The sequence below is a fragment of the Streptomyces sp. NPDC053426 genome, from assembly GCF_055585405.1.
Window position 1 is genome coordinate 173,015 of sequence record NZ_JBVJKE010000006.1, and the last position, 114,173, is coordinate 287,187.

Sequence of the window (114,173 nt, forward strand, 5' to 3'; positions counted from 1 at the left end):
CCCAGCTCACCGAGCTTGTAGTAGAAGTCGCGGGGCGCCTGGCCCGCCGCGAACCACTCGTCGTAGACGGGGACGACCTCGGCCTCGATGAAGGCGCGGATGGTCTCCCGGAACGCCTCGTGATCCTCGTTGAAAACCGTACGGCGCACTGTCCGCCACCCTTCTCCGCGCCTAAACCGGCGCCGCTCTCGCGCACGTGGTTGCTCGCCGTCGGGGTTCCTCAATGGATGGTTGCGACCCGCATGGCTAAGCGCTTGCTCATCCAAGATACCGGCGAGTATCCACAGCCGTCCAGGGTGGAGGACCCGTAACGCTCGTCACCCCGGCCGGGGTCAGCGCGCGCCCGCCGCCGCGAACGCGCCCCGGGCCATCCGGTGCAGCAGCTCGGCGGTACCCGCGCGGCCGGGCAAGGAGCCGGGGCGGGTCAGGTGGGGGGTGGAGTTGAGCAGGCCGAACACCGAGTGGACCGCCGAACGGGCGGCCGGCTCGGCCAGCTCCGGGTAGAGCTCGCGCACCACCCCGACCCACAGTTCGACGTACTGCCGCTGCAACTGGCGCACCAGCTTGCGGTCGGTGTCCCGGAGGCGGTCCAGCTCACGGTCGTGCAAGGTGATGAGGGGGCGGTCGTCGAGCGCGAAGTCGATGTGCCCCTCGATCAGCGAGTCGAGGACCGCCTCGGGGGCCACCCCGTCGGCCTCCTTCAGGCGCCGCTTCGCACCGGTCAGGAGCTGGCCGCTGATCCCCACCAGCAGCTCCGCGAGCATCGCGTCCTTGCCCGCGAAGTGCCGGTAGAGCCCGGGGCCGCTGATGCCGACCGCGGCGCCTATCTCGTCGACCCCGACGCCGTGGAAGCCGCGGTCGGCGAAGAGCCGGGCGGCCTCCTTGAGGATCTGCTCGCGGCGGGTGGAGGCGTCGGTTCTGGTGGCCATGGAGACGATTCTAGACAGCACGGTTAGCGCTCGTTAACCTGGAGGAAATGCGTTAACGCTCATTAACAAGGTGAGGGGACCCGCAGGATGCATGAGGCACCGGAGCTTCACAGCGCGGCCGATCCCGCGTCGGAGGCCTTTCGGGCCAACGAGGAGGCGCACCGCGTCCTCGTCGAGGAGCTGCGCGGCAAGCTGGCCGCGGCGGCGCTCGGCGGCGGCGAGCGGGCGCGGGCACGGCACACCGCGCGCGGGAAGCTGCTCCCGCGCGAGCGCGTGGACACACTCCTCGACCCCGGCTCGCCCTTCCTGGAACTGGCCCCGCTGGCGGCCGACGGGATGTACGAGGGGCAGGCCCCGGCGGCCGGTGTGATCGCCGGGATCGGGCGGGTCAGTGGCCGGGAGTGCGTGGTCGTGGCCAACGACGCCACCGTCAAGGGCGGCACGTACTACCCGATGACGGTGAAGAAGCACCTGCGCGCGCAGGAGGTGGCCCTCGACAACCGGCTCCCCTGCGTCTACCTGGTGGACTCCGGCGGCGCCTTCCTGCCGATGCAGGACGAGGTGTTCCCGGACCGGGACCACTTCGGGCGGATCTTCTACAACCAGGCCCGGATGTCCGGCGCCAGCATCCCGCAGATCGCGGCGGTGCTCGGCTCCTGCACGGCGGGCGGGGCGTACGTCCCGGCGATGAGCGACGAGGCGGTGATCGTCCGGGGCCAGGGCACGATCTTCCTCGGCGGCCCGCCGCTGGTGAAGGCGGCCACGGGCGAGGTGGTCACGGCGGAGGAGCTGGGCGGCGGCGAGGTCCACTCGCGGGTGTCGGGCGTGACCGACCACCTCGCGGAGGACGACGCGCACGCGCTGCGGATCGTGCGGAACATCGTCTCCACGCTCCCCGCGCGGGGAGCCCTGCCCTGGAGGGTCGAGCAGGCCGTCGAGCCCAAGGTGGACCCGGCGGGGCTGTACGGCGCGGTGCCGGTCGACTCCCGCACGCCCTACGACGTACGCGAGATCATCGCCCGGATCACCGACGGCTCCCGTTTCGCGGAGTTCAAGTCGGAGTTCGGGCAGACCCTGATCACCGGCTTCGCCCGGATCCACGGCCACCCGGTGGGCATCGTCGCCAACAACGGCATCCTGTTCTCCGAGTCCGCGCAGAAGGGCGCCCACTTCATCGAGCTGTGCGACCAGCGCGGCATCCCGCTGGTGTTCCTGCAGAACATCTCGGGCTTCATGGTGGGCCGGGACTACGAGGCGGGCGGTATCGCCAAGCACGGCGCCAAGATGGTCACGGCGGTCGCCTGCACGCGCGTGCCGAAGCTGACGGTGGTGGTCGGCGGGTCGTACGGGGCGGGCAACTACTCGATGTGCGGGCGGGCCTACTCCCCCCGGTTCCTGTGGATGTGGCCCAACGCCAAGATCTCGGTGATGGGCGGCGAGCAGGCCGCCTCCGTCCTCGCGACCGTGAAGCGGGACCAGCTGGAGGGCCGCGGCGAGGAGTGGCCGGCCGAGGACGAGGACGCCTTCAAGGCCCCGATCCGCGCGCAGTACGAGCGTCAGGGGAACGCCTACTACGCGACGGCCCGCCTCTGGGACGACGGCGTGATCGACCCGCTGGACACCCGGCAGGTCCTGGGCCTGGCCCTGACCGCGTGCGCCAACGCGCCACTGAGTGACCCTCAGTTCGGCGTCTTCCGGATGTGAGGGGACGGACAACGATGTTCGAGACAGTGCTTGTGGCCAACCGGGGCGAGATCGCGGTGCGCGTCATCCGCACACTGCGGTCGATGGGCGTGCGCTCGGTGGCGGTGTACTCCGACGCGGACGCCGACGCCCGGCACGTGCGGGAGGCCGACACGGCGGTACGGATCGGGCCGGCGCCCGCCTCGGAGAGCTATCTGTCGGTGGAGCGGCTGCTGGAGGCCGCCGCCCGCAGCGGCGCGCGGGCGGTGCACCCGGGGTACGGGTTCCTCGCCGAGAACGCCGCCTTCGCGCGGGCGTGCGAGGAGGCGGGGCTGGTGTTCATCGGGCCCCCGGCGGACGCGATCGCCCTGATGGGCGACAAGATCCGCGCGAAGGAGACGGTGAAGGCGGCGGGCGTGCCGGTGGTCCCCGGCTCCAGTGGCAGCGGCCTCACGGACGGGCAGCTCGCCGACGCGGCCCGCGACATCGGTGTGCCGGTGCTGCTGAAGCCGTCGGCGGGCGGTGGCGGCAAGGGCATGCGCCTGGTGCGGGACGCTTCGGCGCTGGCCGACGAGATCGCCGCCGCGCGGCGCGAGGCCCGCGCCTCCTTCGGCGACGACACGCTGCTGGTCGAGCGGTGGATCGACCGCCCCCGGCACATCGAGATCCAGGTGCTGGCGGACGGCCACGGGGGCGTGGTCCACCTGGGCGAGCGCGAGTGCTCGCTGCAGCGCCGCCACCAGAAGATCATCGAGGAGGCGCCCAGTGTGCTCCTCGACGAGGGGACCCGGGCCGCGATGGGCGAGGCGGCGGTCCAGGCGGCCCGCTCGTGCGGTTACCGGGGCGCGGGCACGGTGGAGTTCATCGTCCCGGGCAACGACCCGTCGTCGTACTACTTCATGGAGATGAACACCCGCCTCCAGGTGGAGCACCCGGTCACCGAGCTGATCACTGGCCTCGACCTGGTGGAGTGGCAGCTTCGGGTGGCGGCGGGCGAGCCGCTGGCGTTCGGGCAGGACGACGTCCGGCTCACCGGGCACGCGGTGGAGGCCCGTGTCTGCGCGGAGGACCCCGCGCGGGGCTTCCTCCCCTCCGGCGGCACGGTGCTGAGGCTGCGCGAACCGCAGGGCGACGGCGTGCGCACCGACTCCGGGCTGAGCGAGGGCACGGAGGTCGGCAGCCTCTACGACCCGATGCTGTCCAAGGTGATCGCGTACGGCCCCGACCGCGCGACCGCGCTGCGCAGGCTCCGGGCGGCGCTGGCGGAGACGGTGACGCTGGGCGTGCGGACCAACGCCGGGTTCCTGCGGCGGCTGCTGGCGCATCCGGCGGTCGTGTCGGGGGAGCTGGACACGGGGCTGGTCGAGCGCGAGGTGGCCGGGCTCGTGGCGGACGCGGTGCCGACGGAGGCGTACGCGGCGGCGGCGCTGCTGCGCCAGGCCTCCCTCCGGCGGCCCGCCGACGGGTCCGGCTGGGCCGACCCGTTCGCCGCCGCCGACGGCTGGCGGATGGGCGGCGAGCGGGCGTGGACGGCGCACCACCTGCGGGTGGCGGGCCACGACCCGGTGACCGTGCGCGTGCGCGGCACGGCGGACGGCGGGACGGAACTGCTGCTGCCGGGCGCCGGCACCCCGGTGCGGGGGTCCGCGGGCCCGGTGGGCGGGCACCGGTTCACCTGCACGCTCGACGGCGTCGCCCACACCTTCGCCGCCCTGCCGGACGGCACCTGGCTCGGCAGGGACGGCGACGCCTGGCACGTACGCGACCACGACCCGGTCGCCGCGTCCCTCACCCGCGCCGGCCAGGCGGGTGCCGACTCGCTGACCGCGCCGATGCCGGGCACGGTGACGGTGGTGAAGGTGGCCGTCGGCGACGAGGTGGCGGCGGGCCAGAGCCTGCTGGTGGTGGAGGCGATGAAGATGGAGCACGTCATCTCCGCCCCGCACGCCGGCACGGTCACCGAACTGGACGTGACCCCGGGCACGACGGTCGCGATGGACCAGGTGCTGGCGGTCATCGCACCGGTGGAGGAGGAGACGGCATGAACGCCCCGGAACTGGGCCTGCCCATGGTCGTACCGGCCGAGGGCCTGCCCGCGCGGGTCCGCATCCACGAGGTCGGCGCGCGCGACGGACTGCAGAACGAGAAGGCGACCGTCCCCACGGCCGTCAAGGCGGAGTTCGTCCGCCGCCTGGCCGGCACCGGCCTGACCACGATCGAGGCGACGAGCTTCGTGCACCCCAAGTGGGTGCCCCAGCTCGCGGACGCCGAGGACCTGTACCCGGCGGTGTCCGACCTGCCCGTGTCACTGCCCGTCCTGGTGCCGAACGAGCGCGGACTGGACCGCGCGCTGGCGCTGGGCGCCCGGCGGGTCGCGGTGTTCGCCAGCGCCACGGAGTCCTTCGCCAGGGCCAACCTCAACCGCACGGTGGACGAGTCGCTGGCGATGTTCGAGCCGGTGGTGCGGCGGGCGAAGAGGGAGGACGTCCACGTCCGCGGCTATCTGTCGATGTGCTTCGGCGACCCGTGGGAGGGCGCGGTCCCGGTCCCCCAGGTGGTGAAGGTGTGCCGGGCCCTGCTCGACATGGGCTGCGACGAGCTGAGCCTGGGCGACACCATCGGGGTGGCGACCCCGGGCCATGTGACGGCCCTGCTCACCGCGCTCGGCGAGGCGGACGTGCCCGTGTCCGCGCTGGCCGTGCACTTCCACGACACCTACGGCCAGGCCCTGTCCAACACGCTGGCCGCGCTCCAGTACGGCGTCACCACGGTCGACGCCTCCGCCGGCGGACTGGGCGGCTGCCCGTACGCGAAGTCCGCCACCGGCAATCTCGCCACCGAAGACCTCGTGTGGATGCTGCGGGGCCTCGGCATCGACACCGGGGTCGACCTCGACCGTCTGGTCGCCACGAGCGTCTGGATGGCCGCCCACCTGGGCCGAACCAGCCCGTCCCGCACCGTACGAGCCCTCTCCCACCAGGAGCAGTGAACGACATGGACCACAAGCTCTCCCCCGAACTGGAAGAACTCCGCCGCACGGTCGAGGAGTTCGCGCACGACGTGGTGGCGCCGAAGATCGGTGACTTCTACGAGCGGCACGAGTTCCCGTACGAGATCGTGCGGGAGATGGGCCGGATGGGCCTGTTCGGGCTGCCGTTCCCGGAGGAGTACGGCGGCATGGGCGGCGACTACTTCGCCCTGGGCGTGGCCCTGGAGGAGCTGGCGCGGGTGGACTCCTCGGTGGCGATCACCCTGGAGGCGGGCGTCTCGCTCGGCGCGATGCCGGTCCACCTCTTCGGCACCGAGGAGCAGAAGCGCGCATGGCTGCCCCGGCTGTGCTCGGGCGAGATCCTGGGCGCGTTCGGCCTGACGGAGCCCGACGGCGGCAGTGACGCGGGCGCGACCCGTACGACGGCCCGCCTGGACGAGGCCACGGACGAGTGGGTCATCAACGGCGCCAAGTGCTTCATCACCAACTCGGGCACGGACATCACGGGCCTGGTCACGGTCACGGCGGTGACGGGCCGCAAGCCCGACGGCAAGCCGCTGATCTCGGCGATCATCGTCCCGTCCGGCACACCGGGCTTCACGGTGGCGGCCCCGTACTCGAAGGTCGGCTGGAACGCCTCGGACACCCGGGAGCTGTCCTTCCAGGACGTCCGTGTCCCGGCGGCCAACCTCCTCGGCGAAGAGGGCCGCGGGTACGCGCAGTTCCTGCGCATCCTGGACGAGGGCCGTATCGCCATAGCGGCGCTGGGCACGGGTCTCGCGCAGGGCTGTGTGGACGAGTCGGTGAAGTACGCCAAGGAGCGGCACGCCTTCGGCAGGCCGATCGGCGCCAACCAGGCGATCCAGTTCAAGATCGCCGATATGGAGATGAAGGCCCACACGGCCCGCCTCGCCTGGCGCGACGCGGCCAGCCGTCTGGTGGCCGGCGAGCCGTTCAAGAAGGAGGCGGCGCTGGCGAAGCTGTACTCGTCCACGGTCGCCGTGGACAACGCCCGTGACGCCACGCAGATCCACGGCGGCTACGGCTTCATGAACGAGTACCCGGTGGCCCGCATGTGGCGCGACTCGAAGATCCTGGAGATCGGCGAGGGCACGAGCGAGGTCCAGCGGATGCTGATCGCACGGGAGTTGGGGCTGGCGGGCTGACCCCTTCGCAGCCGGACGGGCCGACCGGTCCTCTCCCACCGGTCGGTCCGTCCGGCAGCCGTCCCCGCCGGCGCCGGCCGTGAGCGGGATCCGGCCGGCGGCTCAGGCCGCGATCGGCGGCCCGGCGCCGAGGCGCCGTTCACCGCTCACCGGGTCGTCGAACAGTCCCAGCTCCTGCGCCCTGGCTCCCAGAGCGACCCGTCCCGGCACCTCCCAGCGCCGCATCAACTGCTGCACACGCCGCTGCACGGTCCGATGGCCGAGCCCCAGACGGCGGCCTATCGCCGCGTCCCCGAGCCCTTGGTACAGCAGGCGCACAATCTCACGATCCGACTGGCTCAGCGTCATTGCCCTGGTCACCCACACCCCCATAAAACGGAACCGGATCCACCTCACAGGCGGCTCTCACGGAACCCTAAGCTCTTGATCATCTGGAGGAACGAACCGTCATCGCACAAAGCGGTCACACCCGGCTCGATGAAGCTGGCGCGAATACGCCAAACCTCACAGGAGTCGAACGTTTTCATCACGTCGACGTCGCAGCGTCTCCACCGGCTCGGCCCACGCCGCCCCGGCCGCCGGCATCGACGCCGTCGAGCGGGTACCGCCCCTCGGCCGCGATGTCGAGCAGCCCGATGACGAGCCGGCCGTGCTGGAGCCGCCGTACAGCAGGAACTTGAGATCGCCGTCCGCCTCGAAGGACACCTCCTGGTTTCGGCCGGGGAGCGTCCTTGTCCCGCGATCGGTTTCACGACCAGACGAGGCGTCCTTCGGCGACCGAGCCGGTCGGATGGCTTCCCCCGGCGATGCTCGTCAGCATCGCCGCCACGGAGTCGAAGCAGTCGGCCAGGGAGGGGTACTCACCGGTGGTCGTGGCCTCGCCCACGAACCGGCTGCCGACACTGCCGTCCCGCGCGTCGATGAACCTTCCCGACCAGCCGTCCTGGTCCGACAGGAACGGGATCCACTCGTCGATCCCCTCGGGCAGCGGACGGTTGGCGTGGAGCTTCTCGATCGACCGGATGCCCAGGAAGAAGCTCCCCTCGTCCGGAAACCCGGCGAAACCGGAGCATGCCGCGTCGTCGTCCGTGTCCCCCTCGGGGAGGTCGAGATTGTTCCGCAGCAGCCACGCCCGCAGGTCATGGGGAAGGGCGATGCCCATGCGCTCCCCGGCGGCCGCGAGCATCCGTTCCGTGGCCGGCCCGGGCAGATCCGCGTGATCGGCCGGGGCGTGCTCCCGGAGGAGACCCGTCACCCGGGACCGGCTCTCCACCACACGCATTCCGCACCGTCCTCTCCGCACGGATTCCCCGTACGGCCGTCTCACGGACGTCGGTCGACAGGGCCCCACCCCTGGACAGAGACTGAGGTTAGGCTAACCTACCTTCGAATTGTCCGGCGGGTGATCCACCCCGTTCGAAAGCAGCGTAACCATGTCCAACGCCAGAGCCACCCACCTCACCCGCCGTGGCGTCCTCGCCGCCGGCGGCGCGCTCGGCCTCGGTGCCGTGCTCGCAGCCTGCGGAGACGACGACGCGAAAAGCGCTGGTTCGGACAAGGGGACGACCGCCGCGAAGTCCGGCCCCTGGACCTTCAAGGACGACCGCGGCACCACCGTGAAGCTCGACGAGGTGCCGACGAACATCGTCGCGTTCACCGGTGTCGCCGCCGCGCTGTTCGACTACGGCGTCGAGGTCAAGGGCGTCTTCGGGCCGACCAGGACGACGGACGGCAAGGCCGACGTCCAGGCCGGCGACATGGACGTCAGCAAGCTGACGATCTTCGGCAACAAGTTCGACAGCTTCAACGTCGAGCAGTACGCGGCCTTCCAGCCCGAGGTGCTCATCTCCACGACGTTCGACGACGCCGGCACGCTCTGGTACGTCCCGGAGGCCTCCAAGGACAAGATCGCCAAGCTCGCCCCGAGCGTCGCGATCTCCGTCTACGACCTCCAGATGCCCGAGCCGCTGCAGCGCATGGCCGAGCTGGCCGAATCGCTGGGCGCCGACATGAAGGCCACCAAGGTCGTCGAGGCGAAGAAGAAGTTCGAGGCCGCCGCCGAGCGGCTGCGCAAGGCCGCGAAGGCCCGCCCGGAGATCAGGGTGCTGGCCGGTTCCGCCGCGCAGGACGTCTTCTACGTCTCCGGCTCCAACTACTCCATCGACCTGGAGTACTTCAAGGCCCTCGGTGTGAACCTGGTGGAGCCCCCGGAGGAGGCCAAGAAGGCGACCGGCGGCTGGTTCGAGACGCTGAGCTGGGAGAACGTCGACAAGTACCCGGCCGACGTCATCATCATGGACGACCGCGCCTCGACCATCCAGCCCGCCGACATCACCGAGGCGACCTGGAAGAAGCTCCCCGCGGTCAAGGCCGGCCAGGTCATCGCCCGCTCCCCCGAGCCGATCCTGTCCTACGACAAGTGCACGCCGCTCCTCGACAACCTCGCCGAGGCCATCGAGAAGGCCAAGAAGGTCGGCTGACCGCACCCGCCGGAACCCCTCCCTCCCCGGAGCCACACGTGACCACCGCCGTAGCCGCCCCGTTCCGTTTCTTCGCCCTCCAGGTCGTGACGACGAGGCGGCTCGGCCCGTCCCTGGTCCGGGTCACCTTCGCGGGTCCCGATCTGCGGGACTTCCGCTCCGACGGGCGCGACCAGTCCCTGTCGCTGTTCCTGCCGCATCCGGGGCAGCGCGAGCCGGTCGTGCCCCTTGAGCTGGGATGGGGGTCCCCCCGCTCGAGCGAAGCCGAGAGTGGGGGAGACTGGTGGCGGGGCTGGCGCGAACTGCCCGACGACGTGCGGGCCGTGATGCGCTCGTACACGCTCAGGGGGCTGCGCACGGACGCCGAGGGGCGCACCACCGAGGTCGACATCGACTTCGTGCTGCACGGCGTCGGCGAGGAGGCCGGCGCGTCCGCCGAGGCGGGCCCGGCCTCCCGCTGGGCCGCCCGCGCCGCCGCCGGTGACCGGGTGCTGCTGCTCGGCCCCGCGGTCGCCGACAACCGCGCGATCCGTTTCCGCCCGCCCGAGGACACCGACCTGGTCCTCCTGTGGGCCGACGAGACCGCCCTGCCCGCCACCGCCGCCGTCCTGGAGACCCTCCCGGCCGGCACCCGCGCCCGGGTCTGGCTGGAGGTGCCGCACTCCGGGGACGTCCAGGACCTGGCGACCGGCGCCGACGCCGAGATCACGTGGTTCGTCAGGGACGCGCACGACCAGGGCTCCCCCATGGCCCTGGACAGCGTCCGCACCGCCGAACTCCCGCCCGCCGGGCGGCCGTACGTCTGGATCGCCGGAGAGGCGGGCTGTGTGAAGCAGTTGCGGCGGCTCTTCGTGGGCGAGCGGGGGATCGACCGCAGGCGGGTGACGTTCGTGGGCTACTGGCGTCGCGGGCTGACCGAGGAACAGCTTCGCGAACAGGGCTAGCGCGAAACGCGGTTGGCCCCGGCCACCCCTGAGGCAGGAGTGATCACGGTCACGACCGTGGCCGCCTTCGTCACACGTTACTTAGGTTAGGCTAACCTAAGTAACACATCGCCGGCTTTCCCCGCACCGGATCGTCCCCACCGGAGGACCCCCACATGCGCTCGCACCTGCTCAACGACACCACCGCGGAGCACTACCGCCGCTCCGTGACCGAAGGAGTCGAGCGGGTGGCGGCCAAACTCGCCACCACCGAACGGCCGTTCACCGGCGTCACCGTCGACGCGCTCTCCCCCCGCATCGACGGCATCGACCTCGACCAGCCGCTGCACGACACCACCGCCGCGCTGGACGAACTGGAGGACGTCTACCTCCGGGACGCCGTCTACTTCCACCACCCCCGCTACCTCGCCCACCTCAACTGCCCGGTCGTCATCCCGGCCGTGCTCGGCGAGGCCGTGCTCTCCGCCGTCAACTCCTCCCTGGACACCTGGGACCAGTCGGCCGGCGGCACCCTCATCGAGCGGAAGCTCATCGACTGGACGGCGGGCCGCATCGGCCTCGGCCCGGCCGCCGACGGCGTGTTCACCTCCGGCGGCACCCAGTCCAACCTCCAGGCACTGCTGCTGGCCCGCGAGGAGGCCAAGGCCGAGGACCTGGCGAAACTGCGGATCTTCGCCTCCGAGGTCAGCCACTTCAGCGTGAAGAAGTCCGCGAAACTGCTCGGCCTCGGACCCGACGCCGTCGTGTCGCTCCCCGTCGACCACGACAAGCGCATGCAGACCGTCGCCCTCGCCCACGAGCTGGAGCGCTGCGCCGAGGCGGGCCTGGTCCCCATGGCCGTCGTCGCCACCGCCGGCACCACCGACTTCGGCTCCATCGACCCGCTGCCGGAGATCGCCGAACTGTGCGAGCGGTACGGCACCTGGATGCACGTCGACGCCGCCTACGGCTGCGGCCTGCTCGCCTCGCTGAAGCACCGCGGCCGCATCGACGGCATCGAGCGCGCCGACTCCGTCACCGTCGACTACCACAAGTCCTTCTTCCAGCCGGTCAGTTCGTCGGCCGTGCTGGTCCGCGACGCGGCCACGCTGCGGCACGCCACCTACCACGCGGAGTACCTCAACCCGCGCCGCATGGTGCAGGAACGTATCCCCAACCAGGTGGACAAGTCCCTGCAGACCACCCGCCGCTTCGACGCGCTGAAGCTGTGGATGACGCTGCGCGTGATGGGCGCCGACGGCATCGGGCAGCTCTTCGACGAGGTGTGCGACCTGGCCGCCGAGGGCTGGAGACTGCTGGCCGCCGACCCCCGCTTCGACGTCGTGGTCGAGCCGAGCCTGTCCACCCTGGTCTTCCGCTTCGTCCCGGCCGCCGTCACCGACCCCGCCGAGATCGACCGCGCCAACCTCTACGCCCGCAAGGCCCTGTTCGCCTCCGGTGACGCGGTGGTCGCGGGCACCAAGGTGGCGGGGCGCCACTACCTGAAGTTCACCCTGCTGAACCCCGAGACCACGACGTCCGACATCGCCGCCGTCCTCGATCTGATCGCCGGCCACGCCGAGCAGTACCTGGGAGAGTCCCTTGACCGCGCTTCCTGAAGCCCACGGAACCACCCACGACTTCGTGGGCATCGGACTGGGCCCCTTCAACCTCGGCCTCGCCTGCCTCACCGAGCCCATCGACGAACTCGACGGCGTCTTCCTGGAGTCCAAGCCGGACTTCGCCTGGCACGCCGGCATGTTCCTCGACGGCGCCCACCTGCAGACCCCGTTCATGTCGGACCTGGTCACCCTGGCCGACCCGACCTCCCCGTACTCCTTCCTCAACTACCTGAAGGAGAAGGGACGGCTGTACTCGTTCTACATACGGGAGAACTTCTACCCGCTGCGGGTCGAGTACGACGACTACTGCCGCTGGGCCGCCGGCAAGCTGAGCAGCATCCGCTTCGGCACCACGGTCACCGGGGTGACGTACGACGAGGGCGACGGCCTGTACACCGTGGCGACGGCGGCCGGTGAGTCGTACCGCGCCCGGCACCTGGTGCTCGGCACCGGCACCGTGCCGTTCGTGCCCGAGCCGTGCCGTGGACTGGACGGCGGCCTCTTCCACAACGCGCAGTACGTGCACCGCAAGGCGGAGCTGCTGGACAAGGAGTCGATCACGGTCGTCGGCAGCGGGCAGAGCGCCGCCGAGATCTACTACGAGCTGCTCTCCGAGATCGACGTCCACGGCTACCGGCTCAACTGGGTCACCCGCTCCCCGCGGTTCTTCCCGCTGGAGTACACCAAGCTGACCCTGGAGATGACCTCCCCGGACTACATCGACTACTTCCGCGCGCTGCCCGAGGAGACCCGCTACCGGCTGGAGAAGCAGCAGAAGGGCCTGTTCAAGGGCATCAACTCGGAGCTGATCGACGCGATCTTCGACCTGCTCTACCAGAAGAACGTCGAGAGCGGCGACCGGCCGGTCCCCACCCGGCTGCTCACCAACTCCTCGCTCACCAGCGCCCGGTACGAGGACGGCGGCTACACGCTCGGCTTCCACCAGGACGAGCAGGACAAGGACTTCGAGATCCGCACCGAGGGCCTGGTGCTGGCCACCGGCTACCACTACGAGCCGCCGGCCTTCCTCGACCCGGTCCGCGACCGGATCCGCTTCGACGGGCACGGCCGCTTCGACGTGAGCCGCGACTACGCCATCGACGTCACCGGCCGCGGCATCTTCCTGCAGAACGCCGGCGTCCACACGCACAGCGTCACCAGCCCCGACCTGGGCATGGGCCCGTACCGGAACGCGACCATCATCCGCGAGCTGCTCGGCACCGAGTACTACCCCGTCGAGAAGACCATCGCGTTCCAGGAGTTCGCCGTATGAGCGACATCGGTACGTTCACCGTCCGGCCCCTGGACCCGCTGAGGGACGCCGAGCTGCTGCACCGCTGGGTCACCGACCCCAAGGCGGCGTTCTGGATGATGCAGGACGCCAGGCTCCAGGACGTCGAGCGCGAGTACATGCGCATCGCCGCCCACGAGCACCACCACGCCTACCTGGGCCTGCACGACGGCGAACCGGCCTTCCTGATGGAGAAGTACGACCCCCGCCACGTCGAACTCGTCGGCCTGTACGACCCCGAGCCCGGCGACGTCGGCATGCACTTCCTGGTCGCCCCCACCGACCGGCCGCTCCACGGCTTCACCCGGGCCGTCATCACCGCCGTGATGGAGGAGCTGTTCGCCGACCCGGAAACCCGGCGGGTGGTGGTCGAGCCGGACGTGACCAACAAGGCCGTGCACGCGCTGAACGAGGTCGTGGGCTTCGTGCCCGAGCGTGAGATCGACAAGCCGGAGAAGCGCGCGCTGCTGAGCTTCTGCACCCGCGCGCAGTTCGAGGCCGCCCGAGGAGTATCCGTATGACCCTGTCCGACGCCGTGGCGCACCTGTCCCCCCACCGCTGGGCGCGGGCCAACCGCCTGCTGATCCGCAAGGCGCTCGCCGAGTTCGCGCACGAGCGGCTCATCACGCCGGAGGCCACCGGCGACGGCGGGTACGTCGTCCGCAGCGACGACGGCCTGACCCGGTACGCCTTCACGGCCACGCTCCGCGCCCTGGATCACTGGGTGATCGACGCCGACTCGATCACCCGCCGGCGCGACGACGCCGAACTCGACCTCGCGGCCCTGGACTTCTTCATCGAGCTGCAGAAGTCACTGGGCCTGAGCGAGGAGATCCTGCCGGTGTACCTGGAGGAGATCTCCTCCACCCTCTCCGGCACCTGCTACAAGCTCACCAAGCCGCAGGTCCCGGTCGCCGAGCTGATCGACGCCGGCTTCCAGGCCATCGAGACCGGGATGACCGAGGGCCACCCCTGCTTCGTCGCCAACAACGGGCGGCTCGGCTTCGGCGTCCACGAGTACCTGTCGTACGCCCCGGAGACCGCCAGCCCGGTGAGGCTGGTGTGGCTGGCCGCGCACCGCTCACGGGCCGCGTTCACGGCCGGCGTCGGCATCGAGTACGAGTCGTTCGTCCGGCAGGAGCTGGGCGAGGAGACCGTCGAGGGCTTCCACGGCGTCCTGCGCGAGCGGGACCTCGACCCCGCCGACTACCTCCTCATCCCCGTCCACCCCTGGCAGTGGTGGAACAAGCTGTCCGTCACCTTCGCCGCCGAGGTGGCGCGCGGGCACCTGGTCTGCCTGGGCGAGGGCGACGACGAGTACCTGGCCCAGCAGTCCATCCGCACCTTCTTCAACACCTCGCACCCCGGGAAGCACTACGTGAAGACGGCCCTGTCCGTCCTCAACATGGGCTTCATGCGGGGGCTGTCCGCCGCCTACATGGAGGCGACCCCGGCGATCAACGACTGGCTGGCCCGGCTGATCGACAGCGACCCGGTGCTGCGGGCCACGGGGCTGTCCATCATCCGCGAGCGGGCCGCCGTGGGCTACCGGCACCTGGAGTACGAGCGGGCCACGGACCGCTATTCGCCGTACCGGAAGATGCTGGCCGCGCTGTGGCGGGAGAGCCCGGTGCCGTCCCTGGCGGACGGCGAGTCGCTCGCCACCATGGCGTCACTGGTCCACGTCGACCACGAGGGCAAGTCCTTCGCGGGCGCGCTGATCGAGCGGTCGGGGCTGGCCCCGGCCGAGTGGCTGCGGCACTACCTGCGGGCGTACTACGTCCCGCTGCTGCACAGCTTCTACGCCTACGACCTGGTGTACATGCCGCACGGCGAGAACGTGATCCTCGTCCTGGAGGACGGGGTGGTGCGGCGGGCGGTCTACAAGGACATCGCCGAGGAGATCGCGGTGATGGACCCGGACGCGGTGCTGCCGCCGGAGGTCTCCCGCATCCGGGTGGAGGTCCCGGACGACACGAAGCTCCTGTCCGTCTTCACGGACGTCTTCGACTGCTTCTTCCGCTTCCTCGCGGCGAACCTCGCCGAGGAGGGCATCGTGGAGGAGGACGTCTTCTGGGGCACGGTCGCGGAGGTCACCCGCGAGTACCAGACGTCGGTCCCCGAACTCGCCGACAAGTTCGCCCGCTACGACATGTTCGCCCCCGAGTTCGCCCTCTCCTGCCTCAACCGCCTCCAGCTCCGCGACAACAAGCAGATGGTCGACCTGACGGACCCGTCGGGCGCGCTCCAGCTGGTGGGCAACCTGAAGAACCCGATCGCGGGGTTCTGAACACAAACGGACGGGCACCCGGAGTACGGTCCTCCGAGTGCCCGTCGCTGAAAGCGCCCTCGGGGCAAACCTCCTGGGGGCGCGGGGAACTGCGCGACCGGCCCCCACCGGCCCGCGGATCCGATGAAACAATCCCCCCATGGCGGAAATCATCCAGAAGGACGGCACCTGGACCTTCGACGGAGACACCCTGCGCCTGACCCCCGGCCGGGACAAGAACATCGGCCTGCTCCGCAGAACCCTGGGTGAACTGGTACTGCCACTGAAGGCGTTGGCCGGCATCTCCCTGGAGCAAGGCAAGAAGTCGGGACGGCTCAAACTACGGCTGCGCGACGGCGCAGACCCCCTGCTGCACGCGACCGGCGGCCGGCTCACCGAACCGCACGACCCCTACCAGCTGATCGTCGACTCCGACCGCTACGGCGTCGCCGAGTACTTCACGGAGGAGGTCCGCACCGCCCTGCTGCTGGACCAGATCCCCTCCGACCCGGTCACCGAGTACCTGCTGCCCGGCCCGTCCGTGCCGCTGTCCGTCTCCGCCGGGGACGGCACGGTCAGCTTCGACGGCGAGCGCATACGGCTGGAGTGGAACTGGAAGACGGAGGACGCCAAGGCCGCCGCCGGCACCCGCACCCTCGCGATGGCGGACCTGACCGGTGTGGAGTGGCAGCCGGCGGTCGGACTGGAGAACGGCCACCTCCGTTTCGCCGTGCGGCACTCCCCCACCAAGGCCCCCGCCAAGTACGACCCGAACTCGGTGGAGCTGTGGGGCTTCAAGAAGGACCCGCTGATGGCGCTCGTCGCCGCCGCCGTCCAGGCCCGTCTGCCGCACCCGGCCGCACCCGCCGACGACCGGCCGCGTGAGCCGGAAACCGCACCCCGGCCCCCGGCCGCCCCGGCCGAGGACGACCACGACGCCCTGCTGCGCCGACTGCGGGAGCTGGGCGAGCTGCACCGGTCCGGGGTGCTGACGGACGAGGAGTTCACCCTCGCCAAGCAGGCGATCCTCAAGCGCATGTGAGCCGATCCTGGGCCCAGCCTGTGAGTCCTGCCCGAAATCGGGCAGGTTTCTTGCGAAACCATGGCCGGTACCCCAGGATCATCGGGTGCACGACGAACTTGTTGATCATCTGACGCGGTCCACGCCCCTCAGCCGGGGCGAGGCGCTGCGCGTGGTCCAGGACGTGCTCGCCTACTTCGACGAGACGACCGAGGAGTACGTCCGTCGCCGCCACCGCGAGCTCCAGGCCCAGGGCCTGGTGAACGCGACGATCTTCGAACGGATCGAGGCGGACCTCAGATACCGCGCGGTGGCCCCGCCCGAGCTCTCGCTCCGGCAACTGCGCCGCATCGTCTACGGCTAGGAACATACACATATGTGCGGAATCGTCGGATACATCGGCAGGCGTGAGGTCGCTCCCCTGCTGCTGGAGGGCCTGCAGCGCCTGGAGTACCGCGGCTACGACTCGGCGGGCATCGCCGTCACGTCCCCGAAGGCCTCCGGCCTGAAGACGGTCAAGGCCAAGGGCCGGGTGCGCGACCTCGAGGCCAAGGTTCCGGCGCGCTTCAAGGGCACCACCGGCATCGCCCACACCCGCTGGGCCACCCACGGCGCCCCCTCCGACGTGAACGCCCACCCGCACCTGGACGCCGAGGGCAAGGTCGCCGTCGTCCACAACGGCATCATCGACAACGCCTCCGACCTGCGCCGCAAGCTGGAGGCGGACGGCGTCGAGTTCCTCTCCGAGACCGACACCGAGGTCCTCGTCCACCTCATCGCCCGCTCGACGGCCGAGAAGCTGGAGGACAAGGTCCGCGAGACCGTGCGCCTCATCGAGGGCACGTACGGCATCGCCGTGCTGCACGCCGACTTCCCGGACCGCATCGTGGTGGCCCGCAACGGCTCGCCGGTCGTGCTCGGCATCGGCGAGAAGGAGATGTTCGTCGCCTCCGACATAGCCGCGCTGGTCGCCCACACCCGCCAGATCGTGACGCTGGACGACGGCGAGATGGCGACGCTGAAGGCCGACGACTTCCGCACCTACACCACCGAGGGCACCCGTACGACCGCCGAGCCGACCACCGTGGAGTGGGAGGCGGCGTCGTACGACATGGGCGGCCACGACACCTACATGCACAAGGAGATCCACGAGCAGGCCGAGGCCGTGGACCGCGTGCTGCGCGGCCGGATCGACGACCGCTTCTCCACCGTGCACCTGGGCGGCCTCAACCTGGACGCCCGCGAGGCGCGCCGGATCCGCCGGGTGAAGATCCTCGGCTGCGGCACCTCGTACCACGCCGGCATGATCGGCGCGCAGATGATCGAGGAGCTGGCCCGGATCCCCGCCGACGCCGAGCCGGCCTCCGAGTTCCGCTACCGCAACGCGGTCGTGGACCCCGACACCCTGTACGTGGCGGTCTCCCAGTCCGGTGAGACGTACGACGTGCTGGCCGCCGTGCAGGAGCTGAAGCGCAAGGGCGCGCGGGTGCTGGGCGTGGTCAACGTCGTCGGCTCCGCGATCGCCCGCGAGGCGGACGGCGGCGTCTACGTGCACGCCGGGCCCGAGGTGTGCGTGGTGTCCACCAAGTGCTTCACCAACACCACGGTCGCCTTCGCCCTGCTCGCCCTGCACCTGGGCCGCACCCGTGACCTGTCGGTGCGCGACGGCAAGCGGATCATCGAGGGCCTGCGCAGGCTCCCGGGCCAGATCGCCGAGATCATGAAGCAGGAGGAGGAGATCAAGAAGCTGGCCCTGGAGTACGCCGAGGCCCGCTCGATGCTCTTCATCGGCCGGGTCCGGGGCTACCCGGTGGCCCGTGAGGCCTCCCTGAAACTCAAGGAGGTCTCCTACATCCACGCCGAGGCGTACCCGGCCTCCGAGCTGAAGCACGGCCCGCTGGCCCTGATCGAGCCGGCCCTCCCCACGGTCGCGATCGTCCCGGACGACGACCTGCTGGAGAAGAACCGCGCGGCCATGGAGGAGATCAAGGCCCGCAGCGGCCGGATCGTGGCGGTCGCCCACCAGGACCAGGAGAAGGCCGACCACACCCTCCTCGTCCCCAAGAACGAGGACGAACTCGACCCCATCCTCATGGGCATCCCCCTCCAACTCCTCGCCTACCACACGGCCTTGGCCCTCGGCCGGGACATCGACAAGCCCAGGAACCTCGCCAAGTCGGTGACGGTGGAGTAGGACGCCCAGGAGCGCGGGGCCGCACCAACCTGCGGCCCCGCCGCGCGGGCGCGACCAGCCCGGAAACCTCGCCAAGTCGGTGACGGTGGGGCAGCAAGCGCCCCATAGGGGCGCGGGGAACTGCGCGTCTTCAGGGGCGCGGGGAACTGCGCGACAAGCCCCCACGCGCCCGCACAGGCCGAATCACAGGACGGGCCCCACGTGTTGCCACCCAACACCTGGGGGTCCGTACCCCCTTACGGGATGACGACAACCGGCCGCTGCGCCCGCTTGGCCAGCCTCCCGGCGACAGACCCGAAAAGCCGCCCCACGATTCCGTGGGTGGAACCCACGACGATCGCATCGGCGGCATACTCCCGCCCCACCTCCTCGAGCTCATGGCAGATGTCCCCACCACGCTCGACGAGGATCCACGGCACCTCGGCCAGATAATCCGCGCAGGCCAGCTCGAGCCCGAGCACCTCCGTGCGATGGTCCGGGACGTCCACGAAGACCGGCGGCTCACAGCCCGCCCACACGGTCGTGGGCAGCCGGTTGGCGACGTGGACGATGATCAGGCCCGAGCCGAAGCGCCGGGCCATGCCGATGGCGTAGGCGAGGGCCCGTTCGCTGGAGGTGGAGCCGTCGAAGCCGACGACCACACCGTGCCGGAACGCGGGGTCGCAGGGATGGCGTGGTTCCTCCGCCGCCAGGGGTTCGGCCGCCGTGGGATCGGCGACCGGCCGCTTGCGGTCCGCGGGTTCGAAGAATTCGTGACCGGCCATGGCTGTCTCGGGGTTGTGATCCTTTGTGGGGGACGACAGTGTGCGGCGGAGCTGTGTCCGGGAATTATCTTCCCAACCCCATACCCCCAAGGGTACGGCGGCACGCCTCCTGAGCCCAGATCCCGCACATATCGGCAGGCGGGTTCCCCGGAGCATGCACGAGGGTCCGCCCGTCACGCAATGGTTGCTGTGTTGTACAGGTGGTTTGCACAGGGTTCACTCGCCGGTGGGAGTGAACCGTCGCGGACCCACGGTGACCGACGCTCCCGGCCGTACGCCGGGCCCCGTGGGCCACGCCACGGAGCACTCCCTGCCGGCTGCCGCCCGGGAGGATCCGGATCCTTTGCGGGGCCAACGCGGACGGCGGCGGGGAGACACCGGTCGGTTGACCGGTTTCCGCGCCCTCGCCCGTATCTTTTCAGCCAACTTCCGGCCGGTGTGCGTCCTCCGCCGCAACCACCCCCCAACCCCCGTTCGACCTGCACGAAAAGGGGTCGGCGGGCCCCGCGCACCCTACGTGGATTGGCCACTGCGACAAGGCGCACTTCCCCACACGGCCCACGAGTGCAACGCTTCGTGATCGAATGCTTCACGCCAAGTTGCCAAGTCGACAATGCACCGGGTGGCGAACCGGCCACCGGCGCGCGACGGGACGCAGTAGATTCGATCTTGATGTCTTACGGCGGGGGACTCGTGCAGGACCGAGGGGAAACGTGCAGGAGCGACACAACCGAGGAGCCGCGACCACCGAGGGGGGCTTAGCAGTATGAGCCACGACTCCACTGCCGCGCCGGAAACGACGGCCCGGAAACTCTCCGGCCGCCGCCGCAAGGAGATCGTCGCGGTGCTGCTGTTCAGCGGCGGCCCCATCTTCGAGAGTTCCATACCGCTGTCGGTGTTCGGGGTTGACCGCCAGGACGCCGGCGTACCGCGCTACCGCTTGCTCGTGTGCGGTGGCGAAGAGGGCCCGCTACGGACGACGGGAGGCCTGGAACTCACCGCACCGCATGGCCTGGAGGCGATATCCCGGGCGGGCACCGTCGTGGTGCCGGCCTGGCGTTCGATCACCTCGCCACCGCCGGAGGAGGCCCTGGACGCACTGCGCCGGGCCCATGAGGAGGGCGCCCGCATCGTCGGACTGTGCACCGGCGCCTTCGTCCTCGCGGCGGCGGGCCTGCTGGACGGCCGTCCCGCGACCACACACTGGATGTACGCGCCGACGCTGGCGAAACGCTATCCGTCGGTGCACGTCGATCCACGGGAACTCTTCGTGGACGACGGCGACGTGCTGACGTCCGCGGGCACCGCGGCCGGAATCGATCTGTGCCTGCACATCGTGCGCACCGATCACGGCAACGAGGCGGCCGGCGCGCTGGCCCGCCGCCTGGTGGTGCCGCCTCGCCGGAGCGGAGGCCAGGAGCGCTACCTGGACAGGTCTTTACCCGAGGAGATCGGCGCCGACCCGCTCGCCGAGGTCGTCGCCTGGGCGCTGGAGCACCTCCACGAACAGTTCGACGTGGAGACGCTGGCGGCACGCGCGTACATGAGCCGTCGTACGTTCGACCGCCGGTTCCGCTCGCTGACCGGCAGCGCGCCGCTGCAGTGGCTGATCACGCAGCGGGTGCTCCAGGCGCAGCGCCTGCTGGAGACGTCGGACTACTCGGTGGACGAGGTCGCCGGCCGCTGCGGCTTCCGCTCACCGGTCGCGCTGCGCGGCCACTTCCGGCGCCAGCTGGGTTCGTCCCCGGCCGCCTACCGGGCCGCGTACCGCGCGCGGCGCCCGCAGACCGACCGGAACCAGGACACCGAGGGCACCCCGAGCACCGCGGGAACCCTCCCACCGGGCCAGCCGGGCCACGCGGGACCCCAGGCACCGCCCGCCCTGCACCCGGACAACCCGCTCCCGCACCAGTCCCGCCGCACGGCGGCGGCCGGCGCCCTGGGCCCGTCCCTGACGGCCTCGGCCCTCCCGGGCCAGCGCGGCGCGCCGTGAGCTGACAGCGACGGCCGACGGGCCGGAGGCCATGGCCTCCGGCCCGTCGGCCTGTCCTGGCGAGACCGGGCCGGCCACTCCCAGCCCGTCGGGGGTGCCCCCTCCGGGGGGAGTTCGAGGACGAGGCCCGTTCAGGGCCGAAGCGGGGCCCTGGGGCGGCGGCCCTGTGACGTTCACACCAGTGCCGGGACATCACAGAAACTCGCGCTTCACCACCCGGTCCCGCGCAGCGCGGCGCCCCCGTAAGGTTAGACACATGAACGATCGCATGGTGTGGATCGACTGCGAGATGACCGGCCTCTCGCTGTCGGACGACGCGCTCATCGAAGTGGCCGCCCTCGTCACCGACTCCGAGCTGAACGTGCTCGGCGAGGGCGTGGACATCGTTATCCGCCCGCCGGAGCGGGCCCTGGAGACGATGCCGGAGGTGGTGCGGGAGATGCACACCGCGTCCGGACTGCTCGCCGAGCTGGAGGGCGGCACGACGCTCGAGGACGCCGAGCGGCGGGTCCTCGACTACGTGCGGGAACACGTCAAGGAGCCCGGCAAGGCCCCCCTGTGCGGCAACTCCGTCGGCACCGACCGCGGTTTCCTGCTGCGGGACATGCCGACCCTGGAGGACTACCTCCACTACCGCATCGTGGACGTGTCCAGCATCAAGGAGCTGGCCCGGCGCTGGTACCCGAGGGCGTACTTCAACAGCCCCGAGAAGAACGGCAACCACCGCGCCCTCGCCGACATCCGCGAGTCCATCGCGGAGCTGCGCTACTACCGCGAGGCCGTCTTCGTACCGCAGCCGGGGCCCGACTCGGACACCGCGAAGAAGATCGCCGCGAAGCACGTCCTGCCTGCTCAGTAGGCGGACCGGGGGGTCGTCGGGGGCCGCCGCGGAAAGCGTGCGCGAGCACCCCTTCGGACCCTGTACACTTTTTCTCGGCCGGTCGGAGAAGTCACTGACCTCAACCGACAAGGCCATGGTGGGTGTAGCTCAGCTGGTAGAGCACCTGGTTGTGGTCCAGGATGCCGCGGGTTCGAGTCCCGTCACTCACCCTCATCGGTTCAGCCGGTGACCTCGCGTCGAGGTCACCGGCTGAACTCGTTTCCGGCGACGAGCGCAGGGGCGGGCGCCGGACCGGCGCCCGCCCCTGGCGTCAGGACGAGGCGCGGCCCACCAGCTCCGTCGCCAGCACCATCTGGCGCCGCTCCAGTTCCCGGGACGCGGGCGGGCGGCGGTCGGCGACCTCGGCGAGGAGGAGGTCGATCATCGCGCGGCCCATCTCCTCTATCGGCTGGCGCACGCTGGTCAGCGGCGGGTCCATGTGGCGGGCGATGGCGGAGTCGTCGTAGCCGACCAGGGCCACGTCGTCGGGGATGCGGCGGCCCGCGTCGCGCAGGGCGTGCCGGGCGCCGGCCGCGGTGACGTCCGAGGCGGCGAAGACGGCGTCCAGGTCGGGGCGGCGCTCCAGCAGGGCCGCCATCGCGCGCCGGCCGCCGTCCTCGGTGAAGTCGCCCGATTCGATCAGCAGGTCGTCCACCTCGTGGCCCGCGTCGCGCAGGGCGTCGCGGTAGCCGTCGATGCGCCGCTGGGCGCCGTACACGTCGAGGTGGCCGGTGATGTGGGCTATGGTGCGCCGGCCCCGGCCGATGAGGTGCTCGACGGCCTGGCGGGCGCCGCCGTAGTTGTCGGAGTCCACGGAGGCGAGCGTCTCGGCGGCCGAGCGGGGGCCGCTGATCACCGCCGGGATCTCCAGCTGGGACAGCATGTCGGGCAGCGGGTCGTCGGCGTGCACCGAGACCAGCAGGACGCCGTCCACCCGGTGGGCGGCGAGGTACTCGGCGAGCCGCTGCCGCTCCCGGTCGCTGCCCGCGAAGATCAGCAGCAGCTGCATCTCGGTGTCGGAGAGCCCCGCGCCGACACCCCGGAGCATGTCGGAGAAGTACGGCTCGGCGAAGAACCGGGTCTCCGGCTCGGGCACGACGAGGGCGATGGCGTCCGTGCGGTTGGCGGCCAGGGCGCGGGCCGCCGTGTTCGGGACATAACCGAGCTCGGCGACCGCGGCCTCCACCGCGGCGCGTGTGGCGTCGCTCACCCGGGGCGAACCGTTGATGACCCGGGAGACCGTGCCGCGGCCCACGCCGGCACGCGCGGCCACCTCTTCGAGGGTGGGACGGCCGCCGCTCCGGCCCCGCGCTCCGTGGCTTGCCATCGGCCCCGCCTTCCGTCGTATGTCACGCTGGCCTGGAATCTAACAGTCCCACCAGTGACGGTGGTCACCGCCGGAAGGGCGGCGTGCGGACTCCGGGCTTCCGGGAGCGGGCGACCGGCGTCAAGTTAACAGGCAGATAACTGAAGGCACTTTGCCGCGTCTGTTCCCTTGACACCCCCGCTCCGACCCGCGACTCTTCAACACATCACTTGTGGGAGCGCTCCCACAGTACCTGACACATACACAACCCGCACGTTCCCCGCCCGAGCCGCAACGCGCAAGATACGGGCTCAACCATGCCGTTGGCCGGGGGGTCGGCACGTCAGGGCAACAGGAGGACGCAATGCGAGCACGTACCCTCCCCCTCTCCCGTCAGCGGTCGGGCGGGGGGAAGCCCATCGCCCGTAAGGCGCTGGCCATCGCGGCCGTGGTGTCGCTGGGCACCGGGCTGCTGGCCGGCTGTGCCGACGACGGCGGTAGCGACGGCGACGGATCCTCGTCCGACGGCGAGGGCAAGACCAAGATCACGATGGGTCTGTTCGGCACCTTCGGCTACGAGGAGGCCGGTCTCTACGCCGAGTACGAGAAGCTGAACCCTGACATCAAGATCGAGCAGACCGTCGTCGAGCGGAACGAGAACTACTACCCCGCTCTGCTGAACCACCTCACCACCAACAGCGGTCTGATGGACGTCCAGGCCATCGAGATCGCCAACATCGCCGAGATCGTCGGCACCCAGGCGGACAAGTTCGTGGACATGTCCAAGGTCGAGGGCGTGGACAAGAAGAACTGGCTCGACTGGAAGTGGGCGCAGGCCACCACCAAGGACGGCCAGACCGTCGGCCTCGGCACCGACGTCGGCCCGATGGCCATCTGTTACCGCAAGGACCTCTTCGAGAAGGCCGGCCTGCCGACCGACCGCGCGGAGGTCGGCAAGCTGTGGGCCGGTGACTGGAACAAGTTCATCGAGACCGGTGAGAAGTACCAGAAGAAGGCCGGCAAGGACACCTTCTTCATGGACTCCCCCGGCGGCCTGCTCAACGCCGTCCTCAGCAGTGAGGAGGAGAAGTTCTACGACGCCTCCGGCGAGGTCATCTACAAGACCAACCCGGCCGTCAAGGACGCCTTCGACCTGACCGCCGAGGCAGCCGAGAAGGGCCTGGTCCAGTCGCAGACGCAGTTCCAGCCGGCCTGGGACACGACCATCGCCAACAGCAAGTTCGCCACCGTCGCCTGCCCGCCGTGGATGCTCGGCACCATCAAGGCCAAGGCCAAGCCGGAAGACGCCGGCAAGTGGGACGTGGCCGTGGCGCCCAAGTCCGGCAACTGGGGCGGCTCCTTCCTGGGCGTGCCGAAGAGCGGCAAGAACGTCGAGGAGGCGCAGAAGCTGGTGGCCTGGCTGACCGCGCCCGAGCAGCAGGCGAAGCTGTTCAAGGTGCAGGGCAGCTTCCCGAGCACCCCGGGCGCGTACGACAGCCCCGAAGTGACCGGCGCCAAGAACGAGATGACCGGCGACTCCCCGATCGGTGAGATCTTCTCCGAGGCCGCCAAGCAGATCCCGACCCAGGTCATCGGCCCGAAGGACCAGATCATCCAGCAGGGTCTGACGGACAACGGCGTCATCCTGGTGACCAAGGGCAAGTCCGCCGCGGAGGCCTGGGAGACGGCCACCAAGACCATCGACAACAGCCTGGACAAGTGACCGAAATGGCCACCCGCCACGACACCGCCGCGCTCCCCTCCAAGGGGGGCGCGGCCCCGGGCCGTCCTTCCAAGGACTCCGCGCCCATGGACAAGGACCAGCGACGCCGGGCCAAGCTGTCCCGGCGCTGGCAGCGCGACATGCGCTGGAGCCCGTACGCGTTCGTCTCGCCGTTCTTCCTGCTGTTCATCGCCTTCGGCCTGTTCCCGCTGCTCTACACGGGCTGGGCCTCGCTGCACCAGGTGGAGCTGACCGCCCCGACCGACATGAGCTGGGTCGGGCTGAAGAACTACACCCGGATCTTCGACGACGAGTTCTTCTGGAACGCGGCGCAGAACACCCTGACCATCGGCATCATCGCGACCGTTCCGCAGTTGCTGATCGCGATGGGCATCGCCCACATCCTCAACTACAAGCTGCGGGCCTCGACCTTCTACCGGGTCGCGATGCTCGCGCCGTACGCCACCTCGATCGCCTCCGCCTCCCTGGTGTTCGTGCTGCTCTTCGGTTACGACTACGGCATGATCAACTGGGCGCTCGACTTCGTCGGGGTCGACCCGATCGACTGGCAGGGCGACAAGTGGCCCTCTCAGTTCGCCGTCTCGGCGATCATCATCTGGCGCTGGACCGGCTACAACGCGCTGATCTACCTGGCCGCGATGCAGGCGATCCCGCAGGACCTGTACGAGTCGGCGGCGCTGGACGGCGCCAGCCGCTGGAAGCAGTTCATCCACGTGACGCTGCCCTCGCTGCGTCCGACGATCCTGTTCACCGTGGTGGTCTCCACCATCGGCGCCAGCCAGGTCTTCGGCGAGCCGCTGCTGTTCGACGCCAACAAGGGCGCGTCCGGCGGCGCGGAGCACCAGTTCCAGACGCTCGGCCTGTACCTGTACGAGCAGGGCTGGATCAACCAGCACCTGGGCCGTGCCTCGGCGATCGCCTGGACGATGTTCGCGATCCTGATCGTCATCGGCATCATCAACCAGCTCATCTCGCGCCGGCTGCGCGCCAGCAGTTAAGGAGTTGTGGCCGTGACGACGACTGTGACGCCCCCCGAGACCGCCCCCGCCAAGGAGCCGAAGCGTTCGCGCCTGCCGAAGTCGGCGCGGGCCGGCGGGACACTGCACGGCGGTCCGATCGCGTACGCGATCCTGATCGTGTTCACGATCGTGTCGCTGTTCCCGCTGGTGTGGACCGCGATCGCCGCCTCCCGGGACAACCAGCGGCTGGCGCAGAACCCGCCGCCGCTCTGGTTCGGTTCCAACCTGTTCAAGAACCTGGAGATCGCCTGGAAGGACGCCAACCTCGGTGAGGCGTTCCTCAACACCACGATCGTGGCGGGCATCTCGGCGGTGACCATCGTCGTGCTGTCGACGATCGCCGGGTTCGCCTTCGCCAAGCTGCGGTTCAAGGGCCGCAACGCGCTGATGCTGATCGTGATCGGCACGATGATGGTGCCGCCGCAGCTCAGCATCATCCCGCTGTACATGATGGTCGCCAAGCTCGACTGGTCCGACCAGCTCCAGGCGGTCATCTTCCCGTCGCTGGTGAGCGCGTTCGGCGTGTTCTTCATGCGGCAGTACCTGCTCCAGGCGCTGCCGGACGAGGTCATCGAGGCCGCCCGGGTGGACGGCGCGAGCAGCTGGCGCGTGATCTGGCACGTGGTGTTCCCGGCCGCGCGGCCGGCGATGGCCGTGCTCGGCATGCTGATGTTCGTGCAGACCTGGAACGACTTCCTGTGGCCGTTCCTGGTGCTGACCCAGACCGGCAACCCGACCGTGCAGGTGGCGGTCGCGGGCCTCGGCCGCGGGTACACCCCGGACCAGTCCCTGATCATGGCGGGTGCGCTGCTGGGTACGCTGCCCCTGCTGCTGGTCTTCACGATCTTCGGCAAGCAGATCGTGGGCGGCATCATGCAGGGCGCCGTCAAGGGCTGACGCCCGCCTCACCTCCGTACCCCTGGGGGCCGGGTCACCGCCGCCTCGGCCCCTCCCCCTCCTTTTCGTACTCGTCGGTCTTCCACGACCTCCTATGGGAGCGCTTCCATGTCTGACTCCGCAACGCCGGCGACCCCGGTGACCTTTCCTCCCGCCTTCCTCTGGGGCGCCGCGACCTCCGCGTACCAGATCGAGGGGGCGGTGCGGGAGGACGGGCGCACGCCTTCCATCTGGGACACCTTCAGCCACACGCCGGGCAAGACGGCCGGCGGCGAGACCGGTGACATCGCCAACGACCACTACCACCGCTACCGCGACGACGTGGCGCTGATGGCGGACCTCAACCTGAACGCCTACCGCTTCTCCGTCTCCTGGTCGCGGGTGCAGCCGACCGGCCGCGGTCCGGCCGTGCAGCGCGGTCTGGACTTCTACCGCAAGCTGGTCGACGAGCTGCTGGCGAAGGGCATCAAGCCGGCCGTCACCCTCTACCACTGGGACCTGCCGCAGGAGCTGGAGGACGCGGGCGGCTGGCCGGAGCGCGACACCGCCTACCGCTTCGCCGAGTACGCGCAGATCGTGGGCGAGGCGCTCGGCGACCGGGTGGAGAACTGGATCACGCTCAACGAGCCCTGGTGCAGCGCCTTCCTGGGCTACGCCTCCGGTGTGCACGCCCCCGGCCGCACCGACCCGGCGGCCTCGCTGAAGGCCGCCCACCACCTGAACCTGGCGCACGGCCTGGGCGCCAAGGCGCTGCGCTCGGTGATGCCGGCCCGCAACTCCGTCGCGCTCAGCCTCAACACCTCGGTGGTCCGGCCGCTCTCGCCGAACGACCCGGCGGACGTGGCGGCGGCACGCAAGATCGACGACCTGTCCGGCGGCATCTTCCACGGCCCGATCCTGCACGGCGCCTACCCGGAGACGCTGCTGGAGGCGACCTCGTCGCTCACCGACTGGTCGTGCATCCAGGACGGCGACCTGGACCTGATCCACCAGCCGCTGGACGCGCTCGGCCTCAACTACTACACGCCCACCCTGGTCTCGGCGGCGGACCCGAACGCCAAGGGCCCGCGGGCCGACGGTCACGGGGCGAGCGAGCACTCGCCGTGGCCCGCCGCGGACGACGTCGCCTTCCACCAGTCGCCGGGCGAGCAGACCGAGATGGGCTGGTCCGTCGACCCGACGGGCCTGCACGAGCTGATCATGCGCTACAACCGCGAGGCGCCCGGACTGCCGATCTACATCACCGAGAACGGCGCGGCCTTCGACGACAAGCCGGACGCCGACGGCAAGGTGCACGACCCGGACCGCGTCGCCTACCTGCACGGCCACCTCTCGGCGGTGCGCCGGGCCATCGCCGACGGCGCGGACGTGCGCGGCTACTACCTGTGGTCCCTGATGGACAACTTCGAGTGGGCGTACGGCTACGACAAGCGCTTCGGCGCGGTGTACGTCGACTACGCGACCCAGCAGCGGACCCCGAAGTCCAGCGCCCTGTGGTACGCGCGGGCCGCGAAGGCCGGAGCGCTTCCGGAGCCCGAGGGCATCTGACCGAACCCCGGTTCCGGGAGACGGGGGAGCAGAGAACGGGGGGCGGGGCGCGGCACCCTAGGGGAGTGCCGCGCCCCGTTTCGCGCGCCGGGCGGGTTACTCGTAGGCGGCGAACGCCTTCGTGAAGGCGAACCTGTCCTGGAGGATCGAGCTGCAGGTGGGGTCGGCGGCCGGCTTGGTGCCGCCGGCGCACTGCTGGTCACGGGTGCCGGACCACATGGACAGCCAGCCGAGGCCCTTGGACTCGGCGAAGTTCACGAGCTGGGTGGCGTCGGCGACCTCGAAGACCTCGGTGACGACGTCGTTGACGCCGATCATGGGGGTGACGGCGACGGTCTTCCAGGCGTCGGCGTCGCTCAGCCCGAGGACGCCCTTGATCTGGGCCTGGGTGGCGGTGGCTGCCTGCTCGGCGTAGGTGCCCATGTCGCCGCTGTACGCCGGTCCGTAGTCCATCGCCATGATGTTGACGGCGTCGATCCGTACGCCGTTCTTCTTGGCGTCGGCGAGCAGGTTCACGCCGTCCTGGGTGAGGCCCTCCGGCATCACCGGGAGGGTGAAGGAGACGTCCAGGCCGGGGTTGGCCTTCTGGAGCTCGGCGATCGCCTGGGCGCGGCGGGTGTTGGCCGCCGCGTCGGGCAGGGCGCCGCCCTCGACGTCGAAGTCGACCTTGGTGAGCTTGTAGGTGTCGACGACCTTGGTGTAGGCGGCGGCCAGCGCGTCCGCCGAGGCGCAGGTGGTGCCGAGTTCGGAGCCGGCCGCGCCGCCGAAGGAGACCCGGACGTCGCCGCCCATGGCGCGCAGCGCGCCGATCTGTCCGGCCACGGCGTTGTCGCCGAGGCCGCTGACGCCGCCCCACTTGGGGGTGCAGCCGCCGCCGTCGGTGATGAAGGCGAGGTTGTAGTTCTTCACGCCGGTCGCCTCGGCGCTCGCGACCAGGTCGAAGGCGGGGAAGAGGGAGGTGTCGACGTAGGGCGCGAAGCCCGCGTCCGAACCGTTGCCGGTACCGGTGCTCTCGGTGGGCTCGGCGGTCGGCTCCTCGGTCCGCGTCGGTTCCTCGGTGGGGGTCGGCTGCGTGGTGGGGGCGGGGGCGTCGGTGGGACGGCCGCTGGGTTCGGGCGTGGGCGCGGTGTCCGTGCCGCACTCGGCGCCGTCGACCAGGCAGCCGGTCGGGTCGCCGGTGCCCTTGGCGACGAAGCCGACGGTGACGGACTCCCCGGCGCCCAGGCCGTCGGTGTCCCACTCGGCGGACCGCACGGTGACGTGCCGGCCGCTCACACCGGCCTCGGCGTTCCACAGCGAGCCGAGCTCGGTGCCGACGGGCAGGTCGAACTCCAGCTTCCAGTCCTGGTTCCGCTCGCCGCTGTTGTTGGTCACCACGTACTGGGCGGTGTACCCGGTCGACCACTCGCTGGTCCTGGTGTAGGCCGCGCCGACACCGGCCGCCTGGGCGGTGCTGGTGAACAGGAACGCCCCGCCGCCGGCCACGGCCGCGGCGGTCACCGCGCCGATCGCCTTGTTCCTGCCGCTGATCCTGCGCCGGTGCGTGCTCATCGCGTGCCTGCCTTCGTTGCCGTTCGGGGGGTGTGCGGCAGCACGCTAGCGAGCCGGATTCGGACAAAGTTCCTGATCCGGGAGGCCGTCGATGATCTTAGGGCGCGCTTAAGGAAGGGATCGGGGACGGTTAAAGGAGGCGACCAGCCGGCCCGGTCCGCGACGGCGGCGCACGGTCCCCCGGTGCCCGCGCCGCCGGGGTTCCCGCTCGCGTCCGTCGAGCTGGATCCAGATCCGCACCTCGGTCCCGCCGAGCACCGACGAGCCGATCCGTACGTCCCCGCCGGTCGACTCCGCCAGCCGGCGCACGATGTCCAGGCCGAGCCCGGTGGAGCCGTCGCTGCCGGAGCCCCGGCCGCGGGCCATCGCCGCCTCGGGGTCGGGTATGCCGGGGCCCGCGTCGGAGACCAGCACGATCACCGCGTCCTCGCCGTTGTGCACGTCGACCGCGAACGCGGTGCCCTCGGCGGTGTGCCGGAAGACATTGCCGAGCAGCGCGTCGAGGGAGGCGGCCAGATCGGTGCGGGCCACGGGTATCCGCACCGGCCGGTCGGCGCCGGCCACCCGCCACTTGCGGCCCTCGTCCTCGGCGAGCGCCGACCAGAACGCCATCCGCTCCCGCACCACTTCGGCCGCGTCGCATCCGGCGCCGGGTCCGGCGGCGGCCGTCTGCGGCTTGGCGTCGCGGGCGGTGCGGATGATGGTGTCCACCTCCCGCTCCAGCTGCTCGACCGCCGCCCGGGTCTGCTCGGCGGCCGGACCGTCGCCGAGGGAGGCGGCGTTGAGCCGCAGCACGGTCAGCGGCGTACGCAGCCGGTGGGACAGGTCGGCGGCCAGTTCCCGCTCGTTGGCGAGCAGTTGGACGACCTGGTCGGCCATGGAGTTGAACGCCACGGCGGCCAGCCGCAGTTCGGTCGGCCCGTCCTCGGGCACCCGGGCCCCCAGTTTCCCCTCCCCCAGTTCGTGCGCCCCCTCCACCAGCCGCTGCGCGGGCCGCACCATCCGTACGCCCAGCCGGTCGGCGACCGCGACCGAGCCGAGGATCAGCGCGACCCCGACCCCGGCGAGCACCGCCCAGGCCGTGCCGACGCCGTTGGTGACCTCGGACTCGGGGACGAACACCTCGACGACGGCGATCTCGCCGCTGCTCAGCGCGACCGGCTGGAGCAGGGCCGAACCGCCGGTCACGGGGGAGGTGGAGACACGCCCCAGTTCCCGTACGGCCGCGATGTCCTCCTCGGTGGCCCGCCGCTGCCCCATGTCGAGGGCCTCGCTGCCGTCGCCGGCCGGGATGTGCACGGCCATCGCGGCGTCGGAACCGGCGGAGGCGAAGACGCGTTCGAGCTGGTCGCGGTCGGTGGTGATGGACAGCGCGGGGGCGACGGCCGCCGCCTCCCGCTCGGCGTTGGAGAAGGCGCGGTCGCTGGCCATCTCCCGGATGACCAGACCGAGCGGCACCGCGAAGGCGACCACGACCATCGCGGTCACCGCCAGCGACACCTTCACCAGGGCCCATCTCATCGCGGCGGCTCCGCTCCGGGCGTGTGCGGCGGGTGCGGCGGCTCCGCTCCGGCCGGGGGCTCCAGCTTCACGCCGACGCCCCGCAGGGTGTGCAGATAGCGGGGCCGGGCGGCGGTCTCGCCCAGCTTCCGGCGCAGCCAGGACAGATGGACGTCGATGGTCTGGTCGTCGCCGTAGGACTGCTGCCACACCTCGGCGAGCAGCTCCTTGCGGGGGACGACCACGCCGGGCCGTCCGGCGAGGAAGGCGAGCAGGTCGAACTCGCGCCGGGTCAGGTCGAGCCGTACGCCGTCCAGTTCGGCCTGGCGGCGCAGCGGGTCGACGGTCAGGCCGCCGACCCGGATGACCGGGGAGGGCGCCGCCTCCCCGCCGCCGGCCCGGGCCCGGCGCAGCACGGCCGCCATCCGGGCCGAGAGGTGCTCCACCGAGAAGGGCTTGGTCAGGTAGTCGTCCGCGCCGGCGTTGAGCAGCCGTACGATCTCGGTCTCGTCGTCCCGGGCGGTCGCGATGATCACCGGTACGTCGGTGATGCCGCGCAGCATCTTCAGGGCCTCGGAGCCGTCGAGATCGGGCAGTCCGAGGTCCAGGACGACCACGTCGAAGCGGAAATGGGCGACCTCGCGCAGCGCCTCCAGCGCCGTGCCCACGCTGCGCACGGTGTGCGAGGCGTCGGTGAGCTGCCGGATGAGCGCCGAGCGGACGAACTGGTCGTCCTCGACCACGAGAACACTTGCCATGCGCCGCACCGTACGCCATGCCGGGCGGGCCGGGTGCGGGCCTGTGGACAACTCCGGACACCTCCGCGGCCGCGACACTCCTGAGGCGGATGGGGCAGTATGGCCCGACGATGCGCAGAGGATTCGTACACGTACTGGCCTGGCTGCTCGCCACGGGCGCGGCGGTCACGCTGTCGTGGTGGGGTGTCAGCACGGTGATGGAGGGCACCGCCTACGACCCGCCCCGTGCCCTGCCCATCGCGGCGGCCGACGGGGAGTCGCAGGCGGTGTCGTCCTCGACGCGGCGGCCGTCGGAGGCGGAGCGGCGTCCGGAGGAACCCGGGGAGACGCGGAGGCCGTCGGCGGAGCCCGACAGGACATCGTCGTCCCCCGAACCGGATCCGAACCCGTCCCGGACCGCTGCTCCCCCGCCCTCCCCCGCCGCTCCGGCCGCCTCCGGCCAGGTGAGGGGCTACGACACCAAGGGCGGCCGGGCGGTGTTCGACCTCGGCGAGACCTCCGCATCGCTGGTGTCGGCGACACCGGGGGCCGGCTGGTCGATGCAGGTGTGGAAGACGGAGTCGTGGATCCGGGTGGAGTTCACCTCGGGCGCGGACCGGGTGTCGGTCTTCTGCACCTGGCACGACGGGCCGCCGCGGGTGGAGATCGGTACGTACTGAGGGGTTCCGTCACGGGATGACGCGGACGGGTGGTGCACGGTCCGTGCGCGTCCGCCCCGTCACCGGACCGCGGCCGCACCCGGCACCGGCGACACGACCACCCCGGGGCCCGTGCGTGCCGGCCGGCCCCGTCACTGGAAGACGGACGCGGGTGGTGCCGGTGAGGCGACCGCCGCCCGGTCCGTCACGGGGGCGGCCCCGCCGGTGAAGTCGATGAGTTCCCTGCCGTGCTGGACGCGGCCCGGGTGCGGGTCGGAGGCGGCCCGGCGGGTCAGCTCGGCGATCGGCAGGGGCGCGTCGGAGGCGACCAGGACGGCGTTGCCGAAGCGCTTGCCGCGCAGCACCGCCGGGTCGGCGATCAGCGCGAGTTCGGCGAACCGGGCGGCGGCGGTGGCGATCTGGCCCCGCAGATGCGCGAGGGGCGGCCCGTCGGCGAGGTTGGCGGCGTAGACACCACCGGGGGCGAGGGCCCTGCGGACGTCGTCGAGGAACTCGGTCGAGGTGAGGTGGGCGGGGGTACGGGCCCCGCTGAAGACGTCGGCGACGACGAGCCCGGCCCAGCCGTCCGGCACCTTGGCGAGCCCTTCACGGGCGTCCGTCGAACGCACCCGGATGCGGGCCTTCGGGTCCAACGGCAGCTCCCGCCGGACCAGTCGCACCAGCGCCGCGTCCCGTTCGACGACCTGCTGGGTGGAGCGGGGCCGGGTGGCGGCGACGTACCGGGCGAGGGTGAAGGCACCACCGCCGAGATGCACGGCCCGCAGGGGCTTGCCGGGCGGGGCGACGAGATCGACGACATGGCCGAACCGGCGCTGGTACTCGAAGGACAGATACGCCGGGTCGTCGAGATCGACATGCGACTGCGGCGCCCCGTCGATCGACAGCGTCCACCCCCGCACCCGCTCCCGGTCCGGAACAAGCCGGGCAACCCCACCGTCGACCTGCTCGACAACCCCCTCGACGGCTACCTGCTTACGCCCACTGCTCCTGGCCCTTCCCATTCACCCATTGTCCCAGGCCCCGTTTTCAGCCCCTCCGGTGCTACTTCCAGCCCCTCCGGCGTTCGAGGAGCGGGGGTCCGGGGGCAGCGCCCCCGGGATGGGACGGGTAAGGGCGGCGAGGGCGAAAACCCTCCCCGGCCCCACCCCTCACACACACCCGTCCGCAGCCTCGATCATCCGCTGAGCCGCGTCCAGCGCCTCCCGCAGCGCTACGGGATCCGTCGCCGGCTCCACCTCTTCCGGAGGAAGCAACCAGTCCGTCCCCTCCCCCGAAGGCTCCGGCTCCAGCCTCAACCCGCACCCGTCCGTCTCCGTACAGACACTCCCCGGCACGTCCCAGCCCGCAGCCGTCCCCGGAGGCACCAGGAACCCCAACGTGTCGCACCCGCCGTCATGCAGCACCGGCCCCACCGCGTCCCCCACCCCCCGCCGCAGGATGTCGACCGCCTCCAGCCCCTGCCGCGCCGGAACCGTGACCACGTCACAGTCCACATTCGGCAGCTCTGACAGTTCTGTCAGCCCCGTCAGATCCGACAGCTCTGAAGAATCCTTGCTCCGACTGGTCGTCATCCCGGCCTCCACCGCACGCATAGGGCCCTCGGTACACAGGGCCCAACGAGCCGCGACGTCAACGGCTACGACGAAAGTCCGCCGCAAAGGATGGCAGTTCATGGCAGATCACGGATGACATATCCGGATTGTTGCCAAACTCCGCGTAGTGACTCCGTCACAACAGGTACGTTCTAGCCCGCCGGAAACAGGGCAGTGCACGCACGGATCGCCCCCGGTTCCGGCATGGTTCGACGGTTCGCAGAGAGGACCCGGCCATGGCGTCGTCAACGGTGCCCTCGTCCCAGCCCCATCGGCCCCCGCGGCCGAACCTCGTCTTCCGGCAACTGCGCGGACCGCGCTCGCCGGCCGAGTTCGCCGCGGTGGTCCGGCGGGCCGCCCGCGAGATCGGCGAGCGGGTCAGCTGTGACGCGCGGTACGTGCACCGGGTGGAGGCGGGCGAGATCCGCTGCCCCAACTACGCCTATGAACGGGTGTTCCTGCACATGTTCCCCGGCCGCACGCTGACCGACCTGGGCTTCGCGCCCCGCTCGTCGGTGCGCGGGCGCGGAGCGCGGACCGCCGGGGAGACGCCCCCGGCCCACACCGAGAACCCGGCGAACGCCACGACTGAGAACAGCGGGGCGTACGAGCCGTATGAGACGCAGGACCGGTACGACACGTACGACACGCACGACCACGAGGAGAGCGACGTGCTGCGTCGCGCATTCATGACCGGCGGGGGCGCCACAGTGGCCTCCGCCTCGCTGAGCCCGTACGGGTTCGCCTCCGACGCCTCGGCGCCACAGCGCGCCGTGCGCCGCGCGGGGGCGAGCGACGCGGGCGCCCTGGAGGAGGCCGTCCGCCGCATCCGGCTGCTGGACGACCGGCACGGGGCGGACGGGCTGTACCGCCGCGCGGCGGCACCCTTGCGTGCCGCCTACGCGCTGCTGGACGCGGGGACGACCCGGCAGCGGACGGCGGACCGGCTGTACTCGGGCGCCGGGGAGCTGGCCATCTCGGTGGGCTGGCTGGCGCACGACTCGGGCCGCTTCGACGACGCGCGCTCGCACTACGCGGAGGCGCTGGCGACCGCGCGGGTGACCGGGGATCCGGGCGTGGAGGCGCACGCCTTCTGCAATACGGCGTTCCTCGCGCGGGACGCGGGCCGGCCCCGGGAGGCGGTACGGGCGGCGCAGGCCGCACAGCGGGCCGCGCGCCCGCTCGGCTCCCCGCGGCTGATGTCGCTGCTGGCGCTGCGGGAGGCGGGCGGCTGGGCGGGGCTCGCCGACCGCACGGGCTGCGAGCAGGCGCTGGCCCGGGCGGGGGCGTACTTCGAGCGCGGGCCGTCGGAGGCGGACCCGGAGTGGATGAGCTTCTACGGGGAGGCCGAACTGGAGGGCCTGGAGGCGCAGTGCTGGTCGACGCTGGGCGACTGGCCGCGCGCGGCACGGCACGCACGGCGGGCCGCGGAGCTCCAGGACCCGCACTTCACCCGCAACATCGCGTTGTACACGGCGGAGCTGGCGGACGACCTGGCCCGCGGGGGCCGCCCGGACGAGGCGGCGGAAGCCGGAATGCAGGTACTGGACCTACTGACCGAGGTCCAGTCGTCCCGGGTCCGCACCATGCTGGCAGGCACGTCCCGCGTACTGCTCCCCCACCGCCGGGCATCAGGCGTATCAGCCTTCCTGGACCGCCACGAATCACTCCCCCGCGCGATGTGAAAGACCCGCGACGCCCAACTACGGGTAATCGCGCCCCTGGGCGGCAGCCCACCCCCGCAGCTACGGGCAATCGCGTCCCTGGGTCGGCAGCCCACCCCCGCAGCTACGGGCAATCGCGCCGCAGGGGCGGCATCCCGCCCCCGCAGCTGCGGGCAGTCGTGCCGCAGGGCGGCACGGGTGGGCGCGGCGGCACCCCGCAAGCGCCGGGCAGCGCGACCCACCCCCGCCCAGCCCCCGCCCAGGGCACCCCATGACCACCGGCCCGGGCGTCACGCAGCCGCCAGATGCCCCGTCTCGTTCCAGGACTCCACAGCCGGCTCGCCGTACGCCCACCCCAGCACCGACAGGGAGGTCGGATTCAACCGGATACGGGCCGCGAAACCGATCGGCAGACCGAGCCACCGCGCACCGATGGAACGAAGCATGTGCCCGTGCGCGAAGACCAGCACGTCACGGTCTGCGGACCGGGCCCAGGCCACCACCTCGTCCGCACGCGCCGTCACCTCCGCCAGGGTCTCCCCCTCCGGAACCCCGTCCCGCCAGATCAGCCACCCGGGCCGCACCGCCTGTATCTCCGCCGGCGTCATCCCCTCGTACGCCCCGTAGTCCCACTCCATGAGCGCGTCCCAGTTCTCCGCGCGGTCACCGAACCCGGCCAGCTCACACGTCTCCCGCGCGCGAACCAGCGGACTGGTGCGCACCTCGACACCGGGCAGCCCGTCGTACGGCGCCCGGTGCAGCCGCTCGCCGAGCAGCTCGGCGCCCCGCCGGCCCTCCTCCAGGAGCGGCACATCGGTCCTGCCGGTGTGCTTGCCGGACAGCGACCACTCGGTCTGTCCGTGCCGGGCCAGCAGGATGCGCGGTGCCATGGGAGACCTTCCGGATGAAAATTCGCAGGCGGAACTCCCCCATCATCGCGCACCCTGGTCGCGGGCAACCCGGGGGGCGATCCATGCGTCTCTCAGGGCCGAGGGCGTGTCACGGGGGACGCGCGCACACCGTAGAGTGGCTGGCCGCTGAACGGAGCGCCGCGCGAGAACAAAGGGGGAGCGATCGGATGCCGCACACCGAGACACCAGGCACCGAGGCTGCCCCGGCGCCCCGGCTGCGCTGGTGGAGGGAGCTGCCGCTCATCCTCCTGGTGTACGCCTGCTACTCGGCGGGCCGGCTGGTCGTCCGCGGCGACGTCTCCGACGCCGTCGACCACGGCCTGGCGATCCTGCGCATCGAGAAGGCGCTGTACCTCAACGCCGAGCACCCGCTGAACCGTCTCTTCACCCGTGAGCCGTGGCTCGGCATACCCGCCGACTTCTGGTACGCGTCGCTGCACTACCTGGTGACCCCGGCGATCCTGGTCTGGCTGTTCCGCTCCCGCGCGGTGCGCTACCGCGCCGCCCGCACCTGGCTGATGACGTCCACCTTCATCGGGCTGATCGGCTTCACCCTGCTGCCCACCTGCCCGCCCCGGCTGCTCGACGCGAGCCACGGCTTCGTCGACACGATGGCGTACTACAGCTCGTACGGCTGGTGGGGCGGCGAGGCGAGCGCCCCGCGCGGGCTCGGCGGGATGACGAACCAGTACGCGGCGATGCCGAGCCTGCACGTGGGCTGGGCGCTGTGGTGCGGAGTGATCCTCTGGCGGTACGGGCGCACGCGCCTGACGAAGACGGCCGCCGTCGTCTACCCGCTGGTGACCACGATCGTGGTGATGGGCACCGCGAACCACTACTTCCTCGACGCCGCGGCGGGCGCCGCCGTCATGGGCGCCGGCCTGCTGCTGGCCCCGGTCGTGACGCGGTACGCGGACCGGGCGAGGACCCGCTTCCTGCCCCGCACCGCAGCGGCCTCGGCGGACTCCTCCGCCGCGGATTCCCCCAATGTCAGTGCCGGATGCCAGACTTCCGCGGGTGAGCGAATTCCACGGCAGCGGCACCCCGAGCCACGGTACGGAACAGGAACCGAACCGGGTGCCTCCCCCTCGGACGCGGGAGAAGGCGCTCCGGCACCGGCTCGCTGAGCTGCGCGGCCCGGAGGTCCCGGCCAAGGCGCTGGACGCGCGCGCCCTGGCCGCCCTCGCCGCCAACCCGGGCTGCAGGCGGCGCGCGATCCTCGACGGCGCCGGGGTGAACAAGGCGGTGCTGGCCGACGCGTTGGGCTCGCCGTCGGTCTTCGGCCAGTCCCAGTTCGCGTTCGTGCGGGGCAACGCGTTCGAGGCGAAGGTCAAGGCGGACGGCGGTACGGAACTGCTGCGCCTCGCCCACGAGAAGCTGGACCGCGCGGCCGAACCGCCCGCCGACGCGCGCGTGCCCGATCTGACCGCCCAGGGCCCGCGGGGCCGCACGGCCCGTACGGAGCTGGCGCTGCGCGAGGCCACCGAGGCGCCCGGCGCGTGGACGCTGCTCGACCACCCGATGCTCGCCCTCGAGGTCGCGGGCTCCCCCGCCTTCCTGGAGCCGGACGCGGTGGTGGTGCACCCGGACGGCAGCTGGACGGTCGTGGAGATCAAGTCCTTCCCGATGCTGGACGGCGCCGCGGACCCGGCGAAGGTCGGCGCGGCGGCACGCCAGGCGGCGGTGTACGTGCTGGCCCTGGAGGAGGTGGCCGCGCGGCTGGATCCTGCCCCGCGCGTACGCCACCGGATCCTGCTGGTGTGTCCGAAGGACTTCTCCAACCTGCCGACCGCGTCCGCCGTGGACGTGCGCAAGCAGCGCGCGGTGACCGCCCGTCAGCTCGACCGGCTCACCCGGATCGAGGAGATCGCCGACACGCTCCCCGAGGGCACGTGCTTCTCGCCGGAGCTGCCCGCCGAGCGGCTGACGCAGGCCGTGGAGGCGGTCCCGGCGACCTACGCGCCGGAGTGCCTGTCCGCGTGCGAGCTGGCCTTCCACTGCCGGGACCGTTCCCGCGCGCAGGACGCGGTGACCCGTCTGGGCCGTCCGGTGCGGGCGGAGCTGGGCGGTCTGACGACGGTCGGGGACGTGCTGGCGGCGGCCCGCGGAGAGGCCGGTGACCCCGACGACCCCGCGGTGGCGGCACTGCGCAGGGCGGCGGCGCTGCGCGCGGAGGCACTGGAAGCGGCGGCCCTCCTGGAGGTGGCTCCTTGTCCCTGATCGCCACCCTCGCCCGTCTGGAGGCCGTCAGCACCGGCCGCGCCCAGCCCGCCGCCACCGTCCGGCACCGGCACCTCTCCGAGCGCCCCTTGGTCTTCGTGCCGCTCATCACCGCCGGTGAGGCGGGCGCCCCGCTCGGCGCGCTGGTGGGCACCGACCGGGACGCGCCGCGGCTGCTGGTGGTGCCGCAGCCGCGCGACCGCGACCTCCGCTTCGCGTTCCTGGCCGAGCTGGCCGACGTGGTGCTGCCGTACGTCGACGGTTTCGCGGACGTCGTGGAGGCCGCCGAGCGTTCCGAGACCGACCCGGAGACCGGCAAGCGGGTCAAGGTCGAGGTGGAGCTGTGCGCGGACGCGCCCCAGCTGATCGTGCCGTCCCGGGCCGGCATCGACCTCGTACGGCTCCTCGGGCGGTCCATGCGGTTCCGGCGCACGGCGGAGCAGGACCCGGAGGCCCCGTTCCCGGCGCCGCCCCGGGTGCCGCTGCTCGGGCGGTGGCTGACGCACTTCGGGGAGCGGGCCCGGGTGCCCGGCTCCTCGCTGCTGCTGGCCATGAGCGACGTACTGGCCCGGCACTGGGCGACCGGGCAGTCCTCCCTGGAGGACCAGCACCTGGGGGCGCTGCTCGCCTGGATCGACCCGCCCGAGGGACGCTCGGGGGCGGAGGCCGCGCAGGAGGCCGAGCTCGCGCGGGACGCCGACGGCCAGTTGCGGTGCCCGCCCGCGGGCCCGGCGACCGACCCGGCGTTCGACAACAAGCTGCTCGCCCCGGCCATCGAGCGTTACGACCGTGCCCGTACGGCGCTCGCGGCGGCGGAGGACGGTCTGGAGGCCGACGACCGCCTGGGCGCGCTGACCGCCGCCGAACGGGAGATCCGCGCACTGGTGGAGAGCCGTACGCGGCCCACGTGGGACGCGGTGTGGCGGGGCCTCGACCTGTTGGCGAAGCTCCCGGAGGGTGCGCGCGTCGAGGAGCGCTGGACGCGCGACCGCTGGTCGTTCACCGGTCACCGGGACCGGGTGGCGGCCGGTGAACCGCCGCAGCCGCGCCGCGACGACGCGGTCACCGCGGCGAACAAGCTCGCCACGCGCGAGCGGGAGCAGGCCCGGCTCGAGGCACAGGAGGCGCTCGACGACCCGCTGGCGATGGCGGCCCGGCGGCTGTCCGGGGAGGCGTTCGCGGGCGAGGTGGTCGACGTGGTGATGGCGTACAGCGAGAGCAAGCGCCCGAGCCCGCGCCCGCTGGTCGTCGTCCGCACGGACGACCGCCCGCACCTCGGCGAGCGGGTACGGGCGTACCGCTCGCTGGGCGGCAAACCGCAGACGGCGGAGTTCGCGGGCTACGAGGACGGTCCGGAGGGCGGTCTCCTCGTCCTCCGCATCATGGACAAGATGGGCCGGGGCAAGGAGCCGGAGGAGGGCTCGGTCCCGGAGAAGGGCGACCGCGTGTGCTTCACGCTGTTCGAGCACGAACCGCGCGGCGGCGCGAAGTTGCCCGACCCGGAGGAGACGCCGTGGACCCATGGCGGACCACCCGGTGAGGAGGCGGCCGTACCGGAGCCCGCCGACCCGGTGACCGAGGAGGACGTGCTGTGACCGCCCCTGCCCGGCAGGCCGTGTTCGACCCCGGCGCGGCGGCCGGCCGCGCCACCGACGCGATCCTCCGCGACACCCTGCGCGGCACCGCGCGCGGTGTCGTCGTCGACTCCCCGCCCGGCGCCGGCAAGTCCACGCTGGTGGTGCGCGCGGCGCTGGAGCTGGCGGAGGCGGGCCGCCCCCTGATGGTGGTGGCGCAGACCAACGCCCAGGTCGACGACCTGGTCCTCCGCCTCGCCGAGAAGAACCCGGACCTGCCGGTGGGCCGACTGCACAGCAGCGACACGGACCCCTACGACAAGGCACTCGACGCACTGGACAACGTCCGCAAGTCGGCGAAGGCGGCCGACCTCGCCGGCCTGGACGTCGTCATCTCCACAGCGGCGAAGTGGGCGCACGTCAAGGGCGTCGAACCGTGGGAGCACGCGATCGTCGACGAGGCGTACCAGATGCGTTCGGACGCGCTGCTCGCGGTGGCGGGACTGTTCGAGCGGGCGCTGTTCGTCGGCGACCCGGGCCAGTTGGACCCGTTCTCCATCGTGGGCAGCGAGCAGTGGGCGGGCCTGTCGTACGACCCGTCCGCGTCGGCGGTCTCCACCCTGCTCGCCCACAACCCGGACCTGCCGCAGCACCGTCTCCCGGTCTCCTGGCGCCTCCCTGCCTCAGCCGCCCCCCTGGTGTCGGACGCCTTCTATCCGTACACCCCGTTCCGCAGCGGCACGAACCACGGCGACCGCGGGCTCGCCTTCTCCGTCCCGTCGGACGGTTCGGCCCCGGACCGGGTGATCGACGAGGCGGCGGAGTCCGGCTGGGGCCTCCTGGAACTCCCCGCCCGCCACACCCCACGCACGGACCCGGAGGCGATCCACGCGGTCGCGCTGGTGGTCCGCCGCCTCCTGGACCGGGGCGGAGCGGCGACCTCCGAACGCTCCCCGGACCCCACCCCCCTGACCGCCGACCGCATCGCGGTGGGCACCGCCCACCGCGACCAGGCGGCGGCGGTACGGGCGGCCCTCACGGAACTCGGCGTGCCGGACGTCACCGTGGACACGGCCAACCGCCTCCAGGGCCGGGAGTACGACGTCACGGTCGTCCTCCACCCCCTCTCCGGCCGCCCCGACGCCACCGCCTTCCACCTGGAGACGGGCCGCCTGTGCGTCCTGGCCTCCCGCCACCGCCACGCCTGCATCGTGGTCTGCCGCGAGGGAGTGACCGACCTGCTGGACGACTACCCGTCCACGGAACCGGTCCAGCTGGGCACGCTGGTGAAGTTCCCGGACGGCTGGGAGGCGAACCACGCCGTGCTGGCGCACCTGGCGGAACACCGGATGGCCTGGCGACCTTGATCCCCGTACCGCTCCCGGGCCGACAACGGCCGTTCGCGCACAAGGCCGTTGACCAGCGGGACTGTTAGGGTGCCCGCCATGTCTGTGAACCTACGCATCGAACTGGACGTCCGTGGACTCGTCTCCCGGGAACAGGCCGAGGAGGCGCGGCAAGCGATCCACGAGGTGATCCGCGACGAGCGCATCGACGACGAGGTGACACTCTCGGTGCTGGAGCGCGACGGGGAGTTCATGGTGCTGGGGCGTACGGGCTTCCACCCGGTCATCATCTCGGGTGTCCGGTACTGGGAGCCGGAGTTCAAGAGGAGCATCGAGGTGGCTGTGAGGACGGTGACGGCGGAGGCCGACGTCCGGTTGCTCTGCGCCGACGTCGATCTGGAGCGGGCCATCGAAGCCGGCACGATCTGACCTCACGCGCTCACGGGCCACGGGCCGCGTCGACCTCGGCCGCGCACCGGGCACCGGAGTCTCCGCTCGCGGGAAGGTCACACCGTGCGTCTCGCAGGCGCCGGCGTCGTCCCCAGCTCGCACCAGACGTACTTGCCCCGACCGCCTTCCCTGGCCAGCGGTTGCCAGCCCCATACGTCGGCGCAGGCCCGGACCAGGGCCAGTCCTCGTCCGTCCTCGCGGTCGACGGCCAGGTCGAGCGGCTGCGGCGGCTCCGGCGGGAGGGGGTCCGCGTCCCAGGCGCCGATGCGCAGGACGCCCGTACCCGACCAGTGGACGCGCAGGGCGGCGGGGCCCTTGGTGTGGCGTACGGCGTTGCCGACCAGCTCCGTGGCCAGGAGTTCGGCCACGTCGACCAGGCGGATCAGGCCGTGCATGGTCAGGATCAGACGGAGGGTGCGGCGGCAGATGGTGACGGCTCGGAGGTCGTTGGGGATGGAGAGGGAGTACTCCCACGGGTCGTTTTCGGGCATGCGGATTCCTTTCCAGAACCAGAGGGGTTGAGGTCGGGGTCGGTGTCATTGCCGCGTCCGTCATGGCAGGACAGAGCGGTGCACTTCCGACACCCCGTCATTGCGCAGCGCGTACGTCGCGTCACCGACGGTAGACATTAGGATTAAGGTCAAGCAAGCCCGCCGAGTAATCTGACACCCGAACGAGTCACGGCGTCAGGCGCGTTGAGCGAAAGGGCAGGGATGGGGACCAAACGCGAAGCAACGGCACGGCAATTGCGTTTGGCCGTCGAAATCCGCAGGCTGCGCGAGGCGGCCGACCTCAGTGCTCGCGAGGCGGCGGCGCTGCTTGGCGTGAACTCCGTTCAGATCAGTCAGATCGAATCCGGCATCACGGGTGTGAGCGAGCAGCGGCTACGTCGCCTTGCCGCACACTACGCCTGCACGGACGAGGAGTTGGTTGACGCTCTGGCAGCGATGGCGACCGACCGGACGCGCGGGTGGTGGGAGGAGTATCGGACACACCTGCCCACGTCGTTCCTGGACCTTTCCGAGCTGGAGCACCATGCCACCTTCCGCTGGGACGTGGACTTCCTGCACGTCCCAGGCCTCCTCCAGGTCTACGACTACGCGCAGGCGCTCTTCTCTCGGCGGGTGCCCGAACTTCCGGAGGAAGAGCTGGAGTTGCGCGTGCGTCATCGGATGCAACGACGCGTCGTCATCGAAGGCGATCAGCCGATCCCTTACGAGGCACTCGTTCACGAAGCGGCATTGCGCATCCGGGTCGGAGGCCGCGCCACCTCACGTGCCCAGCTCGCCCGCATCCTGGAGCTCTCCGAAGCGGAGCACGTGACCGTGCGCGTCATTCCATTCGAGCTGGACGATTTCGCCGACATCACAGCCGCGATGGTCTACGCCGGCGGCGCCGTGCCAAGGCTGGACACCGTGGTGCGTGACGGTCCTCATGGCGTGCTCTTCATCGACTCGGAACCGCAGCTGGGGGTATTTCGAACGCTCTTCCATAGAGTGAAGGCAGCATCACTCACCCCCGAACGCTCGCGCGACTTCATCCACAGGCTGGCAAAGGAACTGTGAGGAGCCCGGTGACCACCTCCGACAACTGGCGGAAGTCTTCTTACTCCGGCAGCGGCGACGGCAACGCCTGTATAGAGATCGCCCACCGCCACCCCCGCATAGCCGTCCGCGACTCCAAGGACCCGGAGCGGGCCGTGCTCACCTTCCCGGCCTCCGCCTTCACCGCGTTCACCGCTCACCTCGGCATCCTTGAGGCCCCTGGCAAGGAATAGCAGCCCGGACAGGCGAACCACGCGGCATTGAAACTCGCCGCCCGGCTGCCCGGTGCCATGCCAGACTCCGGCACATGTCAGTTCGATACCCGCGCCCCTTGCGCCCCGGTGACCGCGTCGGAATCACCTCTCCGTCCAGCGGAGTCCCCGAGGTGCTCCGCGAACGCCTCCAGGTGGCCATCCGTGACGTGGAGGCACGCGGATACGAGGTGGTGCTCGGGCAATGCATGGACGGCTCGGGACATGTCAGTGCTCCCGCCGCCGCACGCGCGGACGAACTGATGTCGATGCTGACCGATCCCCGGATCGGAGCCGTGGTGCCGCCGTGGGGCGGTGAGCTGGCGATAGACCTCCTGCCGCTGCTCGACTGGGACCGGCTGCGCGACGCCGAACCGACCTGGCTCGTGGGGTTCTCCGACCTGTCGACCATCATCACCCCGCTGACCCTCCTCACCGGGACCGCGACCGTCCACGGCAACAACCTCATGGACACTCCCTACCGGCCCCCCGACGGGCTGGTCTCCTGGCTCGACATCGTCAGCGCACCGCCCGGGCACCGGTTCACACAGATCCCGCCGGGTCGCCACAGGACCACCGGCTGGGACGACTACGCCGCCCGGCCCGAAGTGCGGGAGTACACACTCGGCTCCCCCGGCACATGGACGCGGCTGGACGGAAGCGGGGACCTGGAAGTCGAGGGCCGCCTGATCGGGGGCTGCATCGAGACACTGTGCAACCTCACCGGGACCGGCTACCTCGACACGTCCGGCTTCGCACGGGCCGAGGCGGCGGACGGGCTGCTGGTGTACGTGGAGGCCGCCGGCGACGACGCCTTCACCATCTGCCGGAACCTGCACGGCATGCGGCTGGCCGGCTTCTTCGACGCGGCGAACGCGGTACTCGTCGGACGGACCTCGGCACCAGGAGCCCCTTCGCTGTCCCAGCACCAGGCCGTGCTGGACGCGCTCGGCCCCCTGAACGTGCCGATCATCGCCGACGTGGAATGCGGCCACGTCCCTCCGTACATGGCGATCGTCAATGGGGCGCACGGCCGCCTGGTCCACACGGCAACGCGGAACGAACTCACCCAGACCCTGATCTGACACAAGCCTTCTCCAGCGGCGGACAGAGCCGTTCCGGGTCGGGTAGGAACTCCGAGGCCTCTACCGAACCCGGAACGGTTCTATATAGATATCTGTATAGTCTGAGGTGTGGGAAATCCGTGGCAGATCGAGATCGAACCGGAGGTCCGGCAGTGGCTGGCGCTCCTTTCGGACCCGCATTACGACAAGGCTGAGCGTGCCGCTGACATGCTTGCTGCTCAGCCGACGACTCTCGGGGAGCCGTACTCACGTCATCTCGGCGGCAAGCTCCGCGAGCTGCGCTTCACCATGGACGGGAACGCGGTCCGCATCACGTACTGGCTTGCTTCCGAGCGGCGAATCGTGCTTTTGACGGTGTTCCGCAAGACCAGACAGCGCGAGGACGCCGAGGTCGAGCGCGCTCAGCAGGCACAGAAGGTGTGCGAAGCAGACCACGAACCCGCCGAGCACAGCTACGACCGAACAAAGGAGGAGAGCTCGTGAACCACTCCCAGTGGAAGACGCGTCGGACCCGGAAGCTCCTGGGTGAACGGGTCGAAGAATCCCCCGCCTACGTGGAGGCCGGGTACGCCTTCGCTCTGGGCCAGGCCGTCTACGACCGGCGCACGGGGCTCGGCCTGTCACAGAGCGAGCTGGCGCGACGCGCGGGCATGACCCAACCCCAGATCTCCAACATCGAGGGCGGCGACTCAGTGCCGACCCTGCCGCTGCTCACCCGCCTCGCCAAGGCACTGGACGCGTCGCTGACCATCGATCTGGACGGTGACCACTCGACCTTCGTCTTCACCGCGCACAACGATCACAGGCCGGACGAGGCACCACCGGGCAAAGCCTCCTCAGTGGCCTGAACCGCTGTCGAACGCTTTCCGCAGGACGGAAGGCGATGTCACTCGATCCCGAGCGTTCGCGTGCCTTCATCCACAAGCCGACGAAGGAGCTGCGAGGACGTGCTGATCCCCGGCGCCTGGCAGAAGCCATCCTTCTCCGGCGGCGGACAGGGCGATGCATACGGCCCGGACGGCTGGGAAGCCATTCACGCGGTGCCCGAGGGCGTAGCCCTCAGGCCCTCTTGCGGGGGCGCGGGACAATGGACGGTGGCCCGCCCGTCGGGGGGTCGATCGCGACGTACGAATGGAGAAGTCATGGCGGAGCACGCGCCGCGCCGGGAGCAGCCGCGGCTACGCCCCGCGCCCCTGCTGTTCGAGCCCGCGGAGGCGGCCTCGGATCCCGAGCACTTCTTCGACCTGGAGTCGATCGAGGATCCCCGTGCGCTGCTGGAGCGGGCGACCGAGCTGACGCTCGCGTTCCGCGCCGCCGCGGACCGGGCGACGGAGTTCCAGGCGGTGGCGGCGGCCCAGCTCGCCGACCCCCGCCGCTTCGACCGGCTGACGCCGGCGGACATCGCCGAGCGGGCCGAGTGGACCGAGGACTACGCGAAGAAGATGGTCGAGTTCGGCCGGGACCTGATGCGGGGCGGCGAGGGCGGCGGCTCCGGGCACGCCGATCCCGTATAGCTCGTACGGTCCGTATGGCTCGTACGGCCCTGTGCAGCTCGTACGGCCCGGCATACGCGCATACGCATATGCCGGGCGGGCAAGATACCCCCTCCCCCGCCCCCGCGTCCCCGATTCCCGCAACCCTGCGGAAGCGTTCCCTCACTCACGGTAGATGTTTCCGTCATGAGCAGCACACGGAATGCCTTCGACGTCAGCGGCGTCACCCCCGACGGTGCCGCCTGGCTCGCCTCGGCGGGGACGTATCCGCGCAGCACGCTCTCGCACTGGGGGGAGCGGCCGGACGCGCCGGTCGTGCTGCCCTGCGGGGTGGTCTTCGACGTGGTGAGCGTGCCCGCGATCTTCGGGCGGCGGATGCTGGACCGGATGTGGGACGAGGGCCCGGGTTCGGGGCCGGTGGCGGAGTTCCGGGGGCGGATGCTGCTGTTCGCCGCGCCGGGCACGGCACAACGGCTCCCGGCCCTCATGGAGTGGGAGGAGTGGGGTGCGCACGGCTCGCGCACGGACGGTGTTCCTCCGCTGCTGTGCCACGGCACCGGCGACGCGGTGACCGTCCCCCCGCCCACCTCCCGCTCCGGCTCCCGCTGGCTCGTCGCCCCGGACGCCCGTCACCCCTGGCTGCCGGGCCCGGAGGTGCTGCTGTGGGCGGCCGTGCGGGCGGCCCGCGCGGCCGTGCGGATTTCGATTTTTCCTCCCGCCGACCAGGGTGCTAATGTCTACGACGTCAGCAGGCGCCGCTAGCTCAGTTGGTTAGAGCAGCTGACTCTTAATCAGCGGGTCCGGGGTTCGAGTCCCTGGCGGCGCACGACACGGTGAAGGCCCCTCGCGGAAGCGAGGGGCCTTCGTCGCGTCTACGCGTCTACCGTGTGGTGATCCTCACCGTCCACGCCCCCGACGGCGTACGTCCCTCCACCTCCACCCGCACGGACTCCCCCGGCACCGTGAAGCTCTCGCCGAGGGCGACCGGGGCGTCGGCGAGCGGCGGGTAGACCGAGTCCTCCCAGCACGCCTCGGTGTGCGGGTGGGCGTCGACGACCTCGATGGGGCCGCGTCCGGACCGGGTGCCGCTGCTCACCCTGTACACCAGCACCCCCTGCCGGCAGGCCCTCGTGTCGTTGCCGACCGGCCCCCGGGCCTCGAAGGCGAGCACGCTGTCGGGGCCGGTGCGCACCACCGCGAGCTTGGTGCCCCGGCCGAGACCGAAGGACGGCGCCCCGGCGGCGCCCGTCACCGGCGTCCCCGGTCCCGCCCCGAGCGGTTCCAGTGTCAGCCGTACCGGCCCCGCGTCCTGCACGCACCGCACCTGCCGGGGCTCCAGCCAGCCCAGCTTCCACTTGTGCCAGCCGAAGAGGTCGGGCGCCAGCGCGAACTGGCTGCCCATGAGGTCCCAGTCGCCGACGTGGGTGTCCCAGTCGCCCTTGCCGTCCACCGGCCGGTGGTAGAGGTCGGGCAGGTCGAAGACGTGGCCGGTCTCGTGGGCGAGGACGAGGCGGTCCGGGGGGTGGTTCTCGAAGACCGTGACGACCCGGCGGATGTCGGTGCCGTCGGCGCGCAGCGGGGTGTCCAGGTTGACGACCTTCGTGGCGTCGGAGTCCACGCCCGGCGCGTCCGGGTCGGCGACGAAGTACACGATGTCGTAGCGCGAGAAGTCGACGTGCCGGTCGGTCACGGCGAGCGCGTCCCGCAGGTAGGCGGCCCGGTGGGTGACGGTCCAGTCGCGCTGTATGGCGTACTCCGTGGAGGGGCGCGGCATCCGGAACCACTGCCGCACGGGGTGCGGGCGCAGGGTGAACCTGCCGTAGGAGGCCCGCTCGAAGAAGTGGCTGGTGGCGGGGAAGTGGTCGGCGGCGAGTTCGGCGGGCGTGGTCAGGGGGTGGGAGTCGGGGAAGGAGAGGAAGACCATCACCGCGTCCAGGCTCCGCGCGGGACGGGGGTAGGCGGCGTTCCAGGTGTCCAGGCCCTCGGAGTGGTGGGCGGTGGTGCGGGTGAGGGCGCAGGGCGCCGCGGAGAAGGGTTCGGCGACGGAGGGGACGTTCACCATCGAGGTCGCCGCGAGCGCCGACATGGTGGTGCACATCGCGGCGGTACTGCGCAGCCGGGGGCGTACGCCCGGGGCGCCCGGTTCACCCCGTGCACCCGATCGGCTCAGTCGCCCCGGTCGCCGCCGGAGAGCCTCACGGCCGAGTCCTCTCGGGGTGAGCTGACGCGGCACGGGGACCTCCGGGAGACGGTTCACGGGACACCGCACCCAGACTGTGCATATTTGTCGTACTACGCCCTGTTCGGCTGCACCGGACGAGTGAGAAACGCGGGTATCCGGGCGGGACCGGACGGGACCGGAACCCCACGCACTCACGGAACGTCACAACTGGTCGGAGGGCCACAGAAGCCGTCCACCGGCGGCCGGAAACGGTCGGGCAGGGATGCGGATCCGTCCTGGAGACCGGACAGTGGCTGGAAGGGCCCGGCGTGGGCCCTTATGATCGGCACACTTTCCTGAGACTCTGAGACTTTCTGCACGGACAGCGATCGATTGCACTGCGGGAGCGAGCGGTGAGCGGAACGTCCGAAGGGCCGGCGCCCGCGGCGGAACTCAACCGGCCGACGGTCACGGAGAGTGAGATCACTACGTCTCCGCGTACGGAATCCCCGCCCCAGTCGCCCCCGCCGTCCCCGTCGTACCGCTCCGTCTTCACGGCCGCGCCGCTCGCCATGGCCGTCGTCGACCGCGAGGGCATGGTGACCGGCGCCAACGCGGCCCTCGCCACCCTGCTGGGCCGCGATCCGGAGAGCCTGGCCGGTGCCGTCGCCGCCGATCTGGTGGATCTGGCCTCCGACGCCCGCACCTGGCACGCCTACCGGGAGCTGCTGCGCGGACGACGGTCCCGGCTGCGCTGCACCCGCCGGCTGAAGCACCCGGAGGGGCACGCGCTGTGGGTGCGGGTGACGGTCGCCCCGCTGCCCGCCGACGACGGGGGCGTGCTGCTGTCGGTCGCCGACATCGGCGACCACCACGAGCTCCAGGCGCAGCTACGGCACCTGCGGATGCACGACCCGGTGACCCGGCTGCCCAACCGCACCCTGTTCTTCGAACGGCTGACGGCCGCGCTGGACGCGGAGTCGTACGAGGAGGGCGGCACCGGCCGGATCGGGCTGTGCTACCTCGACCTGGACGGGTTCAAGGCCGTCAACGACACCCTGGGCCACCGCGTCGGCGACCAGCTCCTCGCCGCCGTCGCCGAACGGCTCAAGAGTTGCGCGAAGGACGCGGCCAGGACCGGCACCCCGCTGGTCGCCCGGCTCGGCGGGGACGAGTTCGCGCTGCTGGTCGAGGACTCCACCGGCACCGAGCAGCTCGCCGACCTGGCCGAGTCGCTGCTCGACGCGATCCAGGCGCCCTTCGACCTCTCCGGGCGCAGGCTGTCGGTGTCGGCGTCGATCGGGGTGGTCGAGCGGCATGCCGCCGGGACCACGCCCACCGCGCTGATGCAGGCCGCCGACACCACGCTGTACTGGGCGAAGGCCGACGGCAAGGCCCGCTGGACGCTGTTCGACCCGGAGCGCAACGCCTCCCGCGTGACCCGCCAGGCCCTCGCCTCCACGCTGCGCCCCGCCATCGACCGGGGCGAGTTCGCGCTGGAGTACCAGCCGCTGGTGGGCATGGAGGACGACCGGGTGCACGGCGTGGAGGCGCTGATCCGCTGGCACCATCCGCGGTTCGGCACGCTGACGCCGAATCGGTTCATCTCACTGGCGGAGGAGGACGGCTCGATCGTGCCGCTCGGCCGCTGGGTGCTGCGCACCGCCTGCCGGCAGGCCCGCGACTGGCAGGTGCAGCACCCGGACGAGCCGCCGATCTTCGTCAGCGTGAACGTGGCGGTCCGCCAGGTGTGGGACTCCGACCTGGTGGCGGACGTCGCCGACACCCTTCAGGAGACGGGCCTGGAACCGGAGCTGCTGCAACTGGAGCTGACCGAGTCGGCGGTGATGGGCTCCTCCGGCCGACCGATCCAGGCCCTGAAGGCGCTCAGCGACATGGGCGTACGCATCGCCATCGACGACTTCGGCACCGGCTACTCGAACCTGGCCTACCTCAGCCGGCTGCCGGTGTCGGTGCTGAAGCTGGACGGCTCCTTCGTACGGGGATTCCAGTACGAGGAGCGCGCCGCCGCCCCGCCGAACCCGGCGGACGAGGTCATCGTCGAGGCGATGGTGCAGCTCGCCCACCGGCTCGGCCTGACGGTCACCGCGGAGTGCGTGGAGACGTCGGCGCAGGCGACGAGGCTGCGCCGGATCGGGTGCGACACCGGTCAGGGGTGGCTGTACTCCCGCCCGGTGTCGCCGGACCGCATCTCCGAGCTGCTGGGCACGCCCGGGGTTCAGGCGGGCGTGGGCAATCCGTAGGCGTCGGCTATCAGTTCGTAGGAGCGCAGGCGTACGTCGCCGCCGTGGGCGTTGGCGGTGAGCATCAGCTCGTCGGCGCCGGTGCGCTTCTGCAGCTCGTCCAGGCCGGCGCGGACCTCGTCGGGGGTGCCGTGGACGACGTTGGCGTTCCAGGAGTCGATGAACTCCCGCTCCATCGGGCTGAAGTCGTACGCCTCCGCCTCCTCGGGGGTGGGCACGAGGCCGGGGCGGCCGGTGCGCAGCCGGACCATGTTGAGCGCGGCGGCCAGCACCTGGCGGCGGGCCTCCTTCTCGTCGTCCGTGGCGAGCGCGGAGACGCCGATGAGGGCGTAGGGCGCGTCCAGGACCTCGCTGGGGCGGAAGGACTCGCGGTAGAGGTCCAGGGCGGGGACGGTGTTCTGGGCCGAGAAGTGGTGGGCGAAGGCGAAGGGCAGGCCGAGCATGCCGGCCAGCCGGGCGCTGAAGCCGGAGGAGCCGAGCAGCCAGACCGGCGGGCGGTGCGGGGACTGCACGCCACCGGGCGAGGTCGCCTGGACCGGGCCGGGGACGGCGTGGATGCGGCGGTAGGGGTGGCCGTCGGGGAAGTCGTCGTCGAGGAAGCGGGTGAGCTCGGCGAGCTGCTGGGGGAAGTCGTCGGCGCCCTCGTTCAGCCGGTCGCTGCGGCGCAGGGCGGCCGCGGTGGCGCCGTCGGTGCCGGGGGCGCGGCCGAGGCCGAGGTCGATCCGCCCCGGTGCCATGGCCTCCAGCGTGCCGAACTGCTCGGCGATGACCAGCGGCGCGTGGTTGGGCAGCATCACCCCGCCGGAGCCCAGGCGGATGCGCCCGGTGTGCGCGGCGAGGTACGCCAGGATCACGGCGGGCGAGGAGGAGGCCACCCCGGGCATGGAGTGGTGCTCGGCGACCCAGTAGCGGTGGAAGCCGCGGGACTCGGCGAGGCGGGCGATGTCCACGCTGGTCCGCAGGGCGTCGGTGGCGGTCCGGCCCGCGCCGACGGTCACCAGGTCCAGCACGGAGAGCGGGACGGGTGCGGTGCCGTGGGCGGTGCCCCGGATCTCCTCTGCGGCGTCTGCGGCCATGGTGGGGTGCCTCCTGTGGGGTGTGACGTTCGCTGCGCGACGTAACAGGAGACGGTCCCCGGTTATTCCCTCCCCCTTCTCCGGCACCCACCGGTGTGCGCGCCCGACGATCATGCGATACGATCATCTTGCTCGCTGAGGGGCTCGCCCCCGAACAGTGAACATGCGTTGGTGGTCCAAGGAAAGACGCCCCACTTCCTGTGGGGAGATGCAGGTGCAAGGCCTGCCCGGCGCTCGAACGGAACCCCGGCCCGCAAAAGCGGGACCGGGGTTCTTCCGTGTGCGGGACGGTCAGACCTGCACGATCGGTTCCCGCGTGAACAGCGCCCCCAGTCCGGGAGCGTTCACCCTGCGGTCCGTCAGCCTCAGCGCCTCCCAGACCGTGACCTGGTTGGCGGTCAGGACCGGCTTGCCCAGCTCCTTCTCCAGGGCGGGGATGTGCGCCACCGTGTGCAGGGCCGTGTCCGGCAGCAGCAGCGCGTCCGCGTCCGGGGTGTCGGCCGCGCGGGCCAGCGCGAACACCTCCTCCTCGCCCCAGGTGCCGACCTCCGCCGCCGTGACGATCCCGGAGCTGCGCACCCCGGTCACCTCCACGCCGCCGGCCCGCAGGAACTCGGCGAAGAGCACGGCCACGTCGTCCGGGTAGGTCGCGCCGACGGCGACCCGCCGCGCCCCGACCTCCCGCGCCGCGTGCGTGAAGGCGAACGACGTCGACGACGCCGGCATGCCCGCCGCCCGGGCGAGATTGCGCACCTGCTCGTGGGCGCCCTCCCAGCCGTGCACGAAACTGCCGCTGGTGCAGGCCCACACCACCGCCTCGGCGCCCGAGAGGCGCAACTGCTGGAGGCCCGCCGCCAGCCGCTCGGGCGCGCCCATCCGCAACAGCGCGTCCACCCGGTGCGCGTCCTCACCGATGTCGGTGTGCACCAGGTCCACCCGGATGTCGCTGCCCAGCAACTGCTCGATACGCGGATAGTCGTCCTCTGCGGAGTGGCCCGGGTAGAGGAATCCCAGTGCGGTCATGTCCAGCCTTCCTGCTGCTTCTCTTCCGGCACGCCCGGCACGTTCGGCACGTCCGGCACCTCCGGAAGTACGGAGCCGGACGCCTGGCCCGGCAGTACGGTCCCGGAGCGCGCCGACGCGTCGATCAGCGCCTGATACGGTCCCACCGCCCGAGTACCCAATCGGCGCAACGCCGCCCACATGGTCACCTGGTTGGCCGAGATGACCGGTATGCGCAGTTCGGCTTCGAGCTGCGGGATGACGTCGTAGGTCGGCAGATTGGTGCAGGAGAGGAACAGCGCGTCCGCCGCGCCGAGCCGGCCGTGGACCGCGGCCCGCCGCGCCATGTCCACCACCTCGCGGTAGGTCACCTTCCAGATCTGCCGGGTCAGCCCCATGTACGCGCACCCGGTGACCGTGACGCCGGCCCGCGCGACATAGCTCTCCAGCGCCCGGGTGACCGACACGGTGTACGGCGTGACCAGGGCGACCCGGCGTACGTCCAGTTCCACCAGGGCTTCGAGGAGCGCCCCGGAGGTGGTGATCGCCGGGACCGCGCCGGCCCTGCTCATCGCCTCGCACATCGCGCGCTCGCCGACGATCCCGCCGACGAAGCTGCCCGACGTACAGGCGTAGGCGACGACCTCGGGCGCGACCGCGGTGAGGGTGCGCACCGCGTCGCCGAGCGTCTCGTGCTCGCTGATCAGCCGGGCCAGGTCGAGACTCACCTCGACCGGCACGTACGGCGTGCGGGTGAGGTGCAGGGACACCTCGTCCGGCACCCAGCGCCACAGCTCGCGGTCCAGCGCGAAGTCGAAGGGGGCGACGACACCGACACCGCGCTGCGGGCCGGGGCCACCGAGAAAGGAGACGTCCATGTCAGCACCGGCCTCACGGTGGGAGACGAGCACACAACGGATCGCGAGAACGCCCGTGTTGACGACGGTAGGTTCGGGTGCGAGCGTGGTCAATCCGCGCATCTCAGACTCCTGCCATTTCCTTCCCGAAGACCCCGGCCAGCCCGGAGAAACGGCGGCTCATGACCACCCCCACGCTGCTCGTGCTCGACGCCGACCCGCTCCCCCGCCTCGGCAGGCTCACCGGCCGGGTGCGGGTGGAGCACGCGGACGCCTCGACGCTCGCCGGGCGTCTGCCGTCCGCGGACGTGCTGCTGGTGTGGGACTTCACCTCGCACGCGGTGCGCGAGGCGTGGCCGGGCGAGGGACCCCGGCCGCGCTGGGTGCACACGGCGAGCGCGGGCGTGGACCACCTGCTCTGTCCGGAACTCGCCGCCTCCGACACGGTGGTCACCAACGCACGCGGCGTCTTCGACCGGCCGATCGCCGAGTACGTCGCCGCGCTCGTCCTCGCCTTCGCCAAGGACCTGCCGCGGACGCTGGAGCTCCAGCGGGAGCGGACCTGGCGGCACCGGGAGTCCCGCGGGGTCGCCGGGACCCGTGCCGTCGTGGTCGGCTCCGGGCCCATCGGCCGGGCGATCGCCGGCACGCTCGGCGCGCTCGGCGTGAAGACGGCCCTGGTCGGGCGCACCGCGCGGGCCGGCGTGCACGGCCCGGACGATCTCGACCGGCTGCTGGCCCGCGCGGACTGGGTGATCGCGGCCGCGCCGCTGACGGAGACGACGCGCGGCATGTTCGACGCCCGCCGCTTCGGTGTGATGCAGCCGTCCGCGCACTTCGTCAACGTCGGCCGGGGACAGCTCGTCGTGGAGGACGCGCTGGCCGAGGCGGTGCGGCGGCGCTGGATCGCGGGCGCCGCGCTGGACGTCTTCGAGAACGAGCCGCTCACCCCGGACAGTCCCCTGTGGCGGCTCCCGGGGCTGATCGTGTCGCCGCACATGAGCGGGGACACGGTCGGCTGGCGGGACGAACTCGGGGAGCAGTTCGTGGAGTTGTTCGAGCTGTGGGCGGCGGGCCGGCCGCTGGAGAACGTGGTCGACAAGCAGCGCGGGTATGTACCGGGTCACTGACGTCTCCAGGAGGCCGCATGTCCGAGCTCACCGAGCTGACCGCCGTACGACTCCTCGATGGTTACCGCAGGGGTGAGTTCGGCCCCGTGGAGGTGGTCCGGGCTGCGCTGGAGCGGGCGGAGGAGATCCAGCCGGAGGTGAACGCGTTCGTCCGGCTGCTGGCCGAGGAGGCGCTGGAGCAGGCGCGGGCGTCCGAGGAGCGGTGGCGGCGCGGTGAACCGTGCGGGCTGCTGGACGGGGTGCCGGTCACGGTGAAGGACATCCTGCTGCTGCGCGGCGCCCCGACCCTGAAGGGCTCGCGGACCATCGACCCGGCGGCGGGCCGCTGGGACGAGGACGCGCCCTCGGTGGCCCGGCTGCGCGAGCACGGCGCGGTGTTCCTGGGCAAGACGACGACCCCCGAGTTCGGCTGGAAGGGGGTGACGGACTCGCCGCTGAGCGGTGTCACGCGCAACCCGCACGATCCGACGCGCACGGCGGGCGGGTCCAGCGGGGGCGCGGCGGCGGCCGTGGCGCTGGGCGCGGGACCCCTCGCCCTGGGGACGGACGGCGGGGGCAGCGTCCGGATCCCGGCCGCGTTCTGCGGGATCTTCGCGCTGAAGCCGACGTACGGGAGGGTGCCGCTGTATCCGGCGAGCGCGTTCGGCACGCTGGCGCACGTCGGCCCGATGACCCGGGACGCGGCGGACGCGGCGCTGCTGATGGATGTGATCGGCGGCCCGGACTCCCGTGACTGGTCGGCGCTCGGGCCGGCGCCCGGCTCGTTCTCGGAGGGGCTCGCGGGCGGGGTGCGCGGGCTGCGGGTGGCGTACTCGCCGTCGCTCGGCGGGCAGGTGGCGGTACGTCCGGAGGTCGCGGCGGCGGTGCGGCGGGCGGTGGAGCGGCTGGCCGGGCTCGGCGCGTACGTCGAGGAGACCGACCCCGATCTCGCCGACCCGGTGGAGGCCTTCCATACCCTGTGGTTCGCCGGTGCGGCGCGGGTGACCCAGCACCTCACGCGTGAACAGCGGGAGATGCTCGATCCGGGGCTGCGGGAGATCTGCGGTGCCGGGGCCCGGTACTCGGCGCTGGAGTATCTGGCCGCGGTGGACGTCCGGATGGGCCTGGGCCGCCGGATGGGCCGCTTCCACGACCGCTACGACCTGCTGGTCACCCCGACCGTGCCGGTCACGGCGTTCGAGGCGGGAGCGGAGGTGCCGAAGGGGTCCGGCTATCGCCGCTGGACGGGGTGGACGCCGTTCACGTACCCGTTCAACATGACTCAGCAGCCGGCGGCCACCGTCCCGGTGGGGGTCGACGGGGACGGGCTGCCCATCGGGCTGCAGTTGGTGGCCGCCCGGCATCGCGACGATCTGGTGCTGCGGGCTGCGCACGCGCTGTACGACGCGGGGGCGTCGGCCCAGTAGTGGCCGACGTGGGTGTGGGCGGGGGTGGGTTTCGCTTACCCGCGCTTGCGGGGTGCCTCCCCCACTCTCGGCTTCTCCCCCACTCTCGGCTTCGCTCGAGCGGGAGGTACCCCCATGAGCGGGAGGTACCCCCACCGCCCACCCGTGCCGCCCTGCGGCACGACTGCCCGCGGCTATGCCCTGCGGAAGCTGAGTGTCTCCCCTGCCGCGCCCGTGCGCCACAGGTCGTTGCAGCCGGTGGCCATGGCGTCCAGGCCCTCCACCACCTGGCCCCAGACGATGCCGGGGACCCAGCCCACGTCGCCGTTGAGGAGGAGGTTGTTGCGCTCGTAGAACAGGGCCAGGTCCACGACCGTCGTGCCGGGGCGGACCTCGCGGTCGTAGCCGTAGGACTTCGTGCCCAACTCGGCGCCCGCGAAGGAGAAATAGCACAGATCGCCCGGAATGGGGGTGACCGTCGGGTTCTCCAGGGGCGGTTCCGCGTCCGCGAAGGGCGGGAAGAGGGCGTAGATCTCGTTGCGCGCGTACTTGGCGTGGTAGACGTCGCCGGACAACGGGAGAGATTTCCAGACGGCTTCGCAGGTGATCGGCGCCCGGTCGTCGAGGAGTCGGGCCGTGCAGCTGATTCCACGCTTGACCAGGGAGATCTCAAGGTATCGGTCTGCCATGTCCCCCATCGTCCCGCGCCGGTCAAGACCGCCCGACCGCCGAACGGGGCTGAAACCGGCCGGAATAACTCGCATCGGTTCGGGTAGCCGCGCCGCCATGGCTCCACCACTACAACCACTGAGACGATTCCGAGAAGCCTCCGGGCCCTCACGTCGGTCGCTGCTCGCGGGGGTCGCGGCGCTCGGCGCGCTGGGTGCCGCGGGCTGTTCCCGCGTGCCCACCGCCTCGACGACGAACGGCGGTGACCTGCTGGAACGGCTCAGGGCCGCGGGCGTCGCCCGTCTGGGCATAGCCGGCGAGATCCCGTTCGGTTACATCGACAAGAACGGCGATCTGACCGGCGAGGCGCCGGAGCTGGCCAAGGTCATCTTCAAACGGCTCGGCGTGGACCGGGTGCAGCCCGTGCCCACCGAGTTCGGCTCGCTCATACCCGGGCTGAACTCACAGCAGTTCGACGTCGTGGCCGCCGGGATGTACATCAACCCGGACCGCTGTCAGCAGGTCATCTTCTCCGATCCCGACTACCAGATGCTCGACTCGTTCATCGTGCGCAAGGGCAACCCGAAGGACCTGCACAATTACCAGGACGTCGTCGAGAAGAAGGCGAAGTTCGCCACCGGCACCGGGTACGCGGAGATCGCGTACGCCGTCGAGGCCGGGTACAAGGAGAGCGACATCCTGATCGTCCCCGATCAGGTCGCCGGCCTGAACGCCGTCGAGGCCGGACGTGCCGATGTCTTCGCCGGGACCGCCCTCACCACCCGCGAAGTGGTGAAGAAGTCCGGCAAGGCCGAGGTGACGGAGGCCTTCAAGCCGATCGTCGACGGGGAGCCGCACGTCGACGGCGGCGGCTTCGCCTTCCGGCCGAACGAGACCAACCTGCGGGACGCCTTCAACGCCGAACTGCGCAAGCTGAAGGACAGCGGCGAGCTCCTCCGGATCCTCAAGCCCTTCGGTTTCACCGAGGACGAGATGACGGACATGACCGCGAAGGAGCTCTGCGGCGGATGACATCGGGACTCTGGGAACGCGTACTCGAGGGCGTCTGGGTCACCATCCAACTGCTCGTGCTCAGCGCGCTGCTGGCGACGGCGGTCTCCTTCGTCGTGGGCGTCGCGCGCACCCACCGGCTGTGGATCGTCCGCTTCCTCGCCGGCTTCTACACCGAGGTGTTCCGCGGGACCTCGGCCCTTGTGATGATCTTCTGGGTGTTCTTCGTGCTGCCCCCGGCCTTCGGCTGGCAGCTCGTGCCGCTGTGGGCGGGCACGCTGGCACTCGGCCTGACCTACGGGGCGTACGGCTCGGAGATCGTGCGCGGCGCCCTCGCCGCGGTCGACCCGGCCCAGCGTGAGGGCGGTATCGCGCTCAGCTTCACGCCCTGGCAGCGGATGAAGCTGATCCTGCTGCCGCAGGCGGTGCCGGAGATGATCCCGCCGTTCTCCAACCTGCTGATCGAGCTGCTCAAGGGCACCGCCCTGGTGTCCATCATGGGCATGGGCGACCTGGCGTTCAGCGCCAACCTGGTGCGCCTGGCGCTGCAGGAGAGCGCGGAGATCTACACGTACGTCCTGCTGATCTACTTCGTGATCGCCTTCCTGCTGACCCGTCTGATGCGCGGTCTGGAGAAGAAGCTGAAGGCCGGCGTCGGCAAGGCGCCCGCGCGTAAGGCGGACGTGGAGCTGAAGCGGCCCGAGACGACCAACGTGGGGGGTGCCGTCTGATGAAGTGGGACTGGAGCGCGGTCTCCGACTTCATGCCGCACTTCTGGGACGGTCTGCTGGTCACCCTGCAGATCCTGGTCCTGGGCTCGCTGATCTCGTTCGCGCTGGGCCTGGTGTGGGCGCTGCTGATGCGGGTGCCGACGCGCTGGGTGACCTGGCCGGTCGGGGCGGTGACGGAGTTCGTCCGCAACACCCCGCTGCTGGTGCAGCTCTTCTTCCTGTTCTACGTGCTGCCCGAGTGGGGGGTCACCTTCTCGGCGCTGACCACCGGCGTCTTCGCCATCGGGCTGCACTACTCGACGTACACGATGCAGGTCTACCGGGCTGGCATCGAGGCCGTGCCGGTGGGCCAGTGGGAGGCGGCGACGGCGCTGAACCTGCCGCTGCGCCGGACGTGGACCGCGGTGATCCTGCCGCAGGCCGTGCGCAGGGTGGTGCCCGCGCTCGGCAACTACGTCATCTCGATGCTGAAGGACACGCCGCTGCTGATGGCCATCACCGTGCTGGAGATGCTCGGTGAGGCGCGGCTGTTCTCGCAGCAGAACTTCCAGTTCACCGAGCCCCTGACGGTGATCGGCTTCGCCTTCATCGTCATCTCCTACCTGGCCTCCCTTGCCCTGCGAGCCCTGGAGCGACGCCTTGTCCACTGACACCCACGCCCCGTTCGACAAGAAGCCCGAGAGCCCGAGGGGCGGCGGCGAGCTGATCCGCCTCGAGCAGGTCACCAAGCGGTTCGGGAACCACACGGTCCTGGACCACCTGGACTTCTCCGTGGACGCCGGCAAGCACGTGACGCTGATCGGTCCGTCCGGTTCGGGCAAGACCACGATCCTGCGGCTGCTGATGACGCTGCTGAAGCCCGACGAGGGCACGATCACCGTCGACGGGGAGCAGCTCTTCCCGGCGCCGGAGAAGCAGGTCCGTGAGGTCCGCAAGAAGATCGGGATGGTGTTCCAGCAGTTCAACCTGTTCCCGAACATGACGGTGCTGCGGAACATCACCGAGGCCCCGGTCACCGTGCTCGGCATGTCCAAGGACGCGGCCGAGGAGCGGGCCCGGGAGCTGCTGGAGATGGTCGGGCTGACCGACCACGTCGACAAGCACCCCGCGCAGCTGTCCGGCGGTCAGCAGCAGCGGGTGGCGATCGCGCGGGCGCTGGCGATGCGGCCGCAGGTGCTGCTGCTCGACGAGGTGACCTCGGCGCTCGACCCGGAGCTGGTCGCGGGCGTCCTGGACGTGCTGCGGGACATCGCCCGCTCCACCGACATCACCATGCTCTGCGTGACCCACGAGATGAACTTCGCCCGTGACATCTCCGACCAGGTGCTGATGTTCGACCAGGGCCGGATCATCGAGGCGGGCGCGCCGGAGAAGATCTTCAGCGAGCCGGAGCACGACCGGACACGGGAATTCCTCAGCGCGGTGCTGTAGCCACGGACCGTGGGCGGGGCATCACCCGAGGTCGGCACCCTGGATCATCCCCTTGGCATATGCCAGGGGGTCGGCGCCGCAGATGAGGGGGCCGCGATCTCGTCAACACCCGCTTCCCCGAGGCCGTTTGACGGCTATCGTGGAAGGGATTCGCTGACCGGATTGCGGCCCCAAGAGCGAGCGCAGGGGGAAACCGTGGCGCTGAGGCACGAGCCGACCGCGTCGTACCACTCGGTCCAGGACGCGCTGCGCGTCCTGGAGACGGTGGCGCGGCGCACCACAGGAGTCACCGACACCGACATCGCCCGCGAGACCGGCCTCACCGTGGAGCGGCTGACCACGCTCCTGCGGATGCTGCGCCGCGAGGCCTACGTCGAGCAGATCACCGACGGCGCGTACGTCACCGGAGCGGCCTTCGCCCGTCTGGGCGCCGCCGAGGGACACGAGGAGGCGCTGCGCGAGAAGATCCAGGGCACCCTGGACCGGCTCCGCGACCGGGTGGGCGCCGCCGTCTACATCAGCCGGTACGTCGACGGAGAGGTCAAGGTCACCCAGTACGCCGACGGCCCGACCACCCCGAAGGTCAACGAGTGGGTGGACTTCCGTCACTCCGCGCACGCCACCGCGCTGGGCAAGAGCCTGCTCACCCAGCTCGACCACGACGGCCGGCGCGACCACCTCGCCCGGCACCGGATGGCCCGGCTCACCTCGCGCACCATCACCAGTGACACGCTGCTGCTCTCCCGGCTGGCGGCGCAGCCGCCCACCGTGCCGGTCCTCGACCTCCAGGAGTACGCGGTCGGCACGGTCTGCGCGGCCGTCCCGATCACGGCCGGCTCCTCGGTGGGCTGTCTGGCGCTGTCCCTGCCCCTGGCGCACGCCCACCGCCTGCGCCAGGCCGCCGACACCCTCAACCGGAACGCGGCCCCGGTACTGCTGTCGCTGACGATCTAGCGCGCTCGGGGGTGGTACGGACCACCCCCGAGGACCGGGTAGTATTTTCTCTGTCGCCGACCGCGAAAGCGGACGGCGGGAGTCATGCGCCGCTAGCTCAGTTGGTTAGAGCAGCTGACTCTTAATCAGCGGGTCCGGGGTTCGAGTCCCTGGCGGCGCACCGAGAAGGGCCTCTCGTGGGAGCGAGAGGCCCTTTGGCGTGCCCAGGCGACGCTCACGCGTTCAGAGCGTTCAGAACGTCACGTCCGAGCAGGCGTAGAACGCGTTGCCCGTGTCGTGGACCGTCCACACCGCGAGGATCACGTGGTGTCCGCTGAGCCCGGACGGCAGCCGGCCGCTGTGCGACAGGGTCTGCGGCGGACGCTGTCCGTTGTAGGGCACGGTGAAGAACGGGGTGAGGTTGAGGTCGGACCGGGACAGCCTGTGGTTCTGGTTCCAGCCCGGCTTGGTGACGTAGTACTTGAAGTCGGTGGTGGCGTGCATCGCCGTGAACTGCCACCGGAAGGTGTAGTTCTGGCCGCCGGACACCCGGGTCGTGGGCCAGGCGCCGCCCGAGGGGGTCTTCGGGCCGTCGAGCTGGGCGAACCGCGTGTTGTTGGCGGAACAGAGCTGCCCGTCGGCGGGGCCCGAGGCGGGGAAGCCCTTCGGGCCCTCGACGCTCTGCGGCTCCCACTGGATGGATCCGCAGTTGGCCACCGAGCCGTTCTGGCAGAGCTTCTGCCGGCTGACCGGCAGATCCGTGTAGCCGTGGCCGCTGGCACCACCGGAGGAGAGCACAAGCGCTCCGGTCGTGGCCAGCCCCACCGCGGCTGCGTACGTCTTGGTCCTTGTGCGCATGCTGCTGCTCCTGGTGAACGTGGGGGAGTTTCCGTGAGCCGTGCAGGTAGGTCTAGACCAAGTTTGAGATTATTGCCGTGCGTTGAACATGTCCATACCAATCACAGGGCCTGTTCTCCCGCCGTTCCCCCCGCCGTTCACGGCCCCGCTTCTCCCCGTCCCGCGCAGAACGCCACCGTCAGGTCCTTCACCAGCACCTTGCGCTCGTAGTCGTCCAGCTCCACCAGCCCCCGCATGGTCAGCCGGGTCACCGTGTCCTCCACCGAGTCCACGACCGAGCCGAGCACGCTCGCCCGGTGCTGGGCGTCCAGCGCGGCGATCCGGCGGCGGTGCATCGCGGCGGCCACCTCGGGCGCGTACTCCACCCGGACCGGCCGCACCGCGAACACCTCCAACCCCACCGGCGCGGTGTCCGCCGCCACCAGCCGGGTCAGCGCGTCCTGCGTCGCCTCCACCGCGCCCTTGCCCGCGCCCGGCGCCGCCACCGGCACCCGCACCAGCGCCGCCTCGACGCACGCGCGCAGGTACGCCTCGTGATCCTCGACGCCCAGCGTCGCCCGCGCGGTGTCCCGCACCCGCCACACCACCAGTACGGCCACCCGCAGTGCGACCCCGCTGCGGTCGGCCGCCCGCACCGGCTCGCCCCGCCAGTGCCTCAGTCGTACGTCGACCCGGCGGCGCAGCAGCAGCGGGTTGATCCACATCAGCCCGGTCCGCCGGACGGTCCCCCGGTAGCGGCCGAACAGGCCGAGCACCCAGGCCCGCCCCGTCCGCCCGCGGGCCAGCCCGCCGAACCCGATCAGGCCGAGCGCCCCGGCCCCCGCATACGCCGCCCACTGCGCGGGGCCGAGCCCCGCCGCGCCGGGCGCCTGGACCACCGGCGGCGGCAGTACGCCCGCCCACCACGAGGTGACCGCGCAGCCGGCCGCCCCGCACACCCCGGCGAGCACCCCCACGAGGCCGGGCAGCACCCGCGCGGGCCGCTCCACCAGTTCGGGGTCGACCTGCGGGACGACCGACCGGGCCCGCTTCCCCGTGCCCTGGCCCTGGCCCTGTCCCTGTCCCTGTCCCTGGGGAACCTTCCCGTCCGCGTCCGCCCGGCGGGCGACGACCGCCGGGCGCAGCCGCACCGGCGCCGGCTCGGGTGCGTCGCGGAACAGCAGGTGGACGGGGATCTCGGTGGTGGACTCGGTATGGATCAGCCGAACCGGCCGAACGCCCGCCGCGCCACCCGCCGGACCGCCGTCCACCTGGCCACCGTCCACCGGTCCCCCGGACTCGGGAACGCGTTCGGGGATGTGTTCGGGAACGTTCTCGGGAATGGGGGATGTCGTCGTGGTCATGCGTGCCTCCAGCCTCCGCGCCAGATGCGTCACATCGGTCACTTCCAGGGACGCCATGGGACGTCGTGCAACGTGAACAGAACATCATGGGACGCCACAGAGCGTCATGGGACGTCATGGGACGTCATGAAAGGAAAAGCCGCCGCCAGGTCTCCGGTCCCGGCAGTCCGTCCGCCGCTCCGCCGCGCCAGCCCTGGGCCCGCTGGAAGGCCTCCACATTGCGGCGGTCGGCCTCGCTCCAGCGCGGTCCCGGGCCCTTCGTGTAGTACCGGCCGAACCCCTTCTTCACCAGTTGTCTCCCGAGCCGCGTGACATGGTCGTTGACGGCGCCCGGCCGGAACGACGCCCGGCCCGGATAGCCCGGCACCCCGTGCGAGCCGGAAGCGGAATCTCCGCTTTGTACGTCCCGGCCCCCGCCGGTCACCAGCAGCTCCCAGGTCAACGGCCCCGGCAGCCCGTCCGCCGCCGCGCCCCGCCACCCCTGGGCCTCCTGGAACGCCCGGGTCGCCCTGCGGTCCGCGTCCGTCCAGCGCAGCCCGGAAGGAGCGGGGTAGAAGCGCCCGGCACCACGGGCGACGAGCATCCGGCCGAGCTCGGCGACGTACTCGTTCTCCGCGCCGGGGCCGAAATACGCCGCTCCGGGGAACGGCGTCCGGCCCGTCGGGAGGGACGCCCCCGCCCCCGCCGCGCCGTCGGTCACCCCCTTGTAGCGGTACGGGACATAGCGCGCGGAGTTGTTCCAGTAGGCGTACGGAGTGGTCTTCCGGCGGGTGTGCGGCGCGGTCTGTTCGTAAGCGACGTACTGGGAGCGGACGGTGTCCGTCCAGCCGCCGAAAAGGACCACATGTGATCCGCCGTACGGGTCGGCCGCATTGTGGAACAGCAGCATGTCGCCCGGCTGGAGTTCGTCCTTGGTGATTCTCTCGGCGTATTTCCCGAGGCTGCCCGTCCATTCGTTCCCGGGAAGCCGCCAGGCCATCGAGACATAACCCGAACAGTCCTGCCGGTAACCGTCGGACCAGTAGGAGCCCACACCGTACGGAACCTTCCGGGTGACCCAGTTCCGGGCCCGCTCGACGATGTCCGCGCGGGTGATCGCGGGCACCCGCGCGGGGCTCGCGGGCCGGGCCGCCTGACCGCCGGGACCGTGCAGCGGGGCCCGCGCCCCCTGCGGGGTGCCCGGTTCGTCACCTGCGGGAACGTCCGGACCGGCGGGCCGCTGGACCTGGGGGGCGGCGACCGCGGGCGCGGCGACCGCGGCCGACGCCGCGACCGCCACGACGAGAGCGGTCCGGTGCGCCGCCGCCGGATGGCCGGGAAAGCGGCCGGTCCGGGAATGCGGCAGAACGCGTCGCCAGAGCGCGCAGCCGGGGCAGTCGCAGTCGTCCGCCGGATCGATTTCCTCGAATACCGGAGACTCCATGAGATTCCCCTCACACTCCCGGTCGATTTCGCCACGTCCGTGCACGACGGTCAGTTTCGCAACGGTCCCCCGCACGCGCATGTTGACGGTCCGAATGATGTACGGGCGGCGGACCGGTCCCCACCGGGCGTGGACCGCGGACGGCGGCCGGACGGCCGGCGGTCGGGAGCACCCGCCGGGGTCCTGTAGAGTTACGACGTCAGCAGGCGCCGCTAGCTCAGTTGGTTAGAGCAGCTGACTCTTAATCAGCGGGTCCGGGGTTCGAGTCCCTGGCGGCGCACCGACCCGACGGGCTCCTCGTGCACACGAGGGGCCCGTCGGTTTTTGGCCTGATACCCCCTCGCGACCGTTGAACGCAACCCACTCGGCGCACGTATGCAACATCGCCCCCACGGCTCTCCCTCACCGTTCACAATGATCCCGTATGACCGGTGAACACCGTGTTTCGCATCTTGCGATCATGATGGGCACCGTAGAACCTGGGTTCTTCAAGTTGCTGCGGGTTCGCGGCGGTTGGGGGGAAAGAAACCGGTTGCCGGTGATGCGGGGCGAGGAGTCCCGCATCATGAAGCGGTGCCGAGGGGGGCATCATGCAACCGGAACAGCGCTGTGCCGTGTCTATAAGGTGTGGGTGACGTGGTGACAGCGGTCCACCACTGATACGTCCGTGACGGTCGAGGGGCACCCGACCGGACGTGCGGAAGCTACGAAGCACGCGGTGGCAGCCGTGTGTTGGGGGGATGACTCATGACGTCGACGCCGACGGGCGCCCAGAGGGACGACGACCCGTCCCAGACCACCCAGCTCAGGGTGCCCGGCCATCGGAACTGGAACACGGGCGCGTTCCGCCGGATCAGGAAGACGCTGCCGAGATACGACTACGAGCACTACAGCCGGCTCGCGGGCCCCCTCACCCAGCCCGATCCGAACAAACCGTACAAGGTGCAGTACCGCTCGCTGATCGGCCAGGAGCCGCACCGCATCCGGATCGCGCTGATGCTGGCCGCCGCCCCGGTGCTGTCGCTGGTGCTGCTGTTCTGGCTGCTCCAGCCCTCGCACTGGACCGAGCGGGACTACGTGGAGTTCGAGTGGCTGCCCGCCCTCGACGTCGTCATGCTCGTCTCGATCGGTCTGATCGAGTTCTTCCGCTGTATGAACGTGCTGTCGAACGCGCACGCCACGCTGGTCGCCCGCGACCCGATCCCGGTGGTGCCCGAGACCGGCACCCGGGTCGCCTTCCTCACCTCCTTCGTGCCCGGCAAGGAGCCGCTGGAGATGGTGACGAAGACCCTGGAGGCGGCCGTCAAGATCCGCCACCGGGGCCTGATGCACGTCTGGCTGCTCGACGAGGGCGACGACCCCGAGGTGAAGGAGGTCTGCGCGCGGCTCGGCGTGCACCACTTCTCCCGCAAGGGCGTCGCGAAGTGGAACCAGAAGAAGGGCGCGCACCGCGCGAAGACCAAGCACGGCAACTACAACGCCTGGCTGGACGCGCACGGCGACGACTACGACTACTTCGCCTCCGTCGACACCGACCACGTGCCGCTGCCGAACTACCTGGAGCGGATGCTCGGCTTCTTCCGCGACCCGGACGTCGGCTTCGTCATCGGCCCGCAGGTCTACGGCAACTACGACAACTTCGTCACCAAGGCCGCCGAGTCCCAGCAGTTCCTCTTCCACGCGCTGATCCAGCGCGCCGGCAACCGCTACGGCTCGCCGATGTTCGTGGGCACCTCCAACGCCGTACGCATCAAGGCGCTCAAGCAGATCGGCGGTCTGTACGACTCGATCACCGAGGACATGGCGACCGGCTTCGAGATGCACCGCCACAAGAACCCGGCGACGGGGAAGAAGTGGCGCTCGGTCTACACCCCGGACGTGCTCGCGGTCGGTGAGGGCCCCAACGCCTGGACCGACTTCTTCACCCAGCAGATGCGCTGGTCGCGCGGTACGTACGAGACGATCCTCAAGCAGTACTGGAAGGGCTGGTACTCGCTGCCGCCGAGCAAGCTCTTCAACTACACGATGATGATCATCTTCTATCCGATGTCGGCCCTGAACTGGATCCTGGCGGCGCTGAGCTGTGCGCTGTTCCTGGGCCTGGGCGCCTCGGGTGTGAACATCGACCCGGCGGTCTGGCTGATGCTCTACGGCAACGCCTCCGCCCTGCAGATCGGCCTGTACGTCTGGAACCGCCGCCACAACGTCTCGCCGCACGAGCCGGAGGGCTCCGGCGGTGTGGCCGGCATGGTGATGTCCGCGCTGTCGGCGCCGCTGTACGCGAAGGCGCTGATCGACTCCGTCCTGCGCAAGAAGAGCAAGTTCGTGGTCACCCCGAAGGGTGACTCGGCCAGCCCGGACACCTGGTTCGGAACCTTCCGGTACCACTGGTACTTCATCCTGATCTTCGCCGGTTCCATCGCCGCGGGCTACGTCTACGGGCACTCGCACCCGGCGATGGTGATCTGGGCGACCTTCGCCCTGCTGATCACCGCCGCGCCGATGTTCGCCTGGCGGCACGGCATGCGGCAGGACCGGAAGAAGCCCGGCGACCGTGCCGGGGGCGGGCAGCCGGACGCCGGGCAGGAGCCCCGGACGCAGACGCTGCCGCAGATGCCGCAGCAGCAGCACGCCCCGCAGGAACGGCCCCAGTGGGCCGCCTCGCACGGCGGGCCCGCCGCGGGCACCGGGGGCGCGGCCCCCGGGAACGACCAGACCATGCAGATCGCCCTTGGTGGACTTGGGGGACGTAAGGAATGAAGGACCGTGCAGGCCGCCGTCGCGCCCGTCGGATCGCGATAGGCACGGCGGTGGTGCTGGCGCTGGCCGGAATGAACGGGCCGTGGCTGTACCGCTTCAGCACCGAGAAATACCACCAGTACAAGATCAACCAGCCCGAGTACAAGGCCGAGAACGGCAAGTGGGAGATCGTCGAGTTCCCCGAGGAGTACCGGCAGAACACCATCCACGCGGCGCTGCTGCGCACCGGCAAGGTGCTGCTCATCGCCGGGTCGGGCAACGACCAGGACAACTTCGACGCCAAGAAGTACGACACCCGGATCTGGGACCCGGTCAAGGGCACCATCAAGAAGGTGCCCACGCCGGAGGACCTGTTCTGCACCGGCCACACCCAGCTCGCCAACGGCAATCTGCTGATCGCGGGCGGCACCAAGCGGTACGAGAAGCTCAAGGGTGACGTGAAGAAGGCGGGCGGCCTGATGGTCGTCCACAACGAGAACCCTGACAAGCCGATCACCCTGCCGGCGGGCACCAAGTTCGTCGGCAAGGAGAACGGCAAGACCTTCGTCTCGAAGGACCCGGTGCTCGTCCCGCGCGCGAAGAAGAACTTCGACCCGGAGACCGGCGAGTTCCTGGGCAACACCCCGGGTTACGGCCGTACCTACGTCGAGGCGGAGAAGAACGGCAACAAGTACGCCACCGGCACACAGGACAACTACACCGTGCAGGGGCTGAGCGGCGAGGACGCGCAGAACACGTACGGCATCGCCGAGAAGCTCGCCCTGGACAAGAAGGACTTCCAGGGCATCGACGACGCCTTCGAGTTCGACCCGGTCGCCGAGAAGTACATCAAGGTCGACCCGATGAAGGAGTCCCGCTGGTACCCGACGCTCACCACCCTGAGCGACGGGAAGATCCTCAGCGTCTCCGGCCTCGACGACATCGGCCAGCTCGTCCCGGGCAAGAACGAGGTCTACGACCCCGAGACCAAGGAGTGGACCTACACCGAGAAGGTCCGCCAGTTCCCGACGTACCCGGCGCTGTTCCTGATGCAGAACGGCAAGATCTTCTACTCGGGCTCGAACGCCGGCTACGGACCGGACGACGTGGGCCGCGACCCGGGCGTCTGGGACGTGGAAACCAACAAGTTCGAGAAGATCCCCGGGCTGAGCGACCCGAACATGATGGAGACGTCCGGCACGGTGCTGCTGCCGCCGGCACAGGACGAGAAGTACATGGTGATCGGCGGCGGCGGGGTCGGCGAGTCCCAGCTCTCCAGCGAGAAGACCCGCATCGTCGACCTCAAGGCCGACGATCCGAAGTTCGTCGACGGGCCGTCGCTGGACAAGGGCACCCGCTATCCGCAGGCGTCGATCCTGCCGAACGACGAGGTGCTGGTCACGGGCGGCTCGGAGGACTACCGGGGCCGCGGCGACTCCAACATCCTCGAGGCGCGTATCTACGACACGGAGAAGAACGAGTTCCAGCGGGTCGCCGACCCGCTGGTGGGCCGCAACTACCACTCGGGCTCGATCCTGCTGCCCGACGGCCGCGTGATGGTCTTCGGCTCCGACTCGCTCTACGCCGACAAGGCCAACACCAAGCCGGGCGAGTTCGAGCAGCGCATCGAGATCTACACGCCGCCGTACCTGTACGGGGACAACGAGCAGCCCGATCTGTCGGGCGGGCCGAAGACCATCGAGCGCGGGGAGTCCGGGACGTTCACCTCGGCGGACGCGGCGTCGGTGAAGAGCGTGCGGTTGATCCGGCCCAGCGCGTCCACGCATGTCACTGATGTGGATCAGCGGTCCATCGCGTTGGACTTCGAGGCGGACGGGGACAAGATCACTGTGACGGTGCCGGAGAGCAAGAACCTGGTGCAGTCGGGGTGGTACATGCTGTTCGTCAATGACGGGGACGGTGTGCCCAGCAAGGCTCAGTGGGTGCAAGTGCCGTAGCGCTCCCGCAGGTGGTGCTCTATGGGTGCGGGAGCGCTGTGGTTTCTCGCGCAGTTCCCCGCGCCCCTAGGGTGTTGATCCCTGGGCGAGTTTGAGAGCGTACTCCGGCCACCACTCGCCGGCCTTCGGGCCGCCCTTGCACTCGCCGTCCGACTCTCCCGGTCGCTTCACCCACAGGTAGGCGTCGACCAGGGGGTCGGACGTCTTCGTCGTCGGGGTTTCGCCGAGGGCGCGGCCCGGAGGGTTGCACCAGCGTTCGTCCTCGGCGCCCTCGGTGTAGGGGCCGTTGCCGTTGCGGCTGGTGTCGATGACGAAGTGCTTGCCGCCGATCTTGGCGGAGAGCTGCTTGCCGTAGGCGATGGAGTCCTCGGTGGAGTAGTAGTTGGAGACGTTCACCGAGAAGCCGTCGGCCTGGTCGATGCCGGCCCACTTGAGCGGCTCGTGGATCTGGTCGGGGTTGCCCCAGCCGGCGTTGCCCGCGTCCAGGTAGACCTTGGTGTTCTTCAGGCCCTTCAGCTTGGCGATGGCGCCCTTGAGGAGGTCGTAGCGCTCCTCGTGGAACTCGTCCGGGGTGCAGCCGTCCACCAGGTGCAGTACCGCGTCGGGTTCGAGGATCACGGTCGCCGGACGGTCCCCGATGCCCTTGGCGACACCGTCGACGAAGTCGCGGTAGGCGTCGCCGTCGGCGGCGCCGCCCTGCGAGTACTGGCCGCAGTCGCGGTGCGGGATGTTGTAGAGGACCAGCAGCGCGGTGCGGCCCGCCTCGTCCGCGCCCTCGGTGAAGCCGCGGGCCTGCTCCTCGGGGTTCTCCGGGCTGATCCACTCGGCGACGGGCTGCTGGGCGATCTTGCGGATCTGGTCGGCCTCCGACTTCTTGCCGTCCTCGACCAGTCGGGCGACCTGCCGTGCGGCGGTGCCGTCCGGGTTGACCCAGAACGGGTCGGACTCCTTCGGCTGCTGGGTGATCCCCGCGCCGGCGTCCGCGGCCCCCTTGTCGTCCGAGGACGAACACCCGGTCATCAGTAGCGCCGCCCCCAGCACCACGGCGGACGCCCGCCCCCCGGTGAACGCCCCGACCCCCCTGCTGCCGTACATCAAGCCCCCCTTGGGTGCACTTGTTCCATGTGCTCCGAGCCCCAATCCTGACATACGTCCCGCGACGCCCACGAGGTCGAACCCCACCTTGTCCGCCAGCTGTTACAGCGTGGTGGCACAGGCACTCCCGGTCGTGCCGTACGGGCCGGTGGCGGGGCCACCGGCGGGGATCACCTGCGGGGATCACGAACCGCGACGGGACCGGGACTCGGCGTCGGTCGCCCCTGGGCCCGGCCCGTCCTTCGTTCCGGAGCCGTGCGCACCACGGGCGTCGCGGCCTCCCGCGCCGGTCGCCGGGTCACTCCCGCGGCCCGGACCCCGCGCGGTCGAGGACCGGCCCGGCCGGCGGCCTCCGGGGAGCGGCCCGCGGGCCGGGCCGGGTGGCGGGCACCTGCGCTCAGGGTCCGGTCGCGGTCAGATACGCCGAGACGATCACGTCGGCCGCGCAGCCGCCGGTGGTCCGGTCGGGGGGCCCGGCGCAGGCGACCAGCCGGAGTTCGGCCCGTCCCTCGCGGCGCGGCTCGGGGGCCTGCCGGGTGTCGAACCGTTCGGGGGAGTGGGAGAGGACCCGGACGTCCTCCACGGTGAACTCGGCGGCCCCGGCGTCCGCGCGGGCCACCCGGATCTCCTGGCCGGGTTCGAGCGCGTCCACGGGGTGGAGGGTGGCCGACCCCACCAGCAGCGCGGTGCCGGGCTCCCCCGGTGTCACCCCGCCCGCGGGCCGGCCGACCGTGCCCGGCCGGCCGTGCCCGTCGGCCACCACCGGTACGTGGAGGCCGAGGGCCGGGATGTCGAGGCGCCGCGGCACCGCGGCGGCCAGGGGGCGGTGCGCGGGCGGCAGTTCGACCCTGGGAGGCCGTCCGGCCGCCGCCATGTCACCGGTGGCGGTCCCGGACATCCCGGCGGGTACGTCACTCCGCTCGCGGCCCCACAGCCACAGCCCGAGCAGCAGCACCACCCAGGCCACGCCGGCGAGCAGCCGCCCGGTGCCGGACGGGCAGCGTTCCTCGTCGGAACCCATCGTGCACCTCCAGACATCTGGAGGGTCCCGCGCGGGGTCCGGGGCCGCATCCTCGTGAGCGCGGCGATTACTCCGTACGAGTGAACGTCGGTGTCAGATCAGGTCGACGAGGTCCGCGATGGAGTCCACGACCTTGGACGGCCGGTACGGCCAGTTCTCCACCTGCTCGGTCCGGGTCAGCCCGGTGAGCACCAGGAACGTCTGCATCCCGGCCTCGATGCCGGCCAGCACGTCGGTGTCCATCCGGTCGCCGATCATCGCGCTGCTCTCGGAGTGGGCCCCGATGGTGTTGAGGCCGGTGCGCATCATCAGCGGGTTGGGCTTGCCCGCGAAGTACGGCTGCCTGCCGGTCGCCTTGGTGATGAGCGCGGCCACCGCGCCGGTCGCCGGGAGCGGGCCCTCGGTGGAGGGGCCGGTCTCGTCGGGGTTGGTGCAGATGAAGCGGGCGCCGTCGTTGATCAGGCGGACCGCCTTCGTCATGGCCTCGAAGGAGTACGTACGGGTCTCCCCGAGGACCACGTAGTCGGGCTCGTGGTCGGTGAGGATGTAGCCGATGTCGTGCAGCGCGGTGGTCAGTCCGGCCTCGCCGATGACGTAAGCCGAGCCGTTCGGGCGCTGGTCGTCCAGGAACTTGGCGGTGGCGAGGGCGGAGGTCCAGATGTTCTCGATCGGCACCTCCAGGCCCATGCGGAGCAGCCGGGCGTGCAGGTCGCGCGGGGTGTAGATCGAGTTGTTGGTGAGGACCAGGAAGGGCTTCCCGGAGTCGCGCAGCTTCTTGATGAAGGAGTCGGCGCCGGGGATCGGTACGCCCTCGTGGATCAGCACCCCGTCCATGTCGGTGAGCCACGATTCGATCGGCTTGCGGTCTGCCATGTGCGGGATCTCCTGCCGTACGCGGTCCTGCGTGCGCCTCAGCCTAAACAGACCCGGATCTTGAGGGAATGCCGGATACGGCTCGGCTCGCGGGCGGACGGGCGGACGGGCGGGTGGTTCGGCGGCCGGCGGCAGGGGCGGTGTTCGCGCCAGGCGGCGCGAAAGTGGCGCAAACACGTGTTGCCGCTGTGTCGTATGCGTCGCAGCCTGAGATGGCGGGAGCGCTCCCACGACCGCCCGTGCCCCCACAGCCCGTTCATCGGCCGCCGACAGCACGCGGAAAGAAGGAGATCGTGGCTTGTCATATACATGCTCTTAGGGTGCGGTTCCGTCTGGCATTCGTCCTGTGCGCCCTGCTCGCGGTGCTGCCGGCCCTCGTCCCGTCCGCCACCGCGGCGGCGGCGGAGGAGGACGCGTCCACCGTCCCGCTGCCCTCGCTCAAGGCGACCACCACCCAGGTCGCCTTCGGGCTGAGACGGCCCACCGCCATCGCCGCCCCCGACGACGGCACCGACCGGCTGTTCATCACCGAGAAGTCCGGCACCGTCCGCGTCTACCACCCGGACACCGGCCTGGAACGGACCCCGCTGATCGACATCACCTCGGCCATCGACGAGTCGGGCAACGAGCGCGGCCTGCTCGGCATCGCGATCCCGTCCGACTTCGCCGACAGCCAGGACCTGTACCTGGCGTACACGGCGCTGCCCGACGGCGCGGTCACCCTCGCCCGCTACCGGCTCGACGACTCCCGCTTGGAGCCCCTGCTCTCCCAGGAGCACGCCGAGTACAGCAACCACAACGGCGGCCAGCTCGCCTTCGGCCCCGACGGCAACCTGTACTGGAGCATCGGCGACGGCGGCGGCTCCGGGGACCCCTTCCGTTCCGGACAGCGGCTGGACACCCTGCTGGGCAAGATCATGCGGATCGACGTGAGCCGCGCGTGCGGCTCGCTCGCGTACTGCGTCCCCTCCGACAACCCCTTCGTGGACACGCCCGGCGCCCGCGCGGAGATCTGGCTGTACGGACTGCGCAACCCGTGGCGGTTCTCCTTCGACCGGGCCGACGGCTCGATGTGGATCGGCGACGTCGGCCAGGGCCACTGGGAGGAGATCAACCATCTCGCCCCCGGCCGGGGCGGACTGAACCTCGGCTGGTCCTGCTACGAGGGCCTGGAGAAGTTCACGGACGGGGACTGCGGTCCCGGCGGGGAGTACACCGAGCCGGTCTTCACCTACTCCCCCTACACCGGCGGATGTTCGGTCATCGGCGGGCACGTGTACCGGGGCCGGGAGTACGCCGACCTGGTGGGCGGCACGTACATCGCCACCGACTACTGCTCGTCCACGGTCTGGGCGCTGCGGCCCGACGGACGGGGCGGCTACGAGCAGGCCGAGATCGGCGAGACGCCCACGCAGGTGACGACGGTCGGCACGACCGTCGACGGGGAGTTCTACATGGTCAACGACCTGCCCGGCGGCCTGCACAAGGTGTCCTTCTCGCGGGAGGAACCCACCTGCAGGGTGGACCGTACGGTGACGGCCTGGGGCACCGGCATGACGGTCGACCTCACCGTCACCAACACCGGCGACACCCCGGTGAACGGCTGGACACTGGAATTCCCGCTGACCCTGGAGCAGACGATCATCTCCGACTGGAACACGACCCTCACCCAGCTGAGCAACACGGTCACGGCGACGAACGCCCCCCACAACGCCACCATCGCGCCGGGCGCGAGCATCACGCTGGGCTACCTCGCGGAACACACGGGCGACACGACGACACCCCCACGGTTCATGCTGAACGGCGACGCCTGCGCGGTGACGTAGCTGCGGGCGACGCAGCTGCGGGCAGTCGTGCCTCCCCCAGTGCCTCAAGGGCCTGGGAGGTACCCCCAGGGCGGCACGGGTGGGCGGTGGGGGTACCTCCCGCTCATGGGGGTCCCTCCCGCTCGAGCGAAGCCGAGAGTGGGGGAGAAGCCGAGAGTGGGGGAGGCACCTGGCAAACGCCGGCGAGTGGCACCTGCGCCCGTCAGCCGCGCCAAGGCCGAACCGAGTCTGATACCGGAGGGGGCCGAGGCCCCCTCCGGTCACGCATCGCCCCGCCCGAACAACGGCGCCAACAGCAACTGAGCCGCCCCCTCCGCAACCCCCTGCACCCCACCGGGCGCGACCCGCACCGGCACACCCCCGTCTCCCCCGCCCTCCCGCCGGGCCCGCGCGGCGAGAACCGCCCCGACCCCCCGCACGAACGCCTCGGGCGCGGCAGCGACGGTGCGCCCGCCGAGAAGAACCAGATCGATGTCGAGCAGCCCGACGAGGTTCGCCGCCCCCGCCCCCAGCACCCTCGCCGCCTCGGCGAGATCGCCGCGGGCGACAGCGTCCAGACACAACACCTCGACGCACCCACGCGCCCCGCAGGTGCACAGCCGCCCGTCCAACTGGATGACCTGGTGCCCGAACTCCCCCGCACCGGTCCTGGCCCCCCGGTACACACTCCCGCCCATCACCAGTCCGGCCCCCAGCCCCGTACCGAGGTGCAGATAGGCGAAGGAGCCCCCCTCCCCGCCGACCGCCAGCCCCAACGCCGCCGCGTTGGTGTCCTTGTCGACGACCACCGGCACACCGAGCCGCCGCGCCAGCGCGTCCCGGAGCGGGAAGCCGTCCCACTCGGGGAAGCCGGTGACCCGGTGCAGCACGCCCTTCTCGTGGTCGAGCGGCCCGGGCAGCGCGACCCCGACCCCGAGCGGAGCCCGGTCCGCCCCGCCCTCCCCCGGCACCCGGTCCGCCCCGGCCGTTCCGGCCGTCCCCGGCACCCGAAGCGCCTCGACGACCCCGGTCACCCGCGCGAGTACCGCCTCCTCCCCCGCGCCCAGATCCAGCGGTGCCCGCCTCCGGTCCACCACCGTCCCGTCCAGGTCGACCAGCACCGCCCGCACCTCGTCCCGGTCCAGGTGGACGCCCACCGCGTGCCCCGCCTCCGGGACCAGCCGCAGTACCGTGCGCGGCTTTCCGCCCGTGGACGCCCGGCGCCCCGCCTCGGCCGCCAGCCCGTCCGCCCGCAGCCGGGCCGTGATCTTGCTGACCGCCTGCGGGGTGAGCCCGGTCCGCTCGGCGAGTTCCAGCCGGCTGATCCCCTCCGCTCCCGCGGTCCGCAGCAGGTCGAGCACGAGCGCGGTGTTGTGGCTGCGCAGGGCGAGCAGGTTCACCCCCAGCGGGGCCCCGAGCGCCCCGTGCGCCCCGCCGATGCCGTCGTTCGTCCTGTTCACCCGCCCATTCTCTCCGCTGCTTGCACTTTGGCAACAGCGTTGCCAAAGTAGAGCCATGACTGGCACTCCCCTCCGCGTCGGCCTCGTCGGCTACGGCCTCGCGGGCTCCGTGTTCCACGCCCCGCTGATCGCCGCGACCGAGGGCCTCGCGCTCGACACGGTGGTCACCTCGAACCCCGAGCGGCAGCGGCAGGCCCGCGCCGAGTTCCCGGACGTACGCGTCGCCGCGACCCCGGACGAGCTGTTCGCCCGCGCCGGCGAACTGGACCTGATCGTCATCGCGTCCCCGAACAAGACGCACGTCCCGCTCGCCACGACCGCCCTGAAGGCCGGTCTGCCGGTCGTCGTCGACAAGCCGCTCTCCGGCACGGCGGCCGAGGCGCGTGAGCTGGCGGACCTCGCCGAGGAGCGCGGTCTGCTCCTCTCCGTCTTCCAGAACCGCCGCTGGGACAACGACTTCCTCACCCTGCGCAAGCTGATCGACGAGGGCGGACTCGGCGACGTATACCGTTTCGAGTCGCGCTTCGAGCGCTGGCGGCCCCAGCTCAAGGGCGGCTGGCGGGAGTCCGGCGACCCCGCAGAGATCGGAGGTCTGCTCTACGACCTCGGCAGCCATGTCGTCGACCAGGCGCTGGTCCTCTTCGGCCCGGTGACCGCCGTCTACGCCGAGGCGGACATCCGGCGCGACGGCGCGCGGACCGACGACGACACGTTCATCGCCCTGACGCACGCGAACGGCGTCCGCTCCCACCTCTACGTCTCGGCGACCACGGCCCAGCTCGGCCCCCGCTTCCGCGTCCTGGGCTCGAAGGCCGGCTACGTCAAGCACGGCCTCGACCCCCAGGAGGCCGCCCTGCGCGACGGCCTGCGCCCCGGCGCCGGCTGGGGCGTGGAACCCGAGGAGCTGTGGGGCCGTGTCGGCGTCGGCGAGTCCCCGGTGACCGGCGGCGGCAGCCCCGTACCGACCCTCCCGGGCGACTACCCCGCCTACTACGCGGCCGTGGCGAAGGCCCTGCTGGCCGGCGCCCCCAACCCGGTGACCGCGCGGGAGGCGGCCGCCGCCCTGGACGTACTGGAGGCCGCGCGGCGTTCGGCCCTGGAGAAGGTGACGGTGACGCTGTGACCACCCCGAAGCAGAACCCGGAACTCACCCCGGGCGTGGAGGAGCTGGAGGCGCAGGAACGGCGCCTGGTCTTCCGGCGGTTCACGTACGACGACGCGTGGACGCTCGGCTCCCTGCTGGTGGAGATGGCGCGCGAGCGCCAGGCCCCCGTCGCCATCGACATCCACCGCGCGGGCCAGCAGCTCTTCCACGCCGCCCTGCCCGGCTCCGCCCCCGACAACGACGCCTGGATCGCCCGCAAGCGCCGGGTCGTCGAGCGCTACGGCTCCGCCTCCTACCTGGTGGGCGCCCGTTGTCGCGCCAAGGGCACGACGTTCGAGGATTCCTCGCGGCTCGACCCGGACACGTACGCGGCGCACGGCGGTTCGTTCCCGATCACCGTCGAGGGCGTGGGCGTGATCGGCGCGGTGACGGTCTCGGGCCTCCCCCAACTCCAGGACCACCGCTTCGTGGTGGAGGCCCTGGAGCGGTTCCTGGCCGACCGCGGGCCCGCCGCGTCGGACTGAGGACCGCCCCGCCGTGATGCCGCGAAGGGCCCTCACCGCGACGCGGTGAGGGCCCGGTGCCCGCCCGGGACGGGGAAGGGGCGGGAAGGGGGCGGGGACGGCTCAGACTCCGGCGATCGACTGGATCCAGGAGCGGTACGCCGTCACGTTGGTGTACGCCGTGGTCGTCTGGCGGTCGCTGGTGGAGGCGACGCCCACCTGGACGCCGTTCGCCATCATCGGGCCGCCGGAGTCGCCGCCGGCGGTGATGCCGTCGCCCCGGCGGGCGCAGATGGCGGAGCCGCCGTAGGCGTCGGTGCAGCCGCTGGTGACCGTGACGTTGGCGACCTTCAGGTAGCGGGACTGGCAGTTGGCCTCCGAGCCGCACCGGGAGGTGGCGCCCCAGCCGTACACCTGCACGTTCTGTCCGACGCGCACGGTGCCCGGCTGCCCGAGCGTGGCGTAGGTCGCCGACACGGAACGGTCGAGGCGGACGAGCGCCAGGTCCGCGCCGTGGGTGTAGGTCTGGACGCCGTTGGCCACGGTGCCGCCGCTGTGCTGGTCCAGGCTGCCGATGCGGAACGACAGTCCGCCGCCGGTGACGCAGTGCTTGGCGGTGAGTATCCAGGTCGGGGCGATGATCGTGGCCGAACAGGTCTCCCTGCCGTTGGAGAACAGCCGGGCGGCCCAGGGACCGCTGGAGGCGTATCCGCCGCCGATGATGGGCTGCGGGGCCTTGGTGGTCGGGGGTGCCGGTGCCGCGGTGGCGGTCGCGGTGGGGACGAGAAGCGCGAGGACGGATACCGCCGCCGCGGCGAGAGCGGGAACGAGCCTTGTGATGCGCAAGGTTCCTCGATTCGGGGAGACACGTCGCCTGGACGTGTGCGTGTGGGGGTCGACGGCCCCATGGGCCGCGCCCATGACGAACCGCCGCCCGCCGACGGCAAGTTCGTCATGAGCACGCCCAGAATCCCGGAGGAACCCCGAACGGGGTACTAACACTTGGCGATAACACAGTGCTATGGATGCGGGAAAAGGGAGCGCGGGAAGCCAGTCGCCGCCCCACTTCCCCACTGACGCGAGTCGACCCACCTAAAGGGGCGCGGGACTGTGTCCATATGCGGCTCCGCCGCGCGGGCGCAATCAACCACAACGCACCCGCAGCCGACAACGACCCACAACTCCCCACCCCGTAGTCGCCCCCAGCAAAGCGCTACGCGCCCATGAGTTCCTGCCGCTGCCGCCCGAGCCCCGAGATCTCCAGCTCGACCACGTCCCCCGCCCGCAGGAACGGCTTCGGCTCCGGCTGCCCCAGCGCCACCCCCGCCGGCGTCCCGGTGTTGATGACGTCCCCGGGATGGAGCGTCATGAACTGACTGACGTACCGCACGACTTCACCCACCGGGAAGATCTGCTCGGCGGTCGTCCCGTCCTGCTTCAGCTCCCCGTTGACCCACAGCCGCAGCGACAGGTCCTGCGGATCCCCGACCTCGTCCGCCGTCACCAGCCACGGTCCCAGCGGATTGAACGTCTCGCAGTTCTTCCCCTTGTCCCAGGTCCCGCCCCGCTCGATCTGGAACTCCCGCTCGGAGACGTCGTGCGCGACGGCGTACCCCGCGACATGCGCGAGCCCGTCCTCCGCCGACTCCAGATACCGCGCCGTACGCCCGATCACGACCGCCAGTTCGACCTCCCAGTCGGTCTTCACCGACCCGCGCGGCACCAGCACCGTGTCGTTCGGCCCGACGACCGTGTCCGCCGCCTTGAAGAAGATCACCGGCTCGGCGGGCGGCTCGGCCCCCGTCTCGCGGGCGTGGTCGTGGTAGTTCAGCCCGATGCAGACGATCTTCCCGATCCGCGCCACCGGCGGCCCGACCCGCAGCCCTTCCCCGTCCAGCGCGAGCAGCTCCCCGCTGTCGGCGGCGGCCCGGATCCGTCCGAGCGCGGCCTCGTCGGCGAGCAGCGCCCCGTCGATGTCCGCGACGAGACCCGACAGGTCGCGCAGGACCCCCTCGTCGTCGAGCAGCGCGGGCCGCTCCTGTCCCGCCGTGCCGACTCGCAGCAGCTTCATGATTCCCGTCTCCCTCGATCGCGGGCCCGTCCGATGGGCACGGCCCGGTTGCGGCGGAACGCAGCCATCGGAGGACTGTTCGATCCTCCAATCCCGCGCTCCACTCCGCAATACCCCGTTCACGTACTGGACCGCGCCCGCCCCGCGCTCAGCGGTACAGCACGGCCCGCTCCACCACGCTCCACGTCGTACTGGTCACCATGTACAGCGCGGCCGCCAGCGGCATGACGGCGACGGTGACGAGCGTGAAGAACGACATGAACGGCATCACCTTGGTCACCGCCCCCAGCCCCGGCACCTGCTCCCCCTCACCGGCCGCGGGCATCGCGGGACTGGCGGCCATCATCCGCCGGGACAGCCGGTACCCGAACCAGGCGACCACGGCGACGACCGCGAACAGCCCGACGTACACCAGCCCGGCCCCGCCGAACACCCCGCCGTCCCCGAGCGCGTCCGCCCACCGGCCGCCGAGCGGCGCCTCGAACAGCCGGTGTCCGAGCAGCTCGTTGGTCCGCCCGCCGATCGTCTCGCTGGAGAACAGGTGGTACAGCAGGAAGAACGCGGGCAACTGGAGCAGGCTGGGCAGGCACCCGGACAGCGGCGACACCTTCTCCCGCGCGTGCAGTTCCATCACCGCCTGCTGCAGCTTCTCCGGATGACGGCGGTGCTTGCGCCGCAGCTCGGCGATGCGCGGCTGGAGCGCCGCCCGCGCCTTCTGTCCACGCGCGGCGGCCCGGGACAGGGGGTGGACGAGGAGTCGTACGAAGGCGGTGAACAGAACGATCGCGGCAGCCGCCGCGGAGACGCCGAACAGCGGCTGGAGCAGGTCGGCCAGGTGCTCGACCAGGCTGGCGAAGACGGACATGGGTGAGCCCTCCGGGGGTCTCGTCGTGCCGGAAGTACGGAGAAGGACGGCATGACGACCCGCGGCAGGGCGTGGTGGACGTACGGAAGATACGGAGGAAGCGCCCTACGCGGCGGTCGCCGGGAGGGCGTGTCCGGGTGCCCGGGGTCTGGTGCGCCCCTTGGCGTCGGGATCGCGCTGGGGCAGGAAGGCCGTACGCCGGTCGCGGTCGCGTATCGCCGTGCGCACCCGCGTGGGCGCCACGGCGGGCACGCAGCGGGCGGCGATGAGCGCGCAGACGGCGAGCGCGGCACCGGCCGCGGCGGTCGCGGCGAGCGCGACGTCGACCACGGAGAGCCCGCCGGCGGCCGGCAGCAGGAGCAGGACGGCCTGGAGCAGCGGCAGGAGCACGGCGAAGGCGGAACGCACGGTCACCCGATGACGGATCACTCGCCGCCCCCTCCCCCTCGTCCCGTCGCACCTACCGTACCGGCGTCGTACCGGATCACCGCTCGTACCGGATCGAGTCCGGCCACCGCACCATCACAACGTCCGGCACGGCGCGACGGTTCCGCCGGCCGGACATTCGCCGTACGGATCTCCGGGCTCCGCGAGCGGGCCGGGAACAACCCGCGCCCGCCCTGCTCCCTCACCTCTGTCACCCGTCGGCAGTACGGTGTCACCCATGCGCCCCGACACGCCTGCCGAAAACGTCGACCACGCCGCCGAAGCCGACCGCCTGGAGCGGACCGCCGACCTCTACCCCGAGGACGCCGAGGCCCTGCTCCTGCGGGCCGCCGCCCACCGCGAACTCTCCGGCGACCGCCCCGCCGCGACCGCCCTCTACGACCGCCTGCTGGCCTCCTCCCGGGAACTGGACGACCCGTACCTGGTACGGGCCCTCAAGGCCTCGAACCTCTGGGAGTACGGCCACGAGGCGGAGGCCCGCGCGATCATCACCGGCATCCGCACGGCCGCCCCGCGCGACGCGGCCCCCTGGGTGATCGTCGCGGAGTCCCTGGAGGCGCACGACGAGCTGGAACAGGCGCACGAGACGTTCACGCAGGCGGTACGCCTCCTCCTGACCGGCGTCGAGGCACCCCCGCGCGCCACCCACCCGCTCCTCTTCGGCCGCCACCGCGTGCGCAGGATGCTCGGCGCGGCGCACGACGAGTGGGACGCGCTCGCGGACACCGTCCACACCCTGCCGATCACCCTGGACGAACTCCACGACCCGAAGCGGGTGTGGTCGCTCGGCTCGGAGAACCCGATGGAGCTGGAGGCGGAGATCGTCCGCCTGCGCGCGGAGCTGGGCGCGTACCGGGAGGCGCTGTCCCGCCCGTTCCCGGTGGCGGTGCTCCACTGGCCGGCCGGCGAACTGACGGAACTGCTGTCGGCGTATCCGACGCTCGCGGAGGAGTACCCGACGCACGAGGAGCACCTGGCCTCGATAGAGGCGGCCCTGCGCGAACTGGCCGCGTCCGGCACCCCGAACCTGGGCGTCGTCACGGGCACGGTCCCGTCGTACGAGGCGTTCGCCGCCTCGGAGCTCGCCTCCCCCGCCGACCCGGCCCTGCTCCCGCAGTACGCGACGACGCTGGCGGCCCGGGGCCGGGCGGTGGCGTGGCCGCCGGAGCGGTCGGCGGCGTGCTGGTGCGGTTCGGGACGGACGTACGGCGAATGCCACGGAGCCGACTGACGGACCGCCGGATCGACGGACCCTGCGCCCGTCCGCCAGATCCCGGCGTACGGGCACACAGGTGCTGACACTGCCGCTGCCGCTGCCGACCACTCGGCGGCGTCTACCGCACGGCGGCGTCTACCGCGCGGCGGCAAGGACGAGGGACGCGGCGGCCAGACCCAGGTAGCCGCCGGGAAACGCGATGTTGTGGTAGACGCGGGCCCGGATGTGCGCGGCGACGGCGCCGATGAAGAACAGGACGAGCCCCGCCGCGGCGGCGACGCCGATGAACCGGACGCCCAGGAGCCCGAGCAGAAGCCCGGCGGCTCCCGCGGCCTTGAGCGCGCCGAGCCAAGGCAGCCAGGACCGCGGGACACCGGCCTCGGCCGAGTTGGTGAGGACGAATCCGGCCCTCGTGAAGTCCGCGACGGAGATCGCGGCGTTGGCGACGACCGCCATGACGGTGACGATCACGTAGGCGGTGGACATATGGCTCCCCTTCGGTACGGACTCCCCCTTCGGCCGACCGCGCGGCGGGCGTGGGCGGGCCGCCGCCCGATCGTCGCGTCAAGCCTCCCCGAGCCTCGGAGCGACGGCCAATACCTGCACCTATAACCTGACGGCATGGATGTGGACACCCGGCTGCTGCGCTACTTCGTCGCCGTGGCGGAGGAGGGGACCCTCACCCGTGCCGCGGAACGGCTGTTCGTGTCCCAGCCGGCCCTCACCAAGCAGATCAAGCAGTTGGAGACCCGGCTCGGAGTGCGGCTGTTCACCCGGTCCCGCACCGGCATGGCCCTCACCGAGCCGGGCCGGGCCCTGGCGGAGCGGGTGCCCGGCCTGCTGGCCGACTGGGACCAGGTGCTGCGGGAGGCCAAGAGCGCGGCCGGCCGGGCGGCCCGCGTGCTGCGGGTCGGCTTCCTGGCCAGTGCCGCCAACGAGGCGACCCCGCGCATCATCGCGGAGTTCGCCCGACGCCGGCCGGGCTGGCGGGCGGACATGCGGCAGGCCACCTGGTCGAACCCGAGCGCCGGACTCGCCGACGGGGACGTCGACGTCGCCCTGCTGCGGCTGCCCTTCCCCGGCCAGGACGCCCTGCGGACGGCGGTGCTGTTCACCGAGCCCCGCTGGGTCGCCCTCCCCACGGGGCACCCCTTGGCGGCCTGCGACCTGATCGCCTTCGACGACCTGCGGGACGAACCGTTCGTGGCCGCCCCGCCCGAGTCCGGCTGGTGGCGGGACCACTGGCTGGCCGTCGACGAACGCGACGGCCACCCGGTCACCATCGGAGCCGTCACCGATCAGCCGGACGACTGGCTCAGCGCGATCGCCAACGGCTACGGCATCGCCTTCGCCCCCGCGTCCGCCGCCCGCTTCTACGCCCGCCCCGGCGTGACCTACCGCCCCGTCAGCGGCATCAGCCCCAGCCAGGTCGGCGTCGCGTGGTCCCCCGCCGACGACACCGACCCCGTCGTCCAGGACTTCGTCCGCTGCTGCCTGGACCACAGTCCCAGCCCCGGGGAGAACTCCGCCTGATCACACGCCCGGAGCCGACCGCCCGGCACGTCGCCGCGGGCAGGAGCGACTCCTCTCGGGTGCAGGGCGGCTCACCGCACCCGGTGTCACGTCCCCTCTTCGGCGCGGCGCGGCCGTACCAGCGTCCGACGTCTCCCCCGCGCGGGGGAGGCGGTTCCCCCGCGCACGGGATCTCCCGCACCCGCCCCGGCGGCTGTACTGGGCGCAGCCGACACCGAGAGAAGGGCACCCGATGCGCACCTGGACGAGACGACGCCTGCTGCTCTCCGCCGCCTCGACGGCCGGACTCGCCGCGACGGCTTCCGTCCCCGTACCGGCCCACGCCGTGACCGGGACGCCTCCCGCATCCGACGTCCCCGACGACGCCTTCGTACGGCGTCTGGGCGCCCTGCCGGGTGTGCGGATCGTGGAGGAGAGGCCGGGCGCCGAGCCGGGGTACCGCTTCTTCGTGCTCGGGCTGCGCCAGCCGGTCGACCACACCGACCCCTCGGCCGGTACGTTCGAGCAGCGCCTCACCCTGCTCCACACCTCCACCGAGCGCCCCACCGTCCTGTTCACGACCGGTTACGCGGCCACGCTCACGCCCCAGCGCACCGAACCGACCGTCCTCCTGGGCGGCAACCAGCTCCAGGTCGAGCACCGCTGCTTCGGCACCTCGCTCCCCCGGCCCCACGACTACTCCCAGCTGACCATCCGCCAGGCCGCCGACGACCACCACCGCGTCGTCCGCGCCTTCCGCCGGCTCTACCCCGGCGCGTGGATCTCCACCGGCGGCAGCAAGGGCGGCATGGCCAGCGTGTACCACCGCCGCTTCCACCCCCACGACGTGGACGGCACCGTGGCCTACGCCGCCCCGAACAACGTCGACGACCGCGACGACTCCGCCTACCTCCGCTTCCTGGACACCGTGGGCACAGCCGCCGACCGCGAGGCGCTCCGCACGGTCCAGCGCCGGCTCCTGCTGCACCGCACGGAGCTGGTCGCCCGCTACGAGGCCGCGACGACCGCCACCGGTGACGGCTTCCGCATCGTCGGCAGCGCCGACAAGGCGTTCGAGGTCGCCGTCCTGCGCATCCCCTTCATGTTCTGGCAGAACGGCGGCAGCCCGGCGGACCTCGCCGCCGTACCCGGCCCGGACGCCACCGCCGACGAGCTGTACACCTGGCTGGACCGCACCACGCGCCTGGCCCTGTACGCCGACACGAACGCCCGCGCCTACCTCCCGTACTGGTACCAGCTCGGCACCCAACTGGGTTACCTCAGCGTCCCCACCGCCCACCTGGCCGACCTGCTGCGCCACCCGGGCGCCATCGAACCGCGCACCTTCGTCCCCCGCGACATCCCCCTGCGCTTCGACACCGGCGCGATGCCGGACATCGACCGCTGGGTCCGCCGCCGCGGCAGCCGCCTGCTGTTCGTCAACGGGACGCGGGACCCCTCGGTCGCCGAACCCTTCCGCCCCGGCCCCCGCGACTCCCGCGTCCTGTGGGTACCCGGAGCCAACCACCACACCAGCATCGCCGCCCTCCCCGCGGCGGACCGCTCCGAGGCCACCGCGATGCTCACCCGCTGGGCCGCCCGCGGCAGGCGGGTGCCGCGGGCGTGAGTCTCCGGCGGGCGTCCCGGCCCCCCGCGGTGTGAACCGGTGACCGCGCCGACACCCCCTTGTCGTCCCGCCCTCCCCGCGCTTCGAACCGGCCACCGTGAGCGCTGCTACGGTGCTCGGAGGGGTCGGGGCCGGTGGAGTGCGGCGACGAACGGGAGCGGTCCGCGGCCGGTTCGCCCGTGAAAGGGGAGTGTGGGCCGTGCCGATGCCGATCGCGGCGTCCCAGTTCAGCAAGAACTTCCACCAGGTGGGTTCTTACCACGCGGCCGCCGCGTGGGAACAACTGAAGACGTACGAGGAGTACCAGCGGCCCCGGAAGGGCCGGTGGTGTCTCGACTTCGAGGCGAGTACCTGGCTGTCCGACGACAGGACCGTGCACCAGTCCCCGATCGGCTCCCTGGGCACGGACAACAGCTGGCTGTGGGCCTGGGCCAACCACGGCACCCACCCGGTCGGCTCCGAGCGACGTGAACTCTCCCTCCGACTGGCCGAGTTCGGTGAGCTGCACGAGGTCTACGAGTTCGTCGCACCGCGTCTCGAACTCGGCTCCTTCCCCGAACCGGTCCCCGCCGCCGAGCGACTCGCCCTCACGGCCATGGGCGTACTCGGCGCCCGTGGCTACTGCGGCATCGAAACGGAGACCGGCGCCCGCTCGTACTTCCTGATCGACGACGAGACCGTGCCCCGCGCACCCTTCCGCCGCGAAGTGCTGTCCTCCCTGTTCCATGAGGCGTTGGGACTCTTCGCCTCCTTCCCGCGGCTGGTGGCCGAGGGATACCTCAGGCACCACGGCTTCCAGGTCCAAGACGACGACCGGAACGGCGTTCACGCACGCCGCGAGGACTGCACGGTCTCCCTGCGCTTCGACGACCGGGATCATGTGATCGCGCTGTCCCGGACCGATGCCGGTTCGCCGTGCGCCGGACCGGTGTGAGTCCACGGCGGGGAGGACGGGGCCCCGCCCCGGGGAACCACCGCATGACCGCATCCGTCTCCGAGGAGAGCTGAAGTCGGCTCCGGGGGAGGCCACATGGATCAGCCATGGCTCACGATCACACTCGTCACGGCCATCGGCGCGACGGCCCTGGGCATCGCGATCCTGCGCGGCGCCCTGCGCCTGCGCCGGGCCCTCGGCCGCCTCGGCGTCCGGGGCAGACGCACCCGCGGCGAGGTCGCCCGCAGCGCCCGCCGCGAGGGCCCGGTCGTTCACCCCCCACAGGTCCGCTACCAGGCCCCACCCGTGAACAACCTCGACGCCCCACCCACCCAGACCTACCGCCGCGTCCCCCTCAACCACGAGTCCCACCCCCTCCACGCCGGTGTTCCGGTCGTCCTGCGCTACGACCCGGGGGACCCGAGGAGGGTGGTGGTCGTCCACACGAAGGACGGACGCCCGGGAAACGTCTCGTACTCGGCGACCGCCAACCTGGCCTGGGGCGTCTTCTTCGTGCTCTTCGGGATGGCCATGGGGGTGGGGGCGTTCCTGTGACGGCCCGCGGGAGCCGCGTGGCCGACGAGGACCCGGCCTGCCTCCGGGCACTGGCCGAGCGCGGCGGACGGGAACGCCGGGACCGGGCACGGGCCTGACCGGCGGACCATCGCCCGACGTTCACGGCCGTGCTGTCGCACTGACCCGTCCCGTGGGTGGAGACGTGCGGGTCAGGCCGTGGCCCGGGCGCCGACGGTCACCCGCTCCCCGGGGGCGCACCGCACCAGGCGCGCCTCGTGGCCCCGGCGCCCCGCCTCCGCGAGGAAGTCCTCCAGCGGGGAGCGGAAGACCGTGTAGTCGCTGTGGTGCACGGGCAGCGCGCGTCGCGGGCGCAGCAGGTCGAGCAGGTCGGCGCCCTGCCCGGCGTCCATGGTGACCACCAGGCCGCCGGGCAGGGTCGTACCGCCGAGGTGCAGGACGGCCAGGTGGATGTCCGGGTACCGCACGGCGATCTCACGCAGCCCGTCGTACATCAGGGTGTCGCCGGACAGGTAGAGAACCAGCCGGATCTCCCCCGAGCGGTCGCCGAACTCCAGCAGGCTGCCCATCACGGGCGGCAGCAGGGCCCGCAGCGGGCCGGGCGCGTGGCGGCCCGGCAACGAGGTGACGCGCACGGAGGAGTCCCCGTGCCGCAGGGTGCGGCTCTGCCAGGTACGCAGCCCGGTGGCACGGCGGAACCCGTACAGCCCCTTCAGCAGACGGGCACCGTGCGGGGTGGTGACGAACGGCAGGCCCCGGTCCAGCCCGCGCCGGGCCACCCGGTCGAAGTGATCGCCGTGCAGATGCGACAGCACGACGGCGTCCAGGTCCGCGTGCGGCAGGTCCGCCACGTCGACGGCGGGCTCGGTCAGCCGGCGCGAGCGGAGCCCGTAGCCGAGGTGGGCGAACTGCCCGCGGTGCAGGAAGTTCGGATCGGTCAGCAGCGTCAGTTCCCCGTAGCGGATCAGCAGGGTGGCGTTGCCGATGAAGAGGATCTCCGCAGTGCCCTCGGGCGGTTTCTGCCGCACGGCCGACTCCCTCCGTCGTACGTGAGTCCCGTGGGGGCCGGGTGAGCGGTGAGGGCGGTTCTACACCTCCCGGAGCGTGCGGTCCGGGCCCGCCCCGTGTTCGGAGCGGTGGCGTTCCTGTGGCGGCTTCGGGGCGAGGCGTCCAGGACGCGGGCCCGGCTGACCGCCGGACTCCCGGAGTCGCAGCGCGTCCCCGCGCCCTGATCGACGTCGATGGCTTCGGAGTCACCCGGAGGCCGCTCTCGCCTGGTTCATCCGGTTCGTCCCGGCAAAGACCCCATGGCCCGAACGCGTCCGCCGGGTCCGGTCAGTCGACCGCGCGCAGCACCAGTCGCACGACCCCCTTGACCCCTCGCCAGAGCCAGCCGAACAGCCCTGCCTCCGAAGCAAGGTCAGCGGCGTCCGCGGCAGACTCCGTCCAGTCGGACTTCGAGCGGCACCGGGAGCAGGAACGGGGCCAACCACGCTTCCGAGCACCGCACTTCTTGCACTTCGCCATGGCCTCATTCTCCCCTGCCGCCGCGCCCCCTTCCTCGTCGCCTCCCCTCAGCCCGGCCGGCCGTGGGAGCCCGCCTCCAAGGTCGCGCGAAGGGCGGCCAGGGTCGAGGCGATGCGGGTCAGGTCGTCAGGGGGAACCGCCTCGGCCAGGGAGACGAGTTCGCTTTCGACAAGGGGGCGGGAAGCGGCCAGCTGCCGCTCGCCCTCGGAGGTGAGGCGGAGGACGGACGAGCGACGGTCCTGGGGGTGCGCGACCCGCAGGCACCAGCCCGCGGCCACCAGCCGGTCGACCGCCTTGCTGACGGCCCCCACGGTGATCGCCAGTTCGCCGACGATGTCGAGCACGCGGCACCCCGGCACGCGGTCGATGATCTCCAGGAACTCGAACTGCCCGAGCCCCAGTCCTCGTTCGGCGCGCAGCCGGGCGTTCACGGCGTTGTAGAGCCGGGTCTCGACGCGGACGAGATCGGTGAAGATCGAAGTGATGTGACTCACACCAGCCTCCAATAGATTCCCGGGAATCATCTTCCCCGGAATCCGGTTGGGATCGGACAGATGGATTCCCAGGAATCCATCCTCGCATCCGACTCATGGAGGCCCCACATGTCCCGACAGCAGCGCGACGCCCTGGACGCCGTACTCCGTTCCGCCCCGCGCAGCGAGACGCGACCCACTCCCGAGCAGCAGCGCAGCGATTTCAGCGCGGCACTCACCCGCCCCGCGCCGGAGGACGTGGTCACCCGCAGGACCGTCCTGGGCGGGCGTTCGACCCTGGAGCTGGAGCCGGCCGAGGCCTCCGACCACGGCCTGTTGCTCTTCCTGCACGGCGGCGGCTACGTCATCGGCTCACCGGACACCCATGCGGGACTGGTCGGCGAACTGGCCCGCCGTGCCGGACTGCGAGCGATGTCGGTGGACTACCGACTGGCGCCCGAGCACCCCTTCCCCGCGGCCGTCGACGACGGGCTCGCGGCCTACCGCGAACTGCTGGCCGCGGGCACCGACCCACGGGACCTCGTCCTGGCCGGCGACTCCGCCGGCGGCGGCCTGAGCATCGCCACGCTGCTCGCGGCCCGGGAGGCCGGGCTGCCGCAACCGGCCGCCGTGGTCGTCTTCTCCCCCTGGACCGACCTCACCCTCTCCGGAGCGAGCATCCGGTCCAAGGAGGACGCCGACCCCATCTTCACCGAGGCCGACGTGCGCGCCTACGCCGATCTCTACGCCGGCGCGGGCGACCGGGCGCATCCCCTGGCCAGCCCGGTCCTCGCCGACCTCACCGGACTGCCCCCGCTCCTCGTACAGGTCGGGGCGAACGAGATACTGCTCGACGACGCGGTCCGGCTGGCCGGCCGCGCGGGCGCCGACGGCGTCGAGGTCACGCTCGAAGTCGGGCCCGGCCTGCCCCACGTCTTCCAGCACCACTACGGCCACCTCGACGAGGCGGACGCCGCACTCGACCGCGCCGCCCGCTTCCTCACTTCCCACCTGGGGGCCGGGCACCCGGACGCCGACCGTCTCGAACCGGTCCCCTCGGGGCTTCGGCACAGTCGGCGGGCGTCCGCTTCGTGACCACTCGTCCGTGACCACTCGCGGTGAAGGGAGCGCGGGCGGACGGTTCCCGCCTCATGTCCCTTGCGCCTCGGTGGTCCGCGTCTCCACGCACCGTCGGGCGGATCCGGCCGGCCGGGTCCGACGCGTGCGTTCTCGACGTTCCCTCAGGCCGAGACGGGAGGTGACGTCGCCTCAGATGGTCGGGGTGTCGTCGACAACCGGCTTGTGGATCTCGACGACCGGCTTCCACCCCGCGGAGAACTCGATGAAGTCCGCACGGGTGGGGTAGGTGTCGATCGCGCGACGGTCACGCTTGGGGTTGTCGCCCCCCTTGCGCCCCCGGGGAATCTGCTCCTCGAAGATGTCGACCTTCACGTCGGGAACCTCCTTGAGGCCCTGGCGCCAGATCTGCACGACGTCGGCGCCGAACGCCTGCCGGGCCGCGGCGTAAAGGGCCGTGAGGGACCCCTTGTCCCCACCGGGGACGAAAAGCGCCAGGTCCAGCACGACACCGGCGGACTGGAGGACCTCGATGGTCACCGAGCCGTTCTCGTCGGCCAAGTAGATTCCGGCTTCGTTCTCGTCGTCGGGAAGGCAGGAGACCTCTTCCTGGAATACGGTTCTCGCCGTGACCGAGCCGCCCTCGAAAGCCTCACCGGACTTGGTCAGAAAAGCAGGGACATAGCAGTCGGGAAGTTTGAGTTCCGCCGTGTCGGCGGAAACGAAGATCCTGTCCTTCACACCGAGCTTCGTCACCTCTTCCAGCGAAAGGCGGCGAGCGGCGATCTTCTCCGTGTTCACGATTTCCCTTTCAGGTTGCACTGTCCCTCCGAACAAGAACGCTACCACGAAATCCCGAGGTCAACTGCCCAGTAATCTTTGGGTAGATGGCCTCCGATGAGCCGCACGGGAGGATATTGAAGCGAGTGCCACTCGACCGGGAACGCGCATCCGCCAGGCAGTATCCCCCGCCACGGTGTTGGGGATCAACCGACGATTGCATTTCGGTGCGTTGGGTGGCACGAAGGAATCAAAGAGAGCTTACGGTAGATATCACCCATATCACCGTCGGGAAGGCGGCGGCGCCGACGGAAGACGTCAGCCGGGGAAAGCCTTTGAACGCGAACCGCGCAGCCCGGAGCATCTCACCGGAGGAGAACCAGGTTGTCGACCCGGCTGCTCCGACTGCTCCGGCTGCCCCGGCTGCCCCGGGGCCGAATCACCCGCCGCGTCCGCCAGGAAGTCCCGATTGACGCCGATCAGGCGATCAAGCGCTTCTCTGGCGGCGGCCAGGCCGTCGATCGCGGACGAAAGACGAATCCGCTCCCGATCCATGACGGCCAAGGCCTGCCGGGCCCTGTCCGCGTCGGGCCGCGCCATGCAGGGGACCAACTGGGCGATGGTCCTGCTGGACATCCCGGCGGCCAGGAACGTCTGGATCAGCGCCACCCGCCGGACGTGATCGTCGTCGTAGCACCGCTGGCCGCTGGGGGACCTCGCACTGACCAGTAGACCCTGCTGCTCGTAGTAGCGCAGCGATCGACGGCTCGCTCCCGTCCGGGCGGACAGTTCACCGATCCGCATCCCACCCCCGTGTGCTCCGGGTCACAGCGACTTGCCCCTGACATCGATGTGAGCGCCTAGGTTGACCCCACGGCTCACGCCCCACCGCCGGCGCGTCCGGCCGCCTCCCTCGCGTCCGTGAACACGAAAAGGAGAAGCCCGTGATCAAGTTCGCCTTCATGATAAACCGCATCGACGGGATGACCTTCGAGGAATTCGTCGAGCACCACCGGGACCGCCACGCCCCGTTGTTCACCTCCATTCCGGAAGCTCGGCGGTACGTGAAGAAGTACACCGTCTCCCACCCGGTCCCCGCCGAAGGCTACCCGGACCCCGCCTACGACGGCCTCACCGAGATCTGGTTCGAAAGCTGGGCGGATCACGACGCCTTCTTCGCGTCCGAGAACTACAAGGAACTGGTGAACCCGGACGAGAGCAAGTTCATCGACATGAATTCGGTGGCGGTCATGGTCACCGAGGAAAGAGCCGTGATCTAGCCCCTCGGACTGCCCGCTCCGTACCGCAGGCGGTGCGGCGGTCCGTCGACGCGGCGGCCCGGCCGATCCGGGAACTCAATCTCCGATGTCGTCCAGGGCCGACCGCGCCGCCACGGTGAACTCGCCCATCCGTTCCGAGAGCCGGGCCACCTCGACGGCATGGCGTTCCACGAGAAGCACGTCCCCGTTCGGGCCGTTGTCCGGGGAGTCACGCATGGCGAGGAGCGTCGTCTGCATCGACTTGAGCGTGGTGTAGACGTTCCGCGAGGCCTGTTCCACTGTCTCCGGTCCTTCGACAGCGAGGTTGGCCCAAGCGGCCTGCGCCAATGCCAGTTGACCTTGCGCATGCTGCAGTCTGCGATCGACCTCCTCCACGTCCTCTTCGCCCATGAACGCAAGGCCGGCCATCTTCAGCGCGTGCTGGGCCTCGCTCGCGGGAGCGAGGAAGCCACTGTAGGCGTCCCGACGCACCTGCCTACGCCAGTGCGCGTGCTCGGCCCTCGCCTGGGCCTGCACCTGCTGCCGTGCCGACCACCCCGTGATCGCCGAGGCGAGGACGGTGCCTGCCACGCCGACTGTCGCTCCGAGCAGTGCTGCTAATCCTTGATCCACAAGAGGTGTGTCTATCGCATACGTCGGCGGCCGACCACGGACTCACATGAAACGGCTGCCCGAGGCCGACACCGACTCTGCTCAACGGCCGGGTCGACCTCTCGGGGCAGTCCCCGGGCAAGGGCTGGGGACGCGAAGGACCGGAAGCCGAGAGAGGGTTCCGTAAGCGCGAACACCTTCCCGGCAAGCGTTCACGCATTCGTGAAGTACCTGCTCGCGACGTAAGCCAGGACAGCAGCTCGGCGGCAGATTCGGGACCAATCCCCCCAGTTCACAACCCAACCGTCCCTATGTCCGACCTTTGCAGTACGGTCACACGAACTGACCGAACCGGAGGGCCGTCACGCGCTGGCAAGGCCCGGACCTGTGTATACGAGGAAGCACATGCCTTACGAGCCCGGCACTGTCTGGCAGTACGAGGTCCCCACGACCGGCAGCACCCACCTGCCGCCGGATGCCGGCTACGCCAAGGCTCTGACGAACCAGGGGTACGGCTTCGAGGTCGCCATCGCCGACCTGGTCGACAACTCGATCGACGCCGGCGCCGACAAGATCGTCGTGCACTTCCTGCGGGACGCCAAGCGCATCCTCACCCTGCTGGTCATCGACAACGGCAAGGGCATGGACGATGACGGCCTGAACGCCGCGATGACGGTGGGGCGGCGCCGCGACTACGGCGAGAGCGCCCTCGGCATGTACGGCACGGGCCTGAAGGCCGCCTCCCTGTCCCACGCCTCCTCGCTGACCGTGGTCAGCCGCACCAAGCGCAGCCGTGCCGCAGGACGCCGTCTCACGGCGGAGGGCATCGAGGACGGCTTCCGCTGTGACACGGTCGATCACCGCTACGCACAGGAACTCGTGGACCGGTACGACGGCGTCATCGAGTGGCACGGCACGATCGTGCGATGGGACCAGGTACGGGCCTTCGAGACCGTGACGGCCGGGCAGAGCGACCACTACCTGTCGAAGGCGATCGCCCGGCTGGAGACGCACCTCGGTCTCTACCTGCACCGGTTCCTTCAGAACGGCCTCAAGCTCGACATCGCCGTGTGGGACGTGAGCAGCGGCGAAGGCCGGCTCGGCGAGGAAGTGGACCACATCGCTGTCGAGGCGCTGGACCCCTTCGGCTACAAGGTGCCCGGGAAGGCACGCTACCCCCGGACGTTCACGGCCCCCGTGGAGGGCCTCGGAGACGTCCGGCTGACCGCACACATCTGGCCCGCCAAATCGAAGCAGGCCGGGTTCCGGCAGATCGGCTCCCTGGCCGACCGACAGGGCTTCTACTTCTACCGCAACGACCGCCTCGTCCAGGCCGGCGGCTGGAACGGCCTCCGCAACCCCGAGGGACACCTGGCCCTGGCCCGTGTGGCCGTGGACCTTCCGGCTCATGGCAACAGCGTCCTGAGCCTCGACGTCAAGAAGGAGAGCGTCACCGTCACGCCCGCCTTCACGCTCGGCGTCGAGCAGGCCGTGGACGCGTCCGGACACACCTTTCACCAGTACCTCGGTGACGCCGAGGCCACGTACCGGGAGGGCGCGAAGCGCACGGAGATCGTGCGCAAGCCGGTCACGCCTCCGGGGAAGGGCATGGACCCGAAGATCAAGCGGGTCGTCAAGGAGGAGTTGCCCGAGAAGCCGGGCGAGGAGCCGATCGCCTTCACCTGGGCCACGCTGCCCCAGGACAAGTTCTTCGACCTGGACCGCGAGAACAACGTCGTCCTCCTCAACAAGGCCTTCCGCAACGACTTCAACGACGGAAGGCGCGGCGGGAGCAACGACGCGCCGGTCACGAAGGCCCTGCTGTACCTGCTGCTGGAGGACTGCTTCGGCCTCGGACGCTGGGAGCGCAGCCGCCAGGACCGGGTGGACTACTGGAACACCATCCTCCTGGCATCGGCAGGGGTGCACCGCGAGCGCCGTACACAGACGGCCGACTGACCCCCGTACCGCTCTCGCTCCGGCCCCCGACTGAGGATCAAGAGATGACCGACACCCCCTCCAGCGCACTGCTCGACATCCACACCTCCGCGCTGGCGGGGATGGGCAGCATGCCGCGTCACTTCGAACGCTGGGCGGCGCTCGCCGCAGACGACTTCCACCCGGACGCGGATCTGAGCGAGGAGCTGTTCCGCTCCCTCCTCGTCGGTGGTGACGACGCGCTGGCCGCTCTCTGGAGCCGCCACCTGACCACCTGGGATTTCGCGGAGGAACCGCAGTGGGGAGCAGGCTCTCAAGCCCGCACCGACGAACGGCGCGCCGTGGTGTACGAGCGGCTCCGGTTCGGGACCGAGCTGCGCAAAGCCCTGGACGAGGCCGTACCCGTGGCAAAGGTGCCCGGCGCAACGGTGATCACCCGGGACTTCACCCCGTGGTACACCGCTGAGCGTGCGGCCGCCCGGCCCTTCTACTGGACGGCGTACGAGCAGAAGCTTCGTGACAAGGGGTGGTCCGAGGCCGCCGTCTCCGGCCTCGACCAGGCGAGCCGGGCAGTGGTCGAACGTCTCACCGACCCGGAACAGCCGGCAGCCCGCCAGGCGAAGGGCCTGGTCGTCGGCTACGTCCAGTCCGGCAAGACGGCGAACTTCACGGGGGTGGCCGCCAAGGCCATCGACGCCGGATACCGTCTCGTCATCGTGCTGGGAGGCACCCTCAACCTGCTGCGCGCCCAGACCCAGCGACGTCTGGACATGGAACTGATCGGCCAGGAGAACATCCTGCGGGGCGCCGACGTCACGGACATCGACTCCCTGGTCGGTGTGGACTACGTGGGCGACGACGAGGACTGGCCGGAGTTCGTCCGGCACGGCGGCCGTCCCTCCACGCTCGGCGCGTTCGACATCGAACGCCTCACGACACGCGACAACGACTACAAGAGCCTGGCCCAGGGCATCCGGGCGCTGGAGTTCGAGAAGCGCGTCCCCACCCGCCCGTTGCACGATCCGGCGAACCTCCACCACGCCGCGGCGCGGATCCTCGTGGTGAAGAAGAACAAGGCCGTCCTCACGAAGCTCGTCAAGGACCTCAAGCAGATCCACGGGATCCTGGGAGAGCTGCCGACCCTCATCATCGACGACGAGTCCGACCAGGCTTCCGTGAACACCTCGGACCCGAAGAAGTGGGAGCAGGGAAGCACCGAGCGTACGGCTATCAACGGCTTGATCTCGAAGCTCCTGGGTCTGCTGCCGCGGGCCCAGTACGTGGGCTACACCGCGACCCCCTTCGCCAACGTCTTCATCGATCCGGGCGACGAGGAGGACATCTTCCCGCAGGACTTCCTGATCTCCCTCCCTCGCCCCACCGGCTACATGGGCGTCCAGGACTTCCACGACCTGGACGGCGTCGACGACGGTGAAAGCGAGGGCGAGGCCGAGAGGAAGCACGTCCGAGGCATCTACGACTCCACGGGGGACCGCCTCCAGGAAGCTCTGGACGCCTTCGTCCTCACAGGTGCTCTGAAGCTCTACCGCGCCGATCACGGGATCCCCGAGGGTCCGTTCCGGCACCACACGATGCTCGTGCACGAGTCGGTCCGCATGGCCGAGCACACCGCGCTCGCCCTGCGCATCAACACCATGTGGCACAACGCCGCGTACAGGGGGGAGGGTCACACACGCCTGGCGTCCCTCTTCGAGAAGGACTTCCAGGCCCACGCGGCCGGCTCCTTGCCCACCCCCACGACGTACGCCGATCTGAAGCCGTACGTCTCCGAGGCCCGCCGCCTCATCGACAAGGGCGGCACACCGGTCATCGTCGTCAACGGCGACAGCGAACGCGACTACTCCCAGCCCGACCTGGACTTCGACCGCACCCCGAACGTCTGGAAGATCCTGGTCGGTGGCACGAAGCTGTCCCGCGGCTTCACGGTCGAGGGCCTGACGATCACGTACTACCGCCGTACGACGCAGCAGGCCGACACCCTGATGCAGATGGGCCGATGGTTCGGTTTCCGGCCCGGTTACCGCGACCTCGTCCGCCTCTACATCGGCCGGGAGGAGACTCTCGGCCGCGGCCGCAACGCCAAGACGGTCGACCTGTACGAGGCCTTCGAGGCGATCTGCCGCGACGAGGAACTCTTCCGCGCCGAACTGGCCCGCTATGCCCCCTTGGTCAACGGCCGCCCCCAGGTCACCCCCGCCCAGATACCGCCACTGGTGGCCCAGCATCTGCCGTGGGTGAGGCCGTCGGCTCGGAACAAGATGTTCAACGCGCAGCTGGTGGAGGTGCGATCGCCGGGTGTCTGGGAGGAGCCCACGGCCTACCCCGAGGACCCCGACGCCCTGCGTCACAACACGGAGTGTTGGGCACCGGTCCTCGGGGCTCTGTCGCACGCTCCCGTCTCGCTCGGTGTGGACGGCGGTCCGCAGTACGACGCACGGGTGGGCACGGTGTCGCACCAGGACCTGCTCACGGTGCTGTGCGACCTGCGCTGGTCCGTCCCGGGGCAGTTCTCACCCCACCTGGAGTTCCTGCTGGACGCCGGGCGGGAATCCGGCACGATCGACGACTGGGTCGTGATCGCTCCGACACAGACGTCCGCCCGCCGGAACGAGGCCCGCATTCTGGGACACGGCCCCTTCTCCCTCGCCCGCCGTAAGCGCCGCCGCGGCCCGCTGTTCGGCGCGATCCGTGACCCGAAGCACGTCGCCGCGGTGACGCGCCTGGCAGGGGCCTCGCGCCTGACCGGAAACACCGCTGTCGAGGAACACGTCCGCCCGCGTCGGGGTGCGCTGGTGCTCTATCCCGTGGTGGAATCCGAGCCCCGGGTCCTGTCCGACGGTTCGGTGGATCCGCGCGACCTGGTCATGGCCTTCGCCTTCGTCGCCCCGCCGTCGACGGCGCGGGGTGACCGTGCCTTGGTGCGGTTCCGTGCGATCGACTCGACCAGGGCGGAAGCTGCGATCATCGACCGTGACGACGTACGTGCGTGAGGCCTGATGACAGTGAACAGCATGACGCCTTCCTCTCCCGGCGTATCGGCCCGCATGAGCAGGCAGGCGAGCAAAGACACTGGGGTCGAGCTGGCCGTACGGCGGTTGCTGCACGCGGCCGGGCTGCGCTACCGGGTGGAGTACCCCGTGCCGGGCATGCCCCGGCGACGGCTCGACGTGGCCTTCCCTCGGGCCAAGGTCGCCGTCCTCATCGACGGCTGCTTCTGGCACGGCTGCCCCCAGCACGCCACGCGACCGAAGGCCAACGCGGAGTGGTGGCGGAGCAAGCTGGACCGGAACATGGCCCGCGACCGGGAGACGACGGAGCACCTGATCGCGGAAGGTTGGACAGTGCTGCGGTTCTGGGAACATGAGGCTGCCGAGGAAGTGGCCGTGCGGGTGGAGGCGGCTGTGCAGCAGCGCCGCGCGGAACTGTCCGGGGGGAGGAACAAGTGAGTCCACTGACCTTCGTGGATGTGTGCTCGGGAGCGGGTGGCCTGGCCCTGGGACTGGAGCGGAGCGGCTTCGAGCCTCGTCTGTTGCTGGACGAGGACACCGACGCCTGCCGGACCCTTGAAGCCAACCGCCCGCACTGGAACGTGCTCCAGGCCGACCTGCTGGACTTCGACCCGGGCGAGCATCCCGAAAGCTACGACGTGGACCTGTTGTCCGCGGGTCTGCCGCGGGTGAAGTCGAGTGCCACCGTCAGGCGAGCGGACTCGCATGTGGAGGAGCGGCTGCTGGAGGCCACGGTCTACCTGGTTCATGCGATCAGGCCTCGGGCCGTACTCATCGAGAACGTCCCCGGGCTCGCCCACTCCGACGAGTACCGGCGGTTCCGTGATTTCGCCCGTGCGGAACTCTCCCACCTCGGCTACGAGTTCAACTGGTTCGTCGTCAACGCCGTCGACTTCGGTGTACCGCAGACGCGCAAGCAGGGCGTCCTCTTGGCTGTGGAAGGGCCCAGAGCCGCGGCGTTCCGTCCTCCTGCCCCCACCGTGCCTGTGCCGAGGACGGTCGGTGACGCCCTGGGCGAGTCCATGGCGTCACGCGGGTGGCAGGACGCCGCCCGGTGGGCCGCCCAGGCCGATCAGCCGGCTCCCACCCTGGTGGGCGGTTCGAAGAACCGAGGTGGCGCCGACCTCGGGCCGACCGGAGCCAAGCGGAAGTGGGCGACCATGGGCGTCAACGCCCACACGGTGGGCAACGAGGTTCCCGGCCCCGACTTCGTGTGGGACCCCCGGCTCGGCAGGGACAACATGGTGAAAATCACAGTCGAGCAGGCAGCGCTCCTTCAAGGGTTCCCCGGATCGTGGGAGGTCACGGGCTTGAAGACCGCCCGGTATCGCCAGATCGGGCATGCGACACCGCCGCCCGTCGGCCAGGCTCTGGGACGGGCCGTCGCCGAAGCGCTGCACGGGGAGCCGGTGGCCCCCGCTGCCGGCTAGACTTCCGCCACATGACCAGCACGCCGCCCCACCAGTCCATCCTCGACAAGCCCTTTGTCCTGGACCTCTTCGCAGGGCCCGGCGGGCTGGACGTCGCGGGACACAAGCTGGGTATCCCGAGTCTCGGGATCGAGTGGGACAGGAGCGCGTGCCTGACGCGTTACGCAGCCGGCCTGGACACCCTCCACGCCGACGTGAGCGCGATCCGCAGGGAGTCCTTCGAGTCGCTCCCGCCGGAGATCAACGTGCTCGCCGGCGGGCCGCCGTGCCAGACGTACTCGGTGGCCGGGCACGGGGCGGGGCGCAAGGCGCTGGAGGAAGTCAAGGACTTCATCAAGCGGCTCATGGCGGGTGATCCCGACAAGGAGATCGACGAGAAGCTGAAGGAGCTCAGTGATCCGCGCACCGCGTTGGTCCTCGAGCCTCTCCGGTACGCGATCCAGGCGACCAGGAGCCCCAACCGGGGGCACCGGCCGTACGACGTCATCGTCCTGGAGCAGGTCCCCGCAGTCGTGGAGGTCTGGCGGCACTACGCCAAGGCGCTGCGGGACACAGGCCTTCCCGACGGGACGACGTACGAGGTCGACTTCGGAGTCCTCGCCACCGAGACCTACGGCGTGCCGCAGACCCGGTCCCGAGCCGTGCTGATCGCCCGTCGTGAAGGGCTCGGTGAGCCCACCCTGCCCAAGACGACCCACCGCGCCTACGAGGCCAGGGAGTGGAATCGCAGGAACAGCGGCATCCCGGCTCAGACCCAGGCGACCTTCGACGAGGTCTTCGCCCAGGAACTCCCGCCCCGGCCCGGGAAGGACGACGAACCGAAGCACTGGCTGTCGATGCGTGACGTTCTCGCCGAAAAGGTGGGCACGCATCCGGGCCGCAAGAGGCCCTTCCTGGTCCGGTCGAACTACGGCAGCTCCGGAAATCCTGGACGACGCGGCGTGCGGACCGACCAGCAGCCCGCCGCCACCGTCACCGGCCGCATCTCCCGCTTCGTGGTCTTCGAGCACCTCGACGACCACACCGACGTCGTCTGCGAGGGGCCGCGGTTCAGCATGAACGAGGCGGGGATGCTGCAGAGCTTCCCGCCGGACTACCCGTGGTCCGGTACGGCACAGGCTCAGCAGGTGGGCAACGCCGTACCACCCCTCTTCGGGGCACACCTCCTGAGCACCGCGCTCGGTCTTCCCGCACCGACTCCGGAAGCGATGCGCGAGCCGTGGGTGCCGGCCACGGAGGAGCAGCGGGCCAAGCTGCGGAGCCACGGCTGCGGAGCGGCGGACGACTGCACCGCCCGCTGCCCACGCCCCGAGTAGCTCGACGCCACGTATCAGTCCTCGCTCTTCCGGCCCCTGACCGGGGCGGTCTCGAACAGCTCGGTGAAGTAGTCGGTGAGCGCTGTCACGGACCTCTCCGGAGCGGGGTCCTCGTCGGGCCCCTCCGGGAGGACGTGGCGCGAGACCGGTGGGGCTGTCTGCGCCTCCTCGATCCAGTCCCGCAGATGGGCGGGGTCCCTGGGCTCGTCCGGTGCGAGGATGTCGTAGATCAAGGTTGCTCCGGCCGCGTTGATAGCGGCGCTCAGGCCGTTGACCTCCCGTCCGGTGGTGACCTTTCCGTTCTGCAGAAGACGCACCAAGGCCTGAGCTGTAGGGCGGTGGTCGATCAAGTCGTTCCGAAGCACGGTGTGGATGAGGTCCTGATTGCCGCAGGCGACCTCGACCGGCCCGTAGTCCGGCCCGTTCCGGAAGAGTTCAGCCGCCCACCACAGGCGGGAGAAGCACTGCCGGTCCGCAGGACCCTGGAAACGCGCCGCAGCTACGCGTCGAGACGGATCCGACAGATGACGCCACACGACATAGTCAGGGGCGACAGCCAACGCCAGGTGATTCCACAGTCTTCTGTCCGCCGCTTCCTGCCGCGTCAGACGCAGCGTGGCGTGGAGCCGTGGCGCGAGCCACGCATCGGCCGAGGTGCGTTCCTTGTCGAAGGCGAACATCGCGTCGTCCACCAGGCTGCGGATCGGCTCGACCCACCATCGAGCGTCGTCCTCGGGGAGAGGCTCGACGACCTTGGCGAGGTCGATGCCACTGTGGACCTCTTCGCCTCTGAGCAGGCCCTCGGTGAGGAAAGTGTCCGCAGCCGAGTTGGAAAGCAGGGCCAGGCGCTCCGGCACGTGGTGAGGCTGGGTGATCACGTCTCGCTCTCCCTGTTCGTCCGTTCCAGGCCGCGGATGACGTAGCCCACCGCCTTGGCGGCCTCGGCACGCCGAACCGCCGCGTAATGGATGCGTGTCTGCAGCTCGCCCCAGCCCGAGTCACCGGTGCGTCGGCGGTGGACTTGGCGCAAGGCCTCCTCGACGTGCACGCCGGGGACGACGTCCGGGAGCATCTCCCGCAGCACCTCGCCCTGCCAGTCGGTCGGGAAGACCGGGCCACCGCCGGGTTCCACCTCCAGATCGCCAATGGCGCCATGGAACACCGCCGTCCACACGTCCGTGGCCATCTGGGCGACGAGGAGGTCACGCACCTTGCTGTCCACACCGGAGCCGTTGCTGTCCAACAGTCCGACGATGCCGTCGATGTCGGTGTTGACGAACACCGTGGGGACCCGTGCCGTGGTGTCCACGAGCCATGGCGCGTCGGCGTAGGCGCGCAACCATTCCCTGGAGCTCTTGCTGAACGACGCCTTCTGGACCTCCAGCCGCAGCCCTCTGACCGGCTCGTCGGAGACGGTGTCGACCACCCAACTCCGGTCGGTTTCGGTGATCGACCGTCCCCGCACTCCGTCGACCGTCCCGACAGCGTACGCACTGACGGAGGCACGTCTCAGGTGGTCGTCGCGCAGCATCTCCAGAGAGCCCGACCAATCACGGCCGTTCTCCGTGTCCCGCGTGAGGGCCGTCGAGGTGCGGACGTTGGTCTCCCCGTCGGTCAACACGGCTAGGACACACAGATCGGACCAGGCCGCGTCCGGAGCATCGGCGCCGGGCGGCAGCGTGGCCGAGAGACCGATCGTGGCGCTCACCCAATCCGTGTGTCCCGCGACACCGAGGGCGACGGCCTGCTCCTGAGTCGAGTAGGCGCTGGTGTCCAGTGGGTCACGGGTGCCATCGGACAGCCTGAGGGAGACCGACGTCACCCTGAGCGTGATCGGACGGCTAAGTCGCTTGTACGGGTAGATCTTCACGCGTCACGCCCCTTGCCGGCGCGCAGTTCGAGGACGAGGCGGGTGAGCATGGTCCTCACCGGATGGCTGGAGACGTCGGTGGCTCCTCGGAACTTCGCGCGGCGGGTGCCGGGCGGGAAGCGCAGGGTCCCGTTCTCCACCTCACAACCTTCCACGGCGACGAGTTCCGCCCAGTCGAGGCGCGGACGTCCTCCGGAGCGGACGTCCAACTGGGCGACCGGCACCACCGGGGCAATCTCGTCACCGCGTGGAATCTTCACCTCGGCCGTGATCAGCCACTCCCCCTGATCACCGATCGTCGCCTCGAGAGCGTCCAGCACCGGCACCACCGGGCCGGAGGGCACCTTGGCCTTGGGCCGGCTCTTGACGGTCAGCGCCTTGCGCAGCGCCTCGCCGCCTTCGCCTCTGCCACGCTTCGGGCGGGCGACGAGTTCCCTGACCGCGCTGTTGACCTCGGTGGTCAGATTCTGGATCCGCCGGTATGCGGAAGGGGACCAACGCAGGGTCAGCTCCTCCGTCTGACCCCAGCGGTCGTGCTCGGGCGGTTCCGCCGCACGCAGGAACTCCTCGGCCTCCTTCGCGAAGGGGGCCGACTCGCCGGCGGCCTCGCCGACCAAGAGAACGGCCTGGAAGGGGTTGGTGCCGAGCGGCAGGTTCGTAACCGGAGCTTTCCTGACCGTCATGCGGTTACCGCGCAGCGAGTGCACCTGGTTCTTGGGGGTGTCCTTGTCGCCGGCAGCCTCGGTGATCAGCAGGACTGCCTGATGAGTGCCGAGCGTCCCGCGGGCGCCTCCGGCCAGCGGCAGCTTCAGCGGAACGTCTCGGATCGCCACCTGCCCGGCCTCGGTGAGCCGGTCCACCGTGGTGCCCTCGTAATGAGCCCGCAGAGCACGAGTACGGGAGGGCTGTTCGACGGACGGGTCCACCTTCGTCTCCGCCACGACCTCCTCGCCGTTGCGCAGAGCGCGGACGGAGACCTCGAGCAGCGGAAGTCGACCACCCCCACCGATCATGGCCGCCCAGAAGTCGCGGCCCAGCGCCTCGACCAAGCGGCCGTGCATCCTTTTGATGTCGCGTGTGTCCTCGGGCCCCTCCTCGTCACGAGGCATGTCGTCGTAGTCGGACGGGTCCTCGAGGCTGGCCACATCGTGCGCGCCCACGATGAGGAAGGACGTACCGGGTTCGTCGCTGTCCCGGTTCAGATGCAGGCGGGCCACGGTCTCCTCGTCCGCCCACCAGGAACGAGCGACCTCGGCGCCCGGTGTGTCGGGGTCGGGGCGCCCGAACCAGGCGGGACCCGCGTAGGTGCGTCCGTCGACCTCCCGCCAAGGCAGTTCGAGACGGCCGATCACCCGTCGCTCGGTACGCCCCTCGTGCGGCACGGACAAGGTGGAGTTGATGAGCACGAGGCCGAGAGCACTGGTGGCCCACAGCGTGGCCTTGCCCAGGCCGTACGAACCACCGGCAGCAGGACCGGACTTCAGGCTCTCGAGTTGCCGCCGGACGACGGCGGCGAACTTGCCGTCCGCGTAGTCGTCGCCGATGAGCCCGGAAGCGTTGTAGTCGTCGACCCGCAGAAGAACCAGACGACCCTTCTCATACATGTCGCGCACACCGGCGTCGACGACCCGACCGACTTTCTGGTTACCGGCGAGCTCCGAGACTGCGGAGTAGTGCGGGAAGAGATCGTTCCAGAGGATCGCGTCGCGGAAGGCCTCCAGGTGTTCGCCGGTCAGCTCGTGCAGGGTGTAGCGGACGCGTACGGGACGGCCGTTCTCCGTCAACCGCTCGTCGAGACTGTTCTGACATGTCTCGCGCGCAAGGACCTGGACGTCGGCGTCGAAGGCGAAGGCTGCGGCATTGCCCAGGTCACGGCCGCCATCGGGGTATCCGGGGCGGTGGTACCAGGTGACCGGGAGGCCGGCTTGGGTGTCGGTGGTGCGGGTGTGCAGCGTGCCGACGTCCGTACCCAGCGCGTTGGCGATCTCCGTCATGACGGTCGGGCGCGGGGTCGACCGCCCGGCGATCCACGCGGAGACGGCGGCTCGGGTCAACCCGAGCTCCTTGGCCAGTTCGGCCTGCGTCTTCCCCGTGAGCTTGAGCTGCCGGGCCAGCCACGGCCCGAACTCCTCACCTGTCTCCACGCGCCACCTGCTCTTCCTCGGGTCGTACGAGGGAGGTTAATTTGACGATCGCGATCATGTCAACCAATAGTTAACCGGGCTTGAAGGCCTGGCAGCTTTACCCCTCCGCCCGAATGGTCCGATTCGCTCGGAGATGTACCCATTTACCCACTCTGCGCAAGCGGAGCCTTGAACTCCACTTGCAGGTGCGGGAGTTGGGTTGCCAACACCGCGGAAACTCGGTACGTTTCCACTGTTGGAATAGCCAACTCGCTTGCGAACCGAAAATCCGGGAATCGGGCGACCGGGGGAGAATTCTGCCCGTGCGCGGTAAATCACCGTACGGAGAAACGTTTCCGGAAAATGCTGAATGAATCGACAGGGGTGGGGACTCATTGAACGAGGACGACTGTTTTCCCTTACTGCTCTCCCAGTTCGAATGTCGGCCAGCAAGGCCGAAGTAGCGGGCATTTTGAACTGGTACGGCCTGTCCGAAGACGATTTCGTCGCGGGCTTCCCCGGCCTGGCCAAGGCGGTTCAGGAGCTGCCGGACGAGAGTCCCCCTGCCACCTGACGTTTCGAGCGCCCTCACCCGCATGAACTCGGCGTCATCGGCCGTCCGCCGAACGCGTCCACCATCGGCGTGCGTTGAACCGCGGGCCGGCTCGCGCCCAACCGGCGAGCCGGCCCGCCACCCAGACTTCTATCCACTTTCGACACCAGGAGCAGCAAGCGTGCCGTCCTCGTCCTCAGCGGTGATCGATACCGTTCTCGAACAGTCCTCCCGTGTCCTGCAGACGTATGCCGTGGACCCCGGCCTCGTGGCCGAACATGCCAATGGCGAGCGTCGTATCACGCAGGGCGGATACGGCGATCGTCAACTTTTCGAACTTGTACAGAACGCGGCCGACGAAATCGCGAACGAACCCGGCGGACGCGTCCACGTTGTCCTCACGGATACCCACCTGTACTGCGCCAACGAGGGAAGTCCGGTCACCCCGGAAGGGGCGGAAACCATCCTTCGAATGAGCATGTCGAAAAAGCGTGGTGGGCAGATCGGGCGGTTCGGGGTCGGGGTGAAGTCGGTCCTCGTGGTGACCGACGCTCCGGAATTCTTCAGCCGTACCGGGAGTTTCGGATTCCACCGTGCCTGGTCCTACGAGCAGATCAAGGCCGTGCCCGGTGTGACGGAGCGCTACGGCCCGGAGTTCGACGCCCCCGTCCTGCGGATGGCCCGCCCGCTCGACATGATGGCCGAGCGCGCTTCCGACCCCGTACTGGACAAGCTGTTGACCTGGGCGACCACGGTCGTCCGGCTCCCACTGCTCCCGAAGGCCGACGATCGGCTGGGAAAGGACATGCACGGCAACCGTGGCAAGGACCACGGTGAACCTCGCGAGGAGTTCCCGGTCGGGTTCCAGCTCTTCTCGCCGCACGTCGCCAAGGTCGTGCTGGAGGATCACCGTCCCAGGCCCATGGCGCGCCGGATGCTGACCGCCCAACAGTCCGGTGACCTGCACACCGTGACCGAGGAGCGCACGGGGAAGGCTCTCTCCACGGAGCGGTGGCGCGTGTTCACCACTACGCACGAGCCGGGGCCTGCGGCCCGCGCGGATGCCGGAGAGCTGCACGACCGGGTCGCGCTCGACCTGTCCTGGGCCGTCCCCGCGCTGGAACGGGACACGGAGAGCGGCCTGTACGTCAGCCCTCGGTCTCGCGGTCGCGGCAAGTTCTGGTCCTTCTTCCCCACCAAGTACGAGATGTCGCTGAGCGGCATCCTCAACGGGGCGTGGAAGACCAACGAGGACCGACAGAACCTGCTCGACTCCTCCCCGTTCAACCAGGAAATGATCAGGGTGTCGGCGAAGCTGGTCGTCGACTCCCTCCCCCGGCTGGCCCCGACCGAGGACCCGGCCGCTTACCTCCCCCTGCTGCCCGGCCGTGTCAAGGAGTCGATCAGCTGGGCCGACGAGTTCCTGACCAGGGAGATCTGGGCTCGCACCGCCACGAGCCGCTCACTGCCCGACCAGAACGGCGTCCTGCGCCTTCCCAAGCACCTGCGCGTTCACCCGCGGCTGGACAAGGACCTGAAGCAGTTGACGCGGTGGCTGCGGATGTGGCACGAGTGCCCTGGACGCCCCTCGGACTGGCTGCACCCGAGCGTGGAGGCCGACACCCTGCGCTCCGGCAAGGTCGAGCACATCCTCACCGCCGCCGGACACGAGCGGGCCGGGGTCCGTGAGTGGTTGGAGGCCCTCGTCGCGAACGGCACCGCTGAGGCCTCGGCGGTGGCAGTCCGCATCCTGGCCGACATGATCGAAAGGGGCTCTTCCTTCGCCGCCGAGGCCCGCAAGGCCCGCGTCGTGCTGACCGAGGAACACGGGCTGGTCGCCCCGGTCCACGGCAAGGTGTTCCGTCGGGCCGAGCACCAGGACGGGCTGCGCGAGTCCACGGTGTACATCGTCGACGAGCTCGCCCAGGACCCGTCGCTGGCACAGGCGCTCAACGTGCTCGGCATCCGCGAGGCCGACGTCGAGGGACGATTCGCCAGCGTCCTCGACCAAGGCTTCGACCACTACGGGGAGTCCGACTGGGAGCGCTTCTGGGAACTGTTCCGTCAGGCCGGCATCCGTCGGCTGGCCCACAAGGTCCTGGAGCGCGTGCCCGACCCGCGCGCGACGCTTCGGGTGCGGACGGCCGACAAGCGTTTCCGACCTGTCGCGGACTGCATGCTGCCCGGTGTCGTGGTCGACGCCGAACGTGATCCGAGCGTCGCCGTCGACATGACGTTCCACTCCGACGACGCGTCCTTCTTCTCCCTGATCGGCCTGCGGGAGCGGCCGGCCGGCGGCGTGCAGCCGCAGGCCGACGAGGCCTGGTTCGAGGAGTACCGAGCAGCCGTCCACGCTTCCTACCTGCGCTCTCTGGACAGCCGTGCACCCCGTCCCGCCCTGAACCGGATGAAGGTCGAGGGCGCCGCGATCGGTGGTCCCCTCCACCTCTTCCGCGACCTGTCCGAGGAGTCCCGCGCCGCCTTCCTGAAGGTGCTGCCCGACGATGCCGTGGTGGACAACTGGACGCGGCAGTTCGGCGCCCAGACCAGCACTCGGCAGGCGGTGATGTCCCCGATCCGATGGCTGCTGCGCAAGTACGGCAGGGTCGCCACCTCCCAGGGGATCAAGCCGCTGACGGAGGCCGTCGGTCCCCAGCTCGCCGCCTACCGCGATGTACTGCCGGTCGCCGACATCTCCCCCGAGAAGGCCCGCAAGCTGCGGCTGCCGATCACCGTCGAGGAGGTTCCCGCCGACCGTTGGGACACGCTCCTCGACGAGGTGTCCCGCAGTGAGGACGACGCCTTCGTCGGCGCCACCTATGTGATGCTGACCCGGTTCGGGGCGGACTTCCCCGAGGACTCGCTGACCCGTTGTCGGATCGGTGACACCTGGGGCACCCGTCCCGACGACGAGATCACCCTCGCGGTCGGCGCCGCCGAGTACCGGGCCCTGCGTGCCGAGCAGCTCCCCGCCCTGCTCGTGCCGAGCGCCGAGGACGCCGAGCTGATGGTCGAGAAGTGGGGCATGCTCCGCTACGCCGACGTGATCAGTCGGGAGACCCGCGAGGTGCCCGAGGGGGACCCCGTGCCCCTCGTCGAGCTGTTCCCCGCCCTGCGACAACGCCTGAACAGCGGCAACCGGAACAGCACGGTGCAGCGGTGCACCGAGTTGGAGGAGGTCACGCGTACCCCCAACGGCACGCATGCCTCTCCCCTGGACGCCGTGCGCCAGGATGGCACGGTCAAGATCCGCGTGCCGCGGGAGCCGGAGCCCATGCTGCGGCTGATCGACCGCGAGCTCGGTCTCGGTCTGGGCGCGGCCGGCTGCCGCGCGGTGCTGGAGCACCAGGACCGCATGGCCAAGGACAGCGCCCTGAAGGCGGCACAGAAGGCCGTGCGCGACGCCGAGGACGTCGTGATCAAGCTCGAGCTGCTGATCGGCGCCGAGGCGCTCAGGGCCGGTCTGCCCGAAGGGCTGATGGACGCCGAGCTGCAGGCGACCGGTGGCGTGGAGCCGTCCGGGCGTCGGATCGCGCAGATGGCGTTCAACGCGCACGGCGACGGGGTGCTCCAGCAGCACGCCCGGGACATCCAGTCCCGTTTCCCCAATGCCCCGGTAGCCTATGGGGGTTCGTCGGCCGCCATCGCGTTCGTCTCCGACCTGCGCCTGCCGGTGACGTTCGCCGGCTCCAGGACTCCGTCGCCGCCTTCCTACGAGACGATCGAGGGGCCCCGGGACTTCCCCAGGCTCCACGACTACCAGGAGGACCTGGTCCGGAACATCTCCACCCTGCTCGATCGGCTCGCCCCGCAGCGCGGCATGCTGTCCCTGCCCACCGGCGCCGGCAAGACGCGGGTCACCGCCGAGGCCGTGATCCGCTGGGTGAAGCGAGTCGGCGATCTCAAGGGCCCCCTGCTGTGGATCGCGCAGACCGAGGAGCTGTGCGAACAGGCTGTACAGAGTTGGAAGTTCGTCTGGAGCAAGGTCGGTGCCGAGCGGCCGCTGACCATCAGCCGACTGTGGAGCAGCAACGAAGTCGGTAATGTCGTCGATCACCCCCACCTGGTGGTCGCCACCGACGCGAAGCTGCAGCGATGCCTGGGCACCGACCAGTACGCGTGGTTGCGTGAGCCCGCGCTCGTGATCGTGGACGAGGCGCACACCGCCATCTCCAAGCGGTACACGGAGGTTCTCGGCCTGTTGGGCCTGACCCAGTACGAGACACGCCGGCATCTGCTCGGCCTGACCGCCACCCCGTTCCGCAACACCAACGAGGACGAGACCCGTCGGCTGATCACCCGCTTCGGCAACCGACGGCTCGACGAGGGCGTGTTCCCGTCCGGCGACCCGTACCGCGACCTGCAGGAGTGGGGCATGCTCGCCCAGGTCGAGCACCGCACCCTGGAGGGCGGTCGGATCGTGCTGGACCAGGACGAGAAGACCCACGCCGAGCGCATGGCGATGCTGTCCCGTGCCGCCGAGCAGCGACTCGCCGACGACCACGAGCGGAGTCTACGCATCGTCGAATCGGTAACCGACCTTCCGTCGGACTGGCCGACGTTGCTCTTCGCCACCTCAGTCGACCACGCCAAGTACCTGGCGGCCATGCTCAACGACCGCGGTGTCCGGTCCGCCGCCGTGGATTCGACGACCAGTACGCAGGACCGTCGGACGCGGATCGAGAACTTCAGGAACGGACGCATCCGTGTACTCACCAACTACGGAGTCCTCACCCAGGGGTTCGACGCGCCCGCGACCCGGGTCGTGGTGGTGGCACGGCCGGTCTACAGCACCAACGTGTACCAGCAGATGATCGGCCGCGGCCTGCGCGGCCCCAAGAACGGCGGCAAGGACACCTGCCTGATCCTCAACGTCGACGACAACATCGCCAACTTCGACACCTCGCTGGCCTTCACCCAGTTCGAGCACCTCTGGAGCCGTACGTGACCGACGTCTACCTCGACAGTCCACCGCTCACCGCCGAGCAGCGGGACGTCGTCGAGCAGCCCTGGGACGCACGGGTCCTGGTCACCGCCGGGGCCGGCGCAGGGAAGACGCACACACTGGTGCGTCGGCTCGACGCGCTGTGCGGCCACGAAGACCCGGAGGAGGCGCTGGAGGCCACCGACATCCTCGTGCTCACGTTCTCGCGAGCAGCCGCCCGCGAGTTGCGCGAGCGCATCACCCGGCACGGGGACCGGGCCCGCCGGGTGCGCGCCCAGACCTTCGACGCCTGGGCGTACGGGGTGCTCCTCCAGGCGTACCCGGACCGTGACTGGGCCACGACCTCCTTCGACGAGCGGATCAAAGCCGCGACCGAAGCCGTCGAAGAGGGCGCGCTGGAGGCCGGCGACTCGGTCCCGCCCTCCCATGTGGTGATCGATGAGGTGCAGGACCTGCTGGGCGACCGCCGTGAACTGGTGGAGGCCCTGCTCGACCGCTACCAGGAAACCTGCGGTTTCACCGTGGTCGGTGACGCCGCCCAGTCCGTGTACGGCTTCCAGATCGAGGACCCGGCCGAACGCAATGACGAGACCGGCCGGTTCTTCGAGTGGCTGCGCCGTTCGTACCCCGACGAGCTGGTGGAACTCCGTCTCACCGAGAACTTCCGGGCCGTCACCCCGGAGGCACGGATCGCGCTGCCGCACGGCCCCCGGCTTCAGCGGGTCCGGGACACGGACAAGGCCGCCACACTCTACGAGGAACTGCGCGACCTCCTCCTGGACCCGGTGAACGCCCTGGGCGACCTCACCGACGAGTACATGTTGCAGGGGCTGCGGGATCTCGACGAGACCTGCGCCATCCTCACCCGCGACAACCGGCAGGCCCTGGTGGTCTCCCGGCTGCTCCACGAGAACGGCATCGGACACCGGTTGCGCCGCCCTCTCGAGGAGCGGCCGGTGCCCTTCTGGGTGGCCGAGCTGCTGCGTCGTACCGAGGCGACCGGCCTCTCCGAGGAGCGGTTCCGCTCGTTGCTGGAACAGATCCCGCTGCCCCACGAACCGAACGCGGGCGCCCTGTGGACGGTGCTGCGACGCGCGACCCGTTCCCCCGGGCGCACCGCGCTCGATCTGGACCGGTTGCGCCGCCTGGTCGCAGACGGTCGCTTCCCCGACGAGGCGGCCGACCCGGAGACCGCGCGGATCGTCGTTTCCACCGTGCACCGGGCCAAGGGGCTGGAGTTCGACCGGGTGATCCTCCTGACTCCGCCGACCGTCGCAGAACTCCACAAGCAGTACGGCACCGAGGCGGACCTCCCCGCGGAGGCCCGCGCCCTGTACGTGGCGATGACTCGCGCCCGACAAGACCTCTACCACGTCCATTCCCCCGACTTGCCGATCATCAAGAGGGCGGGGAACCGCAAGAACGGTCGGCGGTTCGTCGGCGGGTGGCGGTCGTACGACAGGTTCGGCGTGGTGGCAGAGGCCGGTGATGTCTGCCGGGACAACCCGCCCGGCCGCACGACCGACGCCGTGGCGACCCAGACCTACCTCCTGCAGGAGGTAGATCCTGGTCAGGAAGTGCTGCTGCGCAAGCGCCACGATCTGCCGACGGGCGAGGACCAGAGTCCTCCGTACGCCCTGCTGCACCGGGGACGGGAGATAGGCGAGGCCTCGGAGCGGTTCCGGCAGGAGCTGTTCCGCGTGCAGAAGGTGAACCGGACCTGGGACCCGTGGTGGCCCGACGAGATCCATGGTCTGCGGATCGACACCTTGGAGACGGTGACAGGCAGCGTCGCGGCCGGCGCCAACGCCGGCCTGGGCGACCGAGGTGTGTGGATCGTGCCGCGAATCACCGGCATCGGCATGTTTCGACGGGCTGACAACGAAGAGGAGCAGGGCGCATGACGTACGTGGCAGGTCGGCACTCCGAGCACTATCGGGTGCGGGACGAGGAGCTCCTTGCGGGGTTGCGCAGGGAACTCTTCGGTCCCACCGAGGAATCCGAGCCGGAGGACCGAGCCGAGGTGCTCCCTCACGACGCACCGATCGACCGTTACCTGACCGGGGTGCTCTATCCCCGCGCCTCAAGGGAGCGGAGGGCCGAGAACGCCGCCGAGCAGGACGGCCTGGACGCCGCGCCCGTACTCGCCCGGGAGGACGCCGAGGAGGCCGGCGCCGCGCAGGAAGCCGGTGCCTCGGGCGACAAGCGCCCGTCCTCCATGGGCCTGACCTTCGCGGTCGACCCGGTCATAAGCGACACGATCGTGGTCTCGACGAGCGCGGCGGTCTACGAGCCCACCGACGCGGACGGCAACCCGGTCCCGGCCCGCCGCGCCGAGGCCCGGACCGTCGCGGAGCAGCGGGAGTGGTGGCGGCGCAAGGAACTCCAGCTTCCCGAGAAGACCATCGACGTGACCTCCCCCACCCCGGGCGAGCTGATCGACCTCGTCCCGGACAAGGTCGCCCTGCACATCATCGTCCGGCGACCCGATCCGGTCACCGGCACGGTCACCGTCACGGTCACGTTGATCAACAGGCAGAAGGTCGGCGAGCGGGACCTCCAGGACGCCTTCGCCCTGTTCCAGTGCGGCCTGATGGTCTGGGCCGCCGACGGCTCCAGCGCCTTCGTCGAGCGCCCCGCCCCGGACGCCGCACACGACCCGGAGATCGCCACCAGCCGGCTGCTGCACCGCCATGCCCCGACCTTCGCCATCGGCCACGGCTGTGCCGCCGCCTGGGACTGGGTTCCGTCGCCGATCGGCATGACCGACACCCGCAAGGCCGCCGTCCCCGAGGTACGCAGCGAGTTCGTACCCAGCGTGGAGGTGCTGCTGACCGACTCCAATCCGGAGATCGACAGCTCGTCGTTGTCGATGCTGGGGCTGGCCGAGAAGCCCGATGCCGAGGTGCTGGCCGCCCTGGAGGCACTGGCCACGGGCTACGAGGACTGGATCGCGCGCAAGTCGAACGAAGCCGACGCGCTGGCGGGCGGCCCCCACGAGCAGCCCGCGCGGGACCAGGTCGACGCCTGTCGTGAGGCGCTCGGCCGGATCCGCGAGGGCATCGAGTTGCTGCGGACCAAGCCCGACCTGATGCGGGCGTTCCGGCTCGCCAACCGTGCCATGGCCGACCAGCGCGCCCGCAGCGCCTGGGTGAAGAGCGGACGTGTCGGCAGCCCGGATCCGACCGCCGGCCGCTGGCGTCCCTTCCAGATCGCCTTCCTCCTGCTCTGCATGGCCGGCATCGACGACCCGAGGCACGACGATCGGAAGATCTCCGACCTGCTCTGGTTCCCGACCGGTGGTGGCAAGACCGAGGCCTACCTCGGTCTGATCGCCCTGACGTCCTTCTTGCGCCGCATCCGCAAGGGCGCGAACGGCGGCGGTGTCACCGTCCTCATGCGCTACACGCTGCGACTGCTCACTCTGCAGCAGTTCGAACGTGCGGCGATCCTGCTCTGCGCCATGGAACACATGAGGCGCCGCACTCCCGGACTGGGCGACGAGCCGTTCTCCGTCGGCATGTGGGTGGGACGCTCGGCCACCCCCAACACGCTGGCCGAGACCGCCGCCAGGCTCGACGAGTTGCGCGCCGACCTCGACAAGCGTCTCGCCACCGAGAACCCCGTCCAGTTGCACGCCTGCCCCTGGTGCGGGACCCGGCTCGACGCCCGGGACTACGAGGCCGACGAGGACGCCAAGCGGATGTACATCCGCTGCTCCGGCGCGGACTGCGACTTCTCCGGCGGCCTTCCCGTCCACCTGATCGACGAGGCGGTGTACGACGCGCGTCCGACGCTGGTGATCGCCACCGTCGACAAGTTCGCCTCGATGCCGTGGCGTCCCGCGACCTCCGCACTGTTCAACCTGGACGACCCGACCGACGGC

At 70.7% G+C, this 114,173-nt stretch carries 100 protein-coding genes and 4 tRNA genes (2 of these 104 running past the window's edge); 66 read left to right on the top strand and 38 right to left on the bottom strand.

The features are described from left to right. Window positions 1-149, bottom strand: the 5' end (the start) of a protein-coding gene (locus ACZ62B_RS14535) for an acyl-CoA dehydrogenase family protein (RefSeq protein WP_469690505.1). The gene continues 1,009 nt to the left of window position 1, outside the view; only the first 149 of its 1,158 coding nucleotides appear in the window; its start codon is at window positions 147-149; its stop codon lies off the left edge, out of view. Window positions 150-332: 183 nt separating this feature from the next. Further along, a complete protein-coding gene (locus ACZ62B_RS14540) occupies window positions 333-929 on the bottom strand; it encodes an SACE_7040 family transcriptional regulator (protein WP_344563510.1) in 597 nt (198 codons plus the stop codon). A gap of 87 nt (window positions 930-1,016) precedes the next feature. Between ACZ62B_RS14540 and ACZ62B_RS14545 the strand changes: the two genes are divergently transcribed. The 4 genes from ACZ62B_RS14545 to ACZ62B_RS14560 are packed head-to-tail and all read left to right on the top strand — an operon-like array spanning window position 1,017 to window position 6,767. Then, on the top strand, window positions 1,017-2,633 hold the full coding sequence (locus ACZ62B_RS14545) for a carboxyl transferase domain-containing protein (protein ID WP_469690509.1): 1,617 nt from the start codon (window positions 1,017-1,019) through the stop codon (window positions 2,631-2,633). Between the two features lie 14 nt (window positions 2,634-2,647). After that, window positions 2,648-4,657 carry an acetyl/propionyl/methylcrotonyl-CoA carboxylase subunit alpha gene (locus ACZ62B_RS14550; protein WP_469690511.1) on the top strand — a complete coding sequence of 670 codons (2,010 nt, stop codon included), beginning with the start codon at window positions 2,648-2,650 and terminating at the stop codon, window positions 4,655-4,657. Beyond that, window positions 4,654-5,601, top strand: a complete 948-nt coding sequence (locus ACZ62B_RS14555; protein ID WP_468886271.1) for a hydroxymethylglutaryl-CoA lyase — start codon at window positions 4,654-4,656, stop codon at window positions 5,599-5,601. Before ACZ62B_RS14550 ends, ACZ62B_RS14555 begins: the two co-directional genes overlap by 4 nt. Window positions 5,602-5,606: 5 nt before the next feature. Beyond that, window positions 5,607-6,767: an acyl-CoA dehydrogenase family protein gene (locus tag ACZ62B_RS14560; RefSeq protein WP_344563518.1), complete on the top strand. Its 1,161-nt coding sequence runs from the start codon at window positions 5,607-5,609 to the stop codon at window positions 6,765-6,767. 102 nt (window positions 6,768-6,869) lie between these two features. On the opposite strand, the gene ACZ62B_RS14565 is transcribed toward ACZ62B_RS14560, so the two are convergent. Continuing rightward, window positions 6,870-7,139 (bottom strand): response regulator transcription factor, encoded by a 270-nt coding sequence (locus tag ACZ62B_RS14565; RefSeq protein WP_469690515.1) that lies wholly within the window; start codon window positions 7,137-7,139, stop codon window positions 6,870-6,872. 376 nt (window positions 7,140-7,515) lie between these two features. After that, window positions 7,516-8,049: an SMI1/KNR4 family protein gene (locus tag ACZ62B_RS14570; protein ID WP_468719460.1), complete on the bottom strand. Its 534-nt coding sequence runs from the start codon at window positions 8,047-8,049 to the stop codon at window positions 7,516-7,518. A 151-nt stretch (window positions 8,050-8,200) separates the two neighbouring features. Here ACZ62B_RS14570 and ACZ62B_RS14575 point away from each other — a divergent pair, with 151 nt between their 5' ends. From ACZ62B_RS14575 to glmS, 9 genes are all read left to right on the top strand, one after another. Next, window positions 8,201-9,247, top strand: coding sequence for an ABC transporter substrate-binding protein (locus ACZ62B_RS14575; protein ID WP_344563526.1), 1,047 nt, complete (start codon window positions 8,201-8,203; stop codon window positions 9,245-9,247). A 38-nt stretch (window positions 9,248-9,285) separates the two neighbouring features. Next, a complete protein-coding gene (locus ACZ62B_RS14580) occupies window positions 9,286-10,191 on the top strand; it encodes a siderophore-interacting protein (protein ID WP_344563528.1) in 906 nt (301 codons plus the stop codon). Window positions 10,192-10,346: 155 nt separating this feature from the next. After that, window positions 10,347-11,789, top strand: coding sequence for a lysine decarboxylase DesA (gene desA, locus ACZ62B_RS14585; protein WP_344563530.1), 1,443 nt, complete (start codon window positions 10,347-10,349; stop codon window positions 11,787-11,789). Further along, window positions 11,773-13,065: a lysine N(6)-hydroxylase/L-ornithine N(5)-oxygenase family protein gene (locus tag ACZ62B_RS14590; RefSeq protein WP_344563532.1), complete on the top strand. Its 1,293-nt coding sequence runs from the start codon at window positions 11,773-11,775 to the stop codon at window positions 13,063-13,065. The genes desA and ACZ62B_RS14590 overlap by 17 nt, the downstream gene beginning before the upstream one ends. Further along, entirely contained in the window at window positions 13,062-13,604 is a 543-nt protein-coding gene (locus ACZ62B_RS14595) for a GNAT family N-acetyltransferase (RefSeq protein ID WP_344563534.1), read from the top strand. Before ACZ62B_RS14590 ends, ACZ62B_RS14595 begins: the two co-directional genes overlap by 4 nt. Next, window positions 13,601-15,373, top strand: coding sequence for an IucA/IucC family protein (locus tag ACZ62B_RS14600; protein WP_469690519.1), 1,773 nt, complete (start codon window positions 13,601-13,603; stop codon window positions 15,371-15,373). Before ACZ62B_RS14595 ends, ACZ62B_RS14600 begins: the two co-directional genes overlap by 4 nt. A gap of 139 nt (window positions 15,374-15,512) precedes the next feature. Continuing rightward, window positions 15,513-16,394 carry a DUF4429 domain-containing protein gene (locus tag ACZ62B_RS14605; protein WP_469690522.1) on the top strand — a complete coding sequence of 294 codons (882 nt, stop codon included), beginning with the start codon at window positions 15,513-15,515 and terminating at the stop codon, window positions 16,392-16,394. 85 nt (window positions 16,395-16,479) lie between these two features. Next, entirely contained in the window at window positions 16,480-16,737 is a 258-nt protein-coding gene (locus tag ACZ62B_RS14610; RefSeq protein WP_030217181.1) for a hypothetical protein, read from the top strand. A gap of 12 nt (window positions 16,738-16,749) precedes the next feature. Further along, entirely contained in the window at window positions 16,750-18,567 is a 1,818-nt protein-coding gene (glmS, locus tag ACZ62B_RS14615; RefSeq protein WP_344563544.1) for a glutamine--fructose-6-phosphate transaminase (isomerizing), read from the top strand. Window positions 18,568-18,803: 236 nt separating this feature from the next. Here the strand turns inward: glmS and ACZ62B_RS14620 are convergent, their stop codons facing one another. Continuing rightward, the gene (locus ACZ62B_RS14620; RefSeq protein ID WP_073931733.1) at window positions 18,804-19,331 is read right to left on the bottom strand and encodes a universal stress protein; all 528 of its coding nucleotides are present in this window, start codon (window positions 19,329-19,331) and stop codon (window positions 18,804-18,806) included. A gap of 766 nt (window positions 19,332-20,097) precedes the next feature. Here ACZ62B_RS14620 and ACZ62B_RS14625 point away from each other — a divergent pair. From ACZ62B_RS14625 to ACZ62B_RS14635, 3 genes are all read left to right on the top strand, one after another. Beyond that, entirely contained in the window at window positions 20,098-21,324 is a 1,227-nt protein-coding gene (locus ACZ62B_RS14625; protein ID WP_344563548.1) for a helix-turn-helix domain-containing protein, read from the top strand. A 256-nt stretch (window positions 21,325-21,580) separates the two neighbouring features. Continuing rightward, window positions 21,581-22,183, top strand: coding sequence for an oligoribonuclease (gene orn / locus ACZ62B_RS14630; RefSeq protein WP_344563550.1), 603 nt, complete (start codon window positions 21,581-21,583; stop codon window positions 22,181-22,183). A 118-nt stretch (window positions 22,184-22,301) separates the two neighbouring features. Further along, window positions 22,302-22,374 (top strand) — tRNA-His (locus tag ACZ62B_RS14635). A 101-nt stretch (window positions 22,375-22,475) separates the two neighbouring features. On the opposite strand, the gene ACZ62B_RS14640 is transcribed toward ACZ62B_RS14635, so the two are convergent. Next, complete coding sequence (locus ACZ62B_RS14640; RefSeq protein ID WP_344563552.1) at window positions 22,476-23,531, bottom strand: LacI family DNA-binding transcriptional regulator; 1,056 nt, start codon at window positions 23,529-23,531, stop codon at window positions 22,476-22,478. Between the two features lie 343 nt (window positions 23,532-23,874). On the opposite strand from ACZ62B_RS14640, the gene ACZ62B_RS14645 reads away from it, so the two are divergent. The 4 genes from ACZ62B_RS14645 to ACZ62B_RS14660 all read left to right on the top strand — a co-directional run bounded on the left by ACZ62B_RS14645 (window position 23,875) and on the right by ACZ62B_RS14660 (window position 28,718). After that, entirely contained in the window at window positions 23,875-25,233 is a 1,359-nt protein-coding gene (locus ACZ62B_RS14645) for an ABC transporter substrate-binding protein (RefSeq protein WP_344563553.1), read from the top strand. 5 nt (window positions 25,234-25,238) lie between these two features. Continuing rightward, on the top strand, window positions 25,239-26,252 hold the full coding sequence (locus tag ACZ62B_RS14650; protein ID WP_344563774.1) for a carbohydrate ABC transporter permease: 1,014 nt from the start codon (window positions 25,239-25,241) through the stop codon (window positions 26,250-26,252). Between the two features lie 12 nt (window positions 26,253-26,264). Then, window positions 26,265-27,170 (top strand): carbohydrate ABC transporter permease, encoded by a 906-nt coding sequence (locus ACZ62B_RS14655; RefSeq protein ID WP_344563554.1) that lies wholly within the window; start codon window positions 26,265-26,267, stop codon window positions 27,168-27,170. Between the two features lie 108 nt (window positions 27,171-27,278). Then, entirely contained in the window at window positions 27,279-28,718 is a 1,440-nt protein-coding gene (locus ACZ62B_RS14660; protein ID WP_344563556.1) for a GH1 family beta-glucosidase, read from the top strand. A 96-nt stretch (window positions 28,719-28,814) separates the two neighbouring features. On the opposite strand, the gene ACZ62B_RS14665 is transcribed toward ACZ62B_RS14660, so the two are convergent. The 3 genes from ACZ62B_RS14665 to ACZ62B_RS14675 form a co-directional block, all read right to left on the bottom strand. Further along, window positions 28,815-30,269, bottom strand: a complete 1,455-nt coding sequence (locus ACZ62B_RS14665) for a glycoside hydrolase family 18 protein (protein WP_469690532.1) — start codon at window positions 30,267-30,269, stop codon at window positions 28,815-28,817. A 108-nt stretch (window positions 30,270-30,377) separates the two neighbouring features. Then, window positions 30,378-31,790, bottom strand: coding sequence for a sensor histidine kinase (locus tag ACZ62B_RS14670; RefSeq protein WP_344563559.1), 1,413 nt, complete (start codon window positions 31,788-31,790; stop codon window positions 30,378-30,380). Continuing rightward, window positions 31,787-32,527 (bottom strand): response regulator transcription factor, encoded by a 741-nt coding sequence (locus ACZ62B_RS14675; RefSeq protein WP_468881443.1) that lies wholly within the window; start codon window positions 32,525-32,527, stop codon window positions 31,787-31,789. The genes ACZ62B_RS14670 and ACZ62B_RS14675 overlap by 4 nt, the downstream gene beginning before the upstream one ends. A 110-nt stretch (window positions 32,528-32,637) precedes the next feature. On the opposite strand from ACZ62B_RS14675, the gene ACZ62B_RS14680 reads away from it, so the two are divergent. Further along, window positions 32,638-33,186, top strand: coding sequence for a hypothetical protein (locus tag ACZ62B_RS14680; protein WP_344563564.1), 549 nt, complete (start codon window positions 32,638-32,640; stop codon window positions 33,184-33,186). Between the two features lie 131 nt (window positions 33,187-33,317). On the opposite strand, the gene ACZ62B_RS14685 is transcribed toward ACZ62B_RS14680, so the two are convergent. Both ACZ62B_RS14685 and ACZ62B_RS14690 read right to left on the bottom strand, forming a co-directional pair. Further along, complete coding sequence (locus ACZ62B_RS14685) at window positions 33,318-34,187, bottom strand: spermidine synthase (RefSeq protein WP_344563566.1); 870 nt, start codon at window positions 34,185-34,187, stop codon at window positions 33,318-33,320. A 147-nt stretch (window positions 34,188-34,334) separates the two neighbouring features. Continuing rightward, window positions 34,335-34,757 (bottom strand): hypothetical protein, encoded by a 423-nt coding sequence (locus ACZ62B_RS14690; protein WP_344563568.1) that lies wholly within the window; start codon window positions 34,755-34,757, stop codon window positions 34,335-34,337. A gap of 257 nt (window positions 34,758-35,014) precedes the next feature. On the opposite strand from ACZ62B_RS14690, the gene ACZ62B_RS14695 reads away from it, so the two are divergent. After that, complete coding sequence (locus ACZ62B_RS14695) at window positions 35,015-36,463, top strand: hypothetical protein (protein ID WP_344563570.1); 1,449 nt, start codon at window positions 35,015-35,017, stop codon at window positions 36,461-36,463. Between the two features lie 269 nt (window positions 36,464-36,732). Here ACZ62B_RS14695 and ACZ62B_RS14700 read toward each other — a convergent pair whose 3' ends face one another. Continuing rightward, entirely contained in the window at window positions 36,733-37,332 is a 600-nt protein-coding gene (locus ACZ62B_RS14700) for a histidine phosphatase family protein (protein WP_344563572.1), read from the bottom strand. A 188-nt stretch (window positions 37,333-37,520) separates the two neighbouring features. Between ACZ62B_RS14700 and ACZ62B_RS14705 the strand changes: the two genes are divergently transcribed. From ACZ62B_RS14705 to ACZ62B_RS14725, 5 genes are all read left to right on the top strand, one after another. Beyond that, window positions 37,521-38,480 (top strand): phosphatase PAP2 family protein, encoded by a 960-nt coding sequence (locus tag ACZ62B_RS14705; protein ID WP_344563574.1) that lies wholly within the window; start codon window positions 37,521-37,523, stop codon window positions 38,478-38,480. Next, entirely contained in the window at window positions 38,431-39,573 is a 1,143-nt protein-coding gene (locus ACZ62B_RS14710) for a hypothetical protein (RefSeq protein WP_468719512.1), read from the top strand. Before ACZ62B_RS14705 ends, ACZ62B_RS14710 begins: the two co-directional genes overlap by 50 nt. After that, entirely contained in the window at window positions 39,564-41,168 is a 1,605-nt protein-coding gene (locus tag ACZ62B_RS14715) for a hypothetical protein (protein WP_344563578.1), read from the top strand. Before ACZ62B_RS14710 ends, ACZ62B_RS14715 begins: the two co-directional genes overlap by 10 nt. Beyond that, window positions 41,165-42,514, top strand: coding sequence for an AAA domain-containing protein (locus tag ACZ62B_RS14720; protein ID WP_468881457.1), 1,350 nt, complete (start codon window positions 41,165-41,167; stop codon window positions 42,512-42,514). The genes ACZ62B_RS14715 and ACZ62B_RS14720 overlap by 4 nt, the downstream gene beginning before the upstream one ends. 78 nt (window positions 42,515-42,592) lie before the next feature. Beyond that, entirely contained in the window at window positions 42,593-42,922 is a 330-nt protein-coding gene (locus ACZ62B_RS14725) for a hypothetical protein (RefSeq protein WP_344563582.1), read from the top strand. A gap of 77 nt (window positions 42,923-42,999) precedes the next feature. Here ACZ62B_RS14725 and ACZ62B_RS14730 read toward each other — a convergent pair whose 3' ends face one another. Beyond that, window positions 43,000-43,434 (bottom strand): ATP-binding protein, encoded by a 435-nt coding sequence (locus tag ACZ62B_RS14730; protein WP_468886260.1) that lies wholly within the window; start codon window positions 43,432-43,434, stop codon window positions 43,000-43,002. A gap of 222 nt (window positions 43,435-43,656) precedes the next feature. Between ACZ62B_RS14730 and ACZ62B_RS14735 the strand changes: the two genes are divergently transcribed. The 8 genes from ACZ62B_RS14735 to ACZ62B_RS14770 all read left to right on the top strand — a co-directional run bounded on the left by ACZ62B_RS14735 (window position 43,657) and on the right by ACZ62B_RS14770 (window position 48,142). After that, window positions 43,657-44,508, top strand: a complete 852-nt coding sequence (locus ACZ62B_RS14735) for a helix-turn-helix domain-containing protein (protein ID WP_469690536.1) — start codon at window positions 43,657-43,659, stop codon at window positions 44,506-44,508. A gap of 8 nt (window positions 44,509-44,516) precedes the next feature. Continuing rightward, entirely contained in the window at window positions 44,517-44,720 is a 204-nt protein-coding gene (locus ACZ62B_RS14740) for a DUF397 domain-containing protein (RefSeq protein WP_468886256.1), read from the top strand. Window positions 44,721-44,794: 74 nt separating this feature from the next. Continuing rightward, entirely contained in the window at window positions 44,795-45,823 is a 1,029-nt protein-coding gene (locus tag ACZ62B_RS14745) for a S66 family peptidase (RefSeq protein WP_469690538.1), read from the top strand. A gap of 108 nt (window positions 45,824-45,931) precedes the next feature. Beyond that, window positions 45,932-46,306: a type II toxin-antitoxin system RelE/ParE family toxin gene (locus tag ACZ62B_RS14750; protein ID WP_468886252.1), complete on the top strand. Its 375-nt coding sequence runs from the start codon at window positions 45,932-45,934 to the stop codon at window positions 46,304-46,306. Continuing rightward, window positions 46,303-46,671 (top strand): helix-turn-helix domain-containing protein, encoded by a 369-nt coding sequence (locus ACZ62B_RS14755; protein WP_468886251.1) that lies wholly within the window; start codon window positions 46,303-46,305, stop codon window positions 46,669-46,671. The genes ACZ62B_RS14750 and ACZ62B_RS14755 overlap by 4 nt, the downstream gene beginning before the upstream one ends. A 294-nt stretch (window positions 46,672-46,965) precedes the next feature. Next, window positions 46,966-47,337, top strand: a complete 372-nt coding sequence (locus ACZ62B_RS14760) for a hypothetical protein (RefSeq protein ID WP_344563584.1) — start codon at window positions 46,966-46,968, stop codon at window positions 47,335-47,337. 165 nt (window positions 47,338-47,502) lie between these two features. Beyond that, complete coding sequence (locus ACZ62B_RS14765) at window positions 47,503-48,078, top strand: bifunctional DNA primase/polymerase (protein ID WP_469690541.1); 576 nt, start codon at window positions 47,503-47,505, stop codon at window positions 48,076-48,078. Beyond that, a tRNA-Lys gene (locus ACZ62B_RS14770) sits at window positions 48,069-48,142 on the top strand. The genes ACZ62B_RS14765 and ACZ62B_RS14770 overlap by 10 nt, the downstream gene beginning before the upstream one ends. Before the next feature lie 54 nt (window positions 48,143-48,196). Here the strand turns inward: ACZ62B_RS14770 and ACZ62B_RS14775 are convergent. Continuing rightward, on the bottom strand, window positions 48,197-49,414 hold the full coding sequence (locus ACZ62B_RS14775; RefSeq protein ID WP_468881461.1) for a M6 family metalloprotease domain-containing protein: 1,218 nt from the start codon (window positions 49,412-49,414) through the stop codon (window positions 48,197-48,199). Between the two features lie 476 nt (window positions 49,415-49,890). Here ACZ62B_RS14775 and ACZ62B_RS14780 point away from each other — a divergent pair, with 476 nt between their 5' ends. Beyond that, window positions 49,891-51,741 (top strand): putative bifunctional diguanylate cyclase/phosphodiesterase, encoded by a 1,851-nt coding sequence (locus ACZ62B_RS14780; protein ID WP_344563591.1) that lies wholly within the window; start codon window positions 49,891-49,893, stop codon window positions 51,739-51,741. On the opposite strand, the gene ACZ62B_RS14785 is transcribed toward ACZ62B_RS14780, so the two are convergent. The 3 genes from ACZ62B_RS14785 to ACZ62B_RS14795 all read right to left on the bottom strand — a co-directional run bounded on the left by ACZ62B_RS14785 (window position 51,717) and on the right by ACZ62B_RS14795 (window position 54,697). After that, on the bottom strand, window positions 51,717-52,817 hold the full coding sequence (locus ACZ62B_RS14785; RefSeq protein WP_344563594.1) for an LLM class flavin-dependent oxidoreductase: 1,101 nt from the start codon (window positions 52,815-52,817) through the stop codon (window positions 51,717-51,719). The genes ACZ62B_RS14780 and ACZ62B_RS14785 overlap by 25 nt on opposite strands. Window positions 52,818-53,108: 291 nt before the next feature. Further along, entirely contained in the window at window positions 53,109-53,840 is a 732-nt protein-coding gene (locus ACZ62B_RS14790; RefSeq protein ID WP_344563596.1) for a maleate cis-trans isomerase family protein, read from the bottom strand. Beyond that, entirely contained in the window at window positions 53,837-54,697 is an 861-nt protein-coding gene (locus ACZ62B_RS14795) for a maleate cis-trans isomerase family protein (RefSeq protein WP_469690699.1), read from the bottom strand. The genes ACZ62B_RS14790 and ACZ62B_RS14795 overlap by 4 nt, the downstream gene beginning before the upstream one ends. Before the next feature lie 161 nt (window positions 54,698-54,858). Here ACZ62B_RS14795 and ACZ62B_RS14800 point away from each other — a divergent pair, with 161 nt between their 5' ends. Beyond that, window positions 54,859-55,806 (top strand): D-2-hydroxyacid dehydrogenase, encoded by a 948-nt coding sequence (locus tag ACZ62B_RS14800; protein WP_344563598.1) that lies wholly within the window; start codon window positions 54,859-54,861, stop codon window positions 55,804-55,806. 17 nt (window positions 55,807-55,823) lie between these two features. Continuing rightward, window positions 55,824-57,212, top strand: coding sequence for an amidase (locus tag ACZ62B_RS14805; protein ID WP_468886249.1), 1,389 nt, complete (start codon window positions 55,824-55,826; stop codon window positions 57,210-57,212). 173 nt (window positions 57,213-57,385) lie between these two features. On the opposite strand, the gene ACZ62B_RS14810 is transcribed toward ACZ62B_RS14805, so the two are convergent. Then, window positions 57,386-57,880, bottom strand: coding sequence for a DUF3830 family protein (locus ACZ62B_RS14810; protein ID WP_344563602.1), 495 nt, complete (start codon window positions 57,878-57,880; stop codon window positions 57,386-57,388). Window positions 57,881-57,977: 97 nt separating this feature from the next. Between ACZ62B_RS14810 and ehuB the strand changes: the two genes are divergently transcribed. From ehuB to ACZ62B_RS14840, 6 genes are all read left to right on the top strand, one after another. Beyond that, complete coding sequence (gene ehuB, locus ACZ62B_RS14815) at window positions 57,978-58,892, top strand: ectoine/hydroxyectoine ABC transporter substrate-binding protein EhuB (RefSeq protein ID WP_468881470.1); 915 nt, start codon at window positions 57,978-57,980, stop codon at window positions 58,890-58,892. Then, window positions 58,889-59,602, top strand: coding sequence for an ectoine/hydroxyectoine ABC transporter permease subunit EhuC (gene ehuC, locus ACZ62B_RS14820; RefSeq protein ID WP_468886247.1), 714 nt, complete (start codon window positions 58,889-58,891; stop codon window positions 59,600-59,602). Before ehuB ends, ehuC begins: the two co-directional genes overlap by 4 nt. Then, a complete protein-coding gene (ehuD, locus tag ACZ62B_RS14825; RefSeq protein WP_030216979.1) occupies window positions 59,602-60,252 on the top strand; it encodes an ectoine/hydroxyectoine ABC transporter permease subunit EhuD in 651 nt (216 codons plus the stop codon). The genes ehuC and ehuD overlap by 1 nt, the downstream gene beginning before the upstream one ends. After that, window positions 60,242-61,033 carry an ectoine/hydroxyectoine ABC transporter ATP-binding protein EhuA gene (gene ehuA / locus ACZ62B_RS14830; RefSeq protein ID WP_344563610.1) on the top strand — a complete coding sequence of 264 codons (792 nt, stop codon included), beginning with the start codon at window positions 60,242-60,244 and terminating at the stop codon, window positions 61,031-61,033. The genes ehuD and ehuA overlap by 11 nt, the downstream gene beginning before the upstream one ends. Window positions 61,034-61,228: 195 nt before the next feature. Continuing rightward, window positions 61,229-61,987, top strand: coding sequence for an IclR family transcriptional regulator (locus ACZ62B_RS14835; protein WP_468881477.1), 759 nt, complete (start codon window positions 61,229-61,231; stop codon window positions 61,985-61,987). Window positions 61,988-62,073: 86 nt separating this feature from the next. Further along, a tRNA-Lys gene (locus tag ACZ62B_RS14840) sits at window positions 62,074-62,147 on the top strand. A gap of 71 nt (window positions 62,148-62,218) precedes the next feature. On the opposite strand, the gene ACZ62B_RS14845 is transcribed toward ACZ62B_RS14840, so the two are convergent. From ACZ62B_RS14845 to ACZ62B_RS14855, 3 genes are all read right to left on the bottom strand, one after another. Next, window positions 62,219-62,824 (bottom strand): lytic polysaccharide monooxygenase auxiliary activity family 9 protein, encoded by a 606-nt coding sequence (locus ACZ62B_RS14845; protein WP_468719450.1) that lies wholly within the window; start codon window positions 62,822-62,824, stop codon window positions 62,219-62,221. A gap of 137 nt (window positions 62,825-62,961) precedes the next feature. Beyond that, window positions 62,962-64,167 carry an SPFH domain-containing protein gene (locus ACZ62B_RS14850; protein ID WP_469690546.1) on the bottom strand — a complete coding sequence of 402 codons (1,206 nt, stop codon included), beginning with the start codon at window positions 64,165-64,167 and terminating at the stop codon, window positions 62,962-62,964. Window positions 64,168-64,291: 124 nt separating this feature from the next. Then, window positions 64,292-65,590: a peptidoglycan-binding protein gene (locus ACZ62B_RS14855; protein ID WP_469690548.1), complete on the bottom strand. Its 1,299-nt coding sequence runs from the start codon at window positions 65,588-65,590 to the stop codon at window positions 64,292-64,294. A 206-nt stretch (window positions 65,591-65,796) separates the two neighbouring features. Here ACZ62B_RS14855 and ACZ62B_RS14860 point away from each other — a divergent pair. The 3 genes from ACZ62B_RS14860 to glxA all read left to right on the top strand — a co-directional run bounded on the left by ACZ62B_RS14860 (window position 65,797) and on the right by glxA (window position 70,287). Next, window positions 65,797-65,870: transfer RNA gene (locus ACZ62B_RS14860), tRNA-Lys, on the top strand. Between the two features lie 467 nt (window positions 65,871-66,337). Beyond that, on the top strand, window positions 66,338-68,350 hold the full coding sequence (locus ACZ62B_RS14865) for a glycosyltransferase family 2 protein (RefSeq protein WP_344563620.1): 2,013 nt from the start codon (window positions 66,338-66,340) through the stop codon (window positions 68,348-68,350). Beyond that, the gene (gene glxA / locus ACZ62B_RS14870) at window positions 68,347-70,287 is read left to right on the top strand and encodes a radical copper oxidase GlxA (protein WP_344563622.1); all 1,941 of its coding nucleotides are present in this window, start codon (window positions 68,347-68,349) and stop codon (window positions 70,285-70,287) included. The genes ACZ62B_RS14865 and glxA overlap by 4 nt, the downstream gene beginning before the upstream one ends. 66 nt (window positions 70,288-70,353) lie before the next feature. On the opposite strand, the gene ACZ62B_RS14875 is transcribed toward glxA, so the two are convergent. The 3 genes from ACZ62B_RS14875 to ACZ62B_RS14885 form a co-directional block, all read right to left on the bottom strand. Further along, the gene (locus ACZ62B_RS14875; protein ID WP_344563624.1) at window positions 70,354-71,382 is read right to left on the bottom strand and encodes a glycoside hydrolase family 6 protein; all 1,029 of its coding nucleotides are present in this window, start codon (window positions 71,380-71,382) and stop codon (window positions 70,354-70,356) included. 397 nt (window positions 71,383-71,779) lie between these two features. Beyond that, window positions 71,780-72,403, bottom strand: a complete 624-nt coding sequence (locus ACZ62B_RS14880) for a sortase domain-containing protein (protein WP_468719448.1) — start codon at window positions 72,401-72,403, stop codon at window positions 71,780-71,782. 93 nt (window positions 72,404-72,496) lie between these two features. Then, entirely contained in the window at window positions 72,497-73,276 is a 780-nt protein-coding gene (locus ACZ62B_RS14885; RefSeq protein WP_344563628.1) for an HAD-IIA family hydrolase, read from the bottom strand. A 320-nt stretch (window positions 73,277-73,596) separates the two neighbouring features. On the opposite strand from ACZ62B_RS14885, the gene ACZ62B_RS14890 reads away from it, so the two are divergent. Continuing rightward, window positions 73,597-75,102, top strand: a complete 1,506-nt coding sequence (locus tag ACZ62B_RS14890) for a PQQ-dependent sugar dehydrogenase (RefSeq protein ID WP_469690550.1) — start codon at window positions 73,597-73,599, stop codon at window positions 75,100-75,102. A gap of 260 nt (window positions 75,103-75,362) precedes the next feature. Here ACZ62B_RS14890 and ACZ62B_RS14895 read toward each other — a convergent pair whose 3' ends face one another. Continuing rightward, entirely contained in the window at window positions 75,363-76,541 is a 1,179-nt protein-coding gene (locus tag ACZ62B_RS14895) for an ROK family transcriptional regulator (protein WP_469690552.1), read from the bottom strand. Window positions 76,542-76,596: 55 nt separating this feature from the next. On the opposite strand from ACZ62B_RS14895, the gene ACZ62B_RS14900 reads away from it, so the two are divergent. Then, entirely contained in the window at window positions 76,597-77,664 is a 1,068-nt protein-coding gene (locus ACZ62B_RS14900) for a Gfo/Idh/MocA family protein (RefSeq protein WP_469690554.1), read from the top strand. Continuing rightward, on the top strand, window positions 77,661-78,170 hold the full coding sequence (locus tag ACZ62B_RS14905) for a heme-degrading domain-containing protein (RefSeq protein WP_344563634.1): 510 nt from the start codon (window positions 77,661-77,663) through the stop codon (window positions 78,168-78,170). The genes ACZ62B_RS14900 and ACZ62B_RS14905 overlap by 4 nt, the downstream gene beginning before the upstream one ends. Window positions 78,171-78,272: 102 nt before the next feature. On the opposite strand, the gene ACZ62B_RS14910 is transcribed toward ACZ62B_RS14905, so the two are convergent. From ACZ62B_RS14910 to ACZ62B_RS14925, 4 genes are all read right to left on the bottom strand, one after another. Further along, complete coding sequence (locus tag ACZ62B_RS14910) at window positions 78,273-78,995, bottom strand: S1 family peptidase (protein ID WP_468881498.1); 723 nt, start codon at window positions 78,993-78,995, stop codon at window positions 78,273-78,275. Window positions 78,996-79,362: 367 nt separating this feature from the next. Then, on the bottom strand, window positions 79,363-80,220 hold the full coding sequence (locus tag ACZ62B_RS14915) for a fumarylacetoacetate hydrolase family protein (RefSeq protein WP_344563638.1): 858 nt from the start codon (window positions 80,218-80,220) through the stop codon (window positions 79,363-79,365). A gap of 148 nt (window positions 80,221-80,368) precedes the next feature. Beyond that, on the bottom strand, window positions 80,369-81,085 hold the full coding sequence (locus ACZ62B_RS14920; protein ID WP_344563640.1) for a YidC/Oxa1 family membrane protein insertase: 717 nt from the start codon (window positions 81,083-81,085) through the stop codon (window positions 80,369-80,371). A 105-nt stretch (window positions 81,086-81,190) separates the two neighbouring features. Continuing rightward, complete coding sequence (locus ACZ62B_RS14925; protein ID WP_344563644.1) at window positions 81,191-81,514, bottom strand: DUF6412 domain-containing protein; 324 nt, start codon at window positions 81,512-81,514, stop codon at window positions 81,191-81,193. Between the two features lie 235 nt (window positions 81,515-81,749). Here ACZ62B_RS14925 and ACZ62B_RS14930 point away from each other — a divergent pair, with 235 nt between their 5' ends. Continuing rightward, complete coding sequence (locus ACZ62B_RS14930; protein WP_468881502.1) at window positions 81,750-82,763, top strand: SEC-C metal-binding domain-containing protein; 1,014 nt, start codon at window positions 81,750-81,752, stop codon at window positions 82,761-82,763. A 120-nt stretch (window positions 82,764-82,883) separates the two neighbouring features. Here the strand turns inward: ACZ62B_RS14930 and ACZ62B_RS14935 are convergent, their stop codons facing one another. Then, on the bottom strand, window positions 82,884-83,234 hold the full coding sequence (locus tag ACZ62B_RS14935) for a DoxX family protein (RefSeq protein WP_469690560.1): 351 nt from the start codon (window positions 83,232-83,234) through the stop codon (window positions 82,884-82,886). Window positions 83,235-83,369: 135 nt separating this feature from the next. Between ACZ62B_RS14935 and ACZ62B_RS14940 the strand changes: the two genes are divergently transcribed. From ACZ62B_RS14940 to ACZ62B_RS14955, 4 genes are all read left to right on the top strand, one after another. Then, window positions 83,370-84,281, top strand: a complete 912-nt coding sequence (locus tag ACZ62B_RS14940; protein WP_344563650.1) for a LysR family transcriptional regulator — start codon at window positions 83,370-83,372, stop codon at window positions 84,279-84,281. 232 nt (window positions 84,282-84,513) lie between these two features. Continuing rightward, a complete protein-coding gene (locus tag ACZ62B_RS14945; protein WP_469690562.1) occupies window positions 84,514-85,887 on the top strand; it encodes a S28 family serine protease in 1,374 nt (457 codons plus the stop codon). A gap of 205 nt (window positions 85,888-86,092) precedes the next feature. Continuing rightward, entirely contained in the window at window positions 86,093-86,821 is a 729-nt protein-coding gene (locus ACZ62B_RS14950) for a DUF6882 domain-containing protein (protein ID WP_469690703.1), read from the top strand. A 96-nt stretch (window positions 86,822-86,917) separates the two neighbouring features. Continuing rightward, the gene (locus tag ACZ62B_RS14955) at window positions 86,918-87,376 is read left to right on the top strand and encodes a DUF3592 domain-containing protein (protein ID WP_344563652.1); all 459 of its coding nucleotides are present in this window, start codon (window positions 86,918-86,920) and stop codon (window positions 87,374-87,376) included. Window positions 87,377-87,546: 170 nt separating this feature from the next. On the opposite strand, the gene ACZ62B_RS14960 is transcribed toward ACZ62B_RS14955, so the two are convergent. Together ACZ62B_RS14960 and ACZ62B_RS14965 are read right to left on the bottom strand one after the other, a co-directional pair. After that, window positions 87,547-88,383 carry an MBL fold metallo-hydrolase gene (locus tag ACZ62B_RS14960; RefSeq protein ID WP_344563654.1) on the bottom strand — a complete coding sequence of 279 codons (837 nt, stop codon included), beginning with the start codon at window positions 88,381-88,383 and terminating at the stop codon, window positions 87,547-87,549. 546 nt (window positions 88,384-88,929) lie between these two features. Next, on the bottom strand, window positions 88,930-89,376 hold the full coding sequence (locus ACZ62B_RS14965; protein WP_469690565.1) for a MarR family winged helix-turn-helix transcriptional regulator: 447 nt from the start codon (window positions 89,374-89,376) through the stop codon (window positions 88,930-88,932). A gap of 108 nt (window positions 89,377-89,484) precedes the next feature. Here ACZ62B_RS14965 and ACZ62B_RS14970 point away from each other — a divergent pair, with 108 nt between their 5' ends. Further along, a complete protein-coding gene (locus ACZ62B_RS14970; protein ID WP_469690567.1) occupies window positions 89,485-90,450 on the top strand; it encodes an alpha/beta hydrolase in 966 nt (321 codons plus the stop codon). Window positions 90,451-90,624: 174 nt separating this feature from the next. Here the strand turns inward: ACZ62B_RS14970 and ACZ62B_RS14975 are convergent, their stop codons facing one another. Together ACZ62B_RS14975 and ACZ62B_RS14980 are read right to left on the bottom strand one after the other, a co-directional pair. Continuing rightward, window positions 90,625-91,233 carry a hypothetical protein gene (locus tag ACZ62B_RS14975; protein WP_344563660.1) on the bottom strand — a complete coding sequence of 203 codons (609 nt, stop codon included), beginning with the start codon at window positions 91,231-91,233 and terminating at the stop codon, window positions 90,625-90,627. Window positions 91,234-91,530: 297 nt separating this feature from the next. Further along, window positions 91,531-92,016: a MerR family transcriptional regulator gene (locus ACZ62B_RS14980; protein ID WP_344563662.1), complete on the bottom strand. Its 486-nt coding sequence runs from the start codon at window positions 92,014-92,016 to the stop codon at window positions 91,531-91,533. A gap of 140 nt (window positions 92,017-92,156) precedes the next feature. Between ACZ62B_RS14980 and ACZ62B_RS14985 the strand changes: the two genes are divergently transcribed. Further along, window positions 92,157-92,492 (top strand): EthD domain-containing protein, encoded by a 336-nt coding sequence (locus tag ACZ62B_RS14985; RefSeq protein WP_344563664.1) that lies wholly within the window; start codon window positions 92,157-92,159, stop codon window positions 92,490-92,492. A gap of 75 nt (window positions 92,493-92,567) precedes the next feature. On the opposite strand, the gene ACZ62B_RS14990 is transcribed toward ACZ62B_RS14985, so the two are convergent. Beyond that, entirely contained in the window at window positions 92,568-93,062 is a 495-nt protein-coding gene (locus ACZ62B_RS14990; RefSeq protein WP_469690572.1) for a hypothetical protein, read from the bottom strand. A 426-nt stretch (window positions 93,063-93,488) separates the two neighbouring features. Between ACZ62B_RS14990 and ACZ62B_RS14995 the strand changes: the two genes are divergently transcribed. From ACZ62B_RS14995 to ACZ62B_RS15015, 5 genes are read left to right on the top strand one after another with little or no spacing between them, the layout of a single operon-like run. Then, a complete protein-coding gene (locus tag ACZ62B_RS14995) occupies window positions 93,489-95,042 on the top strand; it encodes an ATP-binding protein (RefSeq protein ID WP_468881517.1) in 1,554 nt (517 codons plus the stop codon). A gap of 44 nt (window positions 95,043-95,086) precedes the next feature. Next, on the top strand, window positions 95,087-98,032 hold the full coding sequence (locus tag ACZ62B_RS15000; protein ID WP_469690575.1) for a Z1 domain-containing protein: 2,946 nt from the start codon (window positions 95,087-95,089) through the stop codon (window positions 98,030-98,032). 54 nt (window positions 98,033-98,086) lie between these two features. Next, on the top strand, window positions 98,087-98,488 hold the full coding sequence (locus ACZ62B_RS15005; protein ID WP_469690705.1) for a very short patch repair endonuclease: 402 nt from the start codon (window positions 98,087-98,089) through the stop codon (window positions 98,486-98,488). Beyond that, a complete protein-coding gene (locus ACZ62B_RS15010) occupies window positions 98,485-99,480 on the top strand; it encodes a DNA cytosine methyltransferase (protein WP_469690577.1) in 996 nt (331 codons plus the stop codon). The genes ACZ62B_RS15005 and ACZ62B_RS15010 overlap by 4 nt, the downstream gene beginning before the upstream one ends. Before the next feature lie 11 nt (window positions 99,481-99,491). Then, a complete protein-coding gene (locus ACZ62B_RS15015; protein ID WP_469690579.1) occupies window positions 99,492-100,796 on the top strand; it encodes a DNA cytosine methyltransferase in 1,305 nt (434 codons plus the stop codon). 14 nt (window positions 100,797-100,810) lie between these two features. On the opposite strand, the gene ACZ62B_RS15020 is transcribed toward ACZ62B_RS15015, so the two are convergent. Genes ACZ62B_RS15020 through ACZ62B_RS15030 form a run of 3 tightly spaced genes read right to left on the bottom strand, consistent with a single transcriptional unit; the run spans window position 100,811 to window position 104,810 of the window. Beyond that, a complete protein-coding gene (locus ACZ62B_RS15020; protein ID WP_469690582.1) occupies window positions 100,811-101,674 on the bottom strand; it encodes a DUF6339 family protein in 864 nt (287 codons plus the stop codon). Next, window positions 101,671-102,666: a hypothetical protein gene (locus tag ACZ62B_RS15025; RefSeq protein ID WP_469690584.1), complete on the bottom strand. Its 996-nt coding sequence runs from the start codon at window positions 102,664-102,666 to the stop codon at window positions 101,671-101,673. The genes ACZ62B_RS15020 and ACZ62B_RS15025 overlap by 4 nt, the downstream gene beginning before the upstream one ends. After that, on the bottom strand, window positions 102,663-104,810 hold the full coding sequence (locus tag ACZ62B_RS15030) for a helix-turn-helix domain-containing protein (protein ID WP_469690586.1): 2,148 nt from the start codon (window positions 104,808-104,810) through the stop codon (window positions 102,663-102,665). Before ACZ62B_RS15030 ends, ACZ62B_RS15025 begins: the two co-directional genes overlap by 4 nt. Window positions 104,811-105,228: 418 nt before the next feature. Between ACZ62B_RS15030 and ACZ62B_RS15035 the strand changes: the two genes are divergently transcribed. From ACZ62B_RS15035 to ACZ62B_RS15050, 4 genes are all read left to right on the top strand, one after another. Further along, window positions 105,229-105,363, top strand: a complete 135-nt coding sequence (locus ACZ62B_RS15035) for a hypothetical protein (RefSeq protein ID WP_469690588.1) — start codon at window positions 105,229-105,231, stop codon at window positions 105,361-105,363. A 160-nt stretch (window positions 105,364-105,523) separates the two neighbouring features. Then, window positions 105,524-110,290 carry a DEAD/DEAH box helicase gene (locus ACZ62B_RS15040; protein ID WP_469690589.1) on the top strand — a complete coding sequence of 1,589 codons (4,767 nt, stop codon included), beginning with the start codon at window positions 105,524-105,526 and terminating at the stop codon, window positions 110,288-110,290. Next, window positions 110,287-112,191: a UvrD-helicase domain-containing protein gene (locus ACZ62B_RS15045; protein ID WP_469690591.1), complete on the top strand. Its 1,905-nt coding sequence runs from the start codon at window positions 110,287-110,289 to the stop codon at window positions 112,189-112,191. Before ACZ62B_RS15040 ends, ACZ62B_RS15045 begins: the two co-directional genes overlap by 4 nt. Beyond that, a protein-coding gene (locus ACZ62B_RS15050; RefSeq protein WP_469690593.1) for a helicase-related protein crosses the window boundary here: on the top strand, window positions 112,188-114,173 show its 5' portion. 1,260 nt of this gene lie beyond the right edge of the window; 1,986 of the gene's 3,246 nt are visible here — the first part of the coding sequence; it begins with the start codon at window positions 112,188-112,190; the stop codon falls past the right edge of the window. The genes ACZ62B_RS15045 and ACZ62B_RS15050 overlap by 4 nt, the downstream gene beginning before the upstream one ends.

What these genes read in the sequence shown, in the direction of transcription:
- ACZ62B_RS14730 (WP_468886260.1), bottom strand. Translation starts at nt 43,434, where the DNA reads ATGCCCGAAAACGACCCGTGGGAGTACTCCCTCTCCATCCCCAACGAC.
- ACZ62B_RS14695 (WP_344563570.1), top strand. Translation starts at nt 35,015, where the DNA reads ATGGCGTCGTCAACGGTGCCCTCGTCCCAGCCCCATCGGCCCCCGCGG.
- ACZ62B_RS14900 (WP_469690554.1), top strand. Translation starts at nt 76,597, where the DNA reads ATGACTGGCACTCCCCTCCGCGTCGGCCTCGTCGGCTACGGCCTCGCG.
- ACZ62B_RS14995 (WP_468881517.1), top strand. Translation starts at nt 93,489, where the DNA reads ATGCCTTACGAGCCCGGCACTGTCTGGCAGTACGAGGTCCCCACGACC.
- ACZ62B_RS14705 (WP_344563574.1), top strand. Translation starts at nt 37,521, where the DNA reads ATGCCGCACACCGAGACACCAGGCACCGAGGCTGCCCCGGCGCCCCGG.
- ACZ62B_RS14550 (WP_469690511.1), top strand. Translation starts at nt 2,648, where the DNA reads ATGTTCGAGACAGTGCTTGTGGCCAACCGGGGCGAGATCGCGGTGCGC.
- ACZ62B_RS14865 (WP_344563620.1), top strand. Translation starts at nt 66,338, where the DNA reads ATGACGTCGACGCCGACGGGCGCCCAGAGGGACGACGACCCGTCCCAG.
- ACZ62B_RS14785 (WP_344563594.1), bottom strand. Translation starts at nt 52,817, where the DNA reads ATGGCCGCAGACGCCGCAGAGGAGATCCGGGGCACCGCCCACGGCACC.
- ACZ62B_RS14845 (WP_468719450.1), bottom strand. Translation starts at nt 62,824, where the DNA reads ATGCGCACAAGGACCAAGACGTACGCAGCCGCGGTGGGGCTGGCCACG.
- ACZ62B_RS14920 (WP_344563640.1), bottom strand. Translation starts at nt 81,085, where the DNA reads ATGTCCGTCTTCGCCAGCCTGGTCGAGCACCTGGCCGACCTGCTCCAG.
- ACZ62B_RS14685 (WP_344563566.1), bottom strand. Translation starts at nt 34,187, where the DNA reads ATGGGAAGGGCCAGGAGCAGTGGGCGTAAGCAGGTAGCCGTCGAGGGG.
- ACZ62B_RS14885 (WP_344563628.1), bottom strand. Translation starts at nt 73,276, where the DNA reads ATGGCAGACCGCAAGCCGATCGAATCGTGGCTCACCGACATGGACGGG.
- ACZ62B_RS14950 (WP_469690703.1), top strand. Translation starts at nt 86,093, where the DNA reads ATGCCGATCGCGGCGTCCCAGTTCAGCAAGAACTTCCACCAGGTGGGT.
- ACZ62B_RS15005 (WP_469690705.1), top strand. Translation starts at nt 98,087, where the DNA reads ATGAGCAGGCAGGCGAGCAAAGACACTGGGGTCGAGCTGGCCGTACGG.
- ACZ62B_RS14875 (WP_344563624.1), bottom strand. Translation starts at nt 71,382, where the DNA reads ATGTACGGCAGCAGGGGGGTCGGGGCGTTCACCGGGGGGCGGGCGTCC.
- ACZ62B_RS15000 (WP_469690575.1), top strand. Translation starts at nt 95,087, where the DNA reads ATGACCGACACCCCCTCCAGCGCACTGCTCGACATCCACACCTCCGCG.
- glxA (WP_344563622.1), top strand. Translation starts at nt 68,347, where the DNA reads ATGAAGGACCGTGCAGGCCGCCGTCGCGCCCGTCGGATCGCGATAGGC.
- ACZ62B_RS14600 (WP_469690519.1), top strand. Translation starts at nt 13,601, where the DNA reads ATGACCCTGTCCGACGCCGTGGCGCACCTGTCCCCCCACCGCTGGGCG.
- ACZ62B_RS14800 (WP_344563598.1), top strand. Translation starts at nt 54,859, where the DNA reads ATGACCACCCCCACGCTGCTCGTGCTCGACGCCGACCCGCTCCCCCGC.
- ACZ62B_RS14565 (WP_469690515.1), bottom strand. Translation starts at nt 7,139, where the DNA reads ATGGGGGTGTGGGTGACCAGGGCAATGACGCTGAGCCAGTCGGATCGT.
- ACZ62B_RS14855 (WP_469690548.1), bottom strand. Translation starts at nt 65,590, where the DNA reads ATGGAGTCTCCGGTATTCGAGGAAATCGATCCGGCGGACGACTGCGAC.
- ACZ62B_RS14660 (WP_344563556.1), top strand. Translation starts at nt 27,279, where the DNA reads ATGTCTGACTCCGCAACGCCGGCGACCCCGGTGACCTTTCCTCCCGCC.
- ACZ62B_RS14810 (WP_344563602.1), bottom strand. Translation starts at nt 57,880, where the DNA reads ATGGCAGACCGATACCTTGAGATCTCCCTGGTCAAGCGTGGAATCAGC.
- ACZ62B_RS14625 (WP_344563548.1), top strand. Translation starts at nt 20,098, where the DNA reads ATGAGCCACGACTCCACTGCCGCGCCGGAAACGACGGCCCGGAAACTC.
- ACZ62B_RS14605 (WP_469690522.1), top strand. Translation starts at nt 15,513, where the DNA reads ATGGCGGAAATCATCCAGAAGGACGGCACCTGGACCTTCGACGGAGAC.
- ACZ62B_RS14745 (WP_469690538.1), top strand. Translation starts at nt 44,795, where the DNA reads ATGTCAGTTCGATACCCGCGCCCCTTGCGCCCCGGTGACCGCGTCGGA.
- ACZ62B_RS14980 (WP_344563662.1), bottom strand. Translation starts at nt 92,016, where the DNA reads ATGCGGATCGGTGAACTGTCCGCCCGGACGGGAGCGAGCCGTCGATCG.
- glmS (WP_344563544.1), top strand. Translation starts at nt 16,750, where the DNA reads ATGTGCGGAATCGTCGGATACATCGGCAGGCGTGAGGTCGCTCCCCTG.
- ACZ62B_RS14620 (WP_073931733.1), bottom strand. Translation starts at nt 19,331, where the DNA reads ATGGCCGGTCACGAATTCTTCGAACCCGCGGACCGCAAGCGGCCGGTC.
- ACZ62B_RS14955 (WP_344563652.1), top strand. Translation starts at nt 86,918, where the DNA reads ATGGATCAGCCATGGCTCACGATCACACTCGTCACGGCCATCGGCGCG.
- ACZ62B_RS14700 (WP_344563572.1), bottom strand. Translation starts at nt 37,332, where the DNA reads ATGGCACCGCGCATCCTGCTGGCCCGGCACGGACAGACCGAGTGGTCG.
- ACZ62B_RS15035 (WP_469690588.1), top strand. Translation starts at nt 105,229, where the DNA reads ATGTCGGCCAGCAAGGCCGAAGTAGCGGGCATTTTGAACTGGTACGGC.
- ACZ62B_RS14795 (WP_469690699.1), bottom strand. Translation starts at nt 54,697, where the DNA reads ATGGACGTCTCCTTTCTCGGTGGCCCCGGCCCGCAGCGCGGTGTCGGT.
- ACZ62B_RS14555 (WP_468886271.1), top strand. Translation starts at nt 4,654, where the DNA reads ATGAACGCCCCGGAACTGGGCCTGCCCATGGTCGTACCGGCCGAGGGC.
- ACZ62B_RS14915 (WP_344563638.1), bottom strand. Translation starts at nt 80,220, where the DNA reads ATGAAGCTGCTGCGAGTCGGCACGGCGGGACAGGAGCGGCCCGCGCTG.
- ACZ62B_RS14940 (WP_344563650.1), top strand. Translation starts at nt 83,370, where the DNA reads ATGGATGTGGACACCCGGCTGCTGCGCTACTTCGTCGCCGTGGCGGAG.
- ACZ62B_RS14560 (WP_344563518.1), top strand. Translation starts at nt 5,607, where the DNA reads ATGGACCACAAGCTCTCCCCCGAACTGGAAGAACTCCGCCGCACGGTC.
- ACZ62B_RS14670 (WP_344563559.1), bottom strand. Translation starts at nt 31,790, where the DNA reads ATGAGATGGGCCCTGGTGAAGGTGTCGCTGGCGGTGACCGCGATGGTC.
- ACZ62B_RS14575 (WP_344563526.1), top strand. Translation starts at nt 8,201, where the DNA reads ATGTCCAACGCCAGAGCCACCCACCTCACCCGCCGTGGCGTCCTCGCC.
- ACZ62B_RS15015 (WP_469690579.1), top strand. Translation starts at nt 99,492, where the DNA reads ATGACCAGCACGCCGCCCCACCAGTCCATCCTCGACAAGCCCTTTGTC.
- ACZ62B_RS14935 (WP_469690560.1), bottom strand. Translation starts at nt 83,234, where the DNA reads ATGTCCACCGCCTACGTGATCGTCACCGTCATGGCGGTCGTCGCCAAC.
- ACZ62B_RS14945 (WP_469690562.1), top strand. Translation starts at nt 84,514, where the DNA reads ATGCGCACCTGGACGAGACGACGCCTGCTGCTCTCCGCCGCCTCGACG.
- ACZ62B_RS14570 (WP_468719460.1), bottom strand. Translation starts at nt 8,049, where the DNA reads ATGCGTGTGGTGGAGAGCCGGTCCCGGGTGACGGGTCTCCTCCGGGAG.
- ACZ62B_RS14540 (WP_344563510.1), bottom strand. Translation starts at nt 929, where the DNA reads ATGGCCACCAGAACCGACGCCTCCACCCGCCGCGAGCAGATCCTCAAG.
- ACZ62B_RS14765 (WP_469690541.1), top strand. Translation starts at nt 47,503, where the DNA reads ATGAGCAGCACACGGAATGCCTTCGACGTCAGCGGCGTCACCCCCGAC.
- desA (WP_344563530.1), top strand. Translation starts at nt 10,347, where the DNA reads ATGCGCTCGCACCTGCTCAACGACACCACCGCGGAGCACTACCGCCGC.
- ehuD (WP_030216979.1), top strand. Translation starts at nt 59,602, where the DNA reads ATGAAGTGGGACTGGAGCGCGGTCTCCGACTTCATGCCGCACTTCTGG.
- ACZ62B_RS14805 (WP_468886249.1), top strand. Translation starts at nt 55,824, where the DNA reads ATGTCCGAGCTCACCGAGCTGACCGCCGTACGACTCCTCGATGGTTAC.
- ACZ62B_RS14970 (WP_469690567.1), top strand. Translation starts at nt 89,485, where the DNA reads ATGTCCCGACAGCAGCGCGACGCCCTGGACGCCGTACTCCGTTCCGCC.
- ACZ62B_RS14725 (WP_344563582.1), top strand. Translation starts at nt 42,593, where the DNA reads ATGTCTGTGAACCTACGCATCGAACTGGACGTCCGTGGACTCGTCTCC.
- ACZ62B_RS14650 (WP_344563774.1), top strand. Translation starts at nt 25,239, where the DNA reads ATGGCCACCCGCCACGACACCGCCGCGCTCCCCTCCAAGGGGGGCGCG.
- ehuC (WP_468886247.1), top strand. Translation starts at nt 58,889, where the DNA reads ATGACATCGGGACTCTGGGAACGCGTACTCGAGGGCGTCTGGGTCACC.
- ACZ62B_RS14930 (WP_468881502.1), top strand. Translation starts at nt 81,750, where the DNA reads ATGCGCCCCGACACGCCTGCCGAAAACGTCGACCACGCCGCCGAAGCC.
- ACZ62B_RS14640 (WP_344563552.1), bottom strand. Translation starts at nt 23,531, where the DNA reads ATGGCAAGCCACGGAGCGCGGGGCCGGAGCGGCGGCCGTCCCACCCTC.
- ACZ62B_RS14665 (WP_469690532.1), bottom strand. Translation starts at nt 30,269, where the DNA reads ATGAGCACGCACCGGCGCAGGATCAGCGGCAGGAACAAGGCGATCGGC.
- ACZ62B_RS14545 (WP_469690509.1), top strand. Translation starts at nt 1,017, where the DNA reads ATGCATGAGGCACCGGAGCTTCACAGCGCGGCCGATCCCGCGTCGGAG.
- ACZ62B_RS14595 (WP_344563534.1), top strand. Translation starts at nt 13,062, where the DNA reads ATGAGCGACATCGGTACGTTCACCGTCCGGCCCCTGGACCCGCTGAGG.
- ACZ62B_RS14790 (WP_344563596.1), bottom strand. Translation starts at nt 53,840, where the DNA reads ATGACCGCACTGGGATTCCTCTACCCGGGCCACTCCGCAGAGGACGAC.
- orn (WP_344563550.1), top strand. Translation starts at nt 21,581, where the DNA reads ATGAACGATCGCATGGTGTGGATCGACTGCGAGATGACCGGCCTCTCG.
- ACZ62B_RS14735 (WP_469690536.1), top strand. Translation starts at nt 43,657, where the DNA reads ATGGGGACCAAACGCGAAGCAACGGCACGGCAATTGCGTTTGGCCGTC.
- ACZ62B_RS14645 (WP_344563553.1), top strand. Translation starts at nt 23,875, where the DNA reads ATGCGAGCACGTACCCTCCCCCTCTCCCGTCAGCGGTCGGGCGGGGGG.
- ACZ62B_RS14850 (WP_469690546.1), bottom strand. Translation starts at nt 64,167, where the DNA reads ATGACCACGACGACATCCCCCATTCCCGAGAACGTTCCCGAACACATC.
- ACZ62B_RS14680 (WP_344563564.1), top strand. Translation starts at nt 32,638, where the DNA reads ATGCGCAGAGGATTCGTACACGTACTGGCCTGGCTGCTCGCCACGGGC.
- ACZ62B_RS14675 (WP_468881443.1), bottom strand. Translation starts at nt 32,527, where the DNA reads ATGGCAAGTGTTCTCGTGGTCGAGGACGACCAGTTCGTCCGCTCGGCG.
- ACZ62B_RS14880 (WP_468719448.1), bottom strand. Translation starts at nt 72,403, where the DNA reads ATGGGTTCCGACGAGGAACGCTGCCCGTCCGGCACCGGGCGGCTGCTC.
- ACZ62B_RS14775 (WP_468881461.1), bottom strand. Translation starts at nt 49,414, where the DNA reads ATGTGCACCACCATGTCGGCGCTCGCGGCGACCTCGATGGTGAACGTC.
- ehuB (WP_468881470.1), top strand. Translation starts at nt 57,978, where the DNA reads ATGGCTCCACCACTACAACCACTGAGACGATTCCGAGAAGCCTCCGGG.
- ACZ62B_RS14760 (WP_344563584.1), top strand. Translation starts at nt 46,966, where the DNA reads ATGGCGGAGCACGCGCCGCGCCGGGAGCAGCCGCGGCTACGCCCCGCG.
- ACZ62B_RS14690 (WP_344563568.1), bottom strand. Translation starts at nt 34,757, where the DNA reads ATGACGACCAGTCGGAGCAAGGATTCTTCAGAGCTGTCGGATCTGACG.